Source organism: Haladaptatus sp. SPP-AMP-3 (assembly GCF_049568665.1).
Classification (GTDB): Archaea; Halobacteriota; Halobacteria; order Halobacteriales; family Haladaptataceae; genus Haladaptatus; species Haladaptatus paucihalophilus.
Window position 1 is genome coordinate 279,243 of sequence record NZ_CP145898.1, and the last position, 93,555, is coordinate 372,797.

The window sequence follows — 93,555 nt, forward strand, 5'->3', positions numbered from 1 at the left end:
GGGCGGTTTCGTAGGCGTCCTGTTGGGCTTTGGTGGGTTCGCCCATGCTGAAGGTCCGGTAGTAACAGGACCGATAGCCCATGAAGCCGATGTTGTAGAAGTCGGCGTACACGATGTCGCCGGGACGGATGATGCGGTCCGTGGTGTTCGCCTGGTGTTTCGGCCACGTGTTCGGTCCGGAGGTGACGTAGCCGCCCTGTACCATCGCGCCGAGCCCCCAGAGTTCGCGGGTGGCCTCGCCCCACACTTCCGACTCGCGGATGCCCGGCTTTGCGGTCTCCGTGATGCGCTGGAAGCCCGCCTCACAGAGCGCGGCGACCATCCGCAGACACTCGATTTCGTCGCGCGTCTTCACCTTGCGGGCGTCCTCCATTACCTTCGCGCACTCGTCGGTGCGGACGTCCACGCCGCGGTCCTCGAACTTCGAGATGAGGGGAGCGTTGCCGATGTCGATTCCCATCGGTTCCTTCGCCACGCCGTACTCCTCCATCGCCTCGTAGACGAGTCCGGCCATCTTGTCCTTCAACCAGTCGCGGGCGGAGTCGCGCCCGGACGCCCGCGGGACGTTTCCGAGGCCGGGGCAGGCGTAGCGGATGTCGGAAATCCACGGGCAGTTGAACTGCTGGTTGCTCGCGTGGTCGGCCGTGTCCCAGTGGACGATATCGCCGTCCTCGGTGAGCAGGGTGTAGTGGTCCGCGCCGGACCCGCCCGTCATGGCGAGCCCCGTCACGTAGCGGACGTTCGGGTCGTTGATGAGGAGCATGCTCCCCAGTCCCGCTTCGCGCATTCGAGTGAGGGCGCGCTCCTTGCGTTCCTCGCGCATGCGCTGCATGTCGATTCGTTCCTCCCAATCGACGCTCATCGTTCCGCGCGTCCCTTCCATGAAATCGCGTTGATAGAACCCCATGCGAAACCGTACACGGAGCGGCGTTATGTAATTTCCCGAATCGTCCGTGATAGATTGTCGCCTACACGTTCAAGATGGTTCGCTCCTTCGGCATGGGCAATGAACACACACGACACGCCGATTCGAGTGGACCACGTCGGCATCGCCGTCGAATCCATCGAGGACGCCGAACCGATTTTGCTCGCCCTCGGCTGCGAGCGACTTTCGGTCGAAACGGTCGAGGAGCGGTTTCGGTGGGCGTACTATCGGTTGGGCGACGCCTCCCGACTCGAACTCATCGAACCGATAGCCGACGACACCTTCCTCACGGATTTTCTCGACCGGCACGGGCCGGGATTACATCACGTCACGCTCGAAGTCGCCAACATCGATTCCGTCATCGAATCGCTCCGCGAACACGGGATTCGCGTCATCGACCGGACCGAGTTCGACACGTGGACCGAGGCGTTCGTCTCGCCGCGAAACCCGACCGGTGCGCTCTTTCAATTGATGGAGTACCACGACGACTATCACGAAAACCGGCGTCCGCCGCGGGAGTTGTTCGTCAACGGGCGTCGGGTCGGTGAGGGAGTTCGGGAGTGAGTTCGACGGAAGTTCCCTACACGCTGATTCCGAGGTGTCTGTCCATCAGTTCCTCGTTCGCTTCCAACTCCTCGGGGGTCCCGTCGAAGACGATTCGCCCTTGGTCGAGGAGATACACCCTGTCGGCGAGCGAGAGCGCGACAGCCACGTTCTGCTCCACGAGGAGGACCGTAATTCCCTCCTCGTTCAGGTCGCGGATGAGCGCCTCCACGCGTTCGACGATGAGGGGGGCGAGTCCTTCGGTCGGTTCGTCCAGCATGAGCAAATCCGCGCCACAGACCAGCGCCCGGGCGATGGAGAGCATCTGCTGTTCGCCGCCGGAGAGGTCGGTACCGCGGCTGTTTTTGCGTTCTTTGAGGTTTTCGAACGCGCTCGCGGTGAGGACCTCCTCGACGGATTTTCGCCGCGCGCTGTCGTTCCCGCCGAGCGCGCCGACGGAGAGGTTTTCACGGACCGTGAGGCCGGGAAACACTCGTCGCTCTTCGGGGACGAGCGCGATACCGTGCTTGACGGATTCGACGGGAGAACAGCCGGTGATGTCCTCGCCGTCGAACCGTATCGTTCCCGACCTCGGCGTCAATGCCCCCGTAATCGAGCGAAGCGTGGTCGTCTTTCCGACGCCGTTTCGACCGATGAGGGCGACGACTTCGCCCTCCGGAACGTCGAGCGAGACGCCCGAGAGCACTTCCGTTTCGCCGTACCCCGCGCGCAGGTTGTCGATGGAGAGCATCAGGTCCGAACACCCCCGAGGTACGCGGCCTGCACCTCGTCGTTCGCCGCCACCTGCTCCGGCGTTCCGGTCGCCAGTTCGCGGCCGCGATTGAGCACCGTGATTCGGTCGGAGACGTTCATCACGAGGTCGATGTCGTGTTCGATGAGCAACACCGTCCGGTCGGCGAGTACGCCGTCGATGAGTTCCATCGTCGCCCGCGTCTCCTCCACGCTCATCCCGGCGGTCGGTTCGTCCAGCAGGACGACCCGGGGGTCAGTGGCGAGGACCAGGCCGATTTCGAGTCGTCGTCGGTCGCCGTAGGCCAGCGCGGAGGCGCGTTCGTCCGCTCGTTCCGTCAGTCCGATTTGCGAGAGGACCTCCTCGACGCGCTCCTCGACCGCCGGGAAGTCGTCCGTCGGGTGGAACAGTCGTTGTCGCGGGGAGAACCGCTGCCCGGACTGTGCGGCCAGTCGGACGTTCTCACGAACGCTGAGACCGCTGAAAACTGTCGTTATCTGGAACGACCGCCCGATACCCTGACGAACCCGTTCGTGCGACGGGAGTCGAGAGACGTCCTCGCCCGCGAACGTGATGGTCCCCGAGGTGGGAAAGAGTGCGCCGGAGATCAGGTTGAACAGCGTCGTCTTTCCCGCTCCGTTCGGGCCGATAACGCTCCGAAACTCGCCCGCTTCGACGGCGAGGTTCACGTCGTCGGTGGCGACGAGGTTCCCGAACTGCCGCGTCAGGTCCGCGGTTTCGAGGAGCGCCATCAGTTGCTCACCTCCGAGTCGGGTTCCGCGACCGGTTCGGGACCGCCGCCGGTCTCGTCGTTGGTGTGGCGGGAAAGCATCGCCGGTACCGAGACGAGGCCCTCCGGGACGTAGATGACGAAGAGCACGAACACGACGCCGAGGATTCCCTGCCACTGTTCGGTGAACGACTGCAGGAGTTCCTGCAGGCCGAAGAAGACGCCCGCACCTATCATCGGTCCGTACAGGGTCCCCATTCCGCCGAGGATGGTCATCACGATGACCTCGCCGGAGTTTATCCACGCGAAGACTGACGGCGAGACGCCGCCGGTGTGAATCGCCGACAGACCGCCTGCGAGCCCCGCCAACCCGCCGCTGACGACGAACGCGCGACGCTTGTAGGCGGTCACGTCGTAGCCGATGAACGAGGCGCGCTCCTCGCTCTCGCGGATGCCCTGTAGCACGCTCCCGAACGGCGCGTTCATCATCCGTCTGGCGAGGAGGTACGACCCGACGACCGCGGCGAGGACGAAGTAGTAGTACAGTTCGATGTCGCCGAGGAGGGAGACGTCGCCGACCTCCGGCCCGCTCGTGAGTCCGTACACCGGGTCGAATCCGAACAGCCCTTCGCTGCCGCCCGTGAAGCCGACCTTCTGGACGAGTTGGAAGAACAGTTCCGCGAAGCCGAGGGTGATCATCGAGAAGTACACGCCGGAGACGCGAATCGAGAGATGGCCGACGGCCCACGCGACGAGGGCCGCGACGACCATCCCGACGCCCAAGGCGACGAAGACGGACGGTATCCCGTTTTCGACCGTAAGGACGGTGCTGTACGCGCCCAATCCGAAGAAGAGGACGTGACCCAGCGAGACGAGTCCGGCGTAGCCCATCACGAAGTCGAGGCTCAACGCGAACAGCGCCCAGACCAGCGTGGTCAGGAGCAGCGAGTTCACCTCGTAAGAGGTGTAGAGGACGCCGATTCCGAGCGGTGCAAGCGCGAGGAGGACGACGACGAGCGCGCCGAGACGGAAGCGCGTTTGGCCGTCCAACACGCCGCCACCGCCGCCTGTCAGCAGTTCGCCGCCGCCGTCCGAGGACTCCCACTCGGGGTTGCCGAACAATCCTTGCGGGCGAACGAGTAAGACCCCGATCATCAGCAGGAAGATGACCAAGCCTTCGAGGTTCGGCAGAAACGCGTCCAAGCCGAACGGCGGACTCCGGAGGAACGTCTCGATGAGGCCGACGCCGAACCCGCCGACCACCGCACCGCGGAAACTGCCCAATCCGCCGAGAACGACGATGACGAATGCAGGGATGATGACCGAGTTACCCATTCCCGGATTGACGCTCTGTTTCGCGCCGAGGACGATTCCGGCGAGCGCGGCGAGAAACGCCCCGAAAGCGAAGACCAACGTGTAGTAGCGGTCGATGTCGATGCCGAGGTGACGAACCATCTCGCGGTCCTGTGCACCAGCGCGAACGACGAGGCCGAACCGCGTGCGATTCAACAGGAGCCACGTTCCGACGGCCATCACGACGCCGATGGCGATGACGAAGAAGTTGTACTTCGAGTAGCTGAACCCGAGCAAATCGACGGGACCGCGGAGGAGCGGTGGCTGGGCGAACTGCTTGGCGTTGTCCCCCCAGACGAACGAGATGACGTCCTCGAAGATGAGGACCAACCCGAACGTGAGGAGGATGTGGTACAGCGGGTTTCGCCCGTAGAGCGGGCGGATGGTGCCGCGCTCGATGACCGCCGCGATGAGGGCGACGACGAGCGGCGCGACGAGCAACGCGAGCCAGAACATGCCGCCGCCGGTGCCGACGGCGACGATGGCGACCGCGAGGTACGCGCCGAGCGCGAAGAACTCCCCGTGGGCGAAGTTGATGACGTCCATCACGCCGAAGATGATGGAGAGACCGGCCGCTAACAGGACGTACACCGCGCCGATGGTCAGCCCGTTCAGGAGTTGTTCGAAGAATACCCCCGCCATATCAGAGCTGGCAGCCGGTTTGGTCACACGGCGGTATCGCGTCGTCGCCGCTCACCTTCTCGATGAGTTTCACGTCGGCCATCGGACCGCTCTCGTAGACGTTCTGTCCGACCCAGACTGGGTTTTTCGCCTGGTGGTCACAGCTCCGGAACTCGTTCTCCCCGAAGAGGGACTGCATCTTCAGTCCGCCGAGCGTGTCGGCGACGTCGTCGGGGTCGGTGCTTCCGGCCTCCTTGATTCCGTTTGCGACCATTCGGATGGAGTCATACGCGACCCGCGCGAAGTTGCCGGGTTCGCTATCGTTGGCACTCTTGTACGCTTCGACGAACTCCTGATTGTCGCCCGAGTCGATTTTGGGGACGTATCGCGTCCCGCTGTAAACTCCGTCGGCTTTCTCGCCGAGCGCCCCGCGAATGACTTGGAACGACCCCGTGGTCGTCATCACCTTCTTCTGGTCGGTGAGTCCCTGCGCGTTCGCCTGATTGAGGAATTCGATGAGGTCGCCACCCGTCGAACCAACGACGACGACGTCGGCGTCGGAGTTCTTGATCTGGCTGATGAACGAATCGAAGTTCTTCGCGCCGAGTTTGGCCCGCGTGACGCCCGCTTCCGAGAAGTCGGCGCTCGACCCCTTCATCCGCGAGCGCCACTCGCTGAGGACGGATTTTCCGTACGCGTAATCCGCGATGTGGAACCAGACGTTGCTCCCGAGGTTGTTGAGCGTCCATTCGGAACACGCCTCGGCGATTTGGGCCGTGTTCGTCTCACAGCGGAACACGTACTTGTTACAGTTCGCACCCGTGATGGGGATGGCCGCCGCTCCGGGGGAGTAGACCACGCTCTCCTCCGTTGCGAACTCGTTCAAGCCCAGCGCGACGGAACTCGAAATCGCGCCCATGACGAACGATGCACCGTGCTGTTCGACCAATTTCCGCGCCTCTTGCTGCCCTGTCTCCGCGTCCGCCTGCGTGTCGCCGTACTGCGCGTCGATGGTGAAATCGTACTCGTCGCTGTCGTTTATCGTCTTCACCGCGAGTTTCGCACCCTTCCTCTGTTCCTTCGCGAGTCCCGCGTACGGTCCGGTCATCGGGTTGAGAACCCCGTACTTTACCGTATCGCTCCCGCCCCCTCCGCCGCCGATGTCGCTGAGACAGCCAGCAACCCCGGCGATACCTCCCGCCCCAACCGCACCCAGAACGGCGCGCCGAGTCGTCTTGAAACCGTCCGCCTGTCCCGTATTACTGTCAGCCATGGCAACAAGGAGCAAATGGTGCATAATAAATGATTGTGTATTCGTAAGTGAACGTTTTTAGTGCACCCAACAGCGACGGAAGATTTACACAAAGGTGAAAAACACGCCGGAGGCGTCGAGTTTAGCGTTCACAGACGTCTCCGTTTCCAATCCTCGTCGTCGGCCGGGGCCGAAGGAGAGACCGACCGAAGAGAGGACGCCAAACAGCGGAAACGATGGTGTTGAATTTCCGGGCGAAAGTCCCCCGAGCCGACATGCTTCGCGCCTTTTATCACAGCACGGACTGTGCCCTCGAACGAAATGTACAAGCACGTTGCCTTGTTGGTGCGCAAGGACGACATGAGCCACGAGGAGTTCGTGGAGTACTGGCAGAACAACCACACGGAGATCGCCCGTGACATCGAAGGCGTCGTCAAATACGGCACCGTCCTCCCGGTGACACCCGACGCCGCGGAGTTCGACGGCCTCGCCGAACTGTACTTCGATGATTTGGACGCGCTCCACGACGCCCTCGGCGGCGAGGGCAGCCGCGACTACGACCCCGACAAGGGCAAGGCCAAGGAAGCCCACGAGGACGTGAACAACTTCCTCGCACTCGAAGAGCGGCCCCGATTCATCGGCGAAGTCGTCACCCAGAAGGACGAAGTTGACGGCAAAACCGACGGCCTGTACAAACACTCCGCCTTCCTCGTTCGCAAGGACGGCATGAGCCACGAGGAGTTCGTGGACCACTGGCAGAACAACCACACGCCCATCGCCCGCGAAATCGAGGGCGTCGTCAAATACGACACCGTGCTCCCGACCGACCCCGAGAACGCCGAGTTCGACGGCATCGCAGAACTCTACTTCGATGATTTGGACGCGCTCCACGACGCCCTCGGCAGCGAGGGCAGCCGCGACTACGACCCCGACAAGGGCAAGGCCAAGGAAGCCCGCGAGGACGTGAACAACTTCCTCGCGCTCGAAAAGCGACCGCGCTTCATCGGCGAGGAAACGGTACAGAAAGACGAGACGCGAGACTGAGCGCGAAACCCGGTCGGACGTGTTTGGAAAACCCACCCACCGGAGACGGTCCGACGACACCACGTATTTTTGTCAGTCGCGCGCGTTTCGAGAGCCATGCGCGTGAGTGCGGTCCTATCGGTCGTGTGCCTCGTCGTGCTCGCCGGATGCGTCGGGGGCGGGTTCGGAACCGACGACGGGAACCAATCGACCACCGGAACCACCAAGGTAGAGGAAACCGCCACCGCGGCGTTCGTCACGAACGGCGACCGAACGACGGTCGAACTCGAAGTCGCGAACTCCTACGACGAGCGCGAGCGCGGACTGATGTACCGGAAGTCGCTCCCGAAGAACCACGGGATGATATTCGTCTTCGAGAACCCGTCGGTGCAGTCGTTCTGGATGAAAAATACCCTCATCCCGCTCGATATGATATTCGTCGCGCCAGATGGGACGGTCCTCAACGTCGCTCACGCGGACACGCAGCCGAACGCGAGCGACAGCGAACTACGGACCTATCGAAGCGACGGGGACGCGAAGTACGTCGTCGAGATGCGACAAGGGTTCGCGGAGCGAGTCGGCATCGAACCGGGAACGAAACTCGCGTTCGACGGGGAGCGGCCGACGACCGAGGAAAGCTGACTTTTCGTTCTGCAACGACGATTGTGATTCAGCATCGTTACCACAGAGCACGGTGAACGGACTGCCGGGGGAACTGCGAATGGAGATACGACCAGCGAGCGAGGAGGACTTCGAATCGGTCCGGAGCGTCGCACGGCGTTCGTGGAGGGAGGCCTACGAGAATTTCGTCGATGACGAGTCCATCGACGGGACGGTATCGTCCTGGTACTCGGACGAGTCGCTCGCGGCGGCCGTCGAGAAACCCGGAACCGTGTTTCTCGTGGCAACGGGAGCGGACGGACTCGTCGGGTTCTGTCACGCGGTCTGTTACGAGGACGAAGGAGACTTGCTCCGACTGTACGTCGACCCGGACCATTGGGGGGACGGCATCGGAACCGCACTCTACGAGCGATTACGGGGCGATTTCCGGGACATCAACATGAATCGAATCCGGGCGATGGTGCTCTCTCAAAACGATATGGGGATCGAGTTTTACCAGCGGCTCGGATTCGAGAAAACGGACGAAGCGACCGTCGAAATCGGTCCCGGAACGTACGAGGAATCGGTGTACACGGTTGCGCTCTAATCGGAGTGAAGAACACAAAGCATTTATCGTATCCACGTCAATTCTTGCTCACCTCGGGTAGGGGTACACGAGGTTTTCTTTATCGCTACGCCGACAGTTACCGCTCTCCCGACCAGTCGTCCTCGAACAACTGGTAGGCGCTGGCGAGGTTGAAGAGGAGTTGGCGCTCCGACGCCCCGGCGTCGAGCGCGCGTGCGGTGGCGTGAACCACTTGCGAGTACTGTATCGTCTCCTCGTCCACCGTCGAGTGGTCGTCACCGAACTCGCCCCCCGAAAACGACGCTCGGACCGCCGCCCGCTGCTGTCGTTCGACGAGTTCGAACAACCGCCAGTAGTCCACACCGGCGCGCCGCGCGTCCACCATCGCCGCGACCACTCGGCGTTCGAACCGTCGTTCCGGCGATTCGGTCGCTTCCTCGTCCAATCCGAGCGCGGCCAGTATCTCGTCCGCCTCCTCGTCACCCATGTCCGAAGTCTGTGAACTCTAGCGCTTTACTATTACGGATAGGTAGGTCGAAAATCCGTCAGTAATCGGCGTCGAACGACAGCCGACGGAAAAACGTCCGCAGTTCCGCGTATGCGGCCTCGTACTCGTCTCGGAGCACGCAGTGTCCGGCGTCGGGAACGTGAACCAATCGTCCGTCCGTCAATTCGTCGGCGAGGTCGAGGTCGGCCGCCCGCGTCGCCGGGTCGGCATCGGCTTTCAGGACGAGCGTCGGACACTCGATATCGGGGAACGCGTCCACCAGCGGTGGATAGCCCTCGCGAGTTATCTCCGCGATTTGCGGGCGACACTCGGCGTTCGCCACCGCGAGGCGTCGGGCCAGCGCCGGTTCGCGGTCATCGTGGTCGGCCACGAGTTCTTCGAACGACCGGTTCGACCACTCGCGGACGTTTTCGCGGACCATCCGCGCCCGCTCGTCGGGTCCGGTATCGGGGGGACCGTGCACGCCAGCGGGGTCTTCGAGGACGACGGCACGCGGGAGGTCGGGATGGGTCGCGGCCGTCCACGCCGCCGTCGAACCGCCCATCGAGTGCCCCACCAGAATCGGGTCGTCGAGCGAGAGCGCCCCCACGAGTCCCACGAGGTCGGCGACTCGGTCCTCGATGCCGTACCCCGACTCCGGTGCGTCCGACCGCCCGTGCCCGCGGGCATCGTACATCACGAGTTCGTACTCGTCGGCGAGGTCCGCGGCCAACCGTTCCCAGCAGCGACCGTTGCTGTAAAAGCCGTGTGCCAGAACCACCGTCGGCCCGTCGCCGGTGCGGTAGTACCGTAACTCGACGCCATTCACGCGAACGGTGTTCGTCGTCCAGCCGTCGGGAAGGTCCATACTGAGACGGCCGTAGCGAGCGTAAAAAATACGTCGGAGGGAGAACGAGAGCGAGGTCGTCGGACGGCGGAATCGGGGGAATAGAGCGAGGTAACGGTGATCGAATGACGTCAGTCCAGGTCCTGAAACGCGCCGACGAAATCGTCGTGGCTCTGTAAGTCCTCGCGCGAGTCGTCGGTGACCTCGCGGAGGCGTTCGACGTCCCGCTTGAGTTCCAGATACCGCTCGTTGTCGCGCAAATCCGCTTCGTCCTTTTCGGTTTCGAGGACGGCGAGCTTCGAGGCGAGCGAGAAATATTCCTGCATCTGGGAGTCGTATTCGACCCGCGACAACATCCCACCGACGGTCGTATAGAGGTCGTCTTTCGAAACCGGTTTGACGAGGTAATCGTCGAATCCCATGTCGATGATGTCGAAATCGGGCTTGACGGCCGTCACCATCACGACGCGGGAGTGGAGGTCGCTGCTTTGAAGCTCCGCGAGCACTTCGTCCCCGGAGAGGCCGGGCATCCGACGGTCGAGGAGAACGACATCGACCTCATCGTCGAGCATGTCCAGCGCTTCACGGCCCTCGTATGCGCGTCGGACGTCGTAGGAGTCCTCTAACCACGTCGCATACAAGTCCGTAACGTCTGCCTCGTCATCGACGACGAGAATCGTTGGTTCGTCAACAGCCATAATTGGTTCCAGGGGTCCCGTTTATCCATCGACCGCGGTTTGTTACTGAACCATTCGCTAAAGCATCTTTATATCTTGTGGTTACGAAATCCGTGAATGGCGAAAGACGGGCCCATACTCGGTTCTTCTATCAGTTCGGCAGTACCGAAATAAATAACACAGATGACATCCAATGGGGAACTGGTATGTCGAAAACCAGTGGTCGTTTTTGCCGGACACTCCGGCAGTAACACAACCCCTCAAGAACGATTCGAGCGACTTATCGAACTGCCACCCAGTGCAAAACTCGTCTACCGGGTTCTCACGGAGGATGCGCCGATGACCCAGCAGCAGGTGCGCACCGATGCCTTGTTACCGGCCCGCACGACGCGAGACGCATTGATGAAACTGAAAGACGAAAATCTCGTCGAGGAACGACTCTACCTTCCCGACGCGCGAAAGCGGCTCTACGCGCCACTCGAAGTCGAACGCCCGGACGGCGGGACGGAGTAGCCGACTCCGCGTTTCATTCGACGGGTCGGTTTCTATCGCATGTGCGGTATATCGCAAGGAATCACGAGACCGCCGACCCATTCATACATGTCCGTCACGTTTCTTCGACGGAGAGTATGACGAGAGACAAGCACGGTCGGTGGCGTCCGCGACGGCCACGAATCGACCCGGCGGACTCTCGACGAGGGATAACGGAGCGCGAGATGGTCGACCAGTTACGCGCCGAAATAGAGTCGCTCCGTCGACGCCTCGCGGAAGCCGAGGAGCAGGTCGAAGCCCTCGAAGCCGAGCGCGAGCGACGGGAACGCGTCGTCAGGGCGTGTTCGATGTGCGGTCGTGTCTGCACGCGTCCCGGACCCGGCGCGCGCTGTCCGTACTGTAAGAACGGTCAGTTGGAACGGATATGAAGGAAGTCGGTGGAATCGGAGACGCGGTGACCAGAAGGTAGTCGGGTCTGGGGAGCGGTCGAATCAGGGCGAGAACCGCCGCGGAGACGGGAGTTCTATAGTTCGCCGATTCGAATCGCCCGTCGATGGAACCGGAGACCCGCGAGGAACTGCTTTCCGCGGCCGAACGCTACGCGGAGACGGTTCCGGTAGCGGTCGACCTCGACGCCGTAGAGTGGGAGTGTTCGGACCGGGCGGTACGCCGTGCGGGTGCCTGTCTGTACGACCGGACGACGACACGAGTGACGATTCGCTTGACGTGGGACGCCTATCGTTCGTTCGGATGGGACGAGTTCACGGGAACGATTCGACACGAACTGGTACACGCGTGGGAGTTTCAGCAGTTCGATGAATCGGGTCACGGCCCGCGATTCGCCGAGAAAGCGCGGGAACTCGACGCGCCGCGCCACTGTCGGTCGTTCGCGGACGCGCGACTTCGACTCGTCTGTTCGTCCTGTGACTGGGACGCGCGTCGCTTCCGCGCGTCGAAGGCGGTTAAACGACCCGAGCGGCGGCGCTGTGGGAACTGCGGCGCGCGCTATCGAGTCGAGCACGTCGAAAGCGGACGGCGCTGGCGAACGCACGCCGGGTATCTGGTCGCGCGGAGAAAGTTGGGGAGCGATTGGTGAGACGGTTGCTCAGTCGGAAATCGTCTCGATGAACGAGAGCGATTCGGCGAGCGGTTCCGCGGTGGCTTCCGGATAGAGGGGCCCGCTGGGGCCGTCGGAGGCGGAGAGAACGTCGGCGTCATCCAGGATGGAGACGTGTTGCTGATAGAACGTCGTGTAGACGGTGGTCCGTTGGTTCGTGGTCCAGTCGGGACCGAACTCCCGGAACGTCACCTCGTCGACGAGCGTTCGCATCGGAATCACGTCCTCGACGTCCGCCACGATGGTAATCGCGTGACGGCGGCGCTCGACGCGACACAGGGAGAACGGTTCGTCTCGGGACAAGTGTATCGGCGAAGAGACGGGGTGACGGCCGAACAATCGTCCCAACGTTCGACTGTCAGCGGGGCGCCAACTTAGCAATTACGATTGGAAGAAATTAAAACAGGTGACTATTCAGTTACGACCGTGACCGCGCCGTCGAAATCGAGGATGACCGACTGCGTTCGGTCGCCGAACAGGGCTTTCCCGGTGGGAGAGCGCTTTCTGCCTGCGAGGAACACGTGGTCGCAGTCGAGTTCGGTGGCGGCGTCGAGAATCTGGTCGCGCTCGTCGCCGATGCGCCCGACGGCCTCGTATTCGACGTCGCCGTCGAGGACTTCGCGCCCGATGTCTTGGGCGAACTGCCGGGCACCTTCGAGCGCCTGCCCGGCGGTGTAGGACGTTTCGAGGTTCGGAATGCCTTCCAACGACGTGCGCGTATCCTCGTACTCCTCGTTGGTCGTGACGTGAAGCAAGACGAGTTCCGCCCCGACGCCCGCTGCCAGTTCGCCCGCTTCTCGGACCAGTTCTTTTGCAGATTCGGATGCCTCGACGACCGCGAGTGCTCGTTTCACACCAGATATTGCCAGAGTCGAAGGATAAATAAATTAGCTTTCGTTCGCGCCAAGTTTCCCCGCTCACGTGCGGGGGGAGCGGTATCATTTCGTTACGTGGTTGGAATACGAACCGATATATACCTTCGCGGAGTTGAACGGAACGAGAACACGAATGTCCGAATCCGTCGAGAAGAACGTCTGTCCAGTCGTTAAATCCATCGAACAGATAGGGTCGCAGTGGCGGTTGGTCGTCCTCCACGATTTACACGACGGCGAGAAGCGATTCAACGAACTCAAGCGCTCCACGGGGGCGAGTTCGAGAACCCTCTCGCGCGTGCTGGACGACCTCGGTGAGATGGGATTCGTCAGTCGGCGTACCGAGGAAGACGCGCCGATAGCGACGTACTACAGCCTGAACGAGAAGGGTCGCTCGCTCTGTCCCATCTTCGAGGAACTCGAACTGTGGGCCGACGAGTGGCTCTGAGAACGTCTGCCCGCTGAAACGCACCCTCGTATCGGCGGGGAACGACGCACCCGCACTGTACGATTTCGAACGTCGAGACGCGTCTCGGTTCATCGAACGCCTCCCGGTTCGTCCCGCAAACGACAACTATTCGGCGCGTCCGTCCCGACATTCGACTATGACGACTGGCGTCGTGGTACTCAACTTCGGAGAGCCGGACGAACCGACGCGAGAGAGCGTCCTCGATTATCTCGAGCGCATTTTCATGAACAACGCAGACCTCGAAGGTGACACCACCGAAGCGGAAGCGCGAGAGCGCTCCCGGCAACTGGCCGAACGACGCGCGCCCGGTCTCATCGAAGAGTACGAGGAGATCGGCGGGTCGCCGCTCGACCCGCAAGCGAAAGCGCAAGCCGCCGCGCTGGAAGCCGAACTCGACGCGCGCGGGTTCGACGCGACGACGTACGTCGGCATGCAGTTCACCGAACCGTTCATCGCCGACGCCGTGGAGAAGGCCCACGAGGACGGCGTGGACGAACTCATCGGCCTGCCCGTCTACCCGCTCTGCGGTGCCTCGACCACCGTCGCCTCCCTCGAAGAACTCACGGAGGCGGTGAACGAGCGGGACTGGGACGTCCCGGTCCACGAAATCACCGGCTGGCACAAACACCCGACGTACAACCGGATTCGGGCGGAAAACGTCCGAGCGTTCGCGGACGAGGAGGGCATCGATGTGGCAGACGACGACACCGAACTCCTCTTTTCGGCTCACGGGACGCCGAGTCACTATCTGGACGAAGGGAGTCGCTACGACGTCTACGTCGAGGAGTTCTGTGACGTGATGGCGAGCGAACTCGGCGCCGAGTCGTACACGCTCGGCTTCCAGAACCACGGCAACCGGAAGATTCCGTGGACCGAACCCGACGTCGAGGACGTCGTCGCCGACATCGACGCCGAGCGCGTCGTCGTCGAACCCATCAGCTTCATGCACGAACAGAGCGAGACGCTCTCGGAGTTGGACGACGAACTCCGCGAGGAGGCCGAGGAGGTCGGACTCGACTTCTACCGGGTTCCCGTCCCGCACGACGACGACCGATTCGCGGGCGTCCTCGCCGACCTCGTGGAGCCGTTCGTCGCCGACTTCGACCCCTCCTACTACCAGTTCCGCCAATGCCAGTGTAAGGACACGCCCGGCACGATGTGTCTCAACGCCCCGTTCAGCCAATGACGGTCGGAATCATCGGTGCGGGCATCACGGGGCTAGCGCTCGCCCACCACCTCGACGGGACGGAAACCGAGTACGTCGTCCTCGAAGCCGACGACGAACCCGGCGGCGTGATTCGGAGCGGGCGCGTCGATGGCTACCTACTGGAGTGGGGACCGCAGCGACTCCGACGGACGGGACCGGTGGACGAACTCGTCACCGACCTCGGGCTGGACGGCGAGGTCATCGAAGCCGGGGACACCAAACTGTTCGTCTACGCGGACGGCGACCTCCGGCGCGCGCCGTTCACCATCGAGGAGTTCGGCCACACGGACCTGCTCTCGTGGCGGGGCAAACTCGACGTGCTGAAGGAACCACAGACCGCCCCCGCGGACCCCGAGGAGACCGCCGCCGAGATGTTCACCCGGAAGTTCGGCGAGGAGGCGTACGAGAACCTCATCGGCCCGCTTTTCGGCGGGACGTACGGCTCGCTGCCCGAGTACATGCCGGTCAAGCACTCGCTCTCCGGCGTGTTGCGGATGGAGGAGAAGTACGGCGACCTGCTGACACCAGTCCTAAAACGCGCCATGGCGGGCGGCAGTTCGGCTCCCGCCATGTCCTTCGATGAGGGCGTTCAACAGCTTCCGGAGGCCCTGTACGAGGCCCACCACGAGAACGTGCATCTGGAAACCCCCGTCACCGGGATTCGGGAGGAAGGAGCGGGATACGTCCTCGAAACGGACGACGAGTCGTTCGAGGTCGATGACGTCGTGATTACTACGCCCGCCGAAGTGAGCGCCGACCTGCTGGCCCCGCTCACCGAGAGCGCGGACGCGCTCCGGCGGCTGAGCTACAACCCGCTCGCGTTCGTCCACCTCCGCGCCGATTCCGACCGGGACGGCTTCGGCTATCAGGTCCGCCACGACGAGGACCTCGACACGCTCGGCGTCTCGTGGAACGCGAGCATGTTCGGCCGGAACGGACGGTCGAACGACGGCGCGGACGAGGCAGGAGGGGTCTACACCGTCTTCCTCGGCGGGATGAAAGAGCCCGAACTGCTCGAAGAGAGTGACGAAACGCTCGGCGACATCGCCGCGACGGAGTTCGCCGAGGTGATGGGAACCGAGGCCGAGGTGTTGAGCGTCAACAAACTCGACCGAGGGTTCCCCGCCTACGACGCGTCGTGGGACGCGCTGGAGGAGTTCGAGGCCCCGGACGGCATCCACCTCGCCACGAACTACACCGCGCGGATGGGCGTCCCGAGTCGAATTCGGGAGGCAAAAGCGCTGGCGGAGCGGTTCGCGAAGTAAGTCGCTGATGGTGCGGTTCGCGGCGTCGCTACTGGATGTCCGATTTTTCGAACCGTCGATAGCCGAGCACCAACGGGACGGTCCCCCAGAATAGCAAGACGGCGAGGAACACCCACGGGGAGAGATACGCCGGGGGTTGGCCGCCCGAGGCGATTCGGAGGGGCGGGAGCAAGGACAGACGAAGCAATCCCTCGTACGCGCCGGACGGACTCAGCCATTGCACGAGGTAGGTCCACGCCGGATAGGGAGCGACCATCATCGAAGAACCTGTTTTGAAGTACGCGACGATATTGACCAGCACACCCCAGAACAACTGGAAGAGGGCGAACGCGCCGACCGCGAGGATTCCGGCGCGGCGGTTCGATTTCGCCAGTCCTGACAGTCCGACGCCGATTGCAACGTACACGATACCGAGGAGGACCGTCGCCGCCGTGAAAAGCGCGTACGGTCCGAGCGAAAACCGGCCGAACTGCGAGACGATGAAGACGATGGCGAGGAGGAAACTCGCCAACGATGGGACGAGAGCGACACCGCAGCGAGAGAGGAACTTGCCGCCGAACACGTCCCGTCGAGAGTGTGGCAAGCCGAGCAGCAGTTTTAGCGACCCCGACTCGCGTTCACCGGCGACCGCGCTGTACCCGACGAACAGTCCGATGAGCGGAACGAGCACCTGTGCCGCGGAGTAGACGTACTCCACCACATCAACCGCACTTCCAGTGCTGTAGGAGTGAATCGTATAGAAGTACGACCACAGGACAACGAGCAGGGAGAGGACGACTGAAACGGCCCAGAACGACTTCTTCCGAGCAAAATCGGAAAAATCCTTTCGGGCGACCAATCGGAGGGACATAAATCCGAACTGACGCTATTTTGCTATAAAAATTCCTATCGTTCGATTTCCTTCGCCGCGTCCACGAACGCCGTCGCGTTCTCGACGGGCGTCGTCCGGTCGATGCCGTGGCCGAGATTGAGGATGTGGCCGGAATCGCCCGCCTTCTCGATGACTTCGTGGGTCTTCTCCTTGACGAACTCGGGACTCCCGAGTAGGTAGGAGGGGTCGAGGTTGCCCTGCACCGGCGTGTCGCCCAACTGCTCGCGGGCGTCGGCCATGTCCACCGTCCAGTCGAGGCCGACGACGTCCGCGCCCGATTCGGCGAGCAGGTCGAGTTTGCCGCCGGGGTGGCGCGCGAAGACGATGGAGGGGACGTCGATGGCGTCGAAGATTCGCTGGTGGAGCGGCAGGACGAACTCGCGGTAGTCGTCCGGCGTCAACACGCCCGCCCACGTGTCGAACACCTGCACCACGTCCGCGCCCTGCTCGACTTGGTACCGGACGTACTCCTCCACCACGTCGGTGAACATCGAGAGGAGGTCGCGGAACGCTTCGGGGTGATTGGTTCGGAACCGCCGAATCGGTTTTCTGGACGTGGGTTCGTCGCCGACGACGTACGAGGCGAGGGTGTACGGGCCGCCGGAGAAGCCGATGATGCTCGTCTCGTCGCCGATACTCGACTGCAATCGGCCCAATAGGTCGCCCACGTAGTCGATTTCCGTGGCGACGTCGGCGAACTCGGTCGGCACGTCGCTCGGGTCGGTGACGGGGTTGGAGACGACGGGGCCGACGCCGCTCTCGATGCGGTAGTCGAAACCGAGCGGTTCGAGGACGGTGAGGATGTCCGAGAACATGACGAGGCCGTCCGGTTCGAACAGTTCCCACGGGAGGAGGGTAATCTGTTCGGCCACTTCCGGGGTCTTGATGGCCTCCTTGAACGTGTACTGTTCGCGGATGTCGCGGTACTCCGGGATGTATCGTCCGGCCTGTCGCATCAACCAAACCGGTGGGCGTTCGGTCCGTTCGCCGCGTGCCGCCCGAACCAACAGGTCGCTCATGTGCCGAGATTGGCCGGATAGCGTCTAAGCGTTTCGACTCGTCCTATTTCGAGCGGCGGAAAAAGCGAGAGCGGTTCAGGCCGAGGCGTCGTACCCGACGTCCTCGATGGCGGCGACGATATCGGCGTCGTTCGCGTCGCCTTCGACGGTCGCCGTTCCTGCCTCGTGGTCCGCGCTGGCGTCCGAAATACCCGAAACGTCTTCGAGCGCTTCGACGACGTTCTGCTCACAGCCACCGCAACTCATTCCGTCCACGTCGATGGTTCGAACCATACTCACGGCTACTCACCCGTTGCTTTTTGCGGTTTCGGAAAAATATCCAAAGCCGTTCCGTCGAATCCGAACAGGGGAAAGGAGGCGTGAAAAGAGGACTCGTGAGGGAGACGTGGCGCGGGAGCGGGAGTCGTCGAAGGGAGAGAGGAATGCGGAGATAATTCGTTTTTTAAACAAGCGGAATTTTGTATTTCACCGAATATACACAGGAAGTCAGCGGCAGAGAAGCGAGATAACGAAAACTGTTTTTATTCTATAACGCTAACTGAGGCGTAATGCGACAACTCGACGACACTGACCGGGAGATAATCCGGTTGCTTGTAGAGGACGCCCGCCGCCCCTACAACGAAATCGCGGAAACGGTCGGCCTCTCGCCGCCGACGGTCTCCGACCGCGTGGAACGGTTACGAGAAATCGGTATCATCCGCCGATTCACCGCGGATTTGGACCAAGGAATCCTCATCGACGGCCTCTCGTTGCTCGTCACGGTCAACGCCAAACCGGGGCACGTAGACGCGATCAAGCACTCGCTCGGTTCGTTCGACGGCGTGGAGCACGTCTTCGTCACCGCCGACGCGCACATCGTCTGTAAGGCGAACTTACACGAACATGCGGTGGAGGCGCTGCTCTCCGACGCCATCGAGGAGGACGCCGTACGCGATTACGACGTCCAATTGCTCGTTGACGAGGAGTGGAACCCGCAACCGGGAACCATCGAGTTCGCCCCCGATTGCGTCGAGTGTGGCAACACCGTCACGAACGAGGGGGAATCGACGCGCATCGACGGCGAACTGTACCACTTCTGTTGTTCGTCGTGCAAAGGGCAGTTCGCGGAGCGATACGAACGACTACAGGAAGGTGCCGCCGACTGACACGAGATTTACATAAATCCGTTTCAGGGAAGGGTTTTGGTGCCATGTACCAAACCACGAAACATGGCAACCGAACAATCGTTCGTCCGGGTCGCCGACGCGGACGACCTTCGGGAGGACAGCCCGCAAATCGTCCACGCGGACGGCCACTCCATCGGACTCTTTTTCCACGAAGGGGAGGTCCACGCCGTCGATAACCGGTGCCCGCACATGGGGTTCCCCCTCACGAAGGGGTCGGTCGACGACGGCATCCTCACCTGTCACTGGCACCACGCGCGGTTCGAACTATCCTGCGGGGACACGTTCGACCCGTTCGCCGACGACGTGCGGACCTATCCCGTCGAGGTCCGGGACGGGGACGTGTACGTCCAACCGAATCCGCCGCGGGACGAACCGCCCGAAGAACATTGGCGGAATCGGCTCGAACACGGCCTTCGAGAGAACATCAGCCTCGTCGTCGCCAAATCGGTCATCGGGTTGGAGTCCGAGGAGGTTCCGTCCACCGCCCCGGTGGAACTCGGGACGGAGTTCGGAACGCACTACCGCCAAGCCGGATGGGGTCGGGGACTGACGACGCTGGGCGTGATGACGAACCTCCTTCCCGCGCTCCGCCCGGAGGACCGCCGCCGGGCGCTCTACGTCGGATTGACGGAGGTGGCGGACAACTGTTCCGGCGAACCGCCGTTCTTCGTGCAGGAGGCGCTTTCGACGGACGACGTGTCGGCCGAGCGGCTCACGGAGTGGTTCCGCGACAACATCGAAGTCCGGGACTCGGACGGCGCGGAGCGCGTCCTTCGGGCGGGAATCACGGCGGACCTCGACGAGTCCGACATCGCGGGGATGCTCGTCGCCGCCGCGACGGACCACCTGTACCTCGACACCGGACACCGGTTGGACTTCATCAACAAGGCGTTCGAGACGCTCGACCACATCGGGTGGGAGCGCGCGGACGACGTGCTCCCCAGCCTCGTCCCCGGACTGGCGTCGGCCAACCGCGCGGAGGAGAGTTCCTCGTGGCGACAGCCCATCGACGTGGCGCAACTGTGTTTCGACGCCGAAGAGGAACTGCCGGACCTGCTCGAAGCGGGCGAGGGAAAGACGTGGGAGGAACCCGACGACTTCGTGGACGTGCTCCTCGGCGAGGACCCGCACGCCATCGTGAACGCGGTGACGGACGCCATCGAAAACGGCGCGACGGCGGCCGAACTCGCCCGCGTCGTGACGTTCGCCGCGGCGCGCCGCGTCGCCCACTTCGGCACGTCGAACGAGTTCGGCGACTGGAACACGGTCCATCACACCTACACCTACGCGAACGCCGTGGACGGGCTCTCCCGGCGGACGGACGCCCCGGAGGTGTACCGCGGCGTCTTCGATGCCGCGATGAACGTCTACCTCGACCGATTCCTCAACACGCCGCCGACGCCGATTCCCGAGCCGGACGGGGACCGCGACCCCGACGCCGCGCTCAACGAGTTGATGGAGACGTTCGAGGTGGAGGCCGACGAGGAGGTGGACCTCGCCGGGAAATCGACCGCGGAGTACCTCGCCGCCGGAGGCGACGCGGACCGACTGAAGCGAAAACTCGGAGAGGCGTTGGTGCGCGAGGACGTCGGTTTCCACACCAGACAGAACGTCGAAGTGGCCTTCGGGCAGTACGACGCGCTCGCGGGCGAAGGAACCGAAGAGAGCGAACGAAGGGCGCGGATTCACCTCGTCGCCACCGCGCGCTACCTCTCGGCCCACACGCCGACGCGGCGAGCGGGCGAACAGACGTTCCGAATCGCAGAACGGCTCCACCAAGGCGAGAACATCCACGAGATGGACTGAGCGCCGTCTCCCGTCGTCGGAGTCGAGACGGTCCGATTTTCGAATAACTGTCCCGACAACGGCGTCCGCGGTCGTTTTCGTCGTTCGAGCCGGTGGTCCCCATCGACCTAATACAACCTAATTTGTTTTACTGCAATTTAATTGGGCAAAGTTTATGGGTGCCCGTCTGGACACCACATATAGCGGTTGGAGCAGGGTACGCCCCACATGTGGGCTTACAAGGCTGGAGGGACAAGGAGTGACAACTATGGACTGCCCGGACTGCGGGAACGAGCGGACGCGAGTCATCGACACCACGAGCGCCGACGGAACATCGGTGCGACGACGGCGCGAGTGCCAACGCTGCTCGTTTCGGTTTACCACGTACGAGCGTCCGGAGTGGGACTCCCTCCAGGTGAAAAAGCGCGACGGGAACATCGAGGCGTTCAGCCGCGAGAAGCTCCGCGCGGGTATCGAACGAGCCGTGGAGAAGCGCCACGTGAGCGAGGCGGACGTGACGGCCTTGGTGGAAGCGGTCGAGTCCGAGTTAGGAAACCGAGAGACTCGAATCGTCTCATCCAGCCTCGTCGGCGACCTCGTTTCCGAACGCCTCCGCGAACTCGACCAGGTCGCGTACATCCGCTTCGTTTCGGTGTACAAGGCCTTTTCCGAACCAGAGGAGTTCCTCCGCGAACTCGACGCCGTTCTCGACGCAGAACTCGACGACGACCCGCCGCATCCAACCGACGATACCGATAATCCATGAGTCAACGAACACCGACGACGACCATCGACGTACGGTCCATCCTCGACCGAGCACGAACAGGCTACGAAACCGCACTCCCCGAGGACGAGTGTGAAACCCTCGCCAGCGAAATCGAGCGCACCCTCTACGGCGGCGCGTCCACCGACGAAGTGTATCAGGCCGTTACCCAAGCGCTTTCGGCGCGGGTCGAGCGCGAACCGGCGTTCAAACGAATCGCCGCCGATGCCTTCCGACAGGGGTACTACCACGAAGTTATCGGCGAGAACCTCCGCGGCTACGAACTGGACCGCGAGTACCGCGCGACCTTCATCGACAACCTCGAACGCGCGGTCGAAATCGGACGCCTCGACGAGCGACTGACCGAGCGATTCGACCTCGACGACCTCGCCTCGTATCTCGAACCCGAACGCGACGAGTTGTTCGAGTACATGGCGATGGAGACGCTGGCCCAGCGCTACTTCCTCAAAACCGAGGAAAACGGCGAGCGACTCGAACTCCCGCAAGCGTTCTGGATGCGGGTCGCCATGGGCCTCGCCGTCGAAGAGGACGACCCGCAACGACGGGCGAAGGAGTTCTACGACGTCCTCTCGACGCTGGAGTTCACCCCCTCGACGCCGACGCTGTTCCACAGCGGCTCGACCCATCCGCAGCTCTCCTCGTGCTATCTGACGACCGTCTCGGACGACCTGGAACACATCTTCGATTCGTACAACCACCACGCCCACCTCTCGAAGTGGAGCGGCGGCCTCGGCAACGACTGGACGAACCTCCGGGCGAGCGGCGCGCTCATCGAATCGACCGGCGTCGAATCCACCGGCGTCGTGCCGTTTCTCCGCATCAGCAACGACGTGACGGCGGCCATCAACCGCTCCGGGAAGCGACGCGGCGCGGCCTGCGGCTACCTCGCCTGCTGGCACCTCGACTTCCCGGCGTTCATCGACCTGAAGCGCAACACCGGCGACGAGCGGCGGCGCACGCCGGACATGAACACGGCCGCGTGGATCCCGGACCTGTTCATGAAACGGGTCGAAGCGGGCGAGGAGTGGACGCTGTTCAGCCCCGACGAGGTACCCGACCTCCACGACCTGTCCGGCGAGGAGTTCGACGAGCGGTATCGGGAGTACGAGAAGCGGGCCGAGGCGGGCGAGTTCAGGCAGTACGAGCGCGTCGATGCCGAAGAACTGTGGCGAAAGACGCTCACGCGACTGTTCGAGACGGGTCACCCGTGGCTGACGTTCAAGGACCCGTGTAACGTCCGCTCGCCGCAGGACCACGCCGGGACGGTCCACTCCTCGAACCTCTGTACCGAAATCACGCTGAACACGAGCGAGGACGAACACGCCGTCTGCAACCTCGGCAGCGTGAACTTTGCGACGCACGTTTCGGACGGCGAACTGAATCGCGACCACCTCGCCGAGACCATCGAAACCGCGATGCGGATGCTGGACAACGTGGTTGACCTCTGTTTCTATCCCACGGACGAGGCCGAACACTCGAACGTGCAGCATCGGCCGGTGGGACTCGGCACGATGGGATTCCACGACGCGCTGATGGAACTGGGAATCCCCATGGACTCCGAGGACGCAATCGAGAAAGCGAACCGCTGGCAGGAGTTCGTCTCGTATCACGCCATTCACAACTCCTCGAAGCTCGCGGCGGAGCGCGGGACCTACCCGTCCTACGAGGGGTCGAAGTGGGACCGCGGGTTGCTCCCGCAGGATACCGTGGAGACGCTCGAAGCCGAGCGGGGTCGCGAGATTCCGACCGAACGCGAGGAGACGCTCGACTGGTACGTCGTCCGCGAACACGTCGAGGAACACGGCATGCGGAACTCGAACACGATGGCCATCGCGCCGACGGCGACCGTCTCGACCATCAACGGAACCACGCCGTCCATCGAACCGATGTATTCGAACCTCTACGTGAAATCGAACATGTCCGGGGAGTTCACGGTCGTCAACGACCACCTCGTGAACGACTTGAAAGCCCTCGGCCTGTGGGACGAGGAGATGGTGGACCGCATCAAATACCACGACGGGACGATTCAGGAAATCGACGCCGTTCCGGACGACCTGAAGGAGTTGTACCGGGGCGCGTTCGAAATCGACCCGCGCCACCAACTCCGCCTGACCGCGCACCGACAGACGTGGATAGACCAGTCCGTCTCGCACAACGTCTTTTTCCCTTCGACCGACGGCACCCTGCTCGACGACGTGTACAAGACGGCGTGGCGGTTGGGACTGAAGACGACCTACTACCTCCGAACGCTCGGCGCGTCGGGAATCGAGAAATCGACGCTCGACATGGCCGAATACGGAAAGAGCCAGCACCGAGACGGATTCGGAACCGACCCCGACGGCGACGGAAACGGGGATGACAACAGCGGAGACGGTGGGGACGCCGACAGCAGAGACGGCGGAACCGACCTCTGTACCGTCGAGGACCCCACCTGCGACGCCTGCCAGTGACACGACCGACGCGATAACATACCTCACGAACGATACATGCCGATACTCGACACCGACAACGAACACGACCCGAACAAGATACTGCCGCTCGACTACGACTGGGCCCGCGACTACTACGAGGCGGGCGTCAACAACAACTGGGTTCCGGAGGAAGTTCCGATGCAGGACGACATTACCCAGTGGAACGGCGACGCCCTGTCCGACGCCGAGCGCCAACTCATCGAGTGGAACCTCGGGTTCTTCTCGACGGCGGAATCGCTCACCGCGAACAACATCGTCCTCGCGCTCTACGAGTACGTGACGGCTCCGGAGTGTCGCCAGTACCTCCTCCGGCAGGCCTACGAGGAGGCGATTCACACGGACACGTTCATCTACTGCTGTGACTCGCTCGGCTTCGACCCCGACTACCTCTACGGGATGTACGACCGGGTTCCCTCCATCGCCGAGAAGGACGAGTTCGTCGTGGACCTGACCCGCGCCATCGACCGTCCCGAGTTCAGCATCGAAACCAACGCCGACGTCCGCGAGTTCCTTCGGGACCTCGTCGGCTTCTACGTCATCATGGAGGGCGTCTTCTTCTACGCCGGATTCGCCATGATGCTCGGTCTGAAGCGCCAGAACAAGATGGTCGGCATCGGTCAGCAGTTCGAGTACATCCTGCGCGACGAGTCGCTCCACGTCGGGTTCGGCGTGGACCTCATCAACGAAATCCGCGCGGAGAACCCGAACGCGTGGACGGACGCCTTCGGCGAGGAGGTGACCGACCTCATCACGGACGCCGTCGAGTTGGAGAAGATTTACGCGTACGAGGCCTGCCCGGACGAAATCCTCGGCATGAGCGCGGCGCAGTTCGCCGAGTACGTGGAGCACATCGCCGACCGCAGACTGGCGCAACTCGACCTCGACGAACAGTACGGGACGGAGAATCCCTTCCCGTGGATGTCCGAGCAGGTGGACCTCAACAAGGAGAAGAACTTCTTCGAGACGCAAGTCACGGAGTATCAGAGCGGCGGGTCGCTCGACTGGTAGCGGCCGTTCTTATCGGGACGCGCTGAGCGACGTTCGGCGCTTTTCGCGGCGACGAAGGGCGTCGTCACGCAGGGTTTTCTGGTCGTCGGTCGGGCAGTCGAGGTCCGGGACCGCCGTCGGAGTCTCGTCGTCGTCCAGCGCGACCATCGTGAAGAACGACGTCGCCGTCTCCCCCTTCTCGTCGTGACTGGGCCGCTCCGCCCGAACCGAGACCACGACCTCCATGCTCGTCTCGCCCGTCTCGAACACGTACCCCTCCACAGTCACGATGTCGCCGAGGTCGATGGGACCGAGGAAATCGACGTGGTCCATGGACGCCGTGACGACCTGTCGGCGGGAGAACCGGCGCGAGGAGATGGCCGCGCAGATGTCCATCCAGTGTAGAATCGACCCCCCGAGCGCCCGACCGAGGTTGTTGGCGTCGTTCGGCATCAGGATTTCGCTCATGACCGTCCGCGATTCGGCGAGTGTCGCAGCGTCGTGCATCGAGTGGCGCTACACGACGCTCACAGATAAATCATCTGTACTTGTGTTTTTGAAAATGTGTTTGTTCTACGGCCGTCTCACTTATCCGCCGACGAATCGTGAACGTGAACGGATATGGGGGAACGGACGGATATGAGAGGGAAGGAACTCGTCATCGGGGGAACGCCGCTCGGCATCTGGTTGCTCGCCGCGCCGTTCGTCGTCTACGACGCGATGCTCGCACCGAACTTCTGGAACGACGTTCTCATGGGAGTCGTCGTGGCGGCGCTCGCGCTCTACGGCGCCCTCTGCGCGTGGCGTGACCGACGGGTCAGCATCGCGGCGGGGGGACTGCTCACGCTGCTCGGACTCTGGCAAGTGACGCGCCCGTTCGCCGTCGCGACCGCCGGACCGGTCCCGAAGTGGGGCGACGCGGCCGTCGGCGTCTTGCTGGCGTTTCTCGGGGGACGCGTGGTTCGAGAAGCGCGGACGGCGGCGCTCGAACAGCACGCCCCGAACGACGTGGGTGGCGACTGACTCGGCGCACGGAGTCAGGTCGCTGTGTGAGTACGGTGTGCTGCCTCCGTGATGTATCACTGATGGGCGGTGGCGTTCATCGCGGTCGAATACCACGGCGGTCGGCGTATCGTCGTCTCACCGATATTCGTTACTTCGAACGTCTCAGTTAGCTGATTCGTCTCTCCATCCTTCCTTCCCGTCGCCACGAGCCGATAGCGACGGACGACGCCCCACGTGTCGATGGTTGCGATGAGGGAAGCGTTTTCGACGGTATCGAAGTTCGGAAACAGCGACGGATACCTGACGTCGTTCATGACGACTCGATACGCGGGCGTTCCGGGTCGGTCGATTCGCTTTATGTCAGTCACGTTCAGCGCCACGAAGCGGTTGTACAGCCGTTCGCTATTCGTGGTCCGTCGAACGTATCCCAACGAATCCGGGTCGTGAGTCAGTTGATAGCTCGTGTGTTCGTTCCTCGTGCGGGCGAAGAGGGTCGTCGTACCGTTCGCCCACGCTGAAAGCTCGTACGACGACGACGGCGTTTGTAGCGGACTCAACGATCCGTTTTGCACGATATCGTACGTGAAACGGGTACTGTTCGAACCGACCTCGTGCGAGATTTGGACGTGTCCGAGAACGTTTCCATTGCTGTCCGTTTCGGTGACTCGATGCCGAAACGTGTACGATTTTTCTCGGAGAATTTTTCCGTGAGCCTCGGTCAATTTTGCGCGGTCGGTGAATCCGTTCGCGGTCAGTCCGGGCGCGAGTCGGCCCGAAAGTGTCGTGGTCGTTTCGGGGGCAGGGGAGGGGTCGGGAGAGACGAGGGAGTTACACCCGGCGGTCACGAGGAGGACCGCGAATACCGCCGCGAGGAGGGCACGACGCATGGGTAAAAATGGATTCGTCGTGATATATAAACATCCGTGATAATGGAGGTCGAGACAGTAACAAAGTCGGTAGCGGCTGTTTGGGATTTCTCTGGGACAAAGAATCGAATGAGACGTTAGTATCTAAGGTTTCGAAGTGAGTTGGCCGAACATTCTAAAGGACAACGTGAATGAACACGGATACCGTATTGAAACACAAGAACCTACTATGACGGAACGAACGCAACTCGAAATCCGTGGGATGAGTTGCGCGAACTGTTCGGGAACGGTCAGCGAGGCGTTGAACTCGCTCGACGGCGTACGGGAGGCGAACGTCAACTTCGCCACCGACGAGGGTACCGTCGAGTACGACCCGGAGGTCGTCTCGCTGTCCGAAATCTACGCGGCCATCGAGGACGCCGGATACGACCCGGTTCGCGCGACGACGACCATCGGAATCACGGGGATGTCCTGTGCGAACTGTGCGGACACGAATCGAACGGCGCTCGAATCGGTCCCCGGCGTGGTGGACGCCGAGGTCAACTACGCGACTGACGAGGCGAGCGTCGAGTACAACCCCGCCGGGGTGAACCGGACGGCCTTCTACGACGCCGTGGAGGAAGCGGGCTACGAACCGGTCCGGGAGGACGGCACGGACGGGAAGGAAGCGGAGGCGGACGCCCGCCAAGCCGCGCGCGACGCCGAGATACGCAAGCAGTTCCGACTGACGCTGTTCGGCGCGGTGCTCGCGGCGCCGCTCGTCTTCTTCATGCTCGAACACCTGTTTTTCCCGGCGATGGTGGGAGAGACGCTGTTCGGCGTCGACGTGGCAGTGATACAGTTCCTTCTCGCCACACCCGTCCAGATTTGGCTGGGCAAGGAGTTCTACGGCAACGCCTACAACGCGCTCGTGAAGAACCGGACGGCGAACATGGACGTGCTCATCGCGCTCGGTTCGACGACGGCGTACGTCTACAGCGTCGCCGTCATGCTGTCGCTCATCCCGGGGGGCACCTACTTCGACAGCGCGGTGCTCATCCTCGTGTTCATCACGCTCGGCAACTGGCTCGAAGCCCGGTCGAAGGGGCAGGCCAGCGACGCGCTCCGCGAACTCCTCGAACTGGAAGCCGATACGGCGACCGTGATAGAGGACGACGGCGAACGCGAAATCCCGCTCGAAGACGTGAAGGAGGGCGACCTGCTTCGCGTCCGCCCCGGCGAGAAGATTCCGACGGACGGCGTCGTGGTGGAAGGAGAGAGTGCGACGGACGAGTCGATGGTGACGGGCGAATCCGTCCCCGTCGAAAAGCGCGAAGGTGACGAGGTTATCGGCGCGACCATCAACGAGAACGGCGTGCTGACGGTTCGAGCGACGAAAGTCGGCGAGGAGACAGCGCTCCAGCAAATCGTCGGCATGGTGAAGGAGGCACAGGCCCGCCAACCCGAGATTCAGAACCTCGCCGACCGCATCAGCGCCTACTTCGTCCCGGCGGTCATCGCGAACGCGCTGCTGTGGGGAATCCTCTGGTATCTGTTCCCCGAAGCGCTCTCCGGGTTCGTGAATGGCCTGCCGCTGTGGGGACTGGTCGCCGGTGGCCCGAACGTCGCGGGCGGTGCGGCGGGTGCTGCTGGCGGCGTCACGGTGTTCGAGTTCGCAGTCGTCGTCTTCGCCAGCGCGGTGCTCATCGCGTGTCCCTGTGCGCTCGGTCTCGCCACCCCGACGGCGACGATGGTCGGAACGGCCATCGGCGCGCGCACCGGCGTCCTGTTCAAGGGCGGCGACGTGTTGGAACGGGTGAAGGACGCGGAAACGGTCGTCTTCGACAAGACCGGGACGCTGACCGAGGGCGAGATGCAGTTGACTGACGTGGTGGCGATTGCCGACGAACCCGACCCCGCGATGGCGGACGGCGGGGCGGACGTACTCGGAGCGACAGCGGACGCCGAGACGACGACGGAAGAACTCGTGCTCTCCGCCGCGGCCAGCGCGGAGCGGGGAAGCGAACACCCGCTGGCGAAGGCCATCGTGGCGGGTGCGGAAGAGCGCGGCGTCGAAATCGAGGACCCGAGTTCCTTCGAGAACGTTCCCGGCCACGGAATCCGGGCGGAGACGAGCCACGGCGAGGTGCTCGTCGGCAACCGGAAACTCCTCCGGGAGGCCGGAATCGACACCGACCCGGCGGAGGAGACGATGGAACGGCTCGAACGCGAGGGGAAGACGGCCATGCTCGTCGCGCTCGACGACCGCCTCCTCGGCGTCGTCGCCAACGCAGACGAGGTGAAGGCGAGCGCGAAGGAAGCCGTCGCGGACCTCCGAGAGCGCGGACTGACCGTGCTCATGCTCACGGGCGACAACGAGCGGACCGCCCGCGCAGTCGCGGAACGGGTTGGCATCGACCCCGAAAACGTCCGCGCAGAGGTGCTCCCCGACGAGAAGGCGGCCGTGGTCGAGGACGTGCAAGCGGGCGGCGAGAACGCGATGATGGTCGGCGACGGCGTGAACGACGCCCCGGCGCTCGCGGCGGCGTTCGTCGGCACCGCCATCGGCAGCGGCACCGACGTCGCCATCGAGGCCGCGGACGTGACGCTGATGCGCGACGACCCGCGCGACGTGGTGAAGGCGATTCGGATTTCGGCGGGAACGCTCTCGAAGATAAAGCAGAATCTCTTCTGGGCGCTCGGCTACAACACCGCCATGATTCCGTTGGCCTCCCTCGGACTGCTCCAGCCCGCGCTCGCCGCGGGCGCGATGGCGTTCTCCAGCGTGAGCGTCCTGACGAACAGCTTAGCATTCCGACGGTACGTTCCCGACCACGAGTACCGTCTGCTCGGCTTCCTCCGCTGAACAGCGGAAGTCGTGGTGTGTGTCGCCGTACCGTCCTCCGTTTTTTCGATGATTCCCAGCGGATGCGAACGGAGGGGGTAGTCGAACCTATTATGTGCCGAGCAACGAAAGGTCGGGTGAATGGTGCGGGATTTGGCAGACGATGCGCCCGAATTACAGGACGTCCTCGACGCCCTCGACGACCCCGCATGCCGACGAATAATCATGGAATTACGCGACCCGATGACAGCGCGGGAACTCGCCGACGCGACGGACATCCCGCTCTCGACGCTCTACCGAAAGCTCGACATGCTAAGCGAAGCCTCCCTCGTCGACGAACGAACCGAGATTCGGGAGGACGGCCATCACACCTCCCGCTACCGAATCACGGTGGAATCGGTGAACATCTCGCTGACGGACGAGAGGGAATTCGACGTGTCGATAGACCGTCCACCGGAGACAACCGACGAACGCCTCGAACGGCTCTGGACGGAGGTGCGAAAGGAAACATGAACGTCACCGTCATCGTCATCACGCTCAAAACGCTCACGCTCGTCCTCGGCGGCGTGATAACGTACTTCGCCTTCAAAGCGTACCGCCGAACCGGCTCACCGGCGCTCAGGTCGCTCACCATCGGGTTCGGCGTCGTCACCCTCGGCGCTCTGCTCGCCGGACTCGCCGACCAAGCGTTCAGCGTGAACCGGGATTTCGTCCTCGTCATCGAAAGCACGCTGACCGCGCTCGGCTTCGCCGCCATCGCCTACTCGCTCTACGCAGAATAGACGGTCTTCGCGGAGTAGACTTATCCCGATTGCAGGCGTTGTGAAACTAATGACCCGGCACCGTGGAGCGGCCGCGGACGCTACGGAATCGCTGGACGAGACCGTCCGGCGCGCCCTCGAACTCGCCACGGACGAATTGCTCGTGACAATCGAACCGACAGCGACGGGACCGGAACCGGCGTTCGACGCCGCCCTCGTCGGCGTGTTCGACCGCCTCGTCACCGAATTCGCGGCGGCACGCGACCGCGACCGCCCGCCGTTTGCGATGGGACCGGAACTCCGGGAGGAACGGAGCCGCTTCGACTCGCTGTCGGAGGACGCGAACGAACGATTGCACGCGCTGTTGGACTCGCTGGCGTACGATTCGCTGTCGTTTCGGCGACTCGGCGGCGCGTACGAGCGGTCGCTCGATTACGTACCCGAGATGGAAGACGGCGGGATTCGTCTCACGGGGGACGCGACGCGACGGGTATCTGCGGGAGCGTACTACACGCCGAGCGAGGTGGTCGAATACGTGGTTTCGCGGGCGCTCCACGGACGGGGGGACGCCCGAGTCATCGACCCAGCGATGGGGAGCGGGAACTTTCTGACCTGCGCCATCGACCGATTGGCCGAATCCCGCGACGAACCGGCCGAACGAGCCCGTCAGTTCGTCGCGGAGAACCGCGTCTTCGGGGTGGACGTGGACCCGCTGGCCGTCGAACTCGCACGGTCGGCCGTGTGGTTCGAAACCGGCGTCTGGCCGGACGACACCCTCGTCGTCGGCGACGCGCTCGCGTCGAACCCCGAGTGGACGGATGCGGAGGGGTTCGACGCGGGGGGGTTCGATGCCGTGGTCGGCAACCCGCCCTACGTGCGAAGCCGCCACCTCCCGGCGGAGCGAAAAGACGACCTTCGGGAGCGGTACGACACGGTGACCGGGTCGTTCGACCTCTACGTGCCGTTCGTCGAGCGCATGGCGGAACTCGGAGGGCGGGTGTCCTGTATCGTCCCGAATAAGTGGACGACGGCGCGATACGGGCGACCCCTCCGCGACCAACTGCTCGACGAGCACCGATTGGTGGAACTGCTCGACGTGTCGAACGACACGGTGTTCGACGACGCGAGCGTCTACCCGCTGGTCCTGACCTTCGACTCCGGCGGCGGCCCGACCGAGGAGATATCGATTCGGCGGGGCGATTCGAGCGACGAAACGGAGGAAACAGCGGAAACGACGCTCTCCCGGTCGTTCGTGGACGCGCTCGGCGACCGGGTGATTCCGGTGGGTATCGACCCCTCGTTCGGGTCGCTCGCGGAACGACTCGTCCGGGAGTTCGACGAACTCGGGACGCACGTCGATATGACGGAGGGTATCCACACCGGCAACGTGCGGGAAAAGCTCGTCGTGGACGAACCGGGACCGGACTGTGAGCGAGTCGTCGGCGGGGGGGACGTTTCGCGCTACCGATTGGAGTGGGACGGCAACTGGGTTCGGTTCGACCCGTCGCTCATCGGCGACGGCGAGTACGGTGCCTTACGCGACCGGACGGTCTTCGACGGCGAGAAACTGCTCCTCCGGGACATCAGCGACCGCCCCGTGGCGACCTACGACGACACCGGAACGTACGCGCTGAACACCCTCTTCAGCGTCCAGTCCCGTCCTCGTTCCGACCTGCCGCTTCGCTACCTCCTCGCGGTCATCAACGCCACGGTTTCGGCCTGCTGGTTTCAGCAGGTGTACGGCGGCACGCACGTCAGCGGCGGCTATCTCCGGTTCAAGCCGATGTTCGCGAATCGGTTGCCGGTTCCCGACGGCGAAGGGGAACGCGACGAACTGGTCGCGCTGACGAAGCGGTTGGAACGGTTTCGAGAGGCGCGTTCGGACCTCGATACCCGTCTTCCGGGAGGGGATGAGGGTCCGGAAGGGGACGAAGGTCCAGTGGGGGATGACGGCCCGCGACTCGGCGACCTCGTTCGGCGGGTCGGCACCGACTCGCCGTTGGCCGAGACGACGACGACGCGGGACGGGCTTCGCGTCGGGAACGTCAGCGTCGAGAGAGGAGTGGACGACCTCGTGTTCTCGGCGACGGCGCGCTACCGCCCCGCGGAAGAGCGTGCCACCGATACGTGGGGGTTCGCGGAGACGGAACCGATTCGAGCGCTCGTGTTCGAGGCCGACGGGCGGGAGGAGTGGCGCGACGTGCTCCCGTGGTGCGTCCCGCGTCACGTCGAAAGCGACGCCTTCACCGAGGAGGCGCGGAAAACCATCTCGCCGCTCGACCGACTCGAATCGATTCGGCTGCCGTCGCTCGAAACCGCGACGGCGTTCGCGGAGCGGTGTCGATCCGCGGCGCAAGTGGACGCGAAAATCGAGCGGACGGATGTGGCAATCGACCGACTCGTCTATCGAGCCTACGGACTCTCGGCGGACGAAATCGAACTGGTCGAGCGACTCGCGAAGTGAGGTCCCGGGGCAACGAACGGGCGTTGTGAACACAGACCCATTCAGTTGCTAGAGACTGCTATTCTACCCCGGAACACTGACAGGGGAATTAATACCCGAGAAGCGGTTTCGTTCCCACATGAGCGACCACTCGCACGGTCACGACCGTGACCACGATGGCCACCACCACGACAGCAACGGCCACGGCGGTCACGGCCACGACCACGACGGTCACGGTCACGGCGGCCGCGGGGGGTCAGGGAACCGGCGAGCGTTGAAAATCGCGCTCGTCATCAACACCGCGTTCTTCGTGGTGGAAATCGCTGGGGCGCTGTACGCCAACTCGCTCACGCTCCTCGCAGACGCCGGGCACATGCTCACGGACTCGGCGAGCATCGTCCTCGCGCTCTTCGCCGCGTGGATTGCCACGCTCGACGCGGACTCGAAGCGCACCTACGGCTATCAACGCGCCGAGATTCTCGCCGCGCTGGCGAACGGCGTCTTCCTCGTCATCATCGTCGTCTACGTCGCCTACGAGGCCGTCATGCGGTTCCAGAACCCGCAGGACGTGAAGGCGCTTCCGACAATCGTCATCGGTGTCGTGGGACTCGGCGCGAACCTCGCCGGGGCCTACGTCCTCCACGGCGGCCGGGACAGCCTCAACGTCGAGGGCGTCTACCTCCACCTGCTGACCGACGCCGCCGGAAGCATCGCCGCCATCGCGCTGGGCGTCGGGTTGTACGTCTCCGACCTCTACGTCCTCGACCCGCTATTCAGCCTCGTCATCGCCGCGCTCGTCCTGTACTCCGCGAAGGACCTCCTCATCGAGAGCGTCAACATCCTCCTGCAGGGCACGCCGTCCAGCGTGGACGTGGACGACATCACCGGGACGCTCTCCGACCTCGACGGGACCGAGGACGTCCACGACGTGCACGTCTGGGCGCTCACCAACCGCAGTTTGGCCTGTAGCGCCCACGTCGTCGTCGCGGACGACGCGGACCGCGACGCGGTTCTCGACGCCGCCCGCCACGCCCTCAACGAACGCCACGACATCGGCCACGCGACCATCCAAGTCGAGTCCGAGAGCGGCGACTGCGAAACCGCCGACTTCGACTGCTATCCGGCGAACGGCGGCCACGTCGCCGATTGAAGGGAATGAGCGGCGGAGCAGGGAAAGCGGTTCGATGGGACGGGTGCGGAGGCGGTGCGGTGGACGTGAAATCGATTTCGAACCGCTCGGACGAGAGTAGAGGGGGAGAAAGGGGAGGATACAGTGTGAGATGGTAGAAATCAGTATGAAATAGTATGATTTAGTACGGAATAGGAGAATATAGTATGAAATAGTATCTTTCGATAGTATTCAGTGGAAAATAGAACGCTCCGGTAGTCACGAAGTCACGCCGGTAGGGTCGCGGTGGTGAAAACCACGAACGCGGCGAGACCGACGAGGGCGGCGGTTGCGAACCCGAGTATCGAAAGTAGCGCCGTGAAATAATTCACACGAAGGTGCCTTAAATTCCTTTTAAATAATTTTTATTGCATTTTCATAAGTTATCACCAATCTTTTTGAGGCGAAAATCCGTACACGGGGATATGATGCAGACCGGGTTGGCGGCTGTGACGACGGACACGCTCGTGGTGTTCGCCATCGTCCTCATCGCGCTGGTGTTCTTCGCGACGGAGTTACTTCCCGTCGACGTGACCGCGATTCTGATAATGGTCACGCTGATGGTGCTCGAACCGTGGACGGGAATCAGCACGACGGAGGGGATTTCCGGGTTCGCCAACGAAGCGACCATCACCGTGCTGGCGATGCTCATCCTGAGCGCGGGCGTCAGCCAAACGGGGGTCGTCCAGTTGCTCGGCAGTCGGCTGGCCGACTTCGCAGGAAGCGACCTGAAAAAACAGCTGTTCGCAACCATCGGCGTCGCCGGACCCGCGTCCGGGTTCGTGAACAACACGCCCGTCGTGGCGATTCTCGTCCCGGTCATCACGGACCTCGCGCACGAGGGGAAGACTTCGCCGTCGAAACTGCTCATCCCGCTCTCCTACGCCTCGATGCTCGGCGGAATGCTCACGCTCATCGGCACTTCGACCAACATCCTCGCCAGCAACGTGACGGGGCGACTCGCCGAGCGAACCGGAAACGCCCGCCTCCACGCCTTCTCGATGTTCGAGTTCACGGGACTCGGCGTCATCGTCCTCGTGGTCGGCGGACTCTACCTGTTGTTCGTCGGCCACCGACTCCTACCCGAACGCGTCCCGCCGGAGGAAGACTACATCGAGGAGTACGAGATGGAAAACTACCTCACGGAAGTCGAAGTGGCGGAGGGGTCGCCGTTCGTCGGCAAAACGGTCGAGGACGCCATCGACGAGGCCGTTTTCGACGCCGAGATAATCCAGTTAGTTCGGGACGACGAGACGTTCATCGAACACATCGGTCAGCGGACGATACGCGCCGGTGACGTGCTCACGCTCCGAATCGACAAACGGACGCTAAGTACGCTCACGACGCTCGAACATCTGACGCTCGCGGGGACGCCGACGGAGGCGGAAATCGACCCCGGCGAGGAACAGACGCTCGTCGAAGTCGTCATTCCCTCCGGGTCCTCGCTCGTCGGGGAGACGCTTTCGAGTTCGACGTTCCGGGAGCGCTTCGACGCCGCGGTCCTCGCCTTCCGGAGCCGCGGCGAGGTCATTCACGAGCGTCTCGACCGGGTGACGGTTCGGGTCGGCGACACGCTCCTCGTGCAGGCGTCGGCCGACGGCATCGACCGACTGGCGGCGAACCGGGATTTCATCGTGGCCCACCAAGTGAGCGACCCGGACTACCGAACCGAGAAGATTCCGGCGGCGCTCGCCATCATCGTCGGAGTCGTCTCGCTCGCCGCGCTCGGGGTCTTCCCCATTCTCGTCACGGCGCTCGGCGGCGTGGTGGCGATGGTCGCCACCGGCGTCCTGAAACCCGGCGAGTTGTACGAATCGGTCGAGTGGAACGTCATCTTCCTGCTGGCGGGCGTCATCCCGCTCGGCGTCGCCCTCGAAAACTCCGGCGGCGCGGAACTCCTCGGCGGCCTCGTCGCGGCCAGCGCGAACTACCTCCCGGTCGTGGCCGTCCTCTGGATATTCTACATCGCCACGGGCCTCATCACGGAGGTCATCAGCAACAACGCCAGCGTCGTCCTGATGATTCCCGTGGCCGTCGAGGCGGCGACCCGAATCGACGCCAATCCGTTCGCGTTCGTCCTCGCGGTGACGTTCGCCGCCTCGACGTCGTTCCTCGGTCCCGTCGGCTATCAGACCAACCTGTTCGTCTACGGACCGGGCGGCTACAAGTTCACGGACTACTTCCGAATCGGGGCACCGCTCCAACTGCTCCTATCCGCCGTGACGGTCGCCGGAATCGTGGCGTTCTGGGGACTCTGAGGGAAACGGGGATTCGACGAAGTGGTCGAATCGGGTGCGTGGTGCGTGTCTCTCGTTTCAGTTCCGATTCGGCCGGAATCCCGAGAGCACGTCCAGCCACGAGACGAAGATGAACGCCCCGATGACCGCGGCCATCGTGCCGCCGAAGAGGGTCGCCATCCGCTCCGTGATGTGTTCCCGTTCCGAAATCGTGATGGCGTACACCCTATCGTCGTCGATGACGAACGAGTAGTCCTCCAACGCGCCGGGCGGGTCGTCCGACAGCTGATACGACCCGTGGAGTTTCGCGCGACCGAAGGCGACCCGCGCCTCGCTGGATAAGCTTCCGTACTTCACCGACGACGAGCGCACGCCGGGTTCGTTCTTCTCCACCTGCTCCAGCGAGAGCGTGTAGGTCGTCGTGTTTTGCGGCGGCTGGAGGAGCGCGTAGCCGGTGAGGACGAGCCCGGCCAAGAGCATGAGCGTCGCGAGTGCCTGAATCAGAAAGCTGTCGAACCGCATTCGATGTTGGTTGTGGTGTAGCGGGGGAGGTAAAGGGTTTCCATCGAACGTGGGGAGAAAGAAAACGGGACGGTCGGTCGGAATCGGTTATCGACGGGACGGAAGGACGTCTCGAACCGGATACAGGTCTTCACGGATGCCCGCGCCGTCACAGTCGTCGTTCGGACACTGGTAGTGCCACCCGTCGTCCGTCGCGGCGTCGGCATCGAAACGCTCCCCACACACCTGGCAGAACAGTCGGTCGAGGTCCCCCGACCGTGTTCTGCTTGCAAGTTCAGGCTGCATACGCGTATATTCGCAGTCATCAATGAAAGAACCTACGTTTTTCCGGTGACACGTGTGAGACCCCCTATCGTTGGGAGAATTTCCCACCGTCGGGTGACATGCATGATACCGGGTTACCGTGCAGTTAGCGAGCGGTTTAGTGGCTGGCACCCATGGGACCGTGTATGGAGAAGCAGACCCTGACCTGCCTATGTGAGCTACCGCCGAGCGCGAAGCTCGTGTTCAAAGTGTTGGAGTACAGCGGCGCCCACACGCAGAAGGAAATCGTGAAGCGGTCACGACTCTCGGCGCGGACGGTCAGGAGCGCACTGGAGAACCTGACGGAGATCGGTGCCGTCACCGAGGAGGTGTACATCCCCGACGCCCGACAGCGGCTCTACCGACTGGATGATACGGGCAACTGGGAGCAAGTGAACTGCTTGAACGAAGTGCCGGTGTAGGACCGGAACGTAGCGGTACGGAACCGAACTGATCGAACCCCTTCTACGCGGACGTATCGACACGCGTCGTCCAGCGCGGCGACCCGCCAGCCAACAGCCAGAGGCCGGTGCCGAGGAGCGACAGCGGCGCGACGACCAACAGTAACCACCCGCCGAGACCGGCGTCCGCCGTCAGCGCTCCGGCGATGAGAACGAACGCGACGAACGGCGTCGCCAGCAGGAGGAGGGCGATGAGGAGGATACGCCGAAGGGGAAGTTCCTCCGCGGGTTCAGTTGTGGGAGACATACCGGAGATCCGTCGTCAGAATTCATATTTATTCCGGGAAGTTTTTCGAGCTACGACGACGCGGAGAACTCGACGACCTCGATGCCGGACGTTTCGAAGTCGTTCATGGCGGCGAGGCGGTCGGGAACCTCGGCCAGAGAAACGGTGTTCGTCACGAGTTTGCCGGGCGTGAGCGTGTCCCGTTCCAGCATGCGAAGCAGTTCGTCATAGCGGGACGGCGGCATCCCGCGCGACCCCAAAAACGTGATTTCGCGCATCGTCATCGCGTCGGTCGGGAGGGAGACCTCGCCGCGTTCCGCGTCCGTCGTCAACCCGAGTTGGACGTGTTGACCGCGCGGACGGAGGCAGTCGATGGAACTCCGACACGTTTCAGCGATGCCGAGCGCGTCGATGGAGACGTCGGCCCCGCCGAGACGCGCCTGAATCGTCGTCGGAACGTCGGTCTCGGCGTCGGCGAGCACCGTCTCGTCCGCGCCGAGGTCCCGCGCGCGGTCGAGTTTGTCGGCGTCCAAATCCACCGCGAGGACGTTCGCGCCGAGCGCGTCGGCGACGTGAACCGCCGAGAGGCCGACGCCGCCACAGCCGTGAACCGCGACCCAATCGCCCGGCGTCAGGTCGGCGCGGTGGGCGAGCGCGTGGTACGCCGTGACGAACCGACAGCCCAACCCGGCCATCTCGACCGGCGAGACGGATTCGGGGAGGTGCACCGCGTTGTAGTCGGCGTAGGGAACGTGGACCCGTTCCGCGAACGCACCCGGCGCGGCCTCCTCGAACCCGAGGGCGATGCCGTTTTCACAGACGTTGCCGTGGCCGTTTTGGCAGTACTCGCAGTGGCCCCGACCGAGGTTGAACGGGACCGCGATTCGGTCCCCCTCGTCGATGTCCCGGACCTGCTCGCCGACCGCGACGACCCGCCCGGCGGGTTCGTGACCGAGGATTTGTCCGATCGGAACTTGGTCGTCGGCCCACTCGCCGTGGCCCTGCCACGCGTGCCAGTCGCTTCGACAGATGCCACAGGCTTCGGTTTCGATGACGACGCCGTGCGGGTCGGGCGTCGGTTCCGGCACCTCCTCGATGGAAAGCGGTTCGCCGTACTCGCGCAACACAGCGGCTTTCATACCCGAGGGTCGGCCCTCGTCGGCTTAAAACGGCGGGAGGGGGCAAACGGGAGGACGCGAATCACGGTTGGAACTTTTAGGGTCGCTCACCGTACATCGGATATGAACCCTCGACTCCGGCGCGTCGTCTCTTTAGGGCGGGACATCGTGCGGGAAGTGCACGAGGAGAACATCAAATTCATGGCGGGGAGCATCGCCTACCACTCCTTCGTCTCCCTGCTTCCCGTGCTCCTGTTGTTGACGCTCATCGTCTCTGCGGTCGGGAGCGAAACCCTCGCGAGGCGATTGGTACAGGACATCGGGTCCTATCTCCCGGCGAGCGCCAACATCTTCCTGCAAAACGCGATTTCGGGGGCACCGTCACCCGGCGACTCGCTCGTCGTCGTCGTGGTGCTCCTCTGGGGCACGTTTCGGATCTTCCGGGCGCTCGACGCGGCGTTCGCGGACATCTACGACGTCGAGCGAAAGACCTCGTTCAGGGACGAACTGGAGGACGGCGTGGTCGTCCTCGTGGCACTCGTCCTCGTGGTCGTCACCATCGGCGTGACCAGCGCGACGATTTCGACGCCACAGCGGGTGCCCTTCGACGAGTATCTGGCCGAAGGGGTGTCGATACTCGTCCTCGGCATCGCGTTCCTCCCGATGTACTACGTGTTTCCGAACATCGACGTCGGAATCGGAGAAATCCTCCCCGGCGTCGCCATCGCGGCCGTCGGTTGGCAGGTCCTCCACTCGGTGTTTCACATGTACGCACAAGTCTCGGCGTACAACACCAGCCTGTACGGAACCGTCGGAAAGATCCTCCTCGTCATCGTCTGGCTCTACGTCGGCAGCATCGTCATCCTATTCGGCGCGGCGGTCAACGCGGTCCTCGCCGGACGGACGGGAGACGCCGCCGAAAGCGACCGCGAACGCGACTCGGCGGACGTGAAACCGACAGAGGAGAAGGGTACGGTGGGGGACGAGACAGTGGAGGGCGGCGGGGTTGCGAGCGAGGCGGGAGCGAACGGTACGAGGGCGAGTGAAACAGTGGCGAACGGGGGAGAAGCAGTGGCGAGCGGAGGAATAAAGAACGAACAGGAGTTCCGGGAGGTGTTACACCGGCTTACCAGACAGGCGCGTGAGGACGGCCTTTCGAAGAACGAGATTCAACGAGGGTTACGGCGGGAAATCACGAAGACGAGGCGCAGCGGGGAGTAGGGAACCGGCACAACTGTTTTGCTCATTCGTCACGATACGTACTCGATACGGGGGAAAGGGGTATGCCAGACAAACCACATCAGAACCTAGCGATCATCGGTCACGTCGACCACGGAAAATCCACCTTAGTCGGACGACTCCTCTTCGAGACGGGGAGCGTCCCGGAACACGTCATCGAACAGCACAAACAGGAAGCCGAAGAGAAGGGGAAGGGCGGCTTCGAGTTCGCCTACGTGATGGACAACCTCGCCGAGGAGCGCGAACGAGGCGTCACCATCGACATCGCCCATCAGGAGTTCGACACCGACGAGTACTACTTCACCATCGTCGATACGCCGGGCCACCGCGACTTCGTGAAGAACATGATAACGGGCGCGAGTCAGGCGGACAACGCCGTCCTCGTCGTCGCCGCGGACGACGGCGTTCAACCACAGACGCAAGAACACGTCTTCCTCGCGCGCACCTTGGGCATCAACGAACTCATCGTCGCGGTGAACAAGATGGACGCCGCGGATTACAGCGAGGACCGTTACCGCGAGGTCGTAGACGAGGTGAAGGGGCTGTTGAATCAGGTTCGGTTCGACACCGAGGACGCCTCGTTCATCCCGATTTCGGCGCTCGCGGGGGACAACATCGTGGACCACAGCGACGAGATGTCGTGGTACGACGGGGAAACCGTCCTCGAAGCGCTCAACGACCTGCCGATGCCGGAGCCGCCGACCGATGCACCGCTTCGGTTGCCGATTCAGGACGTGTACACGATTTCGGGCATCGGGACCGTCCCGGTCGGACGCGTCGAGACGGGCATGTTGAACATCGGCGATTCGGTGTCCTTCCAACCGAGCGACGTGACCGGCGAGGTCAAAACCATCGAGATGCACCACGAGGAAGTTCCGGAAGCGGGACCGGGGGATAACGTCGGGTTCAACGTCCGCGGGGTCGGCAAAAACGACATCCGACGCGGGGACGTCGCGGGTCCGGCGGACGACCCGCCGAAGGTGGCGGACACCTTCACGGCCCAAATCGTCGTGATGCAACACCCGTCGGTCATCACCGCGGGCTACACGCCGGTCTTCCACGCGCACACCGCGCAGGACGCCTGCACCATCGAGTCCATCGACCAGAAGATAGACCCGGCCAGCGGCGAAGTCGTCGAGGAGAATCCCGACTACATCCAGAGCGGTGACGCCGCCGTCGTCACCGTCAGACCGCAGAAACCGCTGTCCATCGAACCGTCGTCGGAGATTCCCGAACTCGGCAGTTTCGCGGTGCGCGACATGGGCCAGACCATCGCGGCGGGGCGGGTGCTGGAAGTGAACGAGAAGTAGCGGGCGTCGGCCCGAATCGCTGTTTTTGGCGGGATGAAGTCCGGTGAGTGTACGGAAGATGGTGAAACAGACCGGAGCGGCGCGGATGCGTCGCTCCGGTCCGCACAGTGTCGGGTAGAAAACGAAGAACAGGGGAAGAAGGAGAGAAAACGGCGACGGTGAGAACCGGAGAGCATTGAGCAAGATATTCATATTATTCCGGTTAGAAAAGTTCATTTGCATTGTTTTTAGCAAATTGGGAAATCATTGGCAGAGCTTATCGCCCGATATCACCACAAGAACTAAATAGTAATCGCGCCGTTGTAACATGTGTTATGGCATACCAAACAGGAGGGAACGAATAGGATTCAAAGAACGACCCGAGAAAGACCACGGCTTTGCGCCTGTCAAAATCTACAGCTCTGTGTCTCTGGTTCGGTGCATCTCCCGATGCATCTTCCAATTCAGGTCTACCGGTTTTCGGAAATACGACTCCAGTCGAACGTCCGTTGAACCCGACAACGGTGCGGTTTCCCGGACCGACGCGCTTTTTCATACGGGACTGCTACGGAGGGTGTGCAATGGCTTCACGAGGATGAACGGACGAGCAATCCGTTCGGAATGCAACCACCCTGCCAGTGTAACGTCACACACGACGGGGACTGTGCAGTGTTCGGCTACGGCGACGCGAACGCGGACTTCCACCTCATCGGCGACCATCCGGGGGAACACGGCGGCATCGAGTCGAACGTGCCGTTTACCGGCGGCCCCGCCGGGGAGACGCTACAGCCGGTGTTGAACGAGGTCGGCTTCCTCGGCGACGTGTACAGCGACCGGCCGACCATCGCGAACCTGTTCATGAGCTACCTTCACATGTGCGGGCTGCCCGACGGTCGGCAACCGACGCCGCGAGAGTACGACGACATGGAGCGGTTTTTCGACGCCGAACTCAGGGCTATCGCGGCACACGTCCTGCTTCCGGTCGGTCGAACGGCGACCGAACACGTCTTCTGGGAGTTCACGGCGCAAGCCGAAAAACACGGAATCGGCGACGGACGGGACGGCCCGGACATGGCGGCGCTCCACGCCGAGGAGATCAAAGGACGGGGCTTCCTCGTCGTCCCGGTTCGTGACCCGCGCGAGTGGGGGCCGAACGACGGCGACCGCCTTAGGGAGCGGTTGAACGGAATCCTGTCCTCGGACTACCAGCAGACGGTCGATTTGGGCCGCTTCATGCCGGACGCCGATCCGTACGAGGTTCGGTGACGGCGCGAACGAGTCCGACCACGATTCCCGCGACGAACTCGACCGCGAGCAGCGCGACGGGGAGCACGATGAACGAAGCGGCGAGAAAGCCGAGCGCGATGCCGCCGATGATGGCGGCGCGTTTCCAGCGCGATTCCGGGCGTTCGAACTCCATGTGACGGGAACGTCGAGCGAGCGGGTAAAACGCGGTGAGCGTTCGGCCGGTAAGGAGAGATTACCACGAAAATCGGCTCATGGGAACGGGCCGGTCCACTCGTCCAGACAGTCCTCGCTACAGAAGTGAAGCGTCACGTTCTCCGTTTGGTTGGCGGTGACGCTGTGTCGAACGACCACTGTCGGGTGGTACTCCGAGAGGTTGACGAGTTTGCCGCAGTTGGCACAGGACGTGAATTCATCGTCCGAGTGGGTGGGACCGGGCATAGAGTCACCACGACCCGAAAACGCGTAAACGTATGGTCTAGCCGCCGAGTTCGCGTCCGCTCGCTCCGGGGTCCGTCTCCCGCTCGACGGAAATTGTGTTTTCGACCGCTTCGCGCACGTCCTGTTCGAGGACCGAGAACGCCATCGCGCGGACGAACACCTCGTAATCGGCGTGCGTCTCGCTCTCGTCCTCGGCGACGATTTCGGTCACCATCTCGATTTCGGGGTCCTGCCCGGAGAGTTCACAGACGCGAAGCGACACGTCACGATTCCAGAGGTTGCCGATACACTCGCCGACCGACCGGTACAGGGCGGAGCGCATACTCATCCCGGAACCGACCCGTTCCCGAACCTTGCCCGCGAGTCGGTGCACGACTCGCCTGTACTCCCGGGCGTCGAAGTTCTCCATCGTCGTGGAAAGCTTCCATTTCGAGATATTAAAACCCCGACCACGGCTTCACCGACTAAACGAAAATAGTCGGAGATGGGAAACTACCAACGAGCGGCCAGAAGATAAATCATACCTTTATCATCGTCGTAGACCCAATACCTTTTTAAAATCAACGAGAGATATTGAACTACATGGCACGCGAGCAACGAAACGACCGATTACCGAGACGACCGACGGTCTCGGTGCGAAGTAACGACGAGAATCCCAGACCGGGCGCTCGAAATCGAGTGGAAAGCGACGCATACCAAGGGACGAAACGATGAGCGTCAGTTCCGACTCGACCGCGGGAGATGGATTCGAACACCACACGGAGGAGTCCGTCGAACCGCTCTCCCGCGACAAGATATTTCATATTCTCCAGACACAGCGACGTCGGGACGCGCTTCGGTTCCTGAAGGAAATCGGCGGCACGGTCGAGATGCGCGACCTCGCGGAGCAGGTCGCGGCGTGGGAAAACGACACGACCGTGCAGGCGCTCACCTCGGACGAACGCCAGCGCGTGTACATCGCGCTGTACCAATCCCACCTGCCGAAGCTCGAAAGCGAGGGAATCATCCGCTACAACAAGAGCCGCGGCATCGTCGAACGCGGACCGCTGGCCGACCAGTTCGACCCGTATCTCGACACCGCGGACGAATCCGCCTACGAAGTCGAAACGGAAGACGACGAGTCGAGCGACGACGAAACTCCGTGGTTGCGCTACTACCGAGTTGCCACCGCGGTCGGAATCGCCGTCGTGGCGGCGGCGTGGCTCGGCGTCCCACCCGTTTCCTTCGTTCCGAACCTCATTTGGGACGTCCTCATCGTCGCGTCGTTTACGGCGCTGTCACTCGCCCAACTCCTCACGAGCGACGAGTAACGAGTACCGCTCCGACGTTCGACACGCCGACGGACGCCACTCGTTATCGGGAGAAATATAAAAAATATAATGAGTGGTGACGCTCGAAAACAGGTGTGAACCGAATTCGACTCGAAAACTCGGAGTTCGAGGGAGAAAACAGCGTTTACCTCCTCGGTACCGATACCGATGCTCCCACGACACTCATCGACACGAGCGTGCGAAAGCCCGAAACGCTCGATTCGTTGGAGTCGGGATTGGCCGACTACGGCTGTTCAGTCGGCGACGTGGACCGCGTGCTCATCACTCATTGGCACACCGACCACGCCGGACTCGCGGGAACCGTCCAAGCGCGAAGCGACGCCACCGTCTTCGTCCACGAGGACGACGCGGCGCTCGTCGCCCAGGACGAGACGGCGTGGGACGCCATCGAAACGCGCCAACAGCGCCTCCTCGACGAGTGGGGCCTCCCCGAGCACATCCAGGACCCGGTGTTCCAGCACGCGCGGAAGATCGGTCGCCTCGACGGTCCCGAACCGACCGTCGAACCGTTTTTCGCGGGCGACCGGTTCGATTGCGGCGACGTCGAACTCGAAGCCGTCCACCTCCCCGGCCACACCGCCGGTCTCGCAGGATTCGCCTTCGACGGCGACTCCGGCCGCGAACTCTTCTGCGGTGACGCCCTCCTCGGAAACTACACGCCCAACGTCGGCGGCGCGGACGTCCGCCTCGAAAACCCGCTCACGGCGTACCTCGATACGCTCTCGCACGTCGTTGGGGAGTCCTACGACCGCGCGTGGCCCGGCCACGGCGACCCGTTCGATCCGACGGAGCGCGCCCGCGAGATTCGCGACCACCACCGCGACCGCGCCGGTGACGTCATCGACGTGCTGGAACGACACGGCCCGACCGACCCGTGGACCGTGGGTTCCCACCTGTTCGGCGACCTCGACGGCATCCACCTCCTCCACGGCCCTGGCGAATCCTACGCTCACCTCCGACACCTCGCGGAATCGGGATACGTCGAACGCGTCGGCGACGAGTACGAACTGGTCGAGCAACCCGATTTGGACGCGCTCTTTGCGGAGCGGGTCGAAGCGGACCCGTAATCACGAGTTCGCGTCTCGAGTCCGGGAAACGGATGTTTGGTGCTTGATGGCAGTTTTCGGATAGTCCAGTCACGGTCGCTACGAACGACCGATGGTTGTCGAGTGATTGCATCGCTACGAGGTGAGTTTGTTTTAACTGAGAGTGTACCACTGAAGTGAAAACTTCGAAAGCCCGCGCCTCGCCAGCGCGCGCCGGACTGGAAATTCGAATGCACGAAGCAGTACGAACGCGCGAAACACGCAAAACGGAAATTCGAATTTGCGGGCTCGAAAAGGTCGAAATAGTTCCGAGTCGGGAGAATAGCGGTGGAGTCGCATCAAGGGAGGTGTCGAGCGAACACGTCGTCGTGGAGCGTCTCGCAGGCGTAATCGAGAATCGCCTCCAGGTTTTGCGTGTCGTACTGGTTGTACCGGACGAGGATGTCGAGGGCGTCCTCGTCGCCCGCTTCGTACTGATGCCAGAGTCGAACCGCGTCCTCGCCGCCGATGTCCATGCCGCCGCGACTGATGTCGAGGTCGGACTCCACCGCGCTGAGGCCGCCGGTGAGACCGAGGCGCTTGCAGACGTACATCAAATCGACGTGGGGCGTGTCGAGCGACAGGTCGAATTCGTGTTCAAGGAACGGCTGGTCGAAGCGTTTGCCGTTGAACGAGACTATCAGGTCCGACTCGCCGAGTTCGCGCCGAAGGGCATCCGCGGTCAAATCGTCGCCGCGAACGAGCGTCTTCGTCTCGCCGTCGCGGTGGAGGCTGACCGTGGTGACGACGCTGGAGTGGTGGCTCAGCCCGGTCGTCTCGATGTCGAAAAAGCAGGTGGAAGAACGGAAGTTCTCGTACAACCGCCACCCCTCGCCGCTGGGGAAGGCGGACGCGAAAAATGCGGAGTTTCCGTCGTCCAAGTGCTCGCTCGCGGTGGCGATGAACGACTCGATTCGGTCGCCGGTGGCGTCCCCGACGTGCAACGGATCGAACTCGTCCCAATGTGTGACGCCGTTTCGCCACAGTTTCCGTTCCGTCTTCTCGCCCACCCCGCGGACGGGAATGAAACTGTTCTCGATTCGCATCGACCGAAGGATACCACGAGAGCGTTAAATGCATTGTCTCTCGCGGACGAAAACCGTCAGTTCCGTGAATGAAACCATGGCCGAAGCTTACTCGGCGCTGAGCATGCCGCGAATCGTCGCGCGCAAGTCCGCGGTATCGACCGGCTTTTCGAGGATGGAGCGAACCCCGCGACTGATGGCTTCGCGCCGGAGGTGCGGCGGCGTCTCGGGCGTGAGAACGACCATCGGAACCCCGCGTTCGTTGAGGTCGTCACACCGTTTCCAGAGGTCTGCGGTGTACCCCTCCGTATCGAGGACCGCGACGGCTATCGACGCCCCGTCTCGGAGCACGCTGTCGAACTCCTCGACGGACGTGACGGGGGTCGCCTCACAACCCTCTTCGGAAACGAGGTCCGCGAGGAGCGAGAGGTTGCGCTCGTTCTTACTCAGGACGAGCACGGATGATGAAGCGGTCATTCATCGTCGAGGTCCGGCGCGGATTCGACCCACTCGGGAGCGCCCGAGAGAACGCCACGAAGCCCGGTGAGCGGTTCGCCGACTTCGACGCCGTGTTCGGTGATGCGGAACTCGCGGAGGGTGCGCTCGAAATCGCTGGTTCGTTTCTTCAGCACGCCGATGGCCTTGCGCATCTCGCCGGAGATTTCGAGGTGGCGAAGGAAGACGAGGGTGTCGGCGAGATAACTGATACCGGCCTCGGTCGCGCGGAATTCACCGGTCACGGTGCCGATTTCGTCCACGAGGATGACGGTGACGCCCATACTCTTCAGGTAGCGCGAGAGGGTGTGGAGCTTTCGGACCAGCGTCTCGTTGTCCTCGCTTCGGACCGACAGCTTGTACCCCTGTAGACCGTCTATCATCACGATGCTGATGTCGTTGTCCTCCACTTCGTGGCGCACCTTTCTGGCGAACTCCAGCGCCGAGTGGTCGAGGGGTTCGACCTCTTCGACCGAAAGCGTCCCTTCCGCCATCATCTCGCCGACCGGGATGCCGATGGATTTGTTCCGTTGCATGAACGTCTCGGTCGATTCCTCGAACATGTAGATTATCGACCGCTCGCCGCGATTCGCGGCCTCCTTCATGAACTGCGTTCCGGCCGTCGTCTTCCCGACGCCGGTCGGACCGCTGATGACGGACACCGTGCCGCGCTCGATACCGCCGTGCAGCAGTTCGTCGATTTCGGGGACGCCCGACGGGATGGGTTCGGCGACGTATTCGCCGTCGGACTTGCTCGTCGTGAGTTGGGGATAGACGGCGAGACCGCCCGCCTCGATTCGCATCGAATGTCTGCCTTCCCGGATAGACGACCCGCGAAACTTCGGCACGCTGATGGTGCGACCGCGTTCCGAGCGTTCGAGTTCGATAGTACCGTCCGTCATGTACTGGAGGTCGTCGTCCGGCGAGTTCGCAGTGTTTTCCGACGTGACGAGAACGGTCGCGCCCTGCTCTTTCAGGTAGCGCATGAACGCGATGACCTGCTTTCGGAACTGGTACTCACCCGAGGTCAGGTGTCGGAGTTTCGTGAGGGGGTCGATGAACACCCGATCCGGCTGTATGGTTTCGACGCGCTCGGTTATCGCCTGCGTGAGCGGTTCCTGTTCGACTTCGCTCGGAGAGAAGATATCGTAGGACTGGTCGTCGACGAACACGTCCGAGTCGGGACTCAAATCGAGGAAGTGCACGTCGTCGAGGTCGATACCCAGTGTCGCCGCATTCTGTCGGATTTCCGATTTCGATTCCTCCAAATTGACGAACAACACCGTCTCGCCAGCGTCGAGACTCGCGGTGAGATAGTTGATGCCGAGAATCGTCTTCCCCGTTCCCGGATCGCCTCGAACAAGATAGCTCCGCCCTGGAATGAGTCCGCCGTGTACTATCTCGTCCAGTCCGGACACACCGGTCGATATCCGCTTCGGTGGACTGAGAGTCATACCCTAGTACATAATCGCCGGAACACACATATATCTCTATTGGGCGTAAAAACAACGAATCGCAAGGGAGCAACGGTCCGATTCGGGCGAAAATAGGGAGCGGACCGGGACATGACTATTCCAAGAATGTATATGGAAAAGAATAGTTTCGGAGGTGGAACCGTATGGCAGGAAACGAACACTTACTCGGGACCGTCAGGGGGTAAGCACCGGCAGCCGTTCGATTGGCAACAAATAACAAAGAGAGAGAGGGACCTAGCGACGCCATCGCGTGAGCCGCTCGTCCACCGACCCTGACGGGGTGAGCGACACGCAGGTGAAAATACGATGCCCGACGCAGACACCGACAAATATCCGGAAGAGTCCTCGCGCCGACGGTTCGTGAAAGGAGTCGTCGGCAGTGCGGCGTTGGCCGGTATCGGGACGGGAACGGCGGCGATGATGAAAACCGCGACGTCGCCCTCCGGAGCGGGTGGCGGGACCGTCGAATACTACGGCGTCGAAAACATCGCCGGACCCGCACCGCGGGGGATGCCCCAAATTCCGGTCGAACTCGATAGCAACGGCGACCTGAAAGGCGTGTGGCCCGAGGTGAAGCAGGTCGAACGAAGCGGCAACACCGTCACCATCGCCGAGCAACAGATGGGGGGAATCACGTACTCCTCCCAGTGGTTCCAGTACTGTGGCGTCCAGACGTATCCCGGCATCAAACCGGACGCGGAACAGGACAACTACTTCCGCTACACGTCCTCGCAGTACACGTGGCAATCCGAATCGGTTTCCGCGGGGGATAAGGTCAACATCGACGACTTCGACGACTACAGGACGTGGGGGAACGACATCGGAAAATCCGGCCTCGGGAAACCCGCCTCCGCGACGTGGCGGTCACAGGACGTGGAAGCGAGCGGGACGATTCCCGTCCAGATAATCAGGAGCGCGGCGATAGAGGAGGAGGCGAATAACAACCAGTGGTTACAGGCGAGCACGCAGGAGGGGTTCATCGCCATCCTCGACAAGTGTACCCACTTCTGTTGTGTGCCGCTATTCAAGGCCGACCCGGGGAGCGCGAAGTTCAACGCGCAAAACGACATCTACTGTCCGTGCCACCAGTCCGTCTACGACCCGTATTCCATCGAACGGCTCTCGTTCGTCGCCCTCCCGCGGCCGACGGATTCGTCGGGCGGGTAGGAGGTGACTAGCGGTTCCAGAGTAGAGCGATTCCGGAGTACCGGTTCCCGATTACCGCTCCTCGACCGGCTGCCACTCCCGATTTTCCCCGCCGACGTAGGCGGAGCGCGGCCGGATGATACGGTTGTCGTCGAGCTGTTCCAGACAGTGTGCGGTCCATCCGCCGACGCGGGCGATGGCGAACGTCGTCGTGAACAGTTCCGACGGAATCCCGATGCCGTGGAGGAGGACGGCCGTGTAGAATTCGACGTTCGTCGCCAGACTGAGGTCGGGCCTGCGTTCCGCGAGCAGGTCGGTCGTGGTCGTTTCGACCGTCTTCGCCGTCTCGAGGAACGCGCGTTCGCCGCCCGACTCGTAGAAGGATTCGGCGGCCGACGAAAGCACGGCGGCCCGCGGGTCGCGGACGTCGTAGACCCGGTGGCCGAAGCCCATGATTCGCTCTCCTTCATCGAGTTTGTCCTCGACGTAGCCCGCCGCGTCGCCCGAGTCGTGGACATCGAGGAGCATGTCGAGAACCGGGCCGGGCGCGCCCCCGTGGAGCGGTCCCTTGAGCGCGCCGACCGCGCCCGTAACTGCCGACACGAGGTCTGTCTCCGTCGAGACGATGGCTCGTCCGCTGAACGTCGAGGCGTTGAGGCCGTGGTCCACGACGGAGTTGAGGTAGGTTTCGAGGCCGCGCGTCTCGGCGTCGGTCGGTTCCTCCCCGGTGAGCATGTAGAGGTAGTTCACGGCGTGAGAGAGGTCGCCGTCGGGGGCGACCGGTTCGTTCCCGCTTCGGAGTCGCCAGTAGGCCGCCACGATGGTCGGCAGTTGCGCGAGGAGGAGGCGGGCTTCGTCCTCGGGACCGTCCGTTTCGTGGCCGAGCGTCGCAGCCGCGACGCCCATCCGAAGCGCGTCCATCGGGTCGGCGTCGTCCGCCGCGGCCGCCCGGAGCAAGTCCAGCGTCGCATCCGAGAGGTCGCGGTACGCGGCGAGGTCGGCGCGGAAGGACGCCAACTCCCCGGCGGTCGGCAGGCGGTCGTTCCACAGGAGGAAGACCGTCTCCTCGAACGTCGCGTGCTCGGCGAGCTCCGCGAGCGGATACCCGGCGATGACCAGTTCACCGGCGTCGCCGTCGATGTAGCTGCGTCGAGTTTCCGCGACGATGACGTTCTCCAATCCCTCGTCGATAGTCTGGTCGGTCATGCTTCGAACGAACTACGAACGCCGGAGCATATATACACCCTATATTTCCTATTACGAATATAAATTCGTGAAAATCGTGGAGCGTTCGGAAACCGCTCAGTCGGCCGCGACGGACGCGTGCGATTCGAACGGGTCGGAAACGGAGCGGAAGAGGAGGACCGACCCGACGGCGGCGACCCCGAAAACCGAGAGCGCCACGAGCGGCGTCGTGGCGTTTGCGACCGCACCACCGGTCGTCCGGGCGAGGAAGAAGAGGAGGCCGTGAATCATCGAGACGCCGCTGAGCGTCGTCGCGCGGCCGTGTGATTTCACCCGGTCGTTGAGGAACGCGCTCTTGAGCGTCGCCGAAACGGTGTTCGAACTCCGAGAGAGGAGGAACGCCGGAAGGGCGACGACCGGGACGACGCTGGCACCGAGGAGCGCACACGCGAGCAGAACAGGGCCGAGCGTGAACCAGCCGTCGATTCCGAACCGGTCGCCGATTTTCGCGGCGACGGAGGACCCGGTCGCGGCGGCGAGCATCAGCCCCGCGTATAGGCCGCCGAGCGTTGCGGGGGTGAACCCGACCGAGAGTGCGACCGGTTGGACGAACACCTCGACGGTCTCGGGAACGGCGAGGACGACGCCCGAGAGGAACACGAACGACCGAACACGGCGGTTCGAGACGACGCGGGAGAGCGCGGCGCGAGCGTCGGCGAGCGAAAAGCCCTCGTTCGAACTGCTGACCGTCGGTTCGGGGAGCGTGAGGATGACGAGCGACCCGAGACCAGTCAGGGTCGCCGCGGCGAGAAACGGCAGCGGTGCCCACTGTTCGTACAGCACGCCCCCGGCGAGTGCGGTCATCGCGGCGGCCGCGTAGAAGGTCGCGCCGCTCCGGCCGTGGACACGGGTGAACGAATCGGTTTCGCCGTGGTCGGCGAGGGTGTCGTACAACCACGCGTCCGTGGTCCCCGACCGGAACGTCGCGGAGATACCCCAGAAACACCAGAGCGCGACGAACGCCGCGAGGGAATCGGCGAACGCGAATCCGAGATGGGTCAGCGAGATGAGGACCGAACCGAGGGCGAGGCCGTTCCGGCGACCGATTCTGTCGCCGAGATAGCCGGTCGGTACCTCGCCGAGGAGCGTTCCGACGAAGAACGACCCGGCGGCGAAGCCCACGCCCGCGAGGTCGAGACCTTGTGCGAGGGCGTGGACGGTGAGGATTGGGTAGACGAACCCCTCCGAGGTGAGTCCCCGATAGAGATAGAATCGGCGAATGGATCGGTCAACGGAGGTCATCGGAGAGGTCGGAGAGACGGTACGTTCGAGAGACGGTGCGAATCCGACGGACGAGTCTGGGTGGTCGAATCATGTGTTCCGGTCGTCACTGGAGCGTTCGTAGACCGTGGGACACAGCGCGACGGGAAAAGCGTTCGTTGAAGTCGATTTCAGTTGTATTTCTGTCGTTTTCGAGAGAAAAACGACCCGCTGAAATCCCCCGCCGTGGTACGTATCCCGTGAACGAGGGACGCATCGACGCGGCGGTGTGGGACGCCTTCCAACTGCTCGCGAACGAAACGCGATTGAAAATCCTGTACGCGCTCTGGAACGCGCCCGAGTGGACGGCGACGTTCACGGAGTTAAAGGAGGCGGTGGGAATGCGCGACAGCGGGCAGTTTCAGTACCACCTGAACGAACTCAGCGGGACGTTCGTCCGGAAAACCGACGGCGGCTACACGCACCTCGCCGGTGGTATCGCCCTCTATCGGGCGATGCTCGGGAGCGTCACCGGACCGGAATCGGTGGCCTCGATTCCGCTCGATACGACGTGTTCGACCTGCGGCGTGCCGCTCATGCTACAATACGAGCATCAAGTGTTCGACGCACGCTGTCCCGACTGCGAGGAAACGGCATCGAACGCGCCGTTTCTCCGGGGCGGTCTGGAAAACAGGTCGAACGAGGACCGGGCGACGGCGTTCGACGCGTGGACGCGACGACTGGTGGCCCTCCTCCGCGATGGCGTCTGTCCGTGGTGTGCGAGCACCGTGACGCACGACTTTTCGGCGGTGGAAGGCGACGGAACGGGGTCGGAGGGTGACGAAATTCACATCACGCACACCTGCGACCGATGCGGTGGCTTCCTCCGGACCACGCCCGTGGAGAACGTCATCGACCACCCCGCGGTGGTCGCGTTCTGCTACGACCGCGGACTCGACGGCACAGCGATACCGCATTGGGAGGCAGCGGAGTACGCCGCCGAGGAAACACGACTCGTCTCGGACGACCCGGTGGAAGTACGGATAACGATTCGACTGGCGGGCGACGAACTGACGCTCTCGCTGGACGAGGAGATGCGGGTTCGAGACGTCGAGGGATGAAGCATTCGATGGAGAAAAGCGTCGTTTGAGGCGTCAGTTAGTAGGATTTCTGGAAAGCTTTCCGGACATATTTCTGAAAAGCTTTCTGGATCGATTTTGGAGAAGACGGCCAGCAGGCGGACGGCAGTACGTCGAAGCGCCTTGCGAGCGGGCCAAAGGAACGGTCGGGGCGCGGTCGAGACGGTATCGACGAACCTGCCGACCGAACCGGAAGGAACGTGGGGGAACCCCACTCCTAAGGCCGAGAGAACCCAATCCGCTGGCATGAACATGCTCGTGGACGGCGAGTGGCGGACGGACGCGTACGAGAGTACGAACGAGGAGGGCGAGTTCGAGCGGCAAACGACGTCGTTCCGCGAGTGGGTCGAGGACGACCCGGAGAGCGAGTTCCCGGCGGAGTCGGAGCGCTACCACCTGTACGTCTCATACGCCTGCCCGTGGGCGCACCGGACGCTCCTCGCGCGGTCGCTGAAGGGACTCGAAGACCACGTCTCGGTGTCGGTCGTGGACCCGCACCGGCAGAACGACGGCTGGGAGTTCTCGCCCGACCGACTTGGCTGTACGGCGGACAGCGCGAACGGGGCGGAGTACCTCCGCGAAGTGTACGTGAAGGCCGACCCCGAGTTCACCGGACGCGTGACGGTGCCCGTCCTCTGGGACGAGGAGCGCGAGACCATCGTCAACAACGAGTCGGCGGAGATCATGCGGATGTTCGACACCGCGTTCGACGACGTTGCGGACCGCGACGTGACCCTCTACCCCGAGGCGTACCGCGACGAGGTGGACGAGACCATCGAGGACATCTACGACCCCATCAACAACGGCGTGTACCGTGCGGGCTTCGCGGAGACCCAGACCGCCTACGAAGCCGCCGTATCCGACCTGTTCGAGGCGCTCGACCGCTGGGAGGATGTACTCGCCAACCGACGCTACCTCTGCGGGCCGGATCTGACTGAGGCCGACCTCTGCCTGTTCACGACGCTCGTGCGCTTCGACGCGGTGTACGCGACGCACTTCAAATGCAACGTCCGCCGAATCGCGGACTACCCGAACCTCTGGAACTACCTGAAGGAGTTGACACAGCTACCCGACGTCGCCGAGACGATTCGGATGGACCACATCAAGGAACACTACTACCGAAGCCACGCGGACATCAACCCGGCCGGAATCGTCCCCGTCGGCCCGGACCTCGACTTCGATGCCGACCACGACCGCGAGCGGTTAGCGGGCGGCCCGCCGAACGAGATTCGACGGTGAAACCCCCAGAATTCATAGATAACCATCGTTGGAAAAGTATGAAGTAACTAATCATCTTACTTCTGGGGGTGCGCGAGAATACATTCGACATCACGAGGCGGAGCGCGCTGGCACTCTTGGGAGCAGGTGCGGCCGGGGCGATGACGGCCCCCATCGCGGCGGGCGAGCGACCGACCGGCGGCATCGACGCCCACTGGACGACGGGCGAGAAGTACGGCGTCGGCACCGTCGCCGACCACGATTCCGACGACCCCTCGCGGGTATGGTTCACCCTCACCGAGGGAGCGTTGACCGAGGCGCGGTTCCCGCGAATCGACTACATCAACCTCCGAACGCTCGATTTCGTCGTGGCGGACCCGGCGGACGGCTACGTCGCCCGCTCGTTCAACGTCTCCCGATTGGACGACGACGAGGAGGGCATCGAGCGGACGACCGAGATGGCGGACGACGATTCGCTCACCTTCCGGCAGACGATAACCGCGACCGACGGCCGGGACTGGAAACTCGTCGTGGAGTACGCGGTGCATCCCGACCGCGACGCGTTCCTCGCCGACGTGAAATTCGACGGCGGGGGCGCGAAGTACGACGTGTACGCCCTCGCCGACACGGCGTTCTCGAACAGCGGGATGGACGACGTTGCACACGCCGAGGAGGATGGCGGCGAGTCCTACCTGTCCGGCCACGATACGACCGACAACGACGGGAACGCCGTCATCCTCGACGCGAACGGGAACCCCTACAACGTCGCCGGGGCGCTCGCCGCGGACGGCGGCTTCGGCTGGACGACGGTCGACGTCGTGGGCGGCGACAGCCTCTCGCCGCTACTCACGAGCGGAACGGTCGGAACGAGCTACGACGAGGCGGCCGGAAACGTCGCACTCGTCGGGCGACTCAAGCGGAAGACGGACGGAGTGAACGCGACCGTCGCGTTCGGCTTCGCCGAGAACGCGGACGAAACGAGCGCGTACGAGGAGGCGAAAGCGGCACTCTCCTCGCCGTTCGGGAAGGTCCGCGCGCGCTACGCGAAGTCGTGGCGCGAGTATCTGAAGGGCGTCACCGTCCCGAAAAGCGTTCGTGGGGACGGGGAGCTTCGACGGCAGTTCGACGCCAGCGCGATGGCGCTGAAAGCCGCCGAGTCGAAGCGGTTCCGCGGTGCGGGCGTCGCCAGTCCGAGCGTCCCGTGGGGCGACGCCGTAGTTGCGAACGAACCGTCCGACTACGGTTACAACTTCGTCTGGTCGCGCGACCTCTATCAGGCGTTCACCGCGCTCTCGGCCATGGGCGACGTGGAGAGCGCCGTCGCCGCCGTCGAGTACCTGTACGAGTATCAGCAGGACGACGCGGGCTTTCTCCCGCAGAACACGTTCCTCGACGGCCGGACGCGCTGGGGCGGCGAGCAGATGGACAACATCTCGTTCCCCCAAATCATGGCGTATCAACTGCGCGAACGCCACGACATCGGGTTCGACGAGGTGAGCTACGACTACGAGAACGTCCGCCTCTCGGCGGATTACGTCGTCGGTCACGGACCCGCCACCGGACAGGAGCGCTGGGAGGAGGAATCCGGCTACTCGCCGAGCACGACGGCCGCCGAAATCGCCGGACTCGCCTGCGCCGCCGCAATCGCCGACGAGGAGGGCGAGGACGCCGACGCGCTCGTCTACCTCGCGCTGGCCGACCGCTGGCAGGCGAAGACGGAAGCGTGGATGGCGACGGCGACGGGCACCGAGGAGCACACGCGGACGCCGTACTACTTCCGCATCAACGACGACACGGACCCAGACGACGGCGCGCCGCGGAGCATCAACAACGGCGGGCCGACGCTGGACGAGCGGAACGTCATCGACGCGGGCTTCCTCGAACTCGTCCGCCTCGGCGTCAAGCCGTGGGACGACCCGACGATTCGGAACTCGCTCGCCGTCGTGGACGACACCATCAAGGTCGAGACGCCGCACGGTCCGGCGTTCTACCGCTACAACGACGACGGCTACGGCGAGCAGGGTGAAAACGCGAGCGACGACTACCGCGAGGGCGGCCCGTGGTCGCTCGACAACGAGGGACAGGGTCGCCTCTGGCCCATCTTCACCGGCGAGCGCGGCGAGTACGAACTCCTCGCGGGATGTGAGCGCGAGTACGACCCCGCATCCCTCCTCACGACGATGGCCGGATTCGCCAACTCCGGTCGGATGATTGCCGAGCAAGTCTGGGACCGACCCGATTCGACCGCCTACGGATGGGAGTTCGGCGAGGGAACCGGCTCCGCGACCCCGCTGTCGTGGAGCATGGCGCAGTTCGTCCGACTGGCATACGGCGTCGAGGCCGGAAAACCGGTCGAGACGCCCGCGTTCGTCGAGGGCCGCTACGCGGACGGCGAGGTCCCCGACGGACCGACCCTCTCGGTCGAGTTCCCGTCGTCGCCGGTCACGCAACGGACCGTCACGGTCTCGGGAGAAACGGACGGCGCGACGGTCGTCGTGAAGACGCCGAGCCAGACCATCGTGCGCGACGGCGGCGCGTTCAGCGTCGATGTCGAGGTCGGTGACGGCGAGAGCGGCATCACGGTCGCGGCCGCAACCGACGGCGATTCCCTCGTGGAGACGGGAACGACCGTGCGCCGGAAGACGGTGGCGTACGTCGACGTCGGCGACGAGGTTGCGACGTGGGACGACCCGGCGGGCGACGACGCGGGGCCGGGGTCCTACACCTACCCGACCTCGGGCGAGTTCGCGGACGGCGCGTTCGACATCGACTCGTTCGGCGTCTACGAAACCGACGACGCCTATCAGCTCCTGCTCCGGCTCGCGGGCGAGTTGACGAACCCGTGGGGCGGCAACGAGCTATCCTTGCAGACGATTCAGGTGTACCTCCGCGACCCCGATGCCTCGGGCGGGACGACGGACGCCCGCGAGGGCGTCAACGCGACCTTCGAAGCGCCGTACCAGTACCGCGTCATCGCGGAAGGGTTCGTTCCGGCGCGCGTCGAAGCGGGAGACGGGAGCGAGCTCACGCGCGACGTGACGATAACGGGCTACGAGTCGGTCGATGCGGTCAAAGTCGAACTGTCGAAGTCCACCCTCGACGGCGATTTGACCGACATGCAACTCGTGCCGCTCCTCCTCGGACAGGACGGCTACAATCCGGGACGGATTCGCCCCGTCGCGGAGACGGCGGACGGCTACACATTCGGCGGCGGCCGCGACGATTCAATGAACCCGAACGTTATCGACCTCGTGACGCCCGAGGGAGTGAATCAGTCGGACGCCCTCGCCTACTCCGCCGACGAACTGGCGACGATTCCGTACCTGTCGCTGTAACGACTCGACGTCGATTCGGTCGCGTTTCGCTCCCCCAGCACGGTGACGACCGAGCGGTCCGTGCGGGAGAGGGTGGCGGTGACGGCGGAATCGTCGCGGACCACGCGACTGTCCGCGACTCTCGACCAGTCGCCGTCGTACCGCCACAGTCGAAGCGTCGCCTCGTCCACGCCAGCGGCCGCGACGGCGGGGGGGTCGTACCCCACTCGAAGGTCGAGCGTCGAATCGGACGACGTTCCGCTGACCACGAACGACCGGCCGACGGGCGCGCGATTCGGCGGGGGCTCCGGCCGGTCGGTCGAGTCGAGGGCGACGTTCCGCCCCGCGAAGGACAGTCGCGTGCCGTCGAACGAGACGTTGCGTGCGTCGAGGGACGAACCGCGTTCGGCGAACACGGTCCAGTTCTCGTTTTTCGCCGCCGTCACGTCGCGGAGGCGGGCGGCGGAGTCGTTGAGATAGAACCCCGAACTCGTCGCGCCGGGGATGGAGGCGCTGCCCGCCGAGCGTGCGACCGTCGTGTTCGAAATTCGGGCCCGAGAAGTCCCGACCAGTCCGACGCCGACGAATCCGCTTCCGGTGACGGTGCTGTCGGTCACCGCCGCGTCGGTCGAATCCAGGAAGTTGACGCCGACGAGTTCGTCGGTCGTCGTGGCGTTGTCCAGCGTGGTCCGTCGGGATTCGACGACGCTCACGCCGAGCAGACCCGAACTGGCGTTCACGTCGGCGACGGTCGCGTTCGTGCTGTTTTCCACCCCGAATCCGACGCGGTTCGAGATGGCGAACGAGCGGACGAACGTGCTGGCGCTCGCGTTGTCGGCGAAGAACGCGACGTTGTTCCCGGCGGCCACGCCCCCGCGGACGGTTCCGTTCGTCCCGCCGAGGAGGAACCCGACTTCGTTCGGCTGCCCGACGCTATCGACGACGAGGGAACCGGTCGAACGGACGGACGCGAATCCGGCGACGTTGCGCGATAGGTCCGCATCGAGGACGCGCGTGTCGGTGCTGTCGGCGACGAAGATTCCCGCGGACTCGGAGGGGCCCGGGAACGGGCGACGTTGAGGGTTCACGTTGGTCGTCGCCGTGACGTTCGTCAGGTCGGTTCCGGTCGCGTCGGCGAGGCGCACGCCGGACAGGTCGTTATCGACGACGCGAACGTTCCGAACCGTTCCGTCGGTCGTCCCCGCGAACCCGACGCCGACTTCCCAATCGGTCGCCGTCAGGTTCCGAACGGTGACGTTCCGCGCGTCGCGGACGGACAGACCGGTGTTTCCGCTGTTTCCGGCGCTCCGTCCGTCGGTTTTGCGCCCGTCGATGACGTGGCCGCGACCGTCGAGCGTCACGTCGTCGGCGCGGACGTCGATGCAGGATTCCGCCGTCTCGGTTCGGACGTCGGACGCGAGGACGTAGTGGCCGGGCGTCGAAATCGTCGTACAGGAGTCGATGGACGTACTCGACGCGTCGGGGGCGTCTCCGAACGCCGGAACGGACGCACAGACCAGCGAAACGGCGATCAGCAGGACGGACAACCGAACGAGTCGTGACGAACGCGCGCGGCGTGACTGTCGCATGTCCCCCGGCACGGGCGGCCAGTGCTTTGTTATTCGCCGGAAGCGACGTCGTAACGGCGAAAACACGTCGGTCGAAACGGGTATCGTCGAAAGTACGTCGGTCGGAGCGGGTAATGCTGAATACCGGACCGGGAAACCCTAACCGTGTCGGGCGAACGTGTTTTGGGGGTCGGCGGAAATGATGAGATATGGTGATGAAAGAGTCAGAGGAGAAGATCGGACGCGACGACCCCGTTCCGAACTTCGAACTCCGCGGCACGGACGGAGAATATCACACGCTGGGCGACTTCGCGGACTACGACGCCGTGTTACTGGTGTTCACCTGCAACCACTGCCCCTACGCGCAGGCGAAGTTCGACCTGCTCAACGACCTCGCGGACGAGTACGACGACGCGGCCGTCGTCGGCATCAACCCCAACGACGCCGACGAGTACCCCGACGACTCCTTCGAGGCGATGCAAGCGCGAGTGGAAGACGGGACGATAGGGTACGACGCTTACCTCCGCGACGAATCGCAAGAAGTCGCGGAGGCCTACGGCGCGGTCTGCACGCCGGACCCGTTCTTGCTCCGCAACGAGGGAGACACGTTCACGCTGGCCTACCACGGCCGCCTCGACGACGCGCTGAACCCCGACGCGGAGGCGACCGAGTTCTACATCCGCGACGCCATCGACAGCGTGCTGTCGGGCGAAGATGTGGACTTGGAATTCATGCCGTCACGTGGTTGCTCCATCAAGTGGAAATGACGAAAAGTAGGAGCGGGCGGTAACATTCGTGTCACGTCCCGACGTGAGCGTAACCGAATATTTTGGGAACCAGCTATAAGTGAGAATTCGTCGTGGTGGTATCCATGGCAGAAGGAAGCGATACGGTAACGAAATCGACGGGGTTCAGGTTGGCCAGAGTGATTTACGGCGGTCTTCTCACGTACATGGGGATTTCCGGGCTCCGGAACGTCGAAGCGCAGGCGGGTTACGCGGAGTCCAAGGGCGTCCCGATGCCCGAAACGTCAGTCGTGGCATCCCACTGGCTCCTCCTCGTCGGTGGCGTCGGAATCAGCCTGTGGAAACTTCCGGCCCTCGCCGCCAGCGCCGCCATCAGTTTCTTGGTCGGCGTCACCCCGTTCACCCACGACTTCTGGAATCAGGAGGGACAGGAACGACAGAACGAAGAGAACCACTTCCTCAAAAACGCGGCCATGCTCGGCGCGGCACTCGCCTTCCTCGGCGTCGCGGAATCCGAGAAGGCGAAAAAATCGACCGGCGAATGAGGAACCGAGCGACACGCGACGAACTGACCGGCGAATAACGAACTGACCGGCGAATAACGAACTGACCGGCGAGCGACGGACGGACCGCGATAGCGCTTTTTCGAACGGGTACACCGACCGCGGACCCGAGTGCAGCAAAGCTTTACGGGCGAATCCGACGAATCGGACCACATCGTGGCTCGCCTCGAAGACCCGCTCGAAATCGGAGGCGTCGAACTGCCGAACCGACTCTACCGCGCCCCGTTACTCGAATGCGCGGGCAACGGCGAAGACGCGGTGGATACTCTGCTTCGGGAACTCGAACCGGCCGCCGAGTCGGGAGTCGGTCTGATATGTCAGGGTGCGACCATCGTGCGCGGCGAGGGAGGGTGTGCCGCGCCGGGAATGACCAGGGTTCACGACCCCGCGTTCGTCTCGCGCCTCTCCCGACTCACGGACGCGGTGCACGACCACGGGAGTCGTATTTTCGTCCAACTCGAACACGGGGGCTTGCGGAGCATGGAGACGTGGCACGCGGGCTACCGCGCCGATCATCCGGAGTTGCGACAGTTGGCCGTCTCGCGGCCGCCCGCAGTCCTCCGATTGCTGGACAGAGCGGGCTTCCTCGACTACGACCCGCACGTCCTCTCGACGGCGGGGGTGTACGACCTCGCGGCCGATTTCGGCCGCTCGGCGGAATACGCGGTCGAAGCGGGCTACGACGGAATTCACATCGCCGGGGCGAACATGGGTATCGTCCAGCAGTTCCTCTCGCCGTTCTACAACCGCCGCGACGACGAGTTCGGCGGGTCGCTCGTGGGCCGGACGAGGTTCCTCGAAGTCGTGTACGACGAGATTCGGGAGCGCGTCGGCCCCGACGTCCCCGTCGTGACCAAGGTTCCCGCCGAAACGACCGCCCCGGCGTTCGTCCGGCGGCACCTCTCGCTCGCCGACGGAATCCGCATCTGCGAGCGGTTGGCCGACGTGGGATTCGACGCTCTCGTTCCGGTGCAGGCGTCGGTATTCTGGGACGCGAGCATCGTCCGCGGCGCGTTCCCGGCCCGCGCGTGGCGCGACGAGCGGTTCCGCGACGGGTACGGGGAGGCGTTCGGGAGCAAACCGCGCGCCGCGCTCGTCGCCCTGCTCAACTGGCTCCAGTCGCTGAAATACGACTTCGACCCGGCGTGGAACCGCCCGTTCACCCGTCGCGTCTCGTCGCGCGTGTCGGTGCCCGTGCTGGCCGAAGGCGGGATTCGGACCCGCGCCCAAATCGACCGACTGCTCGCCGAGGGCGCGTGCGACGCCGTGGGGATGGGTCGGCCGTTTTACGCCGAGCCGCGGCTCCCGGCGCGACTTCTCGAACGTCCGAACGCCACCGTCGCGTGCGAAAACTGCAACAACTGCACCGTCCCGCAAGCGACGGGGGCGCGCGGCGTCTGTCGAACGCCCAGCGTACTCGAAAAGCGCGGAGAGCTCCGGAAATCGGGTGCCTACGACCGCCCCGGTAACCCCAACCGCGAGGAGTCGTAACGGGTATTCGGTCGGGGACCCAATCGAGGGACAGTGACCGACGAGTACGAGATATCTGACTTCTACGACGCCATCGAAGACGTGGGGCGTCCGGTGCTCACCGCCGATGAGGTTGCCCGCGCACTCGGCTGTTCGCACGAGGACGCCAACCGCGTGCTGGAGCGACTCGCCGAGGAGCGCGACGTGGCGCGGCTCGACGTGGAGAACGACCCCGTGGTCTGGTTCCCGACCGAGTGGGAGCGACTCGCCGACCGCGAGCGAATCGTGGTGTTTCCCAAGCGCCGCGAAATCGTCGCCGACCAACCGGCGCAGTTCACGCGGGCACAACTCTCGCAGTTCGCCCACCTCACCGACACGACGCGGGCGGGGAGCTACAGTTATCGGGTCCGAGAAGAGGACATCTGGTCCGCGCCGTACGACTCCCTGGACGCCCTGATGCGGACCGTTCGACAGGTGCTCCCGGAGCCGTCGCCGGATTTGGAGGGGTTCATCGAGGCCCAATGGAAGCGCGCGCGGCAATTCCGCCTCTACACCCACGAGGACGGCTACGTCGTCCTCGAAGCCGCGAGCGACGACCTGATGGGGAACGTCGCCCGGCAGAAGTTGAGCGAGGACCACCTCCGCGCGCCCATCGCCGACGACGAGAGCTGGGTCGCGGAGGACAAGGTGGCCGAAGTCAAGCGAATCCTCTACGAGGCGGGCTACCCCGTGCAGGACGAACGCGACTTGGAAACCGGGGACGACCTCGACATCACCTGCGCCCTCGACCTGCGCGACTACCAGCGCGAGTGGGTCGAGGAGTTCGTCGACCTCAAATCCGGCGTCCTCGTCGGCCCGCCGGGAAGCGGGAAGACGGTGGCCGCGATGGGCGTCCTCGAAGCCGTCTCCGGCGAAAGCCTGATTCTGGTTCCGGGACGGGAACTCGCCGGGCAGTGGCGCGACGAACTGCTGGCCAGCACCAGCCTCACGCCGGAGCAGGTCGGCGAGTACCACGGCGGCGAGAAGAACGTCCGCCCGGTGACGATTGCGACCTACCAAACCGCCGGAATGGACCGCCACCGCCAGCTGTTCGACCAGCGACGGTGGGGGCTCATCGTGTACGACGAATGTCAACACATCCCATCACGGGTCTTCCGCCGGAGCGCGGACCTCCAGTCGAAGCACCGACTGGGATTGTCAGCGACGCCCGTACGCGAAGATGACAAGGAAAAGGACATCTTCACGCTCATCGGCCCGCCCATCGGGACCGACTGGGACGCGCTGTTCGAGGCCGGATTCGTCGCGGAACCCGAGGTAGAGATACGCTACGTCGGGTGGGACGAGGAGACCTATCACGGCGAGTACGCCAACGCCGACGGGCGGGGGAAGCGGCGAATCGCCGCGACGAACCCCGCGAAACTGGACGAGATTCGGTTCCTGCTCGCCGAACACCCCACATCGAAGGCGCTGGTGTTCGTGGAGTACCTCGAACAGGGCGACCGAATCGCGGAGGTCCTCGACGTGCCGTTCCTGAGCGGCCAGATGCGCCACGCGGAGCGCGAGCGGCACCTGCAGGCGTTCCGCGACGGCCGGGAGGACACGTTGGTCATCTCGCGCGTCGGCGACGAGGGAATCGACCTCCCGGACGCCGAAATCGCCATCGTCGCGTCCGGGTTGGGCGGGTCGCGGCGGCAGGGCGCACAGCGCGCCGGGCGGACCATGCGCCCCGCCGGACGCGCCCGGATGTACGTGCTGGCGACCCGCGGCACCCGTGAGGAGGAGTTCGCCCGCCAGCAGTTGCGCCATCTGGCGTCGAAGGGAATCCGGATTCAGGAAACCGTGCTGGACGAACCGGAGGAAGACGACTGACTCGGCGACGGGAGTGAAGTAACACCGACCACAACGTCGGGTATGGTCCGCGAAGTGCGACACGACGCGAACAGTCCGCTCAAGCTCGACGAGGACGACATCGACGAGGAGAAGGGTGATATCGCCGTCTGCCGGTGCGGCCTGTCCGCGGACTATCCATTCTGTGACGGCACGCACCGAACGACGTGGGACGAAGAGGAGGGAACGGTGTACCGGTACGAAGACGGCGAGCGACGGGTAATCGAGAAAATCGTCTACCGGGAAGGGGACGGGAGCGGCGACCACGGAGACGGCACCGACGACCGCGGGGACGGCAACCGCGACTACGGGGACGACAACGGCGACTGACGCGCCGCGTCGGCAACAACGCCTAACCGAATCGCCCGCGTCCCGAAGGTATGCGTCTCGGGGAAACGAGGGGGAGAAAATGAAGGGAATACTGGCGGGGTCGGTCGTCGCGGTCGTCGTCGCTGCCGCGATTGTCGGGGGAATCGGAGTCGCTTCGGGAGGAAGCGAGCCGGGCGCGGCGGAACCCCCCGCGGTCCAAGCGGTCGGCGTGACCGCCGACGTCGAGTACACGTGCCGGAACGTGACCGTGACGGTCGAACCCGAGTGGGTGCAGTACGACCTCGTTATCTTCTACGAGGATACCGTCACGGGAAAGCGAGGCAAGGCGCTCGTCGGCCCGATGCGCGGGAAGACGGTCGAACCGTACGGGAACGGCATCGTGTTCACGAGCGTCGAAGTGATGGTCAACGGGGCGACCGTCGAAACCGAGACCATCCTCGCGAAGTGCTACCCGGACACCAAGGACGCGACGCGCTCCGGGAGGTCGCCTATCGGCACCGATTCGGGGGTCTCGGCGAGCGCAGAGCGTTCCCGGAATCCGGTCCCGGTTGCGATGGCGACGACGGATTCTTCGGGGTCGATTTCGCCCGCGGTCGAAAGGTGACGGATTCCCGCCAGCGTCGTCGCCGAAGCCGGTTCGACGCAGAGACCGGCGCGGCGCGCGAGCAGTCGTTTCGCGTCGAGGATGGCGTCGTCCGCCACCGAGAGCACGGCTCCGCCGGTGTCACGAACCGCGGCGAGGACCCTGTTTCCGCTCGGCGGGGAAGCATTGGCGATGGAGTACGCCACCGTCTCGCCGCCATCGACGGGCGTCACGCTGTCCGCCCCGTTCCGGAACGCTTCTGCTATCGGGTCGCACGCGGCGGCCTGCACGAAGTAGAGTCGGGGGAGCGACTCGGCATTGAGCAGGTTCGCGTCGCGGAGTTCGCACACCGCCTTCCAGATGGCGCTGGCGTGGCCGCCGCTACTCACGGGGGCGACGATGGCGTCGGGGGTCCGTCCGTCGTCGGCGAACGCCTCGCAGATTTCCAGCGCCGTCGTCTTCTGGCCCGCGACCCGGAGCGGCGCGTCGGAGTTGACGAACCGGACGCCCGGTAGGTCGAGACTCACGTCGTACAGGCGTCCGTAGTCGCCCTCGACGCGCACCAGCGTCGGGTCGTACCGGGCGATGTGGGTCAGTCGCTCCGTCGGGATGTCGTCGGGAACGAGCACGAGGCAGTTCAGCCCCGCGCTGGCGGCCGTCGCGGCCGTGCTCATCGCCATGTTGCCGTGCGAAACGGTTCCCACCCAGTCGTCGCCCGCGTCGAGCGCTCGGGCGACGCCGACCGCGCTTCCGCGGTCCTTGAAGCTGCCCGTCGGGTTCGCGCTCTCGTCCTTGACCCGGAGTTCGCACCCGGCGTAGTCGTCGAGACGCGGCGTTCGAAACAGCGGCGTTCCGCCGACGACGGACCCGATACCCGGCGGGCGGGAGACGGGAAGCAGGTCGCGGTAGCGCCAGATGGACGAACGGGACGTTTCCGGCCACGAAACTCCCGTCGCATCCGTCCGGTCCGCTCGGTCCGTCGCGTCAACTCCATCCGTCCCGTCGGTTTTCAACCAGAGCGGTTCGCCGCACGAACAGCGCGCACCCGTCGCGGCTTCCCGACCGCACCGATAGCAGACCCGCGGCGGCGTTTTCGTCCCCGTCATCGAACCGCGTCCTCGTAGGTTCGTTTGGCGCGACTCGCGCCGTCGAGCAGATAGTCGGTGTCGATGCCGACGACCTGAAAGTCGAATCCGACGACCACCCAGCGTTCGACGTCCTCGGGGTCGAGGGCGATGCTCCCGACAGGAACGTCGGCGTCGTGGGCCGCGTCCAGAACAGCGGAAATTTCGGTGTCCAGCGACCCCGTGTCGCCGAACCGCCCTAGCGACGCGGAGAGGTCCGCCGGACCGACGAAGAGCGCGTCGATGCCGTCCACCGCGGCGATGTCGTCGGCGTTTTCGACGCCGCTTTCGGTCTCGATTTGCGCCACGACGAGCCGTTCGTCGTTCGCCCGCTCGAAGTAGTCGGCCAGGTTGCGGCCGTAGCGCGACGCCCGCGACCCGGCGACGCCGCGAGTTCCGTCCGGCGGATAGCGCGTCGCGTCGGCGATTCCGCGGGCCTGTGCCCCCGTCTCGACCATCGGAACGATGACGCCGGAGACGCCGGTATCGAGGACGCGCTTGAGCCGCGCGGGGTCGTCGTCCGCCACGCGAACGAGGGGTTCGGTGGTCCCGCTCGCGGCGTCCACGGCGCGGGCGAGGGTTTCGACCGTTTCGAACGACATGGCCGTGTGTTCGGCGTCGATGACCACGAAATCGAAGCCGAGTTCGGCGCACATCTCGGCGACCGCCGGGTGACCGATGGAAATCCACGACCCGACCGCGGCGTCGCCCGCACGGATGGCGGTTGGCAGTTCGCTCATGGGGTGCAGGACGGGTGGGAGGGAAAAATAGCACCGGGTCGGGGAAATCCGCGCTCAGTCCGCGCCGGTCACGCTGTAGATGACGAAGAGGTACCCGACCGTCGAGACGCCGTAGTTCACCGTGAGGAGCAACCGACTGTTGTTGAAGTCGGTGAGAAACGCGCTGAACGTGGTGGCGATGGCCGCCGCGACGAGGATGGAGAACCCGACCGAGAGGACGAGCATCGACCGACGGGACGTCTGTTGGTATGCGCGCATCGCTAACCCGACCATGGTGAGACCGGTCGCGGCGAGAACGACGCTGAGTACGATATACGTGATTTCGATAGCTTGCATGGAGTGTCGCCTTCGATTTTCGTGAACTACAAATCAGGCTACTGATTTAAAATTACTCCATATCGAAATCCACCGATCGGACGGCACGGACCGCGCCGAGTTCGGAATCGAATCCGACTCCGCGGGATTGAAAGATTATTTGACAGTGAGAGAACCGCCGTCCGTCAGAACAGCGTGACGGCGAGGAACCCGACGAGCAGCGTCCCCGTCACGACGAGTTGGAACACCGCCGAGGCCAGCAGGCCGACGATGGCGAACGTGGCCGTCTTGACCCCCCTCCCGGCATCGCGGGTTCGGACCAGTTCGACGGCGAACGTGGCGAGCGCGACGGCGACGAGCATCCCCAGCGGTCCCGTCGTGAACAGGGCGACGACGCCGACGACGCCCGCGACGGCGGCCGACCGGACCGAACCACCGCCCGCCCGGGCTGAAATCGCGCTTCCGGCGTACTCGGCGACGACCGCGGCGACCGCGAGGACCGTTGCAACGAGGACGAAGGGAAGACCGGGGTCCCCGAACCCCGTCCCCCACCAGTAGGCGTAGATGCCCGCGAGCGAGAGCGGAACGCCCGGCAGGAGCGGGACGACGCTGCCGAGGACGCCGCCCAGCAGGAGGGCGAGGGCGAGGAGGAAGGACCAATCCATGTGAAAGGGAAGGCGGTTGCGAGTCATAACCCTTCAGATTGCCCGATAGCTTTTGAACGCTAGCGACCGGAGATACGAGCGATGACGGTACTCGTCGCTGGCGCAACCGGGTTCGTCGGCCGCCACCTCGTCCCCGCACTCGTCGAGCGCGGTGAGGAGGTCGTGGCGATGACGCGGAACGCATCGACGTACGACCCGCCGGAGGGCGTTTCGGTCGTCGAGGCCGACCTGAACGACCGCGAGAGCCTTCGAGGAATCTTCGAGGGCGTGGACGTCGCGTACTACCTCGTCCACTCCATGGGCGAGAGCGAGGACTTCATGGCCCACGACCGGGTCACCGCGCGGAACTTCGTCTCCGCGGCGCGCGAAGGGAACCTCTCCCGCGTCGTCTACCTCTCCGGACTCGGAGGCGAGCGGGTCACCCTCTCCGACCACCTCAAATCGCGCCGCGAGGTGGAGTACATCCTCGGCACCGGCCCCTACGACCTCACCGTCCTCCGGGCGGCCATCGTCGTGGGGGGCGACAGCGCCAGCTTTCGCATGGTTCGACAGCTGTCGGAGCGCCTTCCGCTGATGATAACGCCGCGGTGGGTCGGGACCGACTGTCAACCCATCGCCATCGACGACGTGGTGGCCTACCTCGTCGGCGTCCTCGACGCGTCCGAGACGGCGGGAAAGACGTTCGAAATCGGCGGCCCGGACGTCCTCACCTACGGCGAGATGGTGATTCGGACGGGCGACCTGCTCGGCAAGCATTCCACCATGATTCCCGTTCCGGTCCTCACCCCGAAGCTCTCGGCCTACTGGGTCGACCTCGTGACGGACGTGCCGAAGGAGGTCGCCCATCCGCTCATCCTTGGCTTGAAGACGCGAACCGTCGTGGAGGACGACCGAATCCGCTCGCTCGTCCCCATCGAGTTGACGTCGTTCGACGACGCTGTTCGGCGCGCCATCGCATGAACCGCCCCGTCTATCGATGGACGTACGAGAGCATCGTGGACGCGATTCCGGGCGTCACGTTTCCCGATTGGCTCGCGCTCACGATACAGTTCGTCCTCTTCGAGGGAGTCATGTTGCTCCTCGCGTGGCGATACGACCTCTGGCACGCCGTCCCGGCGGGAACCGCGGCCATCGTCGTCGCCACCGCTGGAAGCGCGCTGATGCTCCTCATCGGCCGCCGAGTGCGGGACCTGTCGATGCCGACGGCGTACCGAAAGCTACTGTTCGGGTCGAGCATCGAGGTGGTGCTCGGCGTCATCGCGTACGCCGCTTTGATAACGTACCTGCTGGTGTACACTCCGCGGACGGGCGCACCGCTCCTCGAATCGCTGTTGGGAACCGTCCCGCCGATACCAGCGGTGTTCCTCACGCTGCTCGTCCTGTGGGACGTGTGCTACCGCATCGGCACCGCGTGGTGGGCGAGCGTCATCGGGTTCTGGGTCGCACTCCGGCATCCGACGGAGGGAGCGACGCGGCGGAGTCTCCGCCGCGTGGACGCCTTCGTCATCTGCTTCGCCCTGTTGCAACTCGTCCTCGTGCCGTTCGTCCGGGGCTACGACCTGCTGGTGTTCGCGCTGGTCGGCCACGTCGTCGCGGTGCTCTGCGTCTCGGGGAGCGCGATTTTTATCCGCACCCGTGGCTCAACTATTTAACGGATGACGGCATAATCCGTTGGTACAGGTTCCCAAGCCATGTCCGACAGTGACCCTTCGTTCTCGATTCCGCACCGGCCGCGACGGACGTATCCGCGGCAGGGCGGCGTCCGCTACGAGGGGGAGACGCTGTTTCGCCTCTCACCGAGTTCGGACCCCTCGGAGAACGACCTCGTGAACCTCGTCGAGCGCGTGCTCGACGCGGAGTCGTACACCTACGGCGACTGGTTCGACCTCCCTGTCCCGATGTATCTCGTGCGCGACCGCGAACACGACACCACGTTTCGCGTCGTCGTCCGATACGGGTCAGTCGAACTACACATCCTCCCTGACACGCGTTCGTCGGGGTTGCAGGCGCTCTATCATCGACTAACGGCGCGTTCGGACTGCTCGTGGAACGTCTCGTGCGAGTCGAACCCGAACTGACAAATCGAAACGGAGTACAACCATTATATACCATCGGCGGGTGAACGCAATCTAATGGCGCTCCACGTAGACTCCCGCGATTGGACCCTCCGTACGACCCACAATCGAGACGAGATGTTGGCGCTCGCAGACGAAGAAGGAATTCGAGCGGCACGGGCGTCCTACCCGTCCGGCTGGCTCTTTTTGACCCGCGACCCGTCGACCCGTGAGCTGGTTCGACTCGCCGCGGCGACCGGCGGCGAGTGGCAGGTAGAGGACCTCGCGCACGAACTCGACCGGGACCTCGAAGACGTCGAGCGAAGTTTGGAGGACCTCGTTGCGCTTCGCGTGTTCCGCGAGGACGACGAGACGTATCGACCGAACTCGGAAAGCGTCGTCGCGAACGCCGTCGGACAGTTACGAAGCGCGGCGGACGAGCGCGGCGCGTCCGACGGCTTCCGCGACCTCACGCAGCCCGAAGCGGTTCGCTTGCTGTTGGACGCACTCCTCGCCGTGGACGAGACGGAAGAGTTCACGCAGGACGACCTCCACGAACGCGTGGGGTTGTCTCGAAAATCGGTGTGGATGCACGTCGACCCGCTGGAGGAACTCGGCGTGCTCACGGACTCCGGTAGCGGCTACAAAATAAACGAATCGAGTTCGGTCTTCGCTCACATCAGAGCGCTGAACGCCGCGGTTCTCGGCACCGCCCTCTCCCCTTAAGCGGTCTGTGTCTGACTGAGATCCGCCCCGACGTAGTCCTCTTCCCATTCACGGCGCGCTTCGATTTCACGCGCACCCCTCCGGGTGAGCGTGTAGTAATTCGTTCGACGGTCTCGCTGTCCCTTCTCCACCAACCCTTTGTCCACGAGGGAGTCGAGATTCGGATACAGTCGCCCATGATGAATCTCCTTCTCGTAGTACGCTTCGAGTTCTTCTTTGATGGCGAGGCCGTGGGGTTCGTCCAGACCAGCGATGACGTACAGCAAGTCCCGCTGGAAACCAGTCAGGTCGTGCATGGTTCTCCCTATCCCTACAGAATCATGCAACAGACAAAAGAGTGATGGCCGCACCGAGTATACCCCGACGCTTGCTTGCGATTTTTTGAAAGAGCGTCTCGACCACTCTCCTGGCAAAATCTGTTGGAATATCTATGTTAATGGCCTCTCCCCAAACTCTATAGATACTCCCCCGGTCGTCACGTCCCGAGGGGCGACACGTCGAAAAAAGGACCGCTCGAAGCGGAACGGTCGGTCGAAATCGGGCGTCACGGAACGCACCGTCCGATTTTCTCGAGACGGACGTCTCGGCGTTTCCGGTTTTAGACGCGCGGCGAGGCGATGGATTCAACCCCGGATTTATGCCCACGTGTCTGGTTGTCTCACGCATGGCAATACGGGACGACCATCCCGACTTCGAGACGTATCGAGCCGCTCTCGGACACGAGCCACCAGAAACCCACCCCTCCCTCGCGGACGAGTTGCGCGCCGCGGTCGGCGGCGAAGTCAGGTTCGACCGATACACGCGCGTGCTGTACGCCACCGATGGCAGCATCTATCAGGCGCAACCGGCGGGCGTCATCTTTCCGACCGACGTCGAGGACGTCCAGGCCGCCGTCCGGGTCGCCGCCGACCACGACATGCCCGTCCTCCCGCGCGGTGCCGGGTCCTCGCTCGCCGGGCAAACCGTCGGTCCCGGCTGTGTCGTACTCGACCTCTCGCGGCACATGGATTCGATACTCGATGTGGACCCCGACGGCCGACGGGCGGTCGTCGAACCCGGCGTCGTGCAGGACGATTTGGACGACCACCTCGCGCAGTGGGACCTGAAGTTCGCCCCCGACCCGGCCTCCTCCAACCGAGCGACCGTCGGCGGCGGCATCGGCAACAATTCCACCGGGGCGCACTCGGTCCGCTACGGCATCACGGACGCCTACACCGCCGAACTCGACGTCGTGCTCGCGGACGGGTCGTTGATTCACACCCGCGACGTCGAACTCGACGGCGAGGAGTGGGACGAAATCGTCGGGAAGGACGACCGCGAAGCCGAACTGTACCGCACCGTCCGGGGACTCGTGGCGGACAACGAGGAGGAAATCGAAGCGCGCTATCCGACGCTCAAGCGCTCGGTCAGCGGCTACAACCTCCACAAGGTCGTCTTCGAGCGGGACGGGACGCGCTACATCAACCTCTCGAAACTGTTCGTCGGCGCGGAGGGGACCTTGGGCGTCGTCGTCCGCGCGACGCTGGATTTGGTGTCGCGTCCCGACGAAACCGCGCTCGCGCTCTACTGCTTCGACGACCTCGTGTCGGCGATGGAAGCGGTGCCCGAGGCGCTCGAATACGACGTGAGCGCGGTCGAGTTGATGGACGACGAGGTGTTCCGTCTGGCGCGCAACTCGTCCGAATTCGCCGCGTACGCCGAACCGATTCCCGAACGGGCGGCCGCGGCCCTCATGCTGGAGTTCGACGGCGAGTTGTGCGACGACTTCGAGGACGCCATCGCGGAGACGAACGCCCACTTCGTCCACGCGGGCGAGGCGTTCGACGTGCTCGGAGCCTACACCGAAGACGAACAAGCCGACCTCTGGAAGCTCCGGAAGGCGGCGATTCCGCTGTTGATGAGCATGGAGGGCGACCCGAAGCCCTACCCCTTCATCGAGGACGCCTCCGTGCCGCCGGAGGAACTGGCGGAGTACGTCCGGGAGTTCATGGACGTGCTCGAAAAACACGACACCTCGGCGGCCTACTTCGCCCACGCCGGAAGCGGCACGCTCCACATCCGTCCGATTTTGAACCTGAAGGAGACGGACGGCATCGAGACGATGCACGCCATCGCCGACGACGTGACTTCGCTCGTCCTCGACCACCACGGCGCGTTCTCGGGGGAACACGGCGACGGACTCGCCCGGACGGAGTTCAACCCGAAGATGTACGGCCAGCAACTCTGGGCTGCGTTTCAGGAGCTGAAGACGGCGTTCGACCCGGACTGGCGATTGAACCCCGGAACCGTCGTGTTCCGCGACGAGGACGGCGCGGACATGCGCGAGCACCTCCGATACGGTCCCGAGTACTCCTCGCTCGAACCGACGACGGTGCAGGACTTCTCCGACGAGGGCGGCTTCTCGCACCTCGTGGAACTGTGTAACGGCTGTGGCACCTGCCGCCAGACCGGGAGCGAGACGATGTGTCCGTCCTACCGCGGCATGAAGGACGAGATGGCGACCACGCGGGGGCGAGCGAACATGCTCCGCGCCGCCATCAGCGGCGAGATTCCGACCGAGGAACTGTACACCGACCGGTTTCAGGAGGAGGTGCTCGACCTCTGTCTGGGCTGTAAGGGCTGTGCCCGCGACTGCCCGACGGGCGTCGATTTGGCGAAGCTGAAGGCGGAGGTGAAACACGCCCACCACGAGGAGCGCGGCCCGAGTCGGCGGGACCGTTTCTTCGCGAACGTGGACACGATTTCGGCGCTCGGAAGCGCACTCGCCCCGGTCTCGAACTGGGCGACGCGGCTGCCGGGGTCGGACGCCATCGCCGAGAGACTCCTCGGCATCGCGCCCGAACGAGACCTCCCGACCTTCAGCAGGGAGTCGTTGGAAGAGTGGTTCGAGGCGCGCGGCCCCCGCGTTCCGAAGGACATCGCCACGGAGCACGTCGTCCTCGTTCCCGACACCTTCACGAACTACAGCTATCCGGCACCCGGCAAGGCCGCCGTCCGCGTCCTCGAAGCGGCGGGCGTCCACGTGCAGGTGCCTTCGAACCTCGCGCCGAGCGGTCGGGCGGCCTACTCCGAGGGCTTCCTCGATACGGCGAAAGAGAACGCGGAGAAAAACGTCACGGCGCTCGAACCGGCCGTTTCTGAGGGGTGGTCGGTCGTCTTCGTGGAACCCTCGGACGCTGTGATGGTGCAGGACGAATACCGGGACCTCGTGTCGGATTCCGCCGTCGAGAAAGTCGCCGCGAGCACCTTCGGCGTCTGCGAGTTCATCGACCGCGAGCGGTTGGACGACGACATCGAGTTCCGCGAGGTGACGGAATCGCTCGCCTACCACGGCCACTGCAACCAGAAGGCGCTCGGGAGCGACCACCACGCGGTGGGCGTGCTCCGCCGGGCGGGGTACGCGGTGGACCCCTTGGAGAGCGGGTGCTGTGGCATGGCGGGCAGTTTCGGCTACCGCGCCGAGCAGTACGACCTCTCGCAAGCCATCGGTCGAATCCTGTTCGAGCAGGTGGAAGAGAGCGACGCGGAAACCGTCGTCGCGCCCGGCGCGTCCTGTCGCACGCAACTCGAAGGCCACGAGGCGCGCCCGCCTCACCCCATCGAAAAGGTCGCGGAGGCGCTCCCTCGGGGGAGCGCGACGCGCTGACGCGTCGCCGCCTCGTTGCCGTCTCTCCCCACTCGCCGCGTCAACCGAGGAAGTACAACGCGGCGAAAAAGAGGACGAGCAAGAGGAACAGCACCATCACGGGTTTGAACGCGTCCAGTATCGAGTCGCCCGGCTTCTTCGGACCGGTACTGGTGAGGGGACCATCCGTAGTTTCATTTTTCCAAATAGTAGAATAAGCCTTGTGGGGAAAGCGTCCGAACGTCGGCGGTGAAATCCACGATAGTTCCTTATAAACGATTAAGGTGTCGGCGTTCGATTTTTCCGGCATGAAGCTCGGGACAGGGCTGTTCACCTGCCAGCGACGTCCGGACGACGACCGCTCGATGAGCGAGATATACGACGAGATGCTCGAACTCGGCGAGGTTATCGACGACTCCGGCCTCGACAGCATGTGGGTGTCGGAACACCACTTCGCCGAGGACGGCTACCTCCCGGCCACGATGCCCTCGCTCGCGGCGCTGGCCGCTCGCACCGAAACCGTCGAACTCGGAACCTGTATCGCGCTCGCCCCGCTCTACGACGGGGTTCGGCTCGCCGAGGACGCCGCGACGGTGGACCTGCTCGCCGACGGCCGACTGACGACGGGACTCGCCATCGGGTCGAACCCCCGCGAGTTCGAATCGTTCGGCGTCCCCCGCGAGGAGCGCGTGGAGCGCATGACCGACCTGACCGACCTCCTCCGTGCCTCGTGGTCCGACGGTCCGCTCGACTACGACGCCGAGTTCCACGACGTCTCCCCCGACGTGAGCGTGACGCCGAAACCCGAATCGGAGATTCCGATACTGTTCGGCGGGTCGGTCAAACCCGCCGTGCGACGCGCGGCCCGCGTCGCCGACGCGTGGTGTGCGCCCTCCGCCCTCTCCGTCGAGGGCGTCCGCAAGCGCAAGGAGGACATCGAGCGGGTTCGGGAGAAGGAAGGAATCGAGGGCGATTTCGAAGTGTACGTCCTCCAGCACGGCTTCGTCGCCGATTCCAAGGAAGAGGCGTGGGAAGCGATGAAACCCGGCTACTTCTACATTCAGCGCCGTTACGCGGAAATCTTCTCCGGCGAGTCGGTGGACGAACTGGACGCCGAGCGGAAAGCGGAGCTGAAAGAACAGGCCATCTTCGGCACGCCCGAGCAGGTGGCCGAGGAGTTGAACGAGTACCGCGACGCGCTGGGCGACGACGTTCACTTCATCTTCCGCACGTACCACCCCGGCATCGGCACCGACGCGATGGTCGAGTGCGTGGAGCGACTCGGGGACGAGGTTGCACCGCTAGTCCGGGAATAAGAGAGGGAAAACAGGCCGCCCCTCCCCATCGTTTCCGTCGTTCTACGGTCGGGAGGAGTCGGCCGTCAGGGCCAGAGACCCCGAACCCGATGGGCTTCGCCGATACGCGAAAGGGCGACGACGTACGCGGCGTCGCGCCACGTCACGTCGCGTTCTTCGACTTCCTCGCGCACGTCGTTCCACGCGTCGAGCATCTCGGCTTCGAGTTCGTCGTTCACGCGCTCCAGCGACCACTGCCGACGGTTGATGTCCTGTAGCCACTCGAAGTACGAGACGGTCACGCCGCCCGCGTTGGCGAGGATGTCCGGGATTACCGGGACGCCCCGCTCCGCGAGGATGGCGTCAGCGGAGGCGGTCGTGGGACCGTTCGCACCCTCGACCACGAGCGAGGCCCGTACGTCGTCCGCGTTCGCTCCGGTGAGGGCGTTACCGACGGCGGCGGGAACGAGCACGTCCACGTCGAGCGTGAGCAAGTCCTCGTTGCTGATGCAGTCGTCGGCGTACCGGGTGACGGCCTCGGGTTCCTCCTCGTGAGACGGGACCGCCGCCGTCTCGATGCCGTCGGGGTCGTACGCCGCGCCGTTCACGTCGGAAATGGCGACGACGGTCGCACCCCATTCGTCGAGGAGGCGGGCGGCGTTCGCGCCGACGCTCCCGAAACCCTGTACCGCGACGGTCGTTCCGTCGAGTCCATGGTCGTAGTACTCACACGCCTCGCGGGTGACGAGCGCGACCGAACGGCCCGGCGCTTCCTCGCGGCCGTACGAACCGCCGACGACCGGCGGTTTCCCCGTGACGACGCCGGGTTGGGTCTCGCCCTCCTGCATCGAGTAGGCGTCCATGAACCACGCCATCGTCTGGGAGTCGGTTCCCATATCGGGGGCCGGAATGTCGCTGTTCGGCCCGACCGTATCGCGGAGTTCCTGTGCGAACCGCCGCGTCAGGCGTTCGCGCTCGGAGTCCGAGAGTCGTTTCGGATTGACGACGAGGCCGCCCTTCGCGCCGCCGAACGGGATGTCCATGACGGCACACTTCCACGTCATCCACATCGAGAGGCCGATACACTCCTCCTCGGTCACGCCGGGGTGATACCGGAGGCCGCCCTTGTACGGCCCCCGCACGCTGTCGTGTTGCGCGCGGTACCCGGTGAACACCTCGACCGACCCGTCGTCTCGCTTCAGCGGGACGGTGACGCGGTGGACGTGGGTCGGGTGGCGCAAGCGCTCGACGATGTTCGCGTCGATATTCGTTCCGGCCGCCGCTCGGTTCAACTGTCGCCGTGCGGTGTCGAGCGCCGATTCCACGGGTCCGTCGCCGGGTTCGTCCGCCGGTTTCGGGTGCGAATTTACGTTGGATGCCATCGGCGGGTTATTCGAGGGGCGTCCCTCGATTGCGGAGGTGAACGTCGCACTCGTCACACGCTCCGGGGTGGTGGGTCGCGGCCACGATGGCACCGCACCGCGGACACTCGTACTGCGATTCCGTCGTCGGGTCGGGGTTTATATCTCGCATCGGAAATTCCTCCAATCGGCGACGACGCGCTGCTCGGTTGGCACCGACCGGTCGCCGCCACGTACCGCAATTTTTGCGACGCGTGCAAGTAATTGGATGTTGGATAGAGAAGCAGTTGGGGAAGAGGGTGCCTAGATAGTCAACCCCCATCCGGGACGGACGGGATTCGGTCGAAGACCGCGGCGAGGAGTTTCCGCTGCACTTTCCGCATGTGTTCGTAGAACGCGGCGGAGGAGATGTCCAGCATGGCGGCGACGGCCGCGCCGTCGTTCGCACGGGGGGATTCGAAGTAGCCGCTGTAGTAGGCCGTCTGGACGACTTCGAGTTGTCGATGGGTGATGTCGGACAGGAACCCGTCGCGGAACCTGCTCCCGGTGTCCGTCGGCCGCTCTCGCTCCCGCCGTGCGACGAGTTCGGACGAGGGGTACGCGTTCGAGAGCACGTCGTCGATGGTACGAACCGCGACCGGGGAGGGGACGAAAACCGTCGCCGTCGTGTCGCCGCCGTCGGAGCGGAGGCGTTCGAGCGTCGCCCCGGACTCGGCCAATCTGGTGGCGATGAACGGCGCGGTGAGCGTCAACTGGACCAATCCGCCCTCGTCGTCGCTCGAAACGACGCGAACGGACTCGGCCGAGACGATGGCGTTTGCGGCGGCGGCGACTTCGCTCGGCGACCCGCCCGACACGGCGACGAGAATTCGGGCACCGGAATCGAGTTCGCGGACGCCACCCCGCAGTTCGAGGGCGCAGTCCGCCCGCCGCGAGAGCGCGTTGAGGACGCAGTTTTCGTCGGTGATACGGTAGTCCAGTTCGACGACGGTATCGCTCACGAGCGCGCGTTTTCGCTCGACGGATTGGATGGCCGAGGCGATGGTCTCGCCGAGTTCGGACAGCACCGTCCGCGCCCGGTCGTCGAACGCGTTCGGGCGACCGGCGTACACCGAAAGCGTCCCGTAGGCGACGTCGCCGTGGGTCAGCGGAACCGAAAGTATCGACTGGAACCCGCGGGAGATGGCCTCCCGACGCCACGACGTGTCCTGCAAATCGTCCGCCACGTTCGGGACGACGGTGACGGAATCGGCGGCCGCCGTTCGACCCGCGGGGTCGCCCCGGGCGGTGAAATCGGCGGCGTCGAGATAGCCACGGTCGTCGCCCGCCCACGACCGGGGTTCGAGGTCACCCGACCCGGGGTCGGTGTCGCCGACCCACGCGAACTCGAACCGGTCGCTCGCGGTCAGCAGTTCACAGACCTCGGCTTCGATTTCCTCGCGCGAATCGGCCCGGACGAGGGCGCGGTCGATTTCGCGTATTATCTCGTTCGTCCGGTTCAACCGGGAGAGCTGGCGATTGCGCTGCTGGAGTTCGCGGTCGCGTTCGCGGAGTTCGTCCTCGCGCTCGATGCGGTCGAGCGCCGCCTCGACGGTCGCCGCGAGGAGGTCGATTATCTCCCTCGTCACCTCGTCCAGCGTGCCGCGTTCGTCGGCCGCGACGAAGACGCCGTGGTCCGAGAGCGGGATCAACAGCCCGCTCCGACGCTCGAGGGCCGTCACTGGGAACGGGTCGGATTCGGTCACGTCGTCGAACGTGAGCGTCGTCCGGTCCACGAACGCCCGACCGAGCGCGCTCGACTCGTCGAGCCGAACCGTCGGGAGCGGCCCCGAGAGCGACTCGATGGCGTCCGTGGCCGCGGCGGGCCACAGTTCGTTCGCGTCGGTATCGAAGAGGTACACGGCACACTCGTCCACGTCGAAGATGTCGGTCACGTCGTCGATGACGAGCGAAGCGATCTCCGGCGTCGTCTCCGCGTAGAGGAGGTCGCGGCTCGTGCGGTGAAGCGCGGTCAGCGCCCGCTCGCGGTCCTTCCGTTTGGTGATGTCGCGGCAGCTGTAGAGCGTCGTTCCGCCTTGAATCGAAACCCGCTTCACGTTGACGAGGAGCGTGTGTTCCCGCCCCGCCCTGTCGGTCGCGGTGCACTCGATGTTCGTGAGGAGCCCCTGGGAATCGAGCGTTTCCCGGTCGAACAGGTCGTCGCCGAGGAGCGCGTCGATGCGTCCGAGGTCCCGAATCTCCTCGACCGAGTAGCCGAAGATGTAGTGCACGTTCGGGCAGATGTAGGTGAATTCGCCCGAATCGTCCGTGACGAGGACGGTATCGGTCATGTTGTTGAGGGTAACGCGGTGGAGCTCCTCCGACTCGCGGAGCTCCCGTTCGAGGTGGGCGCGTTCGCTTACGTCGAGCGCCTCGACGACGACGCTGACGACGGCTCCGTCCCGGTCGGTCACCGGGCGGAACGAAACGTCGAGTTCGACGCGGCCGTCGGAGGCGCTGAACGCCGTCTCGAACCGCGTCACGGAGCCGTTCCTCGCGGTTCGGAGGGCGTCCCGTATCTCGTCCGGCGTCGTCTCCGACCGCTCCCACCACGGCGAGTCGGCGAACGACGCATCGACGACCGACGTCGCCGAAGCGTCGAGGAAATCGAGGGCGGTGCGGTTCGTCCGCCGAACCGACCCGTTCGGGTCGAGGACCCACATGAACGTCCGCGGGTCGTCGAACAGCGCGTCGAACTGCCGCGCCCGGCGGCGGCGAGCGCGGGCCGTCCGGTATCGGACGGCCGCCCGCCGAACGCGCCGGAAGAGGTCGTCGGTGAGCGACGGCCGGTCGTCGACGGGAACGTACTCCGTAACGTCGGCGGCGACGGCCCTGCTGGCCGTCGCCTCGTCGCCGTCGGAGGCGAGAAGGACAACCGGAAGGTCGGGATAGGCGGCGCGAACGACCTCCAGAAAACGAACGCCGGACATGTCCGCCAAGTCGAGCGAACAGACGATACAATCGACTTCGCCGGGCTGTGCCGTCAGCCACTCGTATCCGTCGTGACCGCGAGCGGCGGTCGTGACGAGGGTTTCGGCGGCCGCGGAGAGGTCGGCGACGAGCGGCGTTCGCCAGTTCGGGTCGCCGACCACGAGCACCGAAATCGGTCCCGCGGGCGGGTCGGCGGAACGTGGTGTCGGTTCCATCGTCGGGAGGTGAGGCGAGCAGCGGTTAAATCACGTCGGTCTCCGAATCGGGGGACGACCGAGGTCGGCGCACGAACCGGCACGGGAGCGGTAAAGCTGTCAAGTCGAGAACCGTCACGCCGCTCTCGCACCATAGTTCCCACCTGTCCGGAACAAATAATTCGAATCTTCCGGAATGGAAAGAAAACCGGGGAAGAGGACGAAACGGTCGAACATGGCAACGACACCAACGGTTCGAACCGCCGACGAACCGCTCGACGTTCGGTTCACCGACGCCGAACTCGACGCCGAACGCGAGCGAATCCTGTCGGTCATCGAGGAACACGTCGCGGGAGAGGTGGAGCGCATGGACGTCTCGCGGGAACTCGACACCGCCGTCGTGGGACTCTCGGGCGGCGTCGACAGCACGCTGGTCGCCTACCTCGCCGTCGAGGCGCTGGGGACCGAGAACGTCTACGGAATCGTGATGCCGAGCGAGGCGAGCGGCGACGAGACGATGAGCGACGCGGAACGCGTCGCGTCCGACCTCGGCATCGACTACGACGTGGTGGAGATACAGCCGATAGTCGACACGATAACCGACGCCCTGCCCGACCACGGGGAGAGGGACGACCCGGTTGGACGGTTCCAGCGCGACCTGACCGCGCTCCGAACCCGAACCCTCCTCGAATACCTGAACGTGATGGAGATGAACGGCGTCGTCGTCGGAACGAGCAACCGAAGCGAGTGGCTGACCGGCCACTTCGACAAGTACGGCGACGCGGCCGTCGATTGCCAACCCATCCTCCACCTGTACAAAGGACAGGTCCGACAGTTGTCGAGGTACGTCGGCGTCCCCGACCGAATCGTCGAGCGCAAGGCGAGTCCCGAAATCGGCGCGGCGGGGACGGACGAGGAGAACCTCGGTGCCGACTACGAGACCATCGACTCGGTGCTCGCGCTGACCGTCGACGGGCCGGTATCGCCGGGTCGAACCGCGGAACTCCTCGGCGTGGCGGCGGAAACCGTCGAGCGAATCGTCTCCCTGTACGAGCAGTCCGACATGGAACGGACGTTCCTGCCGTCGCTCGACCTTCGCGCCGGTACCTGATCAGTCCGCGAACAGCGACCGGTCCACCGACGGTTCGGGGTGACCCGTTCCCGAGCGATTCGGAAGCCGCGCCAACAGGCTCATCAGGGCCGCACCGCCCCGCAACAGGTGCGGTTCGAGCGGGTCCGGGAGACGGTCGCGCCACGAGAGGAGCGAGGACAGGCCGCGTCCGCGCGACCGCTGTCCTCGTATCGTCCGCTCGACGGCGGGGCGGCGGTTCCTCTCGACCCGCCAGAGGGCGGCGTTCGAAATCGGACCGTCGCCGCGAGTCAGCACGGGCGTCAGTAGGCGGTGTGCCTCCACGGCGTCCTGGATGGCGAGGTTGTTCCCCTCGGCACCGACGGGCGACGCGACGTGGGCGGCGTCGCCGATGAGGAGCAGACCGTCGTCGGTCCACCGCTCCGCGAGTCCGGAACGGACCGACAGCAACGAACACTGGTCGAAGGACGTCAAGTGCGATTCCACGCTGTCCGCGATGGCGGGTTCGATTCCCGCGACGGTCTCTCGAAAGCGGGCGATGCCGCGGTCGCGTACCGCGGGATAGCGACCCTCGGGCACGAGCAATCCGTACTGGGATTCGCGTTCGGAAAGCGGGGAGTACACCAACACACCGTCGTCCTCGATGCGAATGTGCGTCGTGAAATCCGCCGTCGCGCGGGGGAGCCTGAACCAGATGACTTCCGTCCCGGATTCGTCCATCCCCGCGTCGATTCCGGCGGCCCGTCGAGTCGCCGAAAACCGGCCGTCGGCCCCGATGACGAGTCGGCTACGGAAGTCGTGCATCTCGCCATCCGGGCGAGAGGTGGCCGTGATGCCCGCGACGGCGCCGTTCTCGCGGAGGAACCCGTCGAACGAGGTCCCGGCGTGGAACGTGAACGTCTCGAACTCCCGAGCGCGTTCGATGAGGAGTCGAAGCAACGGGGGTTGCTTGAGCAGGAGAACGCGCCGGTCGTCGAAATCGAACACCGGATACGACTTGCCGTAGGCGACGACCGTTCCGCGGGAGACGGTTTCGTGGGGCAACTCTTCGACGTCCGCGAGGAGGTCCATCTCGTCGAAGCGTCGCGGAATCGGCGGGCGAAAACCGTAGCCGCGGAACTCGCGGTCCAGCGTTCGCTGGCGTTCGACGAGAACCGTCTCCACGCCGCTTCTGGCGAGCAGGTAGCTGACGACGCATCCCGCCGGTCCGGCACCGACGACGATTACGTCGGCCGACCGTGCGGTCATCGGTGGGATACCTCCGCGGTCGGACGGGCGAAAGCACGGGGGGGACGAAACGGCGGGTGATTACGAGTTCGTGTCAATGAACGACGGTTGCGGCGAGGAGGTCGAAAAATTTTCGAGACGGTATAATCCGAATCCGATTATGTCGTCGGCGACGTCGTGCGGTGAGCTGTCACCACGAGAGCCGCTCGGCCCTAAAACGTCGGGCGAGTTCGGCGACGGGAACCCGTTTTCCGAGTTCGAGCACGACGAGTGCGCCAGCGCAGAACGCCACGCCGGTCAGCAGGAGTGCAAGCTGCGGAGACAATCCGAACCGGGTGAAAAAGAGCGGGTCGTCCCAGATGTTCGTGGCGGTGCGGAACGACTGGAGCGGCGTCACCGCCGCGCCGAGCAGGAACAGCGACCCGACGAGGGTGCCACCGACCCACAGGACGCGGAGGATAATGCGCTGGGAGACGGCCGGGTTCTGACGGATGTAATCCCGAGAAAGCCAGAGCGAACCGAGCGCGACGGCGGCGAAACCGCCGAGAACGACGACGACTCGCGGATGTACCTGTACGTAGGTGAGCGTTTCCGTGATTTCGCCGGACAGCGCGCCGAGCAGTATCCCGAGCGGCGACGTTTCGCCCGAACCGCTGTAGACCAGAAACGTGAGCAGGAGGTTGAAGACGAACGCGCCGCTGGCGGAATACGTGACGAACTTCCGGAGGTCCATCTCCGCGATTCCGGCGGGAATCGAGATGACGGCGCGCATCAGCGGCACCATCCGACCCCAGAGAACCGAACTCTCGCCCCAGCGCTGGAACCACTGACGACCGCGATGGATGTCGTCCTCGGTGACGTGAACGAGGTGTCCGTACCGACCCAGTACGTACTCGCTGTTCTTTCCGAGAACGAAGTACGCGAGGACGCTCCCGACGGTGGCACCGACCGTCGCGTCGAGGACGAAGACGCCGAACGAGAGCGGGTCGTGAACGAGTTGGCTGGCCGCGAACGGGACGACGAGTTCGCTGGGCGCGAAGTGAAGGATGAACGCCGTTTCGAGCGCCATGTACACGAACACGGCGAAATAGCCGTAGTCGGAGACGAACGACAGGACGGCATGCGTCACCCAGTCGAACATTCGAGCGGATATCGAACGAGCGCGATTATCAACTTAGTGGTGGTCCCGTCGAGACGGCGCTCCGGCATCGAACTCGGTGTCATTTCCACGACAAATGACGGGAAGAGAACGCACATCGAAGGCGAATTATCCGGAAAATAACCTGACTGAGGAAGATCTAAATAGATGCCGAAATCGAATGCAGTCGGGCACGTATAGTGAGTAACAGCTCTCGGATAGTTTCGAGCAAATATATTCTATATTCGGTGCACGGCCGCTATGTACCACATCAGCATCCACATATATACGTTGATTATCGGTTTGTCGAATCAAGCGACCGTATGCCAGAAACATACTCCCGGCGGAAAATGCTCGGCCTCCTCGGTCTGACGGCACTCTCGACGACCGGCATCGCGGTCGCCGAGAAAGACGACGATAGTAACGAGACCACCGAGGAGACGAAAAAGAACGGCGGGCATAGCAACCCGAACGAGCCATCCCTGACGCGGTTTGCCACCGTCCCGCTCGGAGCGGAAGTCACCGGCCTTCGCGTCGCACCCGGCGGAGAGCTGTTCTTGAACGTCCAGCACCCGGACGAAGCGAACCCGGCACCGTACGACGCGAGCGTCGTCGGTGCCGTCGTCGGCATCGACGGAACGGGAGTTCCGACAGATATCCCGAACCTCTCGGTTCCGACGACCGACGCCGAGAAACGCACGACCCGGACGGCCGTCGGCGAGCACCAAGTGCTGGCGACGGGCGCGCAGAAGCTCGGAAACGGCGACCTGCTCGGGGTGCCGAACGACGCCGACGGGAACCCCATCTCGGACGAAGCCGAATCCGACATGAACGCGTTCGTGCCGACTGGCGAGAACGAGGGCTACCTCTTCACGAACTGGGAAGCCCAACCCGGCATGATTTCGCGGCTGTTCATCAGCCGCGAGGACGATGCCGCGAAGTGGAGCGTCGATTCGGACAGTATCGAGAATCTCGACGTGCGAGAGATGGAAGGGACGTGGAACAACTGCAACGGGTCGCTCAGCCCGTGGAACACGCCGCTGTCCAGCGAGGAGTACGAACCGGACGCGAAAGCGTGGTTCGAAAGCGACGAGAAAACGTACGGCAACGCGGAGAAGACGTTCGAGGAGTACCTCGGCTACTTCGGCAACGCCTACCGCTACGGCTACATCGTGGAAGTAGAGGACCCGGCCGGTGACGCGACGCCGACGAAACGGTTCGCGCTGGGCCGCGCGTCCCACGAAGTCGGCGAAGTGATGGCCGACGAGCGCACCGTCTACCTCACCGACGACTACGGGGGCGGCGTCCTCTACAAATTCGTCGCCGACGAGGCGGGCGACTTGAGCGCCGGGACGCTCTTCGCCGCGAAACTGGAGCAGGACGCGACGGACGACGTGACGAAGGCCGGATTCGACGTGGAGTGGGTCGAACTGGCGCACGCGACGGAGGACGAAATCGAGTCGTGGATCAGCGAGTACGACGACCAAGACCCGACCGCGGACGGGTACGAGGCGGACTACATCACTGACCACGAGATTCGAGAGTGGGCGAACGGCAATGCCGAGGACGACCGGGTAGCGTTCCTCGAAACCCGAAAGGCCGCCGCCGCGGTCGGCGCGACGAACGAGTGGCAGAAGCTCGAAGGCGTCAGCGCCCCGAGCGACGCCAAACCGGGCGACTTCATCAACATCGCCTGTTCGAACGTCCGCGACACGATGAGCGACGTGGACGGCGACGTGATGCTCCAAGGCGACGGGTACGGAGCCGTCTACACCGCGCGGCTGACCGGGAACTACGACATCCGACGCATCGAACCGTCGCTGGTCGGCGGTCCGGAGGCGAACGTCGTCGCCCCCGGCGCGGACGGCACGGACGCGAACGGTATGCTCGTGAACACGCTCGCAAATCCCGACAACATCTTCACGCTTGAAGACGGCCGCGTGCTCGTCGGCGAGGACGGCGACCACGAGAACAACGTCCTCTGGCTGTTCTCCCCCGGAAAGCGCGACTGGAACGGACGCGACGACGAGAACGACGGCACGGACGAAAACGAGGGCAAGGACGGCTGGCAGGGCGACGAGGACGACGAGAAAGACGACTGCTGAGCCGAGCGAGCCGCCGCGAACGCGACTTTTTTCGTCGGGACGACGACGGACGTCCGAAATGTGACCGACGAACTTCGATATAGATATAGCGAGATAGAATATATTCTCCGTCGAGCACGCTCAGGTCGCCAAGAGGACGACTGCGCCGACGGCCAACCCGATGCCCGCCACGTCCCGAATATCGACCGATTCGCCGAGGAACACCGCGCCGAGAACCGCGGCGACGACGAAGTAGAGGGCGGTCACGGTCGTCGCAACGGCGGTATTGCCGCGTTGTAGCGCGACGTAGTAGCTTATGGAACCGATGCCGGAGAACAGGCCGCCAGCGACGGCGAAGGCGACGCCCGACTCGGAGAACGACACGGGACCGGCTTGAGTGGCGATGTACGCGATTGCGACGCCGACGCCGACGGTGTAGGAGATGGCCATTGCCACTTCGGGCGCGAGCGTTCGGGTGGCGTAATCGGCAAACAGCGCCCAGACGCCCCACGCGAACATACCGACGAGTGCGAAATATATCGCGGTTCGAACCATGCCGTCCTGGAAACGGCCCACCGACGAAGGTGTTCGGATTCCGGCGGAACAGGGGACGACAACCGGCGAACAGACTGCCCTTGATTCGAGCGCAGGAGAAGCATAACAAACTGGCGCACTCCCGACGAACCGGATATGAGACGCCCGACGATTCTCGTGTTTACCCTGGTCGTCGCCTCCGCGGTCGGGGCGATGGCGATAGGGACGGCCGAGCAGCAAGGGGATTCGAAACCGAACGAGCGGTGGAACCGAACATACGGCGGATCCGGCGACGACATCTTCGCGGACATCGCGCGAACGGACGACGGCGGCTACGTCCTCGCGGGCGAAACCGAAAGCGATAGCTCCGGTATCGACGGCTGGGTGATGAAGATCGATGGCAACGGAGACACGGAGTGGGAACGAACGTTCTCCGGGCCGGGGACGGACCGACTGTACTCGGTGGTCACGACGGACGATGGAATCGTCGCCGCCGGGCGAACCGACCGCGGCGGCACCCCGATGGGATGGGTGCTGGAACTCGATTCGGACGGGGAGACGCGACGCGAACGGACGCCGGGAACGGGTGCGTTCTACGGAGTCGAGCAGGACGGGAATGGATACGTCCTCGCAGGATGGACGCGCGGTGACGGCGGCGTCGGCGGATGGCTGGTAAAACACGATACGTCGGGAGCGAAGGCGTGGGAGCGGACGTACGCGACCCCCGACGGGAGTACGGGTCGCTTCAAAGCCGTCGTCCCAACGAACGACGGATACCTCCTCGCGGGGGAAGTCGAGAGCGGAGGCCAAGACGCGTGGATACTTCGGGTCGGCGACAACGGGGAACGGCAGTGGCAGCGAACGCTGGGCGGCGCGGACCGGGAAGCGGTCTGGGCGGCGACCGGTGATGAGGACGGTATCGTCGTGGCCGGTGAATCCGAGAGCGGCGAATCGCGCGACGGCTGGGTGTTCCGATACGATGCGAGCGGCGAGCGACAGTGGGAAAAACGGTTCGGCGGCGGCGAGGTCGATTGGCTCGATTCGGCGATGCGAACGGACGACGGCGGCTACCTGTTCACCGGCGGGACGCTCACCGGCGGAATCGGTAGCGCGGACGGCTACGTTGTGAAGACGGGAGCCGATGGGACGCTCCAGTGGGAGAAGGCGTACGGAAGCGACGCGTGGGATAAACCGTGGCCCGCTATACGAACTCACGATGGCGGCTTCCTGCTCGCCGGGCAGACCGGCGGGTTCGGTGCCGAAGCCAAGGACGGCTGGGTGCTGGAACTCGGACCGGGGTCGATGACGGCCGCGACGAACGATACGTCCGCGGACGAAGCGACGAGCACCTCGGGAACGACCACGACGGGAGAGGAATCGACACCGCAAGCGGATTCTCCGTCGAGCAACACGAGCTTACCGGGGTTCACGGTGCCAATAGCGGTGGTCGCGGTCGTCATTCTGGGGTTGTGGAGGGGAAGACGATCGTAGACGGCCGGGATGGAAGAACAGGCGTTCACGTAACATGAAGTTGCCGTCGCGATAACTGTACCGTACTGGTACCGCCACGTGATTCATCGTCTTTTGATTAGATGTATCTAATATTATATAATTATATTAGTTTCAGATACAATCGAGATTCTTTTATTGCTGTGATTAGTCTAACTGTCTAACTAACCAGACAGCACAGTAGATTATGACAGAAGGACAATTCACGGAACGGGCGACGGATCTCGACCGGGATGGACGCAACGCGTATCGAGTCGCCGGAGAGACCGACGACCCTAGCACGAGAATCATCCGAGGCGTAGAAGAAATAGTCGGACGGAGCGCAGAAAAGCAGACATGGCTCTACGACAGCGTAGACCCCGATGCGCTGGACGCGATATTCGAGGAGAAACACGACGGAACGACGCGAACCGGCGGAAAGGTCACCTTTACCGCTCGCGGTTGCGAGATAATCGTCGATGCGGACGGCGAGATACTCATCTACGGGCCGGTCACGGACGACGAGAAATAGCCGAACGATTTCGAAACGGTATTGACCATCCGGCCATGAATGGCGTCAAGAACCGATTGATGACTACTGAAGTATCCGTTACGTTCCGTGAACTGTTCGAAGAGCTACCAGTACAAACCGGTCTATTCAGCTTCGGGCCGGTGTTGCTCGGTATCGCCCAGTTGTGGAACGGCTATTCGCACCAGACCGCGCTCTCCTTCCACGCGCTGTTCGCCGTCGTGATGGTCGGGTTCGCGCTACTCGTCACCCGATACCATCTCGCGTCGTTCCGGTTGGAGAAACTGGAACGAGTTTAGGCGGTTCCGGCAGGCGCGCCCGCTCTTTCACTGCGGCCCGCGTAGGCGTTGTACCCGGCGACGATGGCGACGACGATTCCCGAGATGACGTCGCTCCAGAACGCCGTCGAGGCGGTCATGATGAACGGGACGAGTATCATCCAGAGGCCCAGCAACGCGACGAACGACGAGCTACCCACGCTCGCCGACATCCCCCGCGACATGCGGTAGTAGTTGTACCCCGCGACGAGGAAGATGGCCGCCCCGATGATGAGGTTGTTCCAGTAACTCGTCATTGACATCGACGGGTAGACGAACGCGGAGATGAATATCCACGCCCCCACGAGCGATACGAACCCGCTCAGCCATTTCAGGCTCGATTCGTCGGTGTCGGTGCTCCGTGTCGTTCGCTCTCTCGCTTCTGTTTCACTCATCAGTGTTTCCCCGATGAAGGGTAAGTCGAGCGAGTGAATAAAGCGAGCGACCGTTTAACCGGAAACGGCGACCGTTCAACGGCTAACGTGCCATTACGCCGATTCGGAGTCGTGGGTTGTGAACCATTCCGTGAGCTGTTCGAGGCGGTGAACGGCCCTGTCCGGGTCGCCGATGTTGTGGTGTTCGTCGGGATAGACCACCAGTTTCGCGGGGACGCCCTGCTTTTTGACGCTGACGTAGAGCTGTTCGGACTGCGAGGGCGGACAGCGCCAGTCCTCGCCGCCAGCCGTCACCAACAGGGGCGTCTCGACGTTGCCGACGTCCGTGATGCTGGAGGCGGCGTCGTAGATTTCCGGGTTCTCCCACGGGAGACCGAAATCGTTCGTCCACCAGAGGTGTGCGTCGTCGGTCCCGTACGACGACCGAAGGTCGTAGATACCGTGTTCGGCGGCGGCCGCGGCGAAGCGGTCCGTCCGCGTGACGAGATAGCCCGTCGTGATGCCGCCGTAGGAAAAGCCGGTGACGAAGGTGCGGTCGGAGTCGGCCCACCCCTGTTCCACGAGATGTTCGACGCCCGCGAGCACGTCCTCGGACTCGCGGGGGCCCCAGTCGCCACGGATCGATTCGCTGAAATCCCGGCCGTAGGAACTGCTTCCCCGGTAGTTGGGTCGGAGGACCACGTATCCCCGGTCGGTCCAGTAGGCGTATTCGAACGCGAACTCCGGCGCGTCGTAGGCCACCGGGCCGCCGTGGATGGCGGTTATCAACGGCCTCCGGTCGGGGTCCTCGGGGTCGAAGTCGGACGGGTAGTAGACGATACCCTCGATTTCGTCGTCGGAATCGTTCGAGTAGACGACGCGCCGACAGCCGGGCATGGAGTGCGTCTCCTCGAACGCCGCGTTACAGGCCGTCACGCGAGCGGGTTCCCCGGCGTCGAGTTCGGCCGCGTCCATCGCGTACAGGTCGCCGACCGTCTCGGGGTCGGTCAGGAGGAACGCGACCGTCCCGTCCGCGTAGTCGAAAGTCTGGACGGTTCGGTAGTCGCCCTGCGAGTCGAAGGTGAACGCGGGCGAATCCTCGTCGGCCGAACAGCGCACGAGGCGGGTGCTTCCCTCGTCGCCGACGGCCGCGAGCAACGTCCCGTCGTCCACCCACCGGAACCGCCGGGAGCGTGCCAGCGTCCGGTCGAGCGATTCCGTGACCGACCGATAGTCGCCGTTGTCGGCGACGTACAACTGGGTCGGGATGTGCGTGTTCACCGGGTCATCGACGGCGAACGCGAGACGGGACCCGTCGGGCGACCAGCGCGGCCCCGCGGCGGCGAGATCCGAGTCGGTGACCTTCCGCAGGTCGCTCCCGTCGGGTGCGATGGTGTACACGTCCATGACGCCGGAATCGTCCGGGCGGTCGGTGCGGTTCGAGAGGAACGCGATTCGGTCGGCCCCCCACACCGGTTGCAGACCGAACATCGGTTCGTACGCGCCGCCGCCGTAGGCGTCGTCGAGGCGGCGGCTGTCCCGCGTTTCGATGTCGACGACGAACAGGTAGGTCGTCACGTCGTCCAGAAAGCCCTCGCCGTCGAACCGGTGTTGCAGTCGCTCGGTTTCGACCGGGCCGCCGTCCCGGAGGTCGGCGAGGTAGTCGCGTTCCGCCTCGGTCGGGTCGCGCGACGAGACGACGAGTCGGTCGCCGTCGGGCGACCAGTCGAACTCGCGGACGCCCTCCTCGCGGTCGGTGACTTGCCGGGCGTCGCCGCCGCGAACCACGTCGAACAGCCAGACTTGGGGTTTGGGTTCGTCGTCCGCGCCGTTCGCCTCGTCCTCATCGCCGTCTTCGTCAGTATCGTCGGCCCGTACCGACAGGGAAACGTCCTCGTCGCGGGCGGCGAGGAACGCGAGTTTCGCGCCGTCGGGCGACCACTTCGGCGACCCGGCGTCCGACGCCCGCGAGAGTCGATACGGGTCGTCGCTTCCGTCCGACGGAACGACGAACAGGGAGGTTCGTCGGTCGTCTTCGGACTCGTCGAACTCGTCTGCGACGAAGGCGATTCGGTCGCCGTCGGGCGAGAGCGCGAGGTCGCTCACCAACGTCAGGTCGTAGAAATCGTCCAGTTGAACGGTGTTCGTCACGGATACTCCGTCCCACGGGAGGCTAATAGATGTATGTGCGCCAGCAAATTGGACGGGTCGGGAGCGACGAGGGGTTACGCGACGTTCCGTTCGTCGACCGTCCGCCCCTCCTCGAACCGGTCGGCGTCGAGGCCGGAAACGTCGACGAGCGACGGTTCGCCGTCGAAGACGAGTTCGGTGACGAGTTGCCCGGTCGCCGGTGCGTGTTGGAACCCGTGCCCCGAGAATCCGACCGCGTTCACGAAGCCCGGAACTGTCTCCTCGATGATAGGATGGTGGTCGGGCGTGACGGCGTACAGCCCCGCCCATCCCCGGCGAATCCGGGACTCAGGACCGAAGTAGGTCGTCCAGTCTGACGCCTTCTCCACCGCTTCTATCGTCCAGTCGAGGTCGGTCGTTTGGTCGAATGCGTTCGGGTCGGCCGTCGTGTCGCCCCCGAAATGCCCGCCGACGAGCGCGGCCCCTTCCCGCTCCGGGCGGAAGTACGACCCCGTATCGAGGTCGATTGTCAGCGGAACCGATTCGGCGACCGGCGTCTCCGGGTTCACGACCGCCATTTGGCGACGCTCGGGTGAAATCGGAAGGTCGAGGCCCGCCATCTCGGCGACGCTGCTCGCCCACGGCCCGGCCGCGTTGACGACGAAATCGGCATCGACGGTTCCATCGGTCGTTTCGACGCCCGTGACACCACCGGCGTCGCCGAGCACGTCCGTCACCTCGACCCCGGTTCGGACGTCCGTCCCGACCTCGCGGGCGCGAGCGGCGAACGCTTGCAGCGCCAAATGCGGGTCCGCGAACCCGTCGTTCGGGGAGTACGTCGCGGCGCGGAACAGGTCCGCGCGGAGTCCGGGGCAGACCTCGCGCGCTTCCTCGGGCGTGAGGAGTTCACTCGGGACTCCCTGTTCGTTCTGCATCGCGACCGTCTCCGCGAGTTCGTCCCCGGAGTCCTCGTCCCTGACGAGGAAGAGGTACCCGGAACGACGGAGCGCGATGTCGGCGTCGAACTCCTCCTCGAACCGGTCCCAGACCCGCATGCTGGCCCGGGAGAGCGCGACGTTGACGGGGGTCGAGAACTGTGCACGGATACCGCCAGCTGAGCGTTCGGTGCTTCCGGCGCCGATGTTCGAGCGCTCGCAGAGGACCACATCGGCCCCGCGTTCCGAGAGGTAGTACGCGCTCGAACAACCGACGATACCGCCACCGACCACGACGACTCGCATGAATCGGAAAATGACCTCCTGGATAATGGTTCCATCGTCGGGAAATAAGCACGTTCGCGCAGAACATCCGCCATGGTTCGAATCCTCTCCGATGCAGACGTGGCGTCGGTCCTCGAAATCGAATCGTTGCTGCCGGTCGTCCGCGACGCGTTCGTCAAGCAGGGACGCGGCGACGTCGAACGCCCCGACAGACCCCACTTCCCGGTCGGCGCGGGACTCGCGGGTGACGCGCCGCTCGGAACCGGCCTCGTCATGCCCGCGTACATCCATGGGGCGGCACACTACGCCACGAAACTGGTCGGCGTGCACGGCGGGAACGCCGACCGAGGGCTGCCGACTGTCAACGCGCAAATCGCGCTGACTGACGCCGAAACGGGACGTCCCGCCGCGTTCGTCGCGGGGACGCGAATCACGAACGCGCGGACCGGATGCATCGGCGGACTCGCGGCCGCCGACCTCGCCGCCGCCACGCCGATACAACTCGCCGTCATCGGGGCGGGGACGCAAGCCCGGTGGCAAGCGCGCTGTATCGCGGCCGCGACCGACGTCGAGTCGATTCGAGTCTACTCACCGAGCGATTCCAAACTGGAGTGCGCGGCGGAACTGGAGTCGGAACTCGGAATACCGACCACACCCGTCGAATTGGCGGACGAAGCGGTGGCGGACGCGACGGTCGTCGTCACCGCGACGACCGCGACAAGCCCGGTCTTTTCCGGCGAGGCGCTTCAGCCCGGAACGCTGGTCATCGCGGTCGGCGCGTACAGCGCGGAGATGCGCGAACTCGACCGGGAGACGTTCGCCCGCTCCGACGAGACGTTCGGCGACGTCCCCGAGGAGGTGGCAGAAATCGGCGACGTCCGGGCGACCGACCTCGACGCCGACGATTTCGTTCCGCTCGCCGACGTGTTCGAGGGGTCGGACGGTCGAAGTTCGGACTCGGAAATCGTCGTGGTCGAAAGCGTCGGGTCGGCCGTGCTCGACGCGGCCGCGAGCGAGTTCGTGTTCGAACGAGCGAGCGAGGCGGGGACCGGCGAGGAAGTCGAACTGTAACGACCGACCGGCGGGCTCCTTCGTGGGGTTGTGCGGACAGATCGTCGGATAGCCATACGGAAATCCATATAGATAGATGTCCAGATATCCGACCAGATACCCGAATGAGCCACCGCGGGGGTCGGAAAATCACACGGGTACCGTCGAGAGGAGAGTTCCAGATGGCTTTCTAGATAGACATCCGCAAAGATATCCGAACAGAAACCCGGACCGAGACGATGTGAAGCGCACGTTTCCGAGAACTCGGGACAAGATTTACAAGGAACCCGCCGCCACCACCCGGATATCCATTCAGAAATCTGCAGAGATATCCAGAAATCTTTCCGTATGGATAGCTATTCAGATAGCTATCCGCATAGTTTCGCCCAGTTGTCTGACGAGAATTTATGAGGAGGAAGCGTATATCGACCGACTGT

General features: G+C 64.0%; 92 protein-coding genes (1 of these 92 cut by a window edge). 49 read left to right on the plus strand and 43 right to left on the minus strand.

Annotated features, from left to right (window positions below; genetic code table 11):
- Window positions 1-907 carry the 5' portion of a M24 family metallopeptidase gene (locus tag V5735_RS18040; RefSeq protein ID WP_423746149.1) on the minus strand. 368 nt of this gene lie to the left of the window's left edge, so the window shows 907 of its 1,275 coding nt (coding positions 1-907); the start codon lies at window positions 905-907; its stop codon lies off the left edge, out of view.
- 99 nt (window positions 908-1,006) lie between these two features.
- On the opposite strand from V5735_RS18040, the gene V5735_RS18045 reads away from it, so the two are divergent.
- Window positions 1,007-1,489, plus strand: coding sequence for a VOC family protein (locus V5735_RS18045; protein WP_423746150.1), 483 nt, complete (start codon window positions 1,007-1,009; stop codon window positions 1,487-1,489).
- A gap of 16 nt (window positions 1,490-1,505) precedes the next feature.
- Here the strand turns inward: V5735_RS18045 and V5735_RS18050 are convergent, their stop codons facing one another.
- Genes V5735_RS18050 through V5735_RS18065 form a run of 4 tightly spaced genes read right to left on the minus strand, consistent with a single transcriptional unit; the run spans window position 1,506 to window position 6,196 of the window.
- A complete protein-coding gene (locus V5735_RS18050) occupies window positions 1,506-2,219 on the minus strand; it encodes an ABC transporter ATP-binding protein (protein WP_423746151.1) in 714 nt (237 codons plus the stop codon).
- Complete coding sequence (locus V5735_RS18055; protein ID WP_423746152.1) at window positions 2,219-2,971, minus strand: ABC transporter ATP-binding protein; 753 nt, start codon at window positions 2,969-2,971, stop codon at window positions 2,219-2,221. Before V5735_RS18055 ends, V5735_RS18050 begins: the two co-directional genes overlap by 1 nt.
- Entirely contained in the window at window positions 2,971-4,944 is a 1,974-nt protein-coding gene (locus V5735_RS18060; RefSeq protein ID WP_423746153.1) for an ABC transporter permease, read from the minus strand. Before V5735_RS18060 ends, V5735_RS18055 begins: the two co-directional genes overlap by 1 nt.
- Before the next feature lies 1 nt (window position 4,945).
- A complete protein-coding gene (locus V5735_RS18065) occupies window positions 4,946-6,196 on the minus strand; it encodes an ABC transporter substrate-binding protein (RefSeq protein ID WP_423746154.1) in 1,251 nt (416 codons plus the stop codon).
- A 300-nt stretch (window positions 6,197-6,496) separates the two neighbouring features.
- Between V5735_RS18065 and V5735_RS18070 the strand changes: the two genes are divergently transcribed.
- The 3 genes from V5735_RS18070 to V5735_RS18080 all read left to right on the plus strand — a co-directional run bounded on the left by V5735_RS18070 (window position 6,497) and on the right by V5735_RS18080 (window position 8,405).
- Window positions 6,497-7,219, plus strand: a complete 723-nt coding sequence (locus tag V5735_RS18070) for an EthD domain-containing protein (protein ID WP_423746393.1) — start codon at window positions 6,497-6,499, stop codon at window positions 7,217-7,219.
- A gap of 96 nt (window positions 7,220-7,315) precedes the next feature.
- The gene (locus tag V5735_RS18075; RefSeq protein WP_423746155.1) at window positions 7,316-7,840 is read left to right on the plus strand and encodes a DUF192 domain-containing protein; all 525 of its coding nucleotides are present in this window, start codon (window positions 7,316-7,318) and stop codon (window positions 7,838-7,840) included.
- Window positions 7,841-7,919: 79 nt separating this feature from the next.
- Complete coding sequence (locus tag V5735_RS18080; RefSeq protein WP_423746156.1) at window positions 7,920-8,405, plus strand: N-acetyltransferase family protein; 486 nt, start codon at window positions 7,920-7,922, stop codon at window positions 8,403-8,405.
- Between the two features lie 97 nt (window positions 8,406-8,502).
- On the opposite strand, the gene V5735_RS18085 is transcribed toward V5735_RS18080, so the two are convergent.
- The 3 genes from V5735_RS18085 to V5735_RS18095 form a co-directional block, all read right to left on the minus strand.
- The gene (locus tag V5735_RS18085; protein WP_423746157.1) at window positions 8,503-8,871 is read right to left on the minus strand and encodes a hypothetical protein; all 369 of its coding nucleotides are present in this window, start codon (window positions 8,869-8,871) and stop codon (window positions 8,503-8,505) included.
- Between the two features lie 58 nt (window positions 8,872-8,929).
- Window positions 8,930-9,739: an alpha/beta fold hydrolase gene (locus V5735_RS18090; RefSeq protein WP_423746158.1), complete on the minus strand. Its 810-nt coding sequence runs from the start codon at window positions 9,737-9,739 to the stop codon at window positions 8,930-8,932.
- Window positions 9,740-9,849: 110 nt separating this feature from the next.
- Complete coding sequence (locus V5735_RS18095; RefSeq protein ID WP_423746159.1) at window positions 9,850-10,416, minus strand: HalX domain-containing protein; 567 nt, start codon at window positions 10,414-10,416, stop codon at window positions 9,850-9,852.
- A 198-nt stretch (window positions 10,417-10,614) separates the two neighbouring features.
- Between V5735_RS18095 and V5735_RS18100 the strand changes: the two genes are divergently transcribed.
- The 3 genes from V5735_RS18100 to V5735_RS18110 all read left to right on the plus strand — a co-directional run bounded on the left by V5735_RS18100 (window position 10,615) and on the right by V5735_RS18110 (window position 11,983).
- Window positions 10,615-10,908, plus strand: coding sequence for a hypothetical protein (locus tag V5735_RS18100; protein ID WP_423746160.1), 294 nt, complete (start codon window positions 10,615-10,617; stop codon window positions 10,906-10,908).
- Window positions 10,909-11,024: 116 nt separating this feature from the next.
- Window positions 11,025-11,315 (plus strand): hypothetical protein, encoded by a 291-nt coding sequence (locus V5735_RS18105; RefSeq protein ID WP_423746161.1) that lies wholly within the window; start codon window positions 11,025-11,027, stop codon window positions 11,313-11,315.
- Between the two features lie 125 nt (window positions 11,316-11,440).
- On the plus strand, window positions 11,441-11,983 hold the full coding sequence (locus tag V5735_RS18110) for a SprT-like domain-containing protein (RefSeq protein ID WP_423746162.1): 543 nt from the start codon (window positions 11,441-11,443) through the stop codon (window positions 11,981-11,983).
- A 9-nt stretch (window positions 11,984-11,992) separates the two neighbouring features.
- Here the strand turns inward: V5735_RS18110 and V5735_RS18115 are convergent, their stop codons facing one another.
- Window positions 11,993-12,307 carry a DUF7344 domain-containing protein gene (locus V5735_RS18115; RefSeq protein WP_423746163.1) on the minus strand — a complete coding sequence of 105 codons (315 nt, stop codon included), beginning with the start codon at window positions 12,305-12,307 and terminating at the stop codon, window positions 11,993-11,995.
- 107 nt (window positions 12,308-12,414) lie between these two features.
- Window positions 12,415-12,858 carry a universal stress protein gene (locus V5735_RS18120; protein WP_423746164.1) on the minus strand — a complete coding sequence of 148 codons (444 nt, stop codon included), beginning with the start codon at window positions 12,856-12,858 and terminating at the stop codon, window positions 12,415-12,417.
- Window positions 12,859-13,012: 154 nt separating this feature from the next.
- On the opposite strand from V5735_RS18120, the gene V5735_RS18125 reads away from it, so the two are divergent.
- The 3 genes from V5735_RS18125 (at window position 13,013) to hemG (ending at window position 15,817) form a co-directional block, all read left to right on the plus strand.
- On the plus strand, window positions 13,013-13,324 hold the full coding sequence (locus tag V5735_RS18125; RefSeq protein ID WP_007977121.1) for a winged helix-turn-helix transcriptional regulator: 312 nt from the start codon (window positions 13,013-13,015) through the stop codon (window positions 13,322-13,324).
- 157 nt (window positions 13,325-13,481) lie between these two features.
- Window positions 13,482-14,531, plus strand: coding sequence for a ferrochelatase (hemH, locus tag V5735_RS18130; RefSeq protein ID WP_423746165.1), 1,050 nt, complete (start codon window positions 13,482-13,484; stop codon window positions 14,529-14,531).
- A complete protein-coding gene (gene hemG, locus V5735_RS18135) occupies window positions 14,528-15,817 on the plus strand; it encodes a protoporphyrinogen oxidase (RefSeq protein WP_423746166.1) in 1,290 nt (429 codons plus the stop codon). Before hemH ends, hemG begins: the two co-directional genes overlap by 4 nt.
- A 28-nt stretch (window positions 15,818-15,845) precedes the next feature.
- Here the strand turns inward: hemG and V5735_RS18140 are convergent, their stop codons facing one another.
- The 3 genes from V5735_RS18140 to V5735_RS18150 all read right to left on the minus strand — a co-directional run bounded on the left by V5735_RS18140 (window position 15,846) and on the right by V5735_RS18150 (window position 17,980).
- The gene (locus tag V5735_RS18140) at window positions 15,846-16,667 is read right to left on the minus strand and encodes an ABC transporter permease subunit (protein ID WP_423746167.1); all 822 of its coding nucleotides are present in this window, start codon (window positions 16,665-16,667) and stop codon (window positions 15,846-15,848) included.
- A 35-nt stretch (window positions 16,668-16,702) separates the two neighbouring features.
- Complete coding sequence (gene hemE, locus V5735_RS18145) at window positions 16,703-17,707, minus strand: uroporphyrinogen decarboxylase (RefSeq protein WP_423746168.1); 1,005 nt, start codon at window positions 17,705-17,707, stop codon at window positions 16,703-16,705.
- Window positions 17,708-17,782: 75 nt separating this feature from the next.
- Entirely contained in the window at window positions 17,783-17,980 is a 198-nt protein-coding gene (locus tag V5735_RS18150; protein ID WP_423746169.1) for a heavy-metal-associated domain-containing protein, read from the minus strand.
- 275 nt (window positions 17,981-18,255) lie between these two features.
- Between V5735_RS18150 and V5735_RS18155 the strand changes: the two genes are divergently transcribed.
- From V5735_RS18155 to V5735_RS18175, 5 genes are all read left to right on the plus strand, one after another.
- Window positions 18,256-18,852 (plus strand): AsnC family transcriptional regulator, encoded by a 597-nt coding sequence (locus tag V5735_RS18155; RefSeq protein ID WP_423746170.1) that lies wholly within the window; start codon window positions 18,256-18,258, stop codon window positions 18,850-18,852.
- 63 nt (window positions 18,853-18,915) lie between these two features.
- A complete protein-coding gene (locus V5735_RS18160) occupies window positions 18,916-20,679 on the plus strand; it encodes a Rieske (2Fe-2S) protein (RefSeq protein WP_423746171.1) in 1,764 nt (587 codons plus the stop codon).
- Between the two features lie 247 nt (window positions 20,680-20,926).
- Window positions 20,927-21,424 (plus strand): transcriptional regulator NrdR, encoded by a 498-nt coding sequence (gene nrdR, locus V5735_RS18165; protein WP_423746172.1) that lies wholly within the window; start codon window positions 20,927-20,929, stop codon window positions 21,422-21,424.
- Window positions 21,421-23,892 (plus strand): ribonucleoside-diphosphate reductase subunit alpha, encoded by a 2,472-nt coding sequence (locus V5735_RS18170; RefSeq protein ID WP_423746173.1) that lies wholly within the window; start codon window positions 21,421-21,423, stop codon window positions 23,890-23,892. The genes nrdR and V5735_RS18170 overlap by 4 nt, the downstream gene beginning before the upstream one ends.
- Before the next feature lie 36 nt (window positions 23,893-23,928).
- Window positions 23,929-24,921, plus strand: coding sequence for a ribonucleotide-diphosphate reductase subunit beta (locus tag V5735_RS18175; protein WP_423746174.1), 993 nt, complete (start codon window positions 23,929-23,931; stop codon window positions 24,919-24,921).
- A gap of 9 nt (window positions 24,922-24,930) precedes the next feature.
- On the opposite strand, the gene V5735_RS18180 is transcribed toward V5735_RS18175, so the two are convergent.
- A complete protein-coding gene (locus V5735_RS18180; RefSeq protein ID WP_423746175.1) occupies window positions 24,931-25,407 on the minus strand; it encodes an acyl-CoA thioesterase in 477 nt (158 codons plus the stop codon).
- 114 nt (window positions 25,408-25,521) lie between these two features.
- Between V5735_RS18180 and V5735_RS18185 the strand changes: the two genes are divergently transcribed.
- The gene (locus V5735_RS18185; RefSeq protein WP_423746176.1) at window positions 25,522-25,923 is read left to right on the plus strand and encodes an SPW repeat domain-containing protein; all 402 of its coding nucleotides are present in this window, start codon (window positions 25,522-25,524) and stop codon (window positions 25,921-25,923) included.
- Between the two features lie 56 nt (window positions 25,924-25,979).
- Here the strand turns inward: V5735_RS18185 and V5735_RS18190 are convergent, their stop codons facing one another.
- Complete coding sequence (locus V5735_RS18190) at window positions 25,980-26,792, minus strand: hypothetical protein (protein WP_423746177.1); 813 nt, start codon at window positions 26,790-26,792, stop codon at window positions 25,980-25,982.
- 208 nt (window positions 26,793-27,000) lie between these two features.
- Between V5735_RS18190 and V5735_RS18195 the strand changes: the two genes are divergently transcribed.
- The 6 genes from V5735_RS18195 (at window position 27,001) to V5735_RS18220 (ending at window position 36,225) form a co-directional block, all read left to right on the plus strand.
- Entirely contained in the window at window positions 27,001-29,616 is a 2,616-nt protein-coding gene (locus V5735_RS18195; protein WP_423746178.1) for a heavy metal translocating P-type ATPase, read from the plus strand.
- A gap of 120 nt (window positions 29,617-29,736) precedes the next feature.
- Entirely contained in the window at window positions 29,737-30,108 is a 372-nt protein-coding gene (locus V5735_RS18200) for an ArsR/SmtB family transcription factor (protein ID WP_069451226.1), read from the plus strand.
- Complete coding sequence (locus V5735_RS18205; protein WP_423746179.1) at window positions 30,105-30,377, plus strand: DUF7521 family protein; 273 nt, start codon at window positions 30,105-30,107, stop codon at window positions 30,375-30,377. The genes V5735_RS18200 and V5735_RS18205 overlap by 4 nt, the downstream gene beginning before the upstream one ends.
- Before the next feature lie 49 nt (window positions 30,378-30,426).
- Window positions 30,427-32,820: an Eco57I restriction-modification methylase domain-containing protein gene (locus tag V5735_RS18210; protein WP_423746180.1), complete on the plus strand. Its 2,394-nt coding sequence runs from the start codon at window positions 30,427-30,429 to the stop codon at window positions 32,818-32,820.
- Window positions 32,821-32,938: 118 nt separating this feature from the next.
- Window positions 32,939-33,949: a cation diffusion facilitator family transporter gene (locus V5735_RS18215; protein WP_423746181.1), complete on the plus strand. Its 1,011-nt coding sequence runs from the start codon at window positions 32,939-32,941 to the stop codon at window positions 33,947-33,949.
- Window positions 33,950-34,392: 443 nt separating this feature from the next.
- The gene (locus V5735_RS18220; RefSeq protein WP_423746182.1) at window positions 34,393-36,225 is read left to right on the plus strand and encodes an SLC13 family permease; all 1,833 of its coding nucleotides are present in this window, start codon (window positions 34,393-34,395) and stop codon (window positions 36,223-36,225) included.
- Window positions 36,226-36,282: 57 nt separating this feature from the next.
- Here the strand turns inward: V5735_RS18220 and V5735_RS18225 are convergent, their stop codons facing one another.
- Window positions 36,283-36,726, minus strand: a complete 444-nt coding sequence (locus V5735_RS18225; RefSeq protein ID WP_423746183.1) for a hypothetical protein — start codon at window positions 36,724-36,726, stop codon at window positions 36,283-36,285.
- Between the two features lie 87 nt (window positions 36,727-36,813).
- Window positions 36,814-37,011 (minus strand): hypothetical protein, encoded by a 198-nt coding sequence (locus V5735_RS18230; RefSeq protein WP_018129055.1) that lies wholly within the window; start codon window positions 37,009-37,011, stop codon window positions 36,814-36,816.
- A 164-nt stretch (window positions 37,012-37,175) separates the two neighbouring features.
- Between V5735_RS18230 and V5735_RS18235 the strand changes: the two genes are divergently transcribed.
- Window positions 37,176-37,451: a MarR family transcriptional regulator gene (locus tag V5735_RS18235; RefSeq protein ID WP_423746184.1), complete on the plus strand. Its 276-nt coding sequence runs from the start codon at window positions 37,176-37,178 to the stop codon at window positions 37,449-37,451.
- Window positions 37,452-37,494: 43 nt separating this feature from the next.
- On the opposite strand, the gene V5735_RS18240 is transcribed toward V5735_RS18235, so the two are convergent.
- Both V5735_RS18240 and V5735_RS18245 read right to left on the minus strand, forming a co-directional pair.
- Complete coding sequence (locus V5735_RS18240; RefSeq protein WP_423746185.1) at window positions 37,495-37,737, minus strand: hypothetical protein; 243 nt, start codon at window positions 37,735-37,737, stop codon at window positions 37,495-37,497.
- A gap of 50 nt (window positions 37,738-37,787) precedes the next feature.
- On the minus strand, window positions 37,788-38,855 hold the full coding sequence (locus V5735_RS18245) for a zinc-dependent alcohol dehydrogenase family protein (protein ID WP_423746186.1): 1,068 nt from the start codon (window positions 38,853-38,855) through the stop codon (window positions 37,788-37,790).
- Between the two features lie 102 nt (window positions 38,856-38,957).
- On the opposite strand from V5735_RS18245, the gene V5735_RS18250 reads away from it, so the two are divergent.
- From V5735_RS18250 to V5735_RS18260, 3 genes are all read left to right on the plus strand, one after another.
- Window positions 38,958-40,055, plus strand: a complete 1,098-nt coding sequence (locus V5735_RS18250) for a YihY/virulence factor BrkB family protein (RefSeq protein WP_423746187.1) — start codon at window positions 38,958-38,960, stop codon at window positions 40,053-40,055.
- A 62-nt stretch (window positions 40,056-40,117) separates the two neighbouring features.
- Complete coding sequence (gene tuf / locus V5735_RS18255; RefSeq protein ID WP_423746188.1) at window positions 40,118-41,383, plus strand: translation elongation factor EF-1 subunit alpha; 1,266 nt, start codon at window positions 40,118-40,120, stop codon at window positions 41,381-41,383.
- Between the two features lie 600 nt (window positions 41,384-41,983).
- Complete coding sequence (locus V5735_RS18260) at window positions 41,984-42,628, plus strand: uracil-DNA glycosylase family protein (protein ID WP_423746394.1); 645 nt, start codon at window positions 41,984-41,986, stop codon at window positions 42,626-42,628.
- On the opposite strand, the gene V5735_RS18265 is transcribed toward V5735_RS18260, so the two are convergent.
- From V5735_RS18265 to V5735_RS18275, 3 genes are all read right to left on the minus strand, one after another.
- A complete protein-coding gene (locus V5735_RS18265; protein WP_423746189.1) occupies window positions 42,594-42,782 on the minus strand; it encodes a hypothetical protein in 189 nt (62 codons plus the stop codon). The genes V5735_RS18260 and V5735_RS18265 overlap by 35 nt on opposite strands.
- Before the next feature lie 77 nt (window positions 42,783-42,859).
- On the minus strand, window positions 42,860-43,048 hold the full coding sequence (locus V5735_RS18270; RefSeq protein WP_423746190.1) for a DUF7576 family protein: 189 nt from the start codon (window positions 43,046-43,048) through the stop codon (window positions 42,860-42,862).
- Between the two features lie 37 nt (window positions 43,049-43,085).
- Window positions 43,086-43,457, minus strand: a complete 372-nt coding sequence (locus V5735_RS18275; RefSeq protein WP_423746191.1) for a hypothetical protein — start codon at window positions 43,455-43,457, stop codon at window positions 43,086-43,088.
- Between the two features lie 301 nt (window positions 43,458-43,758).
- On the opposite strand from V5735_RS18275, the gene V5735_RS18280 reads away from it, so the two are divergent.
- Both V5735_RS18280 and V5735_RS18285 read left to right on the plus strand, forming a co-directional pair.
- Window positions 43,759-44,358 (plus strand): DUF7344 domain-containing protein, encoded by a 600-nt coding sequence (locus tag V5735_RS18280; protein WP_423746192.1) that lies wholly within the window; start codon window positions 43,759-43,761, stop codon window positions 44,356-44,358.
- Between the two features lie 95 nt (window positions 44,359-44,453).
- Window positions 44,454-45,446 carry an MBL fold metallo-hydrolase gene (locus V5735_RS18285; protein WP_423746193.1) on the plus strand — a complete coding sequence of 331 codons (993 nt, stop codon included), beginning with the start codon at window positions 44,454-44,456 and terminating at the stop codon, window positions 45,444-45,446.
- A 317-nt stretch (window positions 45,447-45,763) separates the two neighbouring features.
- Here V5735_RS18285 and V5735_RS18290 read toward each other — a convergent pair whose 3' ends face one another.
- The 3 genes from V5735_RS18290 to V5735_RS18300 form a co-directional block, all read right to left on the minus strand.
- Complete coding sequence (locus V5735_RS18290; RefSeq protein ID WP_423746194.1) at window positions 45,764-46,510, minus strand: ribonuclease H-like domain-containing protein; 747 nt, start codon at window positions 46,508-46,510, stop codon at window positions 45,764-45,766.
- 87 nt (window positions 46,511-46,597) lie between these two features.
- A complete protein-coding gene (locus V5735_RS18295) occupies window positions 46,598-46,966 on the minus strand; it encodes a response regulator (RefSeq protein ID WP_423746195.1) in 369 nt (122 codons plus the stop codon).
- Window positions 46,963-48,438, minus strand: coding sequence for an ATPase domain-containing protein (locus V5735_RS18300; RefSeq protein WP_423746196.1), 1,476 nt, complete (start codon window positions 48,436-48,438; stop codon window positions 46,963-46,965). The genes V5735_RS18295 and V5735_RS18300 overlap by 4 nt, the downstream gene beginning before the upstream one ends.
- 327 nt (window positions 48,439-48,765) lie before the next feature.
- Here V5735_RS18300 and V5735_RS18305 point away from each other — a divergent pair, with 327 nt between their 5' ends.
- A complete protein-coding gene (locus V5735_RS18305) occupies window positions 48,766-49,626 on the plus strand; it encodes a ubiquinol-cytochrome c reductase iron-sulfur subunit (RefSeq protein ID WP_423746197.1) in 861 nt (286 codons plus the stop codon).
- A gap of 51 nt (window positions 49,627-49,677) precedes the next feature.
- Here the strand turns inward: V5735_RS18305 and V5735_RS18310 are convergent, their stop codons facing one another.
- Window positions 49,678-50,811, minus strand: coding sequence for a citrate synthase (locus V5735_RS18310; RefSeq protein ID WP_423746198.1), 1,134 nt, complete (start codon window positions 50,809-50,811; stop codon window positions 49,678-49,680).
- A gap of 96 nt (window positions 50,812-50,907) precedes the next feature.
- Window positions 50,908-52,092, minus strand: coding sequence for an MFS transporter (locus V5735_RS18315; RefSeq protein WP_423746199.1), 1,185 nt, complete (start codon window positions 52,090-52,092; stop codon window positions 50,908-50,910).
- A 218-nt stretch (window positions 52,093-52,310) separates the two neighbouring features.
- Between V5735_RS18315 and V5735_RS18320 the strand changes: the two genes are divergently transcribed.
- The 3 genes from V5735_RS18320 (at window position 52,311) to V5735_RS18330 (ending at window position 57,742) form a co-directional block, all read left to right on the plus strand.
- Complete coding sequence (locus V5735_RS18320; protein ID WP_423746200.1) at window positions 52,311-53,171, plus strand: DUF7351 domain-containing protein; 861 nt, start codon at window positions 52,311-52,313, stop codon at window positions 53,169-53,171.
- A gap of 264 nt (window positions 53,172-53,435) precedes the next feature.
- Complete coding sequence (locus V5735_RS18325; protein ID WP_423746395.1) at window positions 53,436-54,428, plus strand: glutathione S-transferase family protein; 993 nt, start codon at window positions 53,436-53,438, stop codon at window positions 54,426-54,428.
- A 68-nt stretch (window positions 54,429-54,496) separates the two neighbouring features.
- Window positions 54,497-57,742: a glucodextranase DOMON-like domain-containing protein gene (locus V5735_RS18330; RefSeq protein WP_423746201.1), complete on the plus strand. Its 3,246-nt coding sequence runs from the start codon at window positions 54,497-54,499 to the stop codon at window positions 57,740-57,742.
- Here V5735_RS18330 and V5735_RS18335 read toward each other — a convergent pair.
- A complete protein-coding gene (locus V5735_RS18335; protein WP_423746202.1) occupies window positions 57,697-59,310 on the minus strand; it encodes a right-handed parallel beta-helix repeat-containing protein in 1,614 nt (537 codons plus the stop codon). The genes V5735_RS18330 and V5735_RS18335 overlap by 46 nt on opposite strands.
- A gap of 188 nt (window positions 59,311-59,498) precedes the next feature.
- Here V5735_RS18335 and V5735_RS18340 point away from each other — a divergent pair, with 188 nt between their 5' ends.
- The 5 genes from V5735_RS18340 to V5735_RS18360 all read left to right on the plus strand — a co-directional run bounded on the left by V5735_RS18340 (window position 59,499) and on the right by V5735_RS18360 (window position 64,285).
- Window positions 59,499-60,056 carry a thioredoxin family protein gene (locus V5735_RS18340; RefSeq protein ID WP_423746203.1) on the plus strand — a complete coding sequence of 186 codons (558 nt, stop codon included), beginning with the start codon at window positions 59,499-59,501 and terminating at the stop codon, window positions 60,054-60,056.
- Between the two features lie 104 nt (window positions 60,057-60,160).
- On the plus strand, window positions 60,161-60,580 hold the full coding sequence (locus tag V5735_RS18345; protein WP_423746204.1) for a DoxX family protein: 420 nt from the start codon (window positions 60,161-60,163) through the stop codon (window positions 60,578-60,580).
- Window positions 60,581-60,754: 174 nt separating this feature from the next.
- Window positions 60,755-62,089, plus strand: a complete 1,335-nt coding sequence (locus tag V5735_RS18350; protein ID WP_423746396.1) for an NADH:flavin oxidoreductase — start codon at window positions 60,755-60,757, stop codon at window positions 62,087-62,089.
- A gap of 33 nt (window positions 62,090-62,122) precedes the next feature.
- Window positions 62,123-63,937 (plus strand): DEAD/DEAH box helicase, encoded by a 1,815-nt coding sequence (locus V5735_RS18355; RefSeq protein WP_423746205.1) that lies wholly within the window; start codon window positions 62,123-62,125, stop codon window positions 63,935-63,937.
- A 42-nt stretch (window positions 63,938-63,979) separates the two neighbouring features.
- Window positions 63,980-64,285, plus strand: a complete 306-nt coding sequence (locus V5735_RS18360) for a CDGSH iron-sulfur domain-containing protein (protein WP_423746206.1) — start codon at window positions 63,980-63,982, stop codon at window positions 64,283-64,285.
- A 447-nt stretch (window positions 64,286-64,732) separates the two neighbouring features.
- Here the strand turns inward: V5735_RS18360 and thrC are convergent, their stop codons facing one another.
- The 4 genes from thrC to V5735_RS18380 all read right to left on the minus strand — a co-directional run bounded on the left by thrC (window position 64,733) and on the right by V5735_RS18380 (window position 67,712).
- Window positions 64,733-65,974, minus strand: coding sequence for a threonine synthase (gene thrC / locus V5735_RS18365; protein WP_423746207.1), 1,242 nt, complete (start codon window positions 65,972-65,974; stop codon window positions 64,733-64,735).
- Window positions 65,971-66,732 (minus strand): HpcH/HpaI aldolase family protein, encoded by a 762-nt coding sequence (locus tag V5735_RS18370; protein WP_423746208.1) that lies wholly within the window; start codon window positions 66,730-66,732, stop codon window positions 65,971-65,973. The genes thrC and V5735_RS18370 overlap by 4 nt, the downstream gene beginning before the upstream one ends.
- 54 nt (window positions 66,733-66,786) lie before the next feature.
- Window positions 66,787-67,068 carry a DUF7521 family protein gene (locus V5735_RS18375; protein WP_423746209.1) on the minus strand — a complete coding sequence of 94 codons (282 nt, stop codon included), beginning with the start codon at window positions 67,066-67,068 and terminating at the stop codon, window positions 66,787-66,789.
- 164 nt (window positions 67,069-67,232) lie between these two features.
- Complete coding sequence (locus V5735_RS18380; RefSeq protein ID WP_423746210.1) at window positions 67,233-67,712, minus strand: DUF456 domain-containing protein; 480 nt, start codon at window positions 67,710-67,712, stop codon at window positions 67,233-67,235.
- 81 nt (window positions 67,713-67,793) lie between these two features.
- On the opposite strand from V5735_RS18380, the gene V5735_RS18385 reads away from it, so the two are divergent.
- The 4 genes from V5735_RS18385 to V5735_RS18400 are packed head-to-tail and all read left to right on the plus strand — an operon-like array spanning window position 67,794 to window position 70,492.
- Window positions 67,794-68,672, plus strand: a complete 879-nt coding sequence (locus tag V5735_RS18385; protein WP_423746211.1) for an NAD(P)H-binding protein — start codon at window positions 67,794-67,796, stop codon at window positions 68,670-68,672.
- A complete protein-coding gene (locus V5735_RS18390) occupies window positions 68,669-69,364 on the plus strand; it encodes a DUF7530 family protein (RefSeq protein ID WP_423746212.1) in 696 nt (231 codons plus the stop codon). The genes V5735_RS18385 and V5735_RS18390 overlap by 4 nt, the downstream gene beginning before the upstream one ends.
- 39 nt (window positions 69,365-69,403) lie before the next feature.
- A complete protein-coding gene (locus V5735_RS18395; RefSeq protein ID WP_423746213.1) occupies window positions 69,404-69,790 on the plus strand; it encodes a hypothetical protein in 387 nt (128 codons plus the stop codon).
- A 54-nt stretch (window positions 69,791-69,844) separates the two neighbouring features.
- Window positions 69,845-70,492 (plus strand): hypothetical protein, encoded by a 648-nt coding sequence (locus V5735_RS18400; RefSeq protein WP_232423891.1) that lies wholly within the window; start codon window positions 69,845-69,847, stop codon window positions 70,490-70,492.
- Here V5735_RS18400 and V5735_RS18405 read toward each other — a convergent pair.
- Window positions 70,489-70,788 carry a PadR family transcriptional regulator gene (locus V5735_RS18405; protein WP_007978070.1) on the minus strand — a complete coding sequence of 100 codons (300 nt, stop codon included), beginning with the start codon at window positions 70,786-70,788 and terminating at the stop codon, window positions 70,489-70,491. The genes V5735_RS18400 and V5735_RS18405 overlap by 4 nt on opposite strands.
- Before the next feature lie 368 nt (window positions 70,789-71,156).
- Here V5735_RS18405 and V5735_RS18410 point away from each other — a divergent pair, with 368 nt between their 5' ends.
- Window positions 71,157-74,138, plus strand: a complete 2,982-nt coding sequence (locus V5735_RS18410) for an FAD-linked oxidase C-terminal domain-containing protein (RefSeq protein ID WP_423746214.1) — start codon at window positions 71,157-71,159, stop codon at window positions 74,136-74,138.
- A gap of 40 nt (window positions 74,139-74,178) precedes the next feature.
- On the opposite strand, the gene V5735_RS18415 is transcribed toward V5735_RS18410, so the two are convergent.
- Complete coding sequence (locus V5735_RS18415) at window positions 74,179-74,427, minus strand: hypothetical protein (protein ID WP_423746215.1); 249 nt, start codon at window positions 74,425-74,427, stop codon at window positions 74,179-74,181.
- Here V5735_RS18415 and V5735_RS18420 point away from each other — a divergent pair.
- Complete coding sequence (locus V5735_RS18420; protein WP_423746216.1) at window positions 74,426-75,433, plus strand: LLM class flavin-dependent oxidoreductase; 1,008 nt, start codon at window positions 74,426-74,428, stop codon at window positions 75,431-75,433. The genes V5735_RS18415 and V5735_RS18420 overlap by 2 nt on opposite strands.
- Before the next feature lie 65 nt (window positions 75,434-75,498).
- On the opposite strand, the gene gdhB is transcribed toward V5735_RS18420, so the two are convergent.
- The 3 genes from gdhB to V5735_RS18435 form a co-directional block, all read right to left on the minus strand.
- The gene (gdhB, locus tag V5735_RS18425) at window positions 75,499-76,794 is read right to left on the minus strand and encodes a glutamate dehydrogenase GdhB (RefSeq protein WP_423746217.1); all 1,296 of its coding nucleotides are present in this window, start codon (window positions 76,792-76,794) and stop codon (window positions 75,499-75,501) included.
- 7 nt (window positions 76,795-76,801) lie between these two features.
- Window positions 76,802-76,945: a rubrerythrin-like domain-containing protein gene (locus tag V5735_RS18430; RefSeq protein ID WP_423746218.1), complete on the minus strand. Its 144-nt coding sequence runs from the start codon at window positions 76,943-76,945 to the stop codon at window positions 76,802-76,804.
- 139 nt (window positions 76,946-77,084) lie between these two features.
- Window positions 77,085-79,958 carry a bacterio-opsin activator domain-containing protein gene (locus V5735_RS18435; protein ID WP_423746219.1) on the minus strand — a complete coding sequence of 958 codons (2,874 nt, stop codon included), beginning with the start codon at window positions 79,956-79,958 and terminating at the stop codon, window positions 77,085-77,087.
- Window positions 79,959-80,172: 214 nt separating this feature from the next.
- Between V5735_RS18435 and nadE the strand changes: the two genes are divergently transcribed.
- Entirely contained in the window at window positions 80,173-81,048 is an 876-nt protein-coding gene (nadE, locus tag V5735_RS18440; protein ID WP_423746220.1) for an NAD(+) synthase, read from the plus strand.
- Here nadE and V5735_RS18445 read toward each other — a convergent pair whose 3' ends face one another.
- Complete coding sequence (locus V5735_RS18445) at window positions 81,049-82,275, minus strand: FAD-dependent monooxygenase (RefSeq protein ID WP_423746221.1); 1,227 nt, start codon at window positions 82,273-82,275, stop codon at window positions 81,049-81,051.
- Between the two features lie 169 nt (window positions 82,276-82,444).
- Window positions 82,445-83,395 carry a DedA family protein gene (locus V5735_RS18450; protein WP_423746222.1) on the minus strand — a complete coding sequence of 317 codons (951 nt, stop codon included), beginning with the start codon at window positions 83,393-83,395 and terminating at the stop codon, window positions 82,445-82,447.
- Between the two features lie 320 nt (window positions 83,396-83,715).
- Here V5735_RS18450 and V5735_RS18455 point away from each other — a divergent pair, with 320 nt between their 5' ends.
- Window positions 83,716-85,497 (plus strand): alkaline phosphatase PhoX, encoded by a 1,782-nt coding sequence (locus V5735_RS18455; RefSeq protein WP_423746223.1) that lies wholly within the window; start codon window positions 83,716-83,718, stop codon window positions 85,495-85,497.
- Between the two features lie 120 nt (window positions 85,498-85,617).
- Here the strand turns inward: V5735_RS18455 and V5735_RS18460 are convergent, their stop codons facing one another.
- The gene (locus V5735_RS18460; RefSeq protein ID WP_423746224.1) at window positions 85,618-86,031 is read right to left on the minus strand and encodes an EamA family transporter; all 414 of its coding nucleotides are present in this window, start codon (window positions 86,029-86,031) and stop codon (window positions 85,618-85,620) included.
- Window positions 86,032-86,166: 135 nt separating this feature from the next.
- Here V5735_RS18460 and V5735_RS18465 point away from each other — a divergent pair, with 135 nt between their 5' ends.
- The 3 genes from V5735_RS18465 (at window position 86,167) to V5735_RS18475 (ending at window position 88,326) form a co-directional block, all read left to right on the plus strand.
- Window positions 86,167-87,501, plus strand: coding sequence for a hypothetical protein (locus V5735_RS18465; RefSeq protein ID WP_423746225.1), 1,335 nt, complete (start codon window positions 86,167-86,169; stop codon window positions 87,499-87,501).
- Between the two features lie 205 nt (window positions 87,502-87,706).
- The gene (locus tag V5735_RS18470) at window positions 87,707-88,030 is read left to right on the plus strand and encodes a HalOD1 output domain-containing protein (protein WP_423746226.1); all 324 of its coding nucleotides are present in this window, start codon (window positions 87,707-87,709) and stop codon (window positions 88,028-88,030) included.
- Between the two features lie 59 nt (window positions 88,031-88,089).
- Window positions 88,090-88,326, plus strand: coding sequence for a hypothetical protein (locus V5735_RS18475; protein WP_423746227.1), 237 nt, complete (start codon window positions 88,090-88,092; stop codon window positions 88,324-88,326).
- On the opposite strand, the gene V5735_RS18480 is transcribed toward V5735_RS18475, so the two are convergent.
- The 3 genes from V5735_RS18480 to V5735_RS18490 all read right to left on the minus strand — a co-directional run bounded on the left by V5735_RS18480 (window position 88,323) and on the right by V5735_RS18490 (window position 92,089).
- Window positions 88,323-88,739, minus strand: a complete 417-nt coding sequence (locus V5735_RS18480) for an SPW repeat domain-containing protein (RefSeq protein WP_007978097.1) — start codon at window positions 88,737-88,739, stop codon at window positions 88,323-88,325. The two genes, V5735_RS18475 and V5735_RS18480, sit on opposite strands and share 4 nt — an antisense overlap.
- Window positions 88,740-88,832: 93 nt before the next feature.
- Window positions 88,833-90,869 (minus strand): S9 family peptidase, encoded by a 2,037-nt coding sequence (locus tag V5735_RS18485; RefSeq protein WP_423746228.1) that lies wholly within the window; start codon window positions 90,867-90,869, stop codon window positions 88,833-88,835.
- A 74-nt stretch (window positions 90,870-90,943) separates the two neighbouring features.
- Entirely contained in the window at window positions 90,944-92,089 is a 1,146-nt protein-coding gene (locus V5735_RS18490) for an NAD(P)/FAD-dependent oxidoreductase (RefSeq protein WP_423746229.1), read from the minus strand.
- Between the two features lie 72 nt (window positions 92,090-92,161).
- Here V5735_RS18490 and V5735_RS18495 point away from each other — a divergent pair, with 72 nt between their 5' ends.
- Window positions 92,162-93,139, plus strand: a complete 978-nt coding sequence (locus tag V5735_RS18495; RefSeq protein ID WP_423746230.1) for an ornithine cyclodeaminase family protein — start codon at window positions 92,162-92,164, stop codon at window positions 93,137-93,139.
- Window positions 93,140-93,555: the final 416 nt, after the last annotated feature.

What these genes read in the sequence shown, in the direction of transcription:
- V5735_RS18305 (WP_423746197.1), top strand. Translation starts at nt 48,766, where the DNA reads ATGCCCGACGCAGACACCGACAAATATCCGGAAGAGTCCTCGCGCCGA.
- V5735_RS18410 (WP_423746214.1), top strand. Translation starts at nt 71,157, where the DNA reads ATGGCAATACGGGACGACCATCCCGACTTCGAGACGTATCGAGCCGCT.
- V5735_RS18260 (WP_423746394.1), top strand. Translation starts at nt 41,984, where the DNA reads ATGCAACCACCCTGCCAGTGTAACGTCACACACGACGGGGACTGTGCA.
- V5735_RS18265 (WP_423746189.1), bottom strand. Translation starts at nt 42,782, where the DNA reads ATGGAGTTCGAACGCCCGGAATCGCGCTGGAAACGCGCCGCCATCATC.
- V5735_RS18080 (WP_423746156.1), top strand. Translation starts at nt 7,920, where the DNA reads ATGGAGATACGACCAGCGAGCGAGGAGGACTTCGAATCGGTCCGGAGC.
- V5735_RS18490 (WP_423746229.1), bottom strand. Translation starts at nt 92,089, where the DNA reads ATGCGAGTCGTCGTGGTCGGTGGCGGTATCGTCGGTTGTTCGAGCGCG.
- V5735_RS18210 (WP_423746180.1), top strand. Translation starts at nt 30,427, where the DNA reads ATGACCCGGCACCGTGGAGCGGCCGCGGACGCTACGGAATCGCTGGAC.
- tuf (WP_423746188.1), top strand. Translation starts at nt 40,118, where the DNA reads ATGCCAGACAAACCACATCAGAACCTAGCGATCATCGGTCACGTCGAC.
- V5735_RS18230 (WP_018129055.1), bottom strand. Translation starts at nt 37,011, where the DNA reads ATGCAGCCTGAACTTGCAAGCAGAACACGGTCGGGGGACCTCGACCGA.
- V5735_RS18475 (WP_423746227.1), top strand. Translation starts at nt 88,090, where the DNA reads ATGACTACTGAAGTATCCGTTACGTTCCGTGAACTGTTCGAAGAGCTA.
- V5735_RS18190 (WP_423746177.1), bottom strand. Translation starts at nt 26,792, where the DNA reads ATGCGTCGTGCCCTCCTCGCGGCGGTATTCGCGGTCCTCCTCGTGACC.
- V5735_RS18390 (WP_423746212.1), top strand. Translation starts at nt 68,669, where the DNA reads ATGAACCGCCCCGTCTATCGATGGACGTACGAGAGCATCGTGGACGCG.
- nadE (WP_423746220.1), top strand. Translation starts at nt 80,173, where the DNA reads ATGGCAACGACACCAACGGTTCGAACCGCCGACGAACCGCTCGACGTT.
- V5735_RS18065 (WP_423746154.1), bottom strand. Translation starts at nt 6,196, where the DNA reads ATGGCTGACAGTAATACGGGACAGGCGGACGGTTTCAAGACGACTCGG.
- thrC (WP_423746207.1), bottom strand. Translation starts at nt 65,974, where the DNA reads ATGACGGGGACGAAAACGCCGCCGCGGGTCTGCTATCGGTGCGGTCGG.
- hemG (WP_423746166.1), top strand. Translation starts at nt 14,528, where the DNA reads ATGACGGTCGGAATCATCGGTGCGGGCATCACGGGGCTAGCGCTCGCC.
- V5735_RS18170 (WP_423746173.1), top strand. Translation starts at nt 21,421, where the DNA reads ATGAGTCAACGAACACCGACGACGACCATCGACGTACGGTCCATCCTC.
- V5735_RS18225 (WP_423746183.1), bottom strand. Translation starts at nt 36,726, where the DNA reads ATGCGGTTCGACAGCTTTCTGATTCAGGCACTCGCGACGCTCATGCTC.
- V5735_RS18155 (WP_423746170.1), top strand. Translation starts at nt 18,256, where the DNA reads ATGCGACAACTCGACGACACTGACCGGGAGATAATCCGGTTGCTTGTA.
- V5735_RS18385 (WP_423746211.1), top strand. Translation starts at nt 67,794, where the DNA reads ATGACGGTACTCGTCGCTGGCGCAACCGGGTTCGTCGGCCGCCACCTC.
- V5735_RS18435 (WP_423746219.1), bottom strand. Translation starts at nt 79,958, where the DNA reads ATGGAACCGACACCACGTTCCGCCGACCCGCCCGCGGGACCGATTTCG.
- V5735_RS18270 (WP_423746190.1), bottom strand. Translation starts at nt 43,048, where the DNA reads ATGCCCGGTCCCACCCACTCGGACGATGAATTCACGTCCTGTGCCAAC.
- V5735_RS18150 (WP_423746169.1), bottom strand. Translation starts at nt 17,980, where the DNA reads ATGGTTCGAACCATCGACGTGGACGGAATGAGTTGCGGTGGCTGTGAG.
- nrdR (WP_423746172.1), top strand. Translation starts at nt 20,927, where the DNA reads ATGGACTGCCCGGACTGCGGGAACGAGCGGACGCGAGTCATCGACACC.
- V5735_RS18345 (WP_423746204.1), top strand. Translation starts at nt 60,161, where the DNA reads ATGGCAGAAGGAAGCGATACGGTAACGAAATCGACGGGGTTCAGGTTG.
- V5735_RS18370 (WP_423746208.1), bottom strand. Translation starts at nt 66,732, where the DNA reads ATGAGCGAACTGCCAACCGCCATCCGTGCGGGCGACGCCGCGGTCGGG.
- V5735_RS18430 (WP_423746218.1), bottom strand. Translation starts at nt 76,945, where the DNA reads ATGCGAGATATAAACCCCGACCCGACGACGGAATCGCAGTACGAGTGT.
- V5735_RS18250 (WP_423746187.1), top strand. Translation starts at nt 38,958, where the DNA reads ATGAACCCTCGACTCCGGCGCGTCGTCTCTTTAGGGCGGGACATCGTG.
- hemE (WP_423746168.1), bottom strand. Translation starts at nt 17,707, where the DNA reads ATGAGCGACCTGTTGGTTCGGGCGGCACGCGGCGAACGGACCGAACGC.
- V5735_RS18340 (WP_423746203.1), top strand. Translation starts at nt 59,499, where the DNA reads ATGGTGATGAAAGAGTCAGAGGAGAAGATCGGACGCGACGACCCCGTT.
- V5735_RS18140 (WP_423746167.1), bottom strand. Translation starts at nt 16,667, where the DNA reads ATGTCCCTCCGATTGGTCGCCCGAAAGGATTTTTCCGATTTTGCTCGG.
- V5735_RS18045 (WP_423746150.1), top strand. Translation starts at nt 1,007, where the DNA reads ATGAACACACACGACACGCCGATTCGAGTGGACCACGTCGGCATCGCC.
- V5735_RS18470 (WP_423746226.1), top strand. Translation starts at nt 87,707, where the DNA reads ATGACAGAAGGACAATTCACGGAACGGGCGACGGATCTCGACCGGGAT.
- V5735_RS18205 (WP_423746179.1), top strand. Translation starts at nt 30,105, where the DNA reads ATGAACGTCACCGTCATCGTCATCACGCTCAAAACGCTCACGCTCGTC.
- V5735_RS18455 (WP_423746223.1), top strand. Translation starts at nt 83,716, where the DNA reads ATGCCAGAAACATACTCCCGGCGGAAAATGCTCGGCCTCCTCGGTCTG.
- V5735_RS18465 (WP_423746225.1), top strand. Translation starts at nt 86,167, where the DNA reads ATGAGACGCCCGACGATTCTCGTGTTTACCCTGGTCGTCGCCTCCGCG.
- V5735_RS18495 (WP_423746230.1), top strand. Translation starts at nt 92,162, where the DNA reads ATGGTTCGAATCCTCTCCGATGCAGACGTGGCGTCGGTCCTCGAAATC.
- V5735_RS18195 (WP_423746178.1), top strand. Translation starts at nt 27,001, where the DNA reads ATGACGGAACGAACGCAACTCGAAATCCGTGGGATGAGTTGCGCGAAC.
- V5735_RS18070 (WP_423746393.1), top strand. Translation starts at nt 6,497, where the DNA reads ATGTACAAGCACGTTGCCTTGTTGGTGCGCAAGGACGACATGAGCCAC.
- V5735_RS18290 (WP_423746194.1), bottom strand. Translation starts at nt 46,510, where the DNA reads ATGCGAATCGAGAACAGTTTCATTCCCGTCCGCGGGGTGGGCGAGAAG.
- V5735_RS18335 (WP_423746202.1), bottom strand. Translation starts at nt 59,310, where the DNA reads ATGCGACAGTCACGCCGCGCGCGTTCGTCACGACTCGTTCGGTTGTCC.
- V5735_RS18105 (WP_423746161.1), top strand. Translation starts at nt 11,025, where the DNA reads ATGACGAGAGACAAGCACGGTCGGTGGCGTCCGCGACGGCCACGAATC.
- V5735_RS18060 (WP_423746153.1), bottom strand. Translation starts at nt 4,944, where the DNA reads ATGGCGGGGGTATTCTTCGAACAACTCCTGAACGGGCTGACCATCGGC.
- V5735_RS18415 (WP_423746215.1), bottom strand. Translation starts at nt 74,427, where the DNA reads ATGCCGGAAAAATCGAACGCCGACACCTTAATCGTTTATAAGGAACTA.
- V5735_RS18185 (WP_423746176.1), top strand. Translation starts at nt 25,522, where the DNA reads ATGGGGGAACGGACGGATATGAGAGGGAAGGAACTCGTCATCGGGGGA.
- gdhB (WP_423746217.1), bottom strand. Translation starts at nt 76,794, where the DNA reads ATGGCATCCAACGTAAATTCGCACCCGAAACCGGCGGACGAACCCGGC.
- V5735_RS18215 (WP_423746181.1), top strand. Translation starts at nt 32,939, where the DNA reads ATGAGCGACCACTCGCACGGTCACGACCGTGACCACGATGGCCACCAC.
- V5735_RS18380 (WP_423746210.1), bottom strand. Translation starts at nt 67,712, where the DNA reads ATGGATTGGTCCTTCCTCCTCGCCCTCGCCCTCCTGCTGGGCGGCGTC.
- V5735_RS18090 (WP_423746158.1), bottom strand. Translation starts at nt 9,739, where the DNA reads ATGGACCTTCCCGACGGCTGGACGACGAACACCGTTCGCGTGAATGGC.
- V5735_RS18075 (WP_423746155.1), top strand. Translation starts at nt 7,316, where the DNA reads ATGCGCGTGAGTGCGGTCCTATCGGTCGTGTGCCTCGTCGTGCTCGCC.
- V5735_RS18280 (WP_423746192.1), top strand. Translation starts at nt 43,759, where the DNA reads ATGAGCGTCAGTTCCGACTCGACCGCGGGAGATGGATTCGAACACCAC.
- V5735_RS18295 (WP_423746195.1), bottom strand. Translation starts at nt 46,966, where the DNA reads ATGACCGCTTCATCATCCGTGCTCGTCCTGAGTAAGAACGAGCGCAAC.
- V5735_RS18240 (WP_423746185.1), bottom strand. Translation starts at nt 37,737, where the DNA reads ATGTCTCCCACAACTGAACCCGCGGAGGAACTTCCCCTTCGGCGTATC.
- V5735_RS18175 (WP_423746174.1), top strand. Translation starts at nt 23,929, where the DNA reads ATGCCGATACTCGACACCGACAACGAACACGACCCGAACAAGATACTG.
- V5735_RS18050 (WP_423746151.1), bottom strand. Translation starts at nt 2,219, where the DNA reads ATGCTCTCCATCGACAACCTGCGCGCGGGGTACGGCGAAACGGAAGTG.
- V5735_RS18405 (WP_007978070.1), bottom strand. Translation starts at nt 70,788, where the DNA reads ATGCACGACCTGACTGGTTTCCAGCGGGACTTGCTGTACGTCATCGCT.
- V5735_RS18275 (WP_423746191.1), bottom strand. Translation starts at nt 43,457, where the DNA reads ATGGAGAACTTCGACGCCCGGGAGTACAGGCGAGTCGTGCACCGACTC.
- V5735_RS18125 (WP_007977121.1), top strand. Translation starts at nt 13,013, where the DNA reads ATGTCCGAATCCGTCGAGAAGAACGTCTGTCCAGTCGTTAAATCCATC.
- V5735_RS18245 (WP_423746186.1), bottom strand. Translation starts at nt 38,855, where the DNA reads ATGAAAGCCGCTGTGTTGCGCGAGTACGGCGAACCGCTTTCCATCGAG.
- V5735_RS18445 (WP_423746221.1), bottom strand. Translation starts at nt 82,275, where the DNA reads ATGACCGCACGGTCGGCCGACGTAATCGTCGTCGGTGCCGGACCGGCG.
- V5735_RS18235 (WP_423746184.1), top strand. Translation starts at nt 37,176, where the DNA reads ATGGAGAAGCAGACCCTGACCTGCCTATGTGAGCTACCGCCGAGCGCG.
- V5735_RS18480 (WP_007978097.1), bottom strand. Translation starts at nt 88,739, where the DNA reads ATGAGTGAAACAGAAGCGAGAGAGCGAACGACACGGAGCACCGACACC.
- V5735_RS18460 (WP_423746224.1), bottom strand. Translation starts at nt 86,031, where the DNA reads ATGGTTCGAACCGCGATATATTTCGCACTCGTCGGTATGTTCGCGTGG.
- V5735_RS18160 (WP_423746171.1), top strand. Translation starts at nt 18,916, where the DNA reads ATGGCAACCGAACAATCGTTCGTCCGGGTCGCCGACGCGGACGACCTT.
- hemH (WP_423746165.1), top strand. Translation starts at nt 13,482, where the DNA reads ATGACGACTGGCGTCGTGGTACTCAACTTCGGAGAGCCGGACGAACCG.
- V5735_RS18450 (WP_423746222.1), bottom strand. Translation starts at nt 83,395, where the DNA reads ATGTTCGACTGGGTGACGCATGCCGTCCTGTCGTTCGTCTCCGACTAC.
- V5735_RS18315 (WP_423746199.1), bottom strand. Translation starts at nt 52,092, where the DNA reads ATGACCTCCGTTGACCGATCCATTCGCCGATTCTATCTCTATCGGGGA.
- V5735_RS18375 (WP_423746209.1), bottom strand. Translation starts at nt 67,068, where the DNA reads ATGCAAGCTATCGAAATCACGTATATCGTACTCAGCGTCGTTCTCGCC.
- V5735_RS18095 (WP_423746159.1), bottom strand. Translation starts at nt 10,416, where the DNA reads ATGGCTGTTGACGAACCAACGATTCTCGTCGTCGATGACGAGGCAGAC.
- V5735_RS18110 (WP_423746162.1), top strand. Translation starts at nt 11,441, where the DNA reads ATGGAACCGGAGACCCGCGAGGAACTGCTTTCCGCGGCCGAACGCTAC.
- V5735_RS18420 (WP_423746216.1), top strand. Translation starts at nt 74,426, where the DNA reads ATGAAGCTCGGGACAGGGCTGTTCACCTGCCAGCGACGTCCGGACGAC.
- V5735_RS18055 (WP_423746152.1), bottom strand. Translation starts at nt 2,971, where the DNA reads ATGGCGCTCCTCGAAACCGCGGACCTGACGCGGCAGTTCGGGAACCTC.
- V5735_RS18325 (WP_423746395.1), top strand. Translation starts at nt 53,436, where the DNA reads ATGAACATGCTCGTGGACGGCGAGTGGCGGACGGACGCGTACGAGAGT.
- V5735_RS18220 (WP_423746182.1), top strand. Translation starts at nt 34,393, where the DNA reads ATGATGCAGACCGGGTTGGCGGCTGTGACGACGGACACGCTCGTGGTG.
- V5735_RS18300 (WP_423746196.1), bottom strand. Translation starts at nt 48,438, where the DNA reads ATGACTCTCAGTCCACCGAAGCGGATATCGACCGGTGTGTCCGGACTG.
- V5735_RS18200 (WP_069451226.1), top strand. Translation starts at nt 29,737, where the DNA reads ATGGTGCGGGATTTGGCAGACGATGCGCCCGAATTACAGGACGTCCTC.
- V5735_RS18310 (WP_423746198.1), bottom strand. Translation starts at nt 50,811, where the DNA reads ATGACCGACCAGACTATCGACGAGGGATTGGAGAACGTCATCGTCGCG.
- V5735_RS18360 (WP_423746206.1), top strand. Translation starts at nt 63,980, where the DNA reads ATGGTCCGCGAAGTGCGACACGACGCGAACAGTCCGCTCAAGCTCGAC.
- V5735_RS18400 (WP_232423891.1), top strand. Translation starts at nt 69,845, where the DNA reads ATGGCGCTCCACGTAGACTCCCGCGATTGGACCCTCCGTACGACCCAC.
- V5735_RS18180 (WP_423746175.1), bottom strand. Translation starts at nt 25,407, where the DNA reads ATGCACGACGCTGCGACACTCGCCGAATCGCGGACGGTCATGAGCGAA.
- V5735_RS18085 (WP_423746157.1), bottom strand. Translation starts at nt 8,871, where the DNA reads ATGGGTGACGAGGAGGCGGACGAGATACTGGCCGCGCTCGGATTGGAC.
- V5735_RS18395 (WP_423746213.1), top strand. Translation starts at nt 69,404, where the DNA reads ATGTCCGACAGTGACCCTTCGTTCTCGATTCCGCACCGGCCGCGACGG.